Genomic DNA, 108,570 nt, shown 5'->3' with positions numbered 1-108,570 from the left:
TTCTGATCAGGTAATTCATTGTGAGCGCTTGCCGCGAGGGGAAGACATCGTTTAAGGAGGTGATCCAGCCGCAGGTTCCCCTACGGCTACCTTGTTACGACTTCACCCCAGTCATGAACCACACCGTGGTGATCGCCCTCTTGCGTTAGGCTAACCACTTCTGGTGCAGTCCACTCCCATGGTGTGACGGGCGGTGTGTACAAGGCCCGGGAACGTATTCACCGTGGCATTCTGATCCACGATTACTAGCGATTCCGACTTCACGGAGTCGAGTTGCAGACTCCGATCCGGACTGAGATCGGCTTTTCGGGATTGGCTCACTCTCGCGAGTTGGCAACCCTTTGTACCGACCATTGTAGCACGTGTGTAGCCCTACTCGTAAGGGCCATGATGACTTGACGTCGTCCCCACCTTCCTCCGGTTTGTCACCGGCAGTCTCCTTAGAGTTCCCGCCTTTACGCGCTGGCAAATAAGGACAAGGGTTGCGCTCGTTACGGGACTTAACCCAACATTTCACAACACGAGCTGACGACAGCCATGCAGCACCTGTCTCTGCGTTCCCGAAGGCACCAAGTGATCTCTCACAAGTTCGCAGGATGTCAAGAGTAGGTAAGGTTCTTCGCGTTGCATCGAATTAAACCACATGCTCCACCGCTTGTGCGGGCCCCCGTCAATTCATTTGAGTTTTAACCTTGCGGCCGTACTCCCCAGGCGGTCGACTTATCGCGTTAACTTCGCCACAAAGTGCGCTAGGCACCCAACGGCTGGTCGACATCGTTTACGGCGTGGACTACCAGGGTATCTAATCCTGTTTGCTACCCACGCTTTCGCACCTCAGTGTCAGTGTCAGTCCAGAAGGCCGCCTTCGCCACTGGTATTCCTCCCGATCTCTACGCATTTCACCGCTACACCGGGAATTCTACCTTCCTCTCCTGCACTCTAGCTTGACAGTTCCGGATGCCGTTCCCAGGTTGAGCCCGGGGCTTTCACAACCGGCTTATCAAGCCACCTACGCGCGCTTTACGCCCAGTAATTCCGATTAACGCTCGCACCCTCCGTATTACCGCGGCTGCTGGCACGGAGTTAGCCGGTGCTTCTTCTGTGAGTGATGTCTTTCCTGATGGGTATTAACCACCAGGCGTTCTTCCTCACTGAAAGTGCTTTACAACCCGAGGGCCTTCTTCACACACGCGGCATGGCTGGATCAGGGTTCCCCCCATTGTCCAATATTCCCCACTGCTGCCTCCCGTAGGAGTTCGGGCCGTGTCTCAGTCCCGATGTGGCTGATCATCCTCTCAGACCAGCTACGGATCGTCGCCTTGGTGAGCCTTTACCTCACCAACCAGCTAATCCGACATAGGCTCATCCGATAGCGGGAGCCGGAGCCCCCTTTCTCCCGTAGGACGTATGCGGTATTAGCCTGGGTTTCCCCAGGTTATCCCCCACTATCGGGCAGATTCCTATGCATTACTCACCCGTCCGCCGCTCGTCAGCGGGGTGCAAGCACCCCCTGTTACCGCTCGACTTGCATGTGTTAGGCCTGCCGCCAGCGTTCAATCTGAGCCATGATCAAACTCTTCAGTTTAAGATCAATGCGATCCTTACTCGCCATCTCAGGACTAGCCGAAGACAACAAAAGCGGATCAAACTTGGCTCAAGGTTCAAACGAATTCACTGCGATACTCCGAAGAGTATCCTGGTGTTCGCTTGCCTTGATATTGGGTGATGATTCACCCTCATCGGCAAGCGCCCACATGAATTACCTGATCAAATTGTTAAAGAGCGATACCACTGTCATCATTTCGCTGTGACTGGCTCGGTGACCTGAACCGTGTTGCCTCAGCGAGGAAGGCGTATTCTACGCATTCCGCGGTGTTTGTCAAGGGCTGTTTTCAGCGAGTGAAGTGAGCGATCAATCCAACCAGCAGATGACGCCAACTTCCTGACAAACCGAAAGTTTTTCAACCTTCTTCACCGCTGGTAACGCTTGGCGTCCCCGGCAGCGGATGCGTACTTTACGGATTCGCTGCCGGGTTGGCAAGGGCTTTTTAAAATAATTTCAGCTCAGTGCTTGGCCTTGACCTTGCGCATGACGGCCAGCACCGGCCCTGAGCAGACGTAGGCACCAAACAGCAACAGCAACATGACCGAGGGCTGTACCGAGATCATTACGAATCCAAGCACCACCGCCAGCAGCACCACGAAGGGCACGGGCTTCTTGAAGTCCAAATCCTTGAAGCTGTAGTAGCGGATATTGCTCACCATGAGAATACCCGCCGCGCCCACCACCACCAGCATCAGCAGCTTGAAGCCGAAGGCATCGGCGTCGAAGCTGTGGAATGTCCACACGCTGGCGGCGACCAGCGCCGCAGCCGAAGGGCTGGGCAAGCCGATAAACCACTTTTTGTCGACGCTGCCGATCTGTACGTTGAAGCGGGCCAGGCGCAGGGCAGCACACGCCACATAGAGAAAGGCCACCACCCAGCCGGTCTTGCCGATATCTTGCAGTATCCAGGTAAAGGCGACCAGGGCAGGCGCCATGCCGAACGAGATCATGTCCGACAGGCTGTCGTACTCGGCCCCGAAAGCGCTTTGCGTATTGGTCATGCGCGCCACGCGACCATCCAGGCCATCCAGCACCATGGCGATGAAAATGGCCACCGCTGCCGACGTGAACTCGCCATTGATCCCGGCCACCACGGCAAAGAAACCAGAAAACAGTGCCGACGTGGTAAACAGGTTGGGCAGCAGGTAGATGCCCTTGCGGCGAATTTTCTTGCCGTTTTCGACGGCCTCCTCCACGACTTCGGTTTCACGAAGAAAGGCAGCGGCAAGATCCTCGTTCCGCACGATTTCCTCTTCCTTCGACGAAGGAGTAGCCGCGCTGTCCGTATCTGCAGCGGACGAAGGGAGCGATTCCTGCTCTGGGTCGCGAGCATCCTGAGTCATAAGTGTCATCCATTTAGAGTGAAGTCACGTTCACAAGTAACCCTTCTCATTCTACACGGTGAACCCTTGCCGACCAGTCCTGACAGCCGGAATGCAAAACGCCCCGCAGCACGCATAGGCGCTTCGGGGCGTTTTCATAACGGTGATCGATCAGTTTTTGGACTTGTCGACCAGCTGGTTGGCAGCAATCCACGGCATCATGCCGCGCAGCTTGGCACCCACCTGCTCGATTTCGTGCTCGGCATTCAGACGACGGCGTGCAGTCATGGAAGGATAGTTGGTGTTGCCTTCCTGGATGAACATCTTGGCGTACTCACCGGTCTGGATGCGCTTGAGTGCATTGCGCATCGCGGCACGGGACTCGTCGTTGATGACCTCAGGGCCGGTCACGTACTCGCCATACTCGGCATTGTTGGAGATGGAGTAGTTCATGTTGGCAATGCCGCCTTCGTACATCAGGTCGACGATCAGCTTGAGTTCGTGCAGACACTCGAAGTAGGCCATTTCCGGTGCGTAACCTGCTTCGGTCAGGGTTTCGAAACCGGCCTTCACCAGCTCGACCGCACCACCGCAAAGGACCGCCTGCTCGCCGAACAGGTCCGTTTCGGTTTCATCCTTGAAGGTCGTCTCGATGATACCGCTGCGGCCACCGCCAACGCCTGCAGCGTAAGAGAGCGCCAGCTCTTTGGCGTTGCCAGAGGCGTCCTGGTGGATCGCGATCAGGTCGGGAATACCGCCACCCTTGACGAACTCGGAGCGTACGGTGTGGCCCGGCGCTTTCGGCGCGATCATGATCACGTCGAGGTCTTTACGCGGCTCGATCTGGTTGTAGTGGATGTTGAAACCGTGGGCAAACGCCAGGGTCGCGCCTTCTTTCAGATTCGGCTCGACTTCCTGCTCGTAGATGGCTTTCTGGTTTTCGTCCGGCGCCAGAATCATGACGACGTCAGCGGTCTTGCACGCTTCTGGTACGCTGGCGACTTTCAAGCCTGCTGCTTCTGCTTTCGCCGCAGACGAGGAGCCTTTGCGCAGCGCTACGGTGACATCGACACCCGACTCTTTCAGGTTGTTGGCGTGGGCATGACCCTGAGAACCGTAGCCGACGATGGTGACTTTCTTGGCCTGAATGAGGGAAAGGTCGCAATCTTTATCGTAGTAAACGTGCATGGCGAGACTCCAGAAATCGGTTGAATCAGATCGTTATCGTGTATGTGTCAGCGTTGATGGCCACCCGTGCCGTCTAGTGCAGCACTGGGATTCGGCGTTGAGGTCACTCTACGTCAGCAGCACCATTGCGTAAAACGCTATATTTGCAACATACTATTTCATAAAATGAAATCACACTCAGGGCATCGACCCCATGGATTTTCGTCTTCTCAAGCACATGGTCACTCTGGCGGATACGCTGCATTTCGGGCGCGCCAGCGAGCTGTGCCATATCAGCCCTTCCACCTTGAGCCGCTCGATTCAGCAGGTGGAGAGCGAACTGGGCACCCGGCTGTTCGAACGTGACAACCGGCATGTCACGCTGACCCCACAAGGGATCGCTTTCCTGCGCTACGCCAAGGAGACGCTGGAGCAGTGGGAAACCCAAAAGCGCACGCTGGCCACCAGCGCGACACAGCTCAGCGGGGAAATCAGCATCTACTGCTCGGTCACCGCCAGCTACAGCTTTTTGTATGAGCTGTTGAGCGATGTGCGGGTACGCCACCCCGGTATCGAGCTCAAGCTGCATACGGGTGACCCGGCAGACGCCATGAACCGCGTACTGGAAGGGGCCGATGACATGGCCATTACGCCCAGGCCTCGCATTCCTCCCAGCGCCCTGGCGTTCAAGTCGCTCACCCGTTCGCCGCTGTTGTTCATCGCCCCGACGGAAACCCATGCCTGGCTGCCTAGCCATCCGGAAAGCTCGACCGCCGAACAGTGGCGGCATGTGCCCATGATTCTGTCGGAGGCGGGCCTGTCGCGGGAGTACGCCAATACCTGGTTCAAGGCCATGGGCATTGCGCCCCGCATCTATGCCCAGGTGGCAGGGCATGAGGCCATCGTCAGCATGGTGGGGCTAGGGTTTGGGGTCGGTGTGGTGCCGCGTATCGTGCTGGACAACAGCCCGCTGGCAGAGCGTGTACAGGTACTCAACGTCAAGCCCGAGCTGCCCCACTACGATGTTGGCCTGTGCGTGCTGAACCGGCGGCTGCAGAATCCCATGATCGATGCTTTCTGGACCACGGTGGCACCTCGCTAGCGGCATCCGCCTGGCACCACCCAAAAACAAAAAAAACCGCCCGGCGAAGGGCGGTTTTGGGTGGGTGCTAACGCGCGATCAGAGCGACAGCACCTTGTCACCGCGGGCAATGCCGGAGACGCCCGTGCGCGCCACTTCCAGAATGCCCACCGGCGCCATGGCCTGCAGGAAAGCATCCAGCTTGGAGGCATCGCCGGTGATCTGAACGGTGTAGAGACTCGGTGTCACGTCCACGACCTGGGCGCGAAAGATATCCACGGTACGCTTCACTTCATCGCGGGCAGCGCCCAGCGCCTTGACCTTCACCAGCATCAACTCCCGCTCGATGTGGTTACCTTCGGTCAGGTCGACCAGCTTCACCACGTCGATCAGCTTGTTGAGGTGCTTGGTGATCTGCTCGATCACCCGGTCGTCACCGATGGTGGTGACCGTCAAGCGTGACAGCGACGGGTCTTCCGTCGGTGCTACGTTCAGCGTTTCGATGTTGAAGTTACGCTGAGAGAACAACCCGACTACACGTGACAGCGCACCCGGTTCGTTTTCCATCAGAATCGAGATGATATGACGCATCAGGTACGCTCCGTTTTGGACAGCAGCATGTCACGCATCGCGCCTAACGGCACTTGCATCGGGTAAACGTGCTCAAAGGGGTCGACCTTCACGTCCAGGAATACCAGCTCATGCTTGTTGGCAAAGGCACGCTCCAGCGCTGGCTCAAGCTCATCCAGGGTAGTGACCGTGATGGCGGTAAACCCGTAAGCTTCGATCAGCATATGGAAGTCGGGCAACGACTCCATGTAGGAGTGCGCATGGCGGGATTTGTAGTTCAAGTCCTGCCACTGGCGCACCATCCCCAGCGACGCGTTGTTCAGGTTGACGATCTTGACCCCCACCCCGTACTGCTTACAGGTGGAAAGCTCCTGCATCATCATCTGGAAGCTGCCTTCCCCCGTGACACATACCACGTCGTCTTCGGGGAAGTTCTGCTTGATGCCCATGGCGGCCGGAAAGCCGAAGCCCATGGTGCCCAGGCCACCGGAGGTAATCAGGCGGTTGGGCTTGTCGAACTTGTAGTACTGCGCGGCAAACATCTGGTGCTGGCCCACGTCGGTGGTGACGTACGCTTCGCCCCGAGTGACGCGGCACAGTGCCTCGATGACTTCCTGGGGCTTCAGCGCCTCGCCGGGCCTGGAGGGCTCATAGAGTTTGCCTTCTCGCTCGGCGCGCCAGCCATCGATCTTCTGCCACCAGTCGGTCAACGCTTCGGGGTGGGCAATCTCGCTCCCCTGCACCAGGCTGATCATCTCGTTGATGACGCTGGCGGCTGGACCAACGATGGGCACGTCGGCACGCACGGTCTTGGAGACCGAGCTGGGATCGACGTCCACATGGATGATCTTGGCCGTGGGGCAGAATTTCGACGTGTTGTTGGTCACGCGGTCGTCGAAACGTGCACCGATGGCAATGATCAGGTCCGCGTGGTGCATGGCCATGTTGGACTCATACGAGCCGTGCATGCCCAGCCAGCCCAGGCACTGGCGGTCGCTTTGCGGGTAAGCGCCAATGCCCATCAGCGTGGTGGTGATCGGGTAACCAAGCTGCTTCACCAGATCGGTCAAGCCTTCGCTGGCCTTGCCGGTGACCACACCACCGCCGGTGTAGAACACCGGGCGCTTGGCCTTCAGCATCATCTCGACGGCTTTCTTGATTTGCCCGGTATGCCCACGGGTCACCGGATTGTAGGAGCGCAGTTTGACCTTCTTCGGGTACACGTACTCGTAGCGCTCGGTGGGCGCGGTCATGTCCTTGGGAATATCGACGACCACGGGGCCAGGGCGACCGGTAGAGGCCAGGTAGAAGGCCTTTTTCAGCACTTCCGGGATTTCAGAGGGGTGACGAATCGAGAAGCTGTGCTTCACGATGGGCCGGGTCACGCCGACGATATCGGTTTCCTGGAAGGCGTCGTCACCAATCAGGTGGCTCATGACCTGACCGCACAGCACGACCATGGGAATGGAGTCCATGTAGGCAGTCGCGATACCCGTGACTGCGTTGGTCGCACCGGGGCCGGACGTCACCAGCACCACGCCGGGCTTGCCGGAGGCACGGGCATAGCCGTCAGCCGCGTGGGTGGCCGCTTGCTCGTGACGCACGAGGATGTGCTTCACTTTGTCCTGGCGGAACAGCGCATCGTAAATATGCAGTGCCGCACCGCCAGGATAACCATAGATGTACTCTACGCCCTCATCTTGCAAGAAGCGGGCGATCATGTCTGCGCCGGAAAGCAGTTCCACTGTATTTCTCCCCTGGAGGTCTCGAGTGCGATCCGCAGGACATCCTGCGGGGTCGAGTGCGGCGGTATGCCGCTGCCGGCCCATGCCGGCACCTGATGCCAAACCCTGGCAATATGGCCCGGTTAGGGCCTGCACTCTCATCGGGAGCACGCGTTGCTGGTCACCATGGCCTGTCTGGACGTGGCGAGCTTGACACGTGCCTCCCTTACACGGCGGTTTGCCGTGTCGGGGCGTTGGCCAGGTCAGGCGGTTAGCCCGAGCCCGGAAGTCCTTCGGCGGGTAGAGGCGTGAGCCTACCCTTCGCGCGGTGATGAGGGATTGCCCGTTGGTTCCGCGCCCGCAAATCAGGAACCCACAAGATTCCATTAGCGCCCTTGGCGTGTCAACCACCTATCCGAGCAAACGCAACAAAGGTCGCAGTCGCTGCAAAAAAATGCCCCGCCAGCGTCACTGACGGGGCATTCGCCCTATTTGATTGCGCAGCAAGCCCTTCCGGGATCAGCCAAAGATCAGCTTGCCTTCACCCGCGCTGATGCGAATGGTATCGCCCGGGGCGTACTTGCCAGCCAGCAGATCCTGCGCCAGCGGGTTTTCGATGCGGCTCTGGATGGCACGTTTCAGCGGCCGTGCGCCAAATACGGGGTCGAAGCCAACCACCGCCAACTGCGCCATGGCGTCGTCACTGATTTCCAGGCTCAGGTCGTGCTCTGCCAGGCGAGCCTTCAGGCGCTCCAGTTGAATACCGGCAATCGCTTGAATCTGCTCCTGGCCAAGGGCATGGAATACCACCACTTCATCGATACGGTTGATCAACTCAGGGCGGAAGTGATTGCCCACTACTTCCATGACTGCCTGTTTCATCAGCTCGTAGTCGCTGCCGTCGTCACTGCTGGTGTCGCCTCCCATGCGCTGGATGATGTCCGAGCCCAGGTTGGAGGTCATGACGATGACCGTATTGCGGAAGTCAACGGTACGCCCCTGACCATCGGTCAAGCGCCCATCTTCCAGCACCTGGAGCAGGATGTTGAACACATCCGGGTGGGCTTTTTCCACCTCATCCAGCAGCAGCACCGAGTACGGCTTGCGGCGCACCGCTTCGGTCAGATAACCGCCCTCTTCATAGCCGACGTAGCCAGGCGGTGCGCCAATGAGACGGGCCACGGAGTGCTTCTCCATGAACTCGGACATATCGATGCGCACCATGGCCTCTTCGGTATCGAACAGGAAATTGGCCAGCGACTTGCACAGCTCGGTCTTGCCCACCCCGGTGGGGCCCAGAAACAGGAACGAGCCGTTGGGGCGGTTGGGGTCGGAGAGACCCGCCCGGGAACGCCGCACCGCGTTGGCCACTGCTTCCACGGCTTCGTGCTGACCGATGACCCGTTCGTGCAGGGCATCTTCCATGCGCAGCAGCTTGTCACGCTCGCCTTCGAGCATTTTGGACACCGGGATGCCGGTCCAGCGGGACACGACTTCGGCAATCTCCTCTTCCGTCACGTTGGAGCGCAGCAGCTGATGGCTGGTGGTATCGGCTTCACCCTCACCCGCTTCGCTGATCTTTTTCTCCAGCGCGGGAATCTTGCCGTACTGCAGCTCCGACATGCGCCCAAGATCCCCCTGGCGGCGCGCCTGTTCGAGGTCGATACGCGCTTGCTCCAGCTCGGCCTTGAACTGCGCTGCACCCTGGATGCTGGCCTTTTCCGCCTTCCAGATTTCATCCAGGTCGGCGTACTCGCGCTCCAGCTCATGGATGTGCTGATTGAGGGCTTCCAGACGCTTTTTCGTGGCGTCGTCGGTCTCTTTCTTGAGCGCCTCCCGCTCCATCTTGAGCTGGATCAGACGGCGGTCGAGACGGTCCATCTCCTCCGGTTTGGAGTCCAGCTCCATACGGATGCGCGATGCAGCCTCGTCGATCAGGTCGATGGCCTTGTCCGGCAGCTGGCGGTCGGTGATATAACGGGTCGAGAGTTTGGCCGCCGCGATGATGGCCGAGTCGGTGATATCGACACCGTGGTGAACTTCGTAACGCTCCTTCAAGCCGCGCAGAATGGCCACGGTATCCGCTTCCGAGGGCTCGTCCACCAGCACTTTCTGGAAGCGCCGCTCCAGGGCCGCGTCTTTTTCGATGTACTGACGGTACTCATCCAGCGTGGTGGCCCCGACACAGTGCAGCTCGCCTCGGGCCAACGCCGGCTTGAGCATGTTGCCAGCGTCCATGGCGCCTTCCGCCTTGCCTGCGCCCACCATGGTATGCAGCTCGTCGATGAACAGGATCACCCGACCTTCTTCCTGGGAGAGCTCCTTGAGCACGGCTTTCAGCCGTTCTTCGAATTCCCCGCGGAATTTCGCGCCCGCCAGCAACGCCCCCATATCCAGCGAGAGCACACGCTTTTCCTTCAGGCCTTCGGGCACTTCCCCATTGACGATACGCTGGGCCAGGCCTTCGACGATCGCGGTCTTGCCCACGCCCGGCTCACCGATCAGTACAGGGTTGTTCTTGGTGCGGCGCTGCAACACCTGGATGGTGCGACGAATTTCGTCGTCACGACCGATCACTGGGTCGAGCTTGCCTTCCAGCGCTCGCTGGGTCAGATCGAGGGTATATTTGTTCAGCGCTTCACGCTGATCTTCGGCGTTGGGGTCGTCAACGCGGGAGCCCCCACGCAGGCTGTCGATGGCCGCCTCGAGACTTTTGCGCGTCAGCCCGGCCTCTTTGAGCAGTTTGGTGATGGCACCGTTCATTTCCAGCGCTGCCAGCAGCACCAGCTCGGAGGCAATGAACTGATCGCCGCGCTTTTGCGCTTCGCGGTCGGTCAGGTTCATCAGTTTGACGAATTCCCGAGAAGGCTGGACCTCGCCGTCGAACTGGCTGACTTTGGGCAAGTCTTCCAGTTGGCGCTGCAAGCCGTCGCGCAGCCGGGAACCGCTGCCTTCGGCTTTTTCGATCAGCGCCTTGATGCCGGTATCGCGCGTGTCGAGCAACGCCAGCAGCAAATGGGCAGGGTCGAGTTGATTGTGGCCACGCCCCACGGCGAGGGATTGAGCCTCGGCAATGGCGGCCTGCAACTTGGCAGTAAATTTATCGAATCGCATGGAGTGCCTCCTGGGGGGGGTGCCGTGCGTTTCGACCCACGGCGCACCCTGATAACCTGTCGTTGAACGTGCTAAAGACGATTAGCTTGACAAGTAACATGGCGGCAGTTATGGCCATTTCAAGAGGCGTGCGATATTAACCAGCCGCTGCCCGACTGCTCACTTGATCCAGATCACGCTTGCCATGCGGCCGGTGTTGCCGTTATCCCGCCGATAAGAGTAAAAGCGCGATTCGCAGGCCGTACAGAAGTGACCACCGCTGATCTGATGGATGCCCAACGCCTCCAGGCGAAAGCGCGCCAGGCGGTACAGGTCGGCCATGTAATGGCCCAGGCGATAAGGGCTATGATCGAAGGCTTCTGCGGTGTCGGGCTGGATGGCCACGAAGGTGCCGTACACTTCCGGGCCCACCTCGAACTGGGCATTGGAGATCGCCGGGCCAAGCCACACCAGAATGTCTTCGGGGTCGCAGTTCATCGCTGCCACCGTGGCTTCCAGCACGCCACCGGCCAGCCCGCGCCACCCGGCGTGGGCCGCCGCCACCTGGGTACCCTGCCGATTGCAGAACAGCACCGGCAGGCAGTCGGCGGTGAGTACCACACAGGCATAGTCGCTGCTGCTGGCCACCGAGGCATCGGCTTCTGGCACGCCTTCCTGATACTCCTGCTGCACCCGTGCCCCGTGGGTTTGATTGAGCCACAGCAGCGGACGGCTATCGCCGATTTCCTTGTGCAGCAGCCGACGACAAAGCGCCACGTGGTCGGCGTTGTCGCCCACGTGGGCCGCCGGGTTGAACGCCGCGAAGTCGTTCTGGCTGGGGCCTGTCTCGCGGGTGGTCACAAAAGCCTGCACGCTGGCAGGCGCCGCCCAATCAGGGCGCAGCAGCGTGGGGCGCAGGTCTATGGCATCGCTCATCGCATGGTCTCGCTATCTTCACGCAGATAATCCAGCAGCATCAGCAAATCGTCAGGCAGCTCCGCCTTGAAGGTCAGCGTTTCTCCACTGACGGGGTGGACGAAGCTCAACTGGCGCGCATGCAGCGCCTGACGGGGAAATTCACGCAGAATCTCCTTCAATGGCCCGGCTGCCCCCGGCGGTAGCTTGGCGCGACCGCTGTACAGCGGGTCGCCCACCAGCGGAAAACGCGCATGAGACATGTGTACGCGTATCTGGTGAGTACGCCCGGTTTCCAACTGGCAGCGCACGTGGGTGTGCGCGCGGAACCGCTCGACGACACGAAAATGCGTCACCGCAGGCTTGCCCGAGGCGGTCACGGCCTGGCGCTTGCGGTCCTTCGGGTGCCGACCAATGGGGGCATCGATCGTGCTGCCCGACACCGGCTTGCCGAGCACGACCGCATCGTACTGGCGTGACACGGTCCGCGCCTGAAGCTGCTCCACCAGCGCCGTTTGCGCGGGCAGGGTCTTGGCCACCATCATCAGGCCAGTGGTGTCCTTGTCCAGCCGATGGACGATGCCCGCTCGGGGCACTTCTGCCAGCGAAGGGTGATGGAACAGCAGCGCATTGAGCAGCGTGCCATCGGGATTGCCTGCGGCAGGGTGTACCACCATTCCCGCAGGCTTGTTGACCACCATGACGTCGTCGTCTTCATAAACGATGTCCAGGGCGATGTCCTGGGGCGCAAAGCGAGTGTCTTCTTCGATGGTGGCGTGGAGCGCCAACACTTCGTGACCGTGCAGCTTGGCCTTGGGCTTGGCCTTGGCCCCATCGACCGTAAGCTCTCCCGCATTGATCCACGCTTTCAAGCGCTCGCGGGAATAATCGCTGAACAACTCCGCGGCGGCCTGGTCCAAGCGTGCGCCCGCCAGGGTGGCGGGGACGCGCTGCGTGGCTTCCACAATTCGAGACATGAATGACCTCTTTATGACACAAACACGCCTACTTCTGGATGATACGACACCGCTAACCCCTTACAGCAAAGTATCGCCAAGCCTGCGTTTTGCGCTCAGGTGTTTTATAGTGGGCTGACTGCGACCTATTCTACCATTTCTACTTATGGCCATCGTCGCTTTTCGGTGATTGAGGCTTGTTTGCAACGAGGATGATGATGCGCGTTTTTTCCGCTGCCAACCGCTTTGGCGCCCTGGCCCTGAGTCTTGCCCTGTTAGCAGGCTGTGCCAGCAATGACACCACTCCGGAAGACGAAGACGAGCTTGCCGGTGTTCAAGAGCGCGAGCTGTATGAGCTGGCCCGTACGGCCCTCGACAGCAATCGCTACCCTATCGCCATCGAGCGCCTGGAAGCCCTGGACACCCGCTACCCATTTGGCCCTCATGCCGAACAAGCCCAGCTCGAACTGATCTACGCCTACTACGAGAACAGTAACTGGGAAGAGGCCCGCGCGGCAGCCAGCCGATTCATTCGCCTGCACCCTGACCACCCGCAAGTGGATTACGCCTATTACCTGCGCGGGCTGTCCGCCTGGCAAGCAGGACGCTTCAGCCTGGAACGCCTGCGCCTGATCGATATTTCCAAGCGCGACCTGGGCGCCTCACGGGATGCCTACAACGACTTCCGCGAGCTGATTCAACGCTATCCGCAAAGCCAATACGCCCCAGATGCCCAGCAACGTATCGTCTACCTGCGTGAGCTGCTGGCTCGCCATGAGCTGCATGTCGCCGACTACTACCTGCGTCGTGGCGCCTTCCTCGCGGCCATCGAGCGCGGTCGCTGGGTCGTTGAAAACTATCCGGAATCCAACGCCACGCGGGATGCTCTGGCCACCATGGTAGAAGGTTACCAAGGCATGGGCATGCAAGATCGCGCCAGCGAAGTCCTGGCCGTGCTGCGTGAAAATGCGCCCGATCACGAGCAACTTCAAGGCAGCCGCTTCGTGCCTAAATACAACGGCGGCCGCAACTAAATGACCTGTTAGTGAACATTGATCGCGGCATTCAGGACGCGGTCAATGTCTTACAAGCCGCAGTGACGACAACGGGCCCAGGGCTGGCCGCTGCTGGCAGCAGGCGCTACTCGCCTGGCTGCCAGCCATTGACGATGGGGTAACGACGGTCACGCCCGAAACCACGCGGCGTGACCCGTACGCCTACCGGAGCCTGGCGACGCTTGTACTCGCAGCGGTCCACCAGCTTCACCACTTTGTAGACATCGTCCTCGTCGTAACCCGCCGCAATGATGGCTTCGGCGCTCATGTCCCCTTCGATGTAGCGCACCAGAATCGCGTCCAGCACATCGTAATCCGGCAGGGAATCGCTATCCTGCTGGTCAGGCGCCAGCTCTGCGCTGGGCGGACGCTCGATGACCCGCTCTGGAATGGCCAGCGACTGGGTGTTACGCCAACGTGCCAAGCGGTAGACCCAGGTCTTGTAGACATCCTTGATGGCGTTGTAGCCGCCCACCATGTCGCCATAGAGCGTGGCATAGCCCACGGCCATTTCGCTCTTGTTGCCGGTGGTCAGCACCATCAGGCCCTTCTTGTTGGAAATGGCCATCAGCAGCACGCCTCGGCAGCGCGACTGCAGGTTTTCCTCGGTGGTATCGCGCTCGGTGCCCGCAAAGCTATCCGCCAGGGTCGTCATGAAGGCTTCTACCATGGGCTCGATGGGCATCACATCGTAATGCACCCCCAGCAACGTGGCCTGCTCGGCGGCGTCCTGTTTGGAGATGTCGGCGGTGTAGTGGTAAGGCATCATGACCGCCTGCACGCGCTGCGGCCCTAGCGCATCCACCGCAATCGCCAGCGACAAGGCGGAGTCGATACCGCCGGAAAGCCCCAGCACCACGCCTTTGAAGCCGCTTTTATTGACGTAGTCACGTAGTCCGGTGACCAGCGCACAGTAAAGGCTCTCTTCCGGCATGACCTCCGGCTCGATCTCTCCAGCCTGGGGCTCCCAACGCTCGGCGCTGGTTTGCAGCAGTTGAACGGGCATCAGCCCGGCTTGCCAGTAAGGGGCCAGCACCTTGAGCTGGCCCTGCTCATCCACACAGCAAGAACCGCCGTCGAACACCAGCTCGTCCTGGCCGCCAATGGTATTGACATAGAGGATGGGCAGTTGAACGTCCTGGGCCCGCTGCTCCAGAAGGCGCAGCCGCTCGGTGGGCTTGTCCTGGTGGTAGGGCGAGGCATTCAGGCTGATCAATACTTCCGCCCCGGCCGCCTGCGCCGCCTTGACCGGCGAGCCTTCCCACAAGTCCTCACAGATCAACAGCCCCAGCTTGGCACCCTTGTGCTCGTAGACCAGCGGCTGGGTGCCGGGGGTGAAGTAGCGCTGCTCATCGAATACCTGGTAGTTGGGCAGCGCCTGCTTGGCGTATTCCGCTTCCCACTGGCCGTTGTACAGCACGCCCGCCATGTTGTAGCACTTGCCTTCACGCACGCCGGGATAACCAATGATGACCAGCACGTCTCGGGCCACCTTCTCGGCCATTTTGGCGCGGGCTTCGCGCAGGCGCGCTTCCATGGAAGGCCTCAGCAGCAGATCTTCCGGCGGGTAGCCGGAAAGAAACAGCTCGGGAAAGACCACAATGTCCGCCCCATGTTCGATCCTCGCCTCACGCACGGCCTCGATGGCGCGCGCGGCATTGCCGGGAATATCTCCCACTAGCGGGTCGAGTTGGGCCATTACCAGCGTTAAGTCTTGCATGGGCGTCAAAATCTCTTGAGAATCTTCAGAATACGATGGCACTTTGGGCATTGTCCCGCAAGGTGCGCCTGCTGGCAAAGGCCATACGGCTACAGGCGTGCGGCCCGCTTTTTCCCGGCATGGGAGTTATCGAGGATGAACCTGTTGATCATTCGACTGATTATTTTTGCGGTGCTGTTTTATGCAGGCCTGAAACTCTACGGCATGTATCGCCAGCACCGCCTTTCCCAGCAGCAGCCCCCCGCTCCTCGCCATGAAGGCGGGCAGATGGTGCGCTGCCGCTGGTGCGACGTTCACGTGCCGGAAAGCGAGGCACTGCGTGACCATGAGCAGTGGTTTTGCTGCAGCGCCCACCGCGACCGTTTCCTGCTGGAACAGCGTGATCGCGACGACGGTAATGCTTGATGCGCTACCCCCGACGTAGCGCCACCGGCAAGTAAGGCGCTGGGTCGATCAGCGGCTCACGGTCCAATAGCTGGTCGACCAGCAGATGCGTCGAGGCGGGAGCCAGTACCAGCCCATTGCGGTAGTGCCCTGCATTGACGAACACGTTGGGAAATTCCGGCAGCGCCCCGATGAACGGAATGCCGTCCGGGGAGCCCGGACGCAGCCCCGCCCAGTGATACGCCACGGGGTACCTGGCCAGCGCAGGAATGATGTTTTCAGCACTCTGGCGCAGCGACGCCAGGGCGTCCTGGTCGGTGGTTTTATCGAACCCGGCCTCTTCCAGCGTCGAGCCCACCAGCAGCAGACCATCGTTACGCGGAATCACATAGCGACCATCTTTCAGCACCACCCGCTGCACCAGCCCTGGCGGAGTCTGATAAGCAATCATCTGCCCTTTCACGGGCCGAACGGGCAACTGGACACCCAGGCCTTCCAGTAGCTGGGCTGCCCAGGCTCCGCCACATACCACTACTCGCTCGGCATGCAGCTCGCCCGACGCCATGGCCACCCCCACGACCTTGCCCTGACGCTGGAGGAAGCCGGTGACCTGACACTGCTCGACCAGCGTGACGCTCGGCATCGCCGCCAGCCGGGCACGCAGCGCCTGGCCAAGGCGGGGGTTACGAATGCTACCCAGCGTCGGCATCCACAGAGCGCTCCCGCCAGAGGCCGGCGCGGCGGGCTCTTTCTGCTGCACGACCTCTGCCTCGACCCGTTCGAGCGGCTTGCCCATTTGCCGAGCCCACGCCAGCGCCTGCTCGTCATCTTCCACGTTCAGGTAGAGCAGGCCTTTCTGGCGATACTCGGGGTCGATGCCCGTTTCTTCCAGCAGCCGCAGCGCCAGCGTGGGGTACACCCCTTCCGACCAGCGCGAGAGCCTCGACACCGGCTCGCCATAGCGCCAAGGGTAAAGCGGCGAGACGATGCCGCCGCCCGCCCAGGAAGCCTCCTGACCACACTGCCCCCGCTCTACCAACGTGACCTGCTGCCCTGCATCAGCAAGCTGGAGCGCGGTCATCATGCCGATGACACCGCCGCCAATAATTAAGATATGGCTCACAAGCTTTGTCCGTTTTGGCTTACATAAAAAGAGCTCAAGGCCCTCTAGGATGAGCCCCATGACCGTACACAGAGGGTCTCATGATGATATGCGATACCGCTGCACACCCACGGCCTGGCTCGGTTCAGCGAGGCTTTACGCTCCTCGAACTGATGGTAGCTCTGCTGCTGATGGCCGCCATGGCCGCCTGGCTAGCTCCAGGTTTTCAAGCCCTGGGGCATCACAGCACGCTCAACAGCGAAGCAACGCGGCTACAGGCGGCGTTTGCATTGGCGCGTAATACGGCCATTACCCAGCGCACATCGGTCACCGTCTGCCCTGCCAACCCACAACGCAACGCCTGCACGGCGGGCTGGCACGACACCTTGATGGTGGTGAAAGGACGCGCCACGGATACCGTCGAGCCAGAACACGTACTGCGTACCTTTCCAGGCCAATCGACTACCTATACCACCTATAACCGCGGCTGGCGGCGAGTGACCTACACGCCGCTTGGCCATGCCAGCGGCTATAACGGCAGCTTCGACGTGTGCGCGACCGGTGAAACGGGCAAGCGGCTAGTGCTGAGTCAGCTAGGCCGACTGCGTATTGATAAGACGCCTATCGACTGCTAGCCATGGCCGCTTCAGGCAATACCGTCCAGGTAACGCTCGGCATCCAGTGCTGCCATGCAGCCACTGCCCGCCGAGGTGATGGCCTGGCGATAGATATGGTCCATGACGTCGCCGCAGGCAAATACACCCGGCACGCTGGTGGCTGTGGCGTTACCTTCGCTGCCGGACTGTACCTTGATGTAGCCACCGTTCATTTCCAGCTGGCCTTCGAAAATGCCCGTATTGGGGCTGTGGCCGATGGCGATGAACAGCCCAGGCGCGTGGATTTCCCTGGTGCTGCCGTCCTGGGTCGACTTCACCCGCACACCAGTGACGCCGGTATTGTCGCCCAGCACTTCTTCCACCTCGTAAAACCATTCCAAGGCGATCTTGCCTGCCTCCGCCTTCTCGAACAGCTTGTCCTGCAGGATCTTTTCGGCGCGAAGCGTATCGCGGCGATGGACCAGCGTGACCTTGGAGGCAATGTTCGACAGGTAGAGCGCTTCTTCGACCGCCGTGTTGCCACCGCCAACCACGATCACTTCCTGATTGCGGTAGAAGAAACCGTCGCAGGTAGCACAGGCAGAGACCCCCTGGCCCATGAACTGCTGCTCTGAAGGCAGCCCCAGATAGCGAGCGCTGGCGCCGGTAGCCACGATCAGGGCGTCGCAGGTATAGACGCCGCTATCGCCCTTCAGGGTGAACGGCTTCTCGCCCAGGCTCACCTCGTGGATATGATCGAACAGCACTTCGGTGTTGAAACGTTCGGCATGCTGTTTCATGCGCTCCATCAGCTCAGGCCCTTGTACGCCCTCGGCATCGCCAGGCCAGTTGTCCACGTCGGTCGTCGTGGTCAATTGGCCACCCGCCTGCATGCCGGTAATCAGCAGCGGCTTCAGATTTGCCCGAGCGGCATAAACGGCTGCCGTGTACCCCGCCGGGCCAGAGCCTAGAATGATCAAACGTTCATGACGCGTTTCCATGACACCACCTTTGTGACAATTGAGCAGAGTTCGTCGTCGACATTCGTTGCAGGGCCGACATTCGCAGAAGAGTCTGCCTGAAATGGCGTCGAGTACAAGCAATTACAAGGGTTGGTCTACGCTATTAGGCCAGGATAGCTTGAAAGGCGAGCCAGACACACCCATGTGCTCTATATGGGCCATACTATTGATTAGCGCTATCCAGACAGTGACCGTTGCGATACCCATAAGCGATCGAGAGGAGAATGGAATGAGCAAGATACCCAGCACGCTTCATACCTTGACGGCAGGAAGCCAGGAGTATCACTACTACAGCTTGCCCAAAGCAGCCGAAACGCTGGGCAACATCGACCGGCTGCCCAAGACGCTCAAGATTCTGCTCGAAAACCAGCTGCGCTTCGCTGACGACGAGAGCGTCGAACAGGCCGACATGCAAGCCTTGGTCGACTGGCAAAACGAGGGGCAGTCCAGCCGCGAAATCGGTTACCGCCCTGCCCGCGTTCTGATGCAGGACTTCACCGGCGTACCGGGGGTCGTGGATCTCGCCTCCATGCGCGCAGCGGTCGAGTCCCTGGGCGAAGACCCCGCCCGCATCAACCCGCTCTCTCCGGTCGATCTGGTCATCGACCACTCGGTCATGGTCGACAAGTTTGGCACCCCCACGGCCTTTCAGGAGAACGTGGATATCGAAATGCAGCGTAACGGCGAGCGTTACGAGTTCCTGCGCTGGGGCCAGAAAGCATTCGACAACTTCAGTGTCGTGCCGCCCGGCACCGGCATTTGCCACCAGGTTAACCTGGAGTACCTGGGCCGCACCGTCTGGACCAAACAAGAAGACGGCAAAACCTTCGCCTACCCGGACACGCTGGTAGGCACCGACTCCCATACCACCATGATCAACGGCCTGGGCGTACTGGGCTGGGGGGTAGGCGGCATCGAGGCCGAGGCGGCCATGCTGGGCCAGCCGGTATCGATGCTGATTCCCGAGGTTATCGGCTTCAAGCTGACCGGCAAGCTGCAGGAAGGCATTACGGCCACCGACCTGGTTCTCACGGTCACCGAGATGCTGCGCAAGAAGGGCGTGGTCGGCAAGTTCGTCGAGTTCTACGGAGATGGCCTGAAAGACCTGCCGCTGGCGGACCGCGCCACCATTGCCAACATGGCCCCCGAGTATGGCGCCACCTGCGGCTTCTTCCCGGTGGACGATGAAACCCTCAACTACCTGCGCCTGACCGGCCGTGAAGACGAACTGGTCGCGCTGGTCGAAGCGTACAGCAAGGCCCAAGGGCTCTGGCGTGAGCCCGGTGACGAGCCCATCTTCACCGATACCCTCAGCCTCGACATGAGCAGCGTGGAAGCCAGCCTGGCAGGCCCCAAACGCCCACAGGATCGCGTCTCTCTCAAGAACATGCCCAAGGCGTTCGCCAGCGTCATGGAGGAAGATGGCAAGTCCTACCCTGCTACGGAAACGGGCAAGCTTTCCTCGGAAGGCGGCCAGACCGCCGTGGGCATCGACCGGAGCTTCGAACGCGCGTTTCAGCATAACGATAGCCAAGCGGTCAAGATGGGTGAGCAGGACTTCAACCTGGACCCCGGCGCCGTGGTCATCGCGGCCATCACTTCTTGCACCAATACCTCCAACCCCAGCGTCATGATGGCGGCGGGCCTGTTGGCACGTAACGCGCGTCAGAAGGGGCTGGCCACCAAACCCTGGGTCAAGACGTCCCTGGCGCCTGGCTCCAAGGTGGTCACCGACTACCTGGCCGCTGCCGAACTGAACGATGACCTGGATGCCTTGGGCTTCAACCTGGTGGGCTACGGCTGCACCACTTGTATCGGCAACTCCGGTCCGCTGCCCGACGCCATCGAAAAAGCCATTCAACAGGGGGACCTTGCCGTCGCCTCCGTGCTATCGGGTAACCGCAACTTCGAAGGCCGCGTGCATCCGCTGGTCAAAACCAACTGGCTGGCTTCACCGCCGCTGGTGGTGGCCTATGCACTGGCAGGCAACGTTCAATGCAACCTGTCCACCGACCCGCTTGGGGAAGACAGCGATGGCAACCCGGTGTACCTGAAAGACATCTGGCCCTCGCAGGCGGATATCGCCAATGCCGTACAGAAGGTCAACACCGAGATGTTCCGCAAGGAGTACAGTGCCGTTTTCGAAGGCGACGAAACATGGCAGTCGATCAAGGTGCCGGAAAGCAACGTCTACGAGTGGCCCTCCTCCACCTACATTCAGCACCCACCCTTCTTCAAAGGCATGCAGCGCGAGCCCGATGCCATCGAAGATATCCAGAGTGCTCGGGTACTGGCGATACTGGGCGACTCCGTCACCACCGACCATATTTCCCCCGCAGGCTCCATCAAGCCCGACAGCCCTGCTGGCCGCTACCTGCAGGAGCACGGCGTCAAACCCGTGGACTTCAACTCCTACGGCTCACGCCGAGGCAACCATGAAGTCATGATGCGCGGCACTTTTGCCAACGTGCGGATCAAGAACGAAATGCTGGACGGCGTGGTCGGGGGTGAAACGCGCCATGTGCCCAGTGGTGAGCAGATGTCGATCTATGACGCCGCCATGAAGTACAAGGAAGAAGGCACGCCGCTGGTGGTGGTGGCAGGCAAGGAGTACGGCACCGGTTCTTCCAGGGACTGGGCAGCCAAGGGAACCCGGCTGCTGGGCGTACGGGCGGTGATTGCCGAATCCTACGAGCGGATCCACCGTTCCAACCTGATTGGCATGGGCGTCGTACCGCTGCAGTTCCCCGAAGGCGAGAGCCGCACGAGCCTTGGGCTCACCGGTGACGAAGAGATTTCGATTGCGGGATTAAACGACTTGAGCCCAGGCGGCACGGTCAAAGTGGTCATCAAACAGGGCGACCAGGAGCGTACCGTTGATGCCAAATGCAGAATTGATACCGCCAATGAGCTGGCTTACTACCGCCACGGTGGTATCCTTCACTACGTGCTGCGCAAAATGATCGGCGCAGCCTAACGGTAAAAACTTCCAATGCTTGCATCGCCCCCACCTTGGTGGGGGCTTTTTTTGCACCGCGCCTTAGAAAGCGCGGCGACGGTAGAAGCGATACTCCGGCGACCAGCAGGACTTTTCGATACGCTCACGCAGCTCCGAGCCGCTGGTTTTCAGCGCCACGCCGTTTTGCTGCGCCTGGGCAGCCACTTCGAAAGCAATCGACTTACTGATTTCACGAATGCGCGACAGCGGTGGCAGCAGCGCACCCTGCCCCTCCTTGACCAGCGGTGCTTCACGGGCCAGAGCACGCGAGGCGCTCATTAGCATCTCGTCGGTCACGCGGTGGGCGTCGGCGGCAATCACCCCCAGGCCAATACCGGGGAAAATATAAGCGTTGTTGCACTGGGCAATGGGGTAGGTCCGCCCGTTGTAGACCACCGGCGCAAAGGGGCTACCCGTGGCTACCAAGGCCTGGCCGTCGGTCCAGCGAATCACGTCCTCAGGCACGGCTTCTGCCTGGGAGGTGGGGTTGGAGAGCGGCATGATGACCGGGTGTTCACAGCCTGCATGCATGGTACGCACGACCTGTTCGGTAAAGATGCCCCGCTGGCCACAGACCCCAATCAGGATGGTGGGTTTGATCTGGGCAATGGTCTCTTCCAGCCCCTGACCGTTCCAGTTGGCTACCAGCGCAGGATCATGGGCCAGACGACGCTGGAAATCACGCTGCCAGGTCTGGTCGCTGGTCATCAAGCCATCCCGGTCGACGATGAAGATGCGTGCTCGCGCCTCTGCTTCGGTCAAACCTTCGGCCTCCATGGAGACCACTACCTGCTCGGCGATACCACACCCCGCCGAACCACCGCCCACGAACACCACCCGCTGCTGCGCAATGGTTTCGCCCCGCGCCTGGCAGGCAGCCATCAGCGTACCTACCACTACAGAGGCCGTTCCCTGCACGTCGTCGTTGAAGCAGCACAGTTCGTTGCGGTAGCGCTCCAGCAACGGCACGGCGTTGGCCTGGGCAAAATCCTCGAACTGCAACAGCACATTCGGCCATCGACGCTTCACGGCGCAAATGAACTCGGCCATGAAGGCATCGTACTCTTCCTGGCTGACCCGCTCGTGACGCCATCCCATGTACATGGGGTCATCCAGCAGCGCTTGGTTATTGGTGCCCACGTCGATCATGATCGGCAGCGTGTAGGCAGGGCTGATGCCGCCACAGGCGGTATACAGCGCCAGCTTACCGATAGGAATGCCCATGCCGCCGATGCCCTGGTCACCCAGGCCAAGAATACGCTCGCCATCGGTTACCACGATGACTTTCACGTTGTCCTTGGTGGCACTGCGCAGGATGTCGTCCATATGCTCGCGGTCCGGGTAGCTGATGAACAAGCCCCGGTGGTTACGATAGATATTGGAAAACTCCTGGCACGCCTGACCCACGGTAGGGGTGTAGATGATCGGCAGCATCTCTTCCAGATGCTCGGACACCAGACGGAAATAGAGCGTTTCGTTATCGTCCTGAATGGCGCGCAGATGAATATGGCGCTCCAGGTCACTATGGCACTGCTGGTACTGTCGATAGACACGTTCGAGCTGGTCGTCGATGGTTTCGACTTTTTGCGGGAGCAGGCCGATCAGGTTGAACGCCAATCGCTCCTCTTGAGTAAACGCGCTGCCTTTGTTCAATAGCGGCATTTCAAGCAGCGAAGGACCGGCGTAAGGAATGTACAGGGGGCGTTTACTCTTCGTAGACATAGGCACTCTCTTTTTATGTCAATTGCTGTTGCAATGCAGCAACGCTGGGCGTTGGCGACGTTTGTGCGTAATGTAACATGGTCGTGCGACAAAGGTAGAAGCAGCGCCAGGAATGGCCATAAAAAAACACCCCGGCCATGGCCGAGGTGTTCATCGAATACACCAAAACGCTAGCGATCAGCAGCTCTTGGCGGTGGGACGGCGCCCCTCTTCGCCAGCAAAGAAAAACGGCCGCAGTTTCACGCCAATCAGGTTGCCCGCAAAGGCCGCCGCCATCCAGACCCAGCCATGCAGGCTACCCGACGCAATGCCGCTGAAGTACGCACCGATATTGCAACCAAACGCCAAGCGCGCACCATACCCCAGCAGCAGGCCACCAATCACAGCGGCCAGCACCGAGCGCAGCGGAATACGGAAATTCGGTGCGAAACGCCCGGCCAGATGGGCGGCAGCCAGTGCCCCCAGCATGATACCCACATTCATGACCGTCGTGATATCGCTCCATATGCTGGCTTCCAGCGCGGCCGCGTTACCCGGTGCTTGCCAATAACCCCACTGGCTCACATCGCCGCCCACCAGCTCATACGCCTTGGCGCCCCACAGCGCAAAGGCCGAGGTAATTCCCCAAGGGCGACCCGCCAATGCCAGGGTGGCAAAGTTGAGCAGCGCCAGGGCCACGGCCCCCGCCACCAGCGGCCAGGGGCCCGTGAGCCAGCGCTCCACGCCGGGCTTATCGACCGTAGGGACCTGCTCCAGCTGGCCATGACGGCGCTTCTCCATGATCACCGTAAAGGCGGCAATGGCAGCGAACAGCACCAGGCTGATGCCGATGCCGCCCCCCACACCAGCCACATTGACCAACGACACCGGCTGGAAGGCGGGCAAACTTTGCCACCAGGTGAAATGCGCGGAGCCAATGACCGAGCCCACGATAAAGAACACCAGGGTAATCAGCATACGGGCATTACCACCGCCAGCGGTAAACAGCGTGCCCGAGGCACAGCCGCCTCCCAGCTGCATGCCGATACCGAAGATGAACGCACCGAACAGCACCGAAATGCCGATCGGCGAGACGAAGCCACTCACCGGCGTACCAAACAGCGACCCCGCCCCCAGCGCCGGGAAAAACAACACTACGGCAATCGCCAGCATGATCATTTGCGCCCGCAAGCCACGCCCACGACGCTCGGTAATGAACACCCGCCAGGCCGCCGTAAAGCCAAACGCTGCATGATAGAGCACCATACCCAGCAGGCCGCCCACGATCATCAGCAGCCCGATATTGGCGCCAAAGATGACGCCAATCACGAGCGCCCCCAGCACAATCGCTGCCACGGCCAGAAGGGGCACGCGGTACGAGCTCGAAGCCACCATTGAGGTAGTCGCCATAATTCACCTGTTTAGCAACGCCAAAAGCGCCTGCAACAGCAAGGCGCTTGGCTAAGTTGGACAATAGTTATAAGCCTAACGGCGAGGCGTAGACGCTGGAAATTCTTTATTGAGAGGTTAATATTCCCAAAGTGAATAATTAAATAAAACGCCCCAGCCCAACCACCGAACGCAGCTTATCCATAGTGCTGGATGCCTCGGCACGGGCACGCTCAGCGCCTTTCTGCAATATGGCTTCAATATGAGCAGGATCTTCCATCAAGGCGTTATAGCGCTCACGCGGTGCGCTGAGATGGGCATTGAGGTATTCGAAGACCTGATCCTTGGCCTCTCCCCAGCCAATACCTTCTTCATACTGTTGACGCATGGTAGCGGTTTCGGCATCGCTGGCAAACGCAGCATAAATCTGGAACAGCGTACACGTGTCGGGGTCTTTGGGCTCACCAGGTTCCAGAGAGTTGGTCTTGATCTTGCGCACCAGCTTTTGCAGCTTTTTCTCGCTGACAAAAAGCGGAATGGTATTGTTGTAGCTTTTGGACATCTTGCGACCGTCCAGGCCTTTCAGCACCTCTGCCTTTTCGTTGACCACGGCCTCCGGCTGAGCAAAGTATTGCCCTTTGAACAGATGGTTGAAGCGCCCTGCGATATCACGTGCCATCTCGATATGCTGGATCTGATCGCGCCCGACCGGCACTTTATGGGCATTGAACATCAGGATATCGGCGGCCATCAGTACCGGGTAGCTAAACAGCCCCATGGTAATGCCCTTGTCCGGTTCCTGGTCGCCTGCCTCTTCGTTCTCGGCCACGGCGGCCTTGTAGGCATGGGCTCGGTTCATCAGGCCTTTGGCACAGACGCACGACAGCATCCACATCAGCTCGGGAATTTCGCTGATATCCGACTGGCGATAGAAGATGGCGTTATCGGTATCCAGACCCAACGCCAGCCAGGTAGCGGCGATCTCCATGCGTGACGCCTGAACACGCTTGGGGTCCTGACACTTGATCAGGGCGTGAAAGTCGGCCAGGAAGTAGAACGACTGCACGTTAGGGTCCTGGCTTGCCTCGATGGCAGGCTTGATGGCCCCGACGTAATTGCCGAGGTGAGGCGTCCCCGTCGTGGTAATTCCGGTCAGCACGCGGGTTTTGGCTATCTGACTCATGATCTGGATCCAACTGAATAAAGGTGAAAAACGATACGCTATTGTACGCCTATTTCCAAACGACGACTGCCTGTCCATCCGCTCGAGTGTCCAGCCGCACGAAGACGGGCTCACTCTGGGCCACGATGCCATCACGTTCAGACAGCACTGCCCCCAACGCCATGACCCATGATTCGCCTTGCAACACCACTGGCACGAACAGACAGCCCTGGGAGGGGCAATCCTGGGACACGCGCTGGGAATGGGGATGACCAAGATAGTCTTCGAAGCGCACCGTGGCGGAAGCCTCTATCTGCGGCGCGCCTTCCCACGATAGCTCGTCGAATCGCCACAATGCGTGTGATGCCGCACTCCCTGAGTTCATTTGAGCCTGCAGGGAAGCACGAAAATTGCCCGCGAGCCGCTCGTCCACCAGGGCGGACTGCATGCCCATCATCGCCGTGACCAGAGCACTGGCCAGCAGCACCATGACAATGACCAGCGCAGCGCCTCGCTGAGTGTTCATCTGCTCGAGCCCCCCAGGCTATTCATCCGGATGGAATAACGCTTCACGATGGGCCACATGAAAAGTGACTGCTTGACCACTGGGTCCTAACGGCAACACTACTTGATACACGTCAGACGCCTGTCCAACGACGGTGCCGACGGGTTCATCGCGTGCACAGGAGGCACCCTCTGCAGCCTGGAAGGTCACCAGCGGCTGCGCTCGCGACATATCCTGTAGTGTGCAGCGACACTCACTGGCTGACGGGACGCACTGTAACCGGTAGTACGGCTCTCCCGTATCGTCGTATGCCCCGTGGCGCTGTAACGTGGCCGTAATGTGGGCAACGGAGAAAATCAGCGCCTCCTGCTGGCGCCCGAGACTTTCTGTCTGCCTAAATGTGTGCAGAGTGCTCAAGAAGAGCTGCCCTGCCCCTATCACAATGGTGACGCCCACCACCATGGCCACCATCATCTCTGTCAGGGTGAAGCCGTTTTGCCTCTCCATAGGCGCCGCCACACTCTTTAAAGAGGGAGTTGAAAAGGATAAACAAGCGACTGGGCGCTTGCGTCCAACGCGCTGTCCAGCCCGACCGTCACCTCGAACAGGCAATCTTGCCGGGTAATGGTGCTATCAGCCGCCCTGGCATGGCGGATAAGCGGCCCACCTGAAGCAGCGAACCAGGCCGCGTGCCAGGCACGCTCGATCTCGGCAAGCGGGATATCCTGACAGCCCTCGGCATGACGCGTTGCCGCCCAGACCCGTTCCTGGGCATCCAGCGCCGCTACGCTCACCAGCGTTTGCTGATAGCCGCGCTGCACGGCCTGCAAGGCTTTCAGCTGCATGGCAGCAATACTGATCAGGCCAAGTGACAGCACCACCAGCGCCACGAGTGCCTCGACCAAGGAGAAGCCGCCTTGCTGCCGGTGCTTACCAGCAGGCAGCAGGCAGCCTTTCGCCACGGGCGTTGTACTGCAAGTCTTGTTCGCAGCCATCGTCTCGCTCACTGGAAGCCGTTAGCAGGAAACCACCGTCTTCGTCACCACCATTGGCGACCGTAATGGCGTAGTTACCATCGGGCGAGGTGGCCGTGACGGTGCAGTCATTGTAGGAGTATTGACGTGAATAGCAGCGCTCCATCTCGGAGGCGGCCTGAAGCAGGCCCGCATGCGCATCGGTGCGCAGGGAACGCTCGACATAGCGGTTATAGCTGGGGTAGGCGATACCGACGATGATACCGATGATCGCGACGGCGATCAGCAACTCGATGAGGGTAAACCCCTGAGGGGGAAATTTGCCACCCACAGGGGGAATAGAGCGATCTGGCACGCGCGGTGCTCCCGTATCAACTGAACCATACTTCGAGTATGTCCCAAACCGATACGCTTTGCACCTCCATGAACAGCTCAGGTGTTAACGCTGTCTCACTGATGATTATTCACTAACGATCACACGCTCGCGTAGCTCTTTGGGCATGGAGAAGGTGATGTTCTCCTCACGCCCCTGCAGCTCCACGGGGGCTTCTGCGCCTAGCGTCTGTAACTGGTCGATGACGCCTTTCACCAGCACTTCCGGGGCGCTGGCACCAGCAGTGACGCCAATGCGCTTGACGCCTTCGAGCCAGGCAGCCTCAATCTGCTCGGCATTGTCGATCAGATAGGCGGGGGTCCCCATGCGCTCGGAAAGCTCCCGCAGGCGGTTGGAGTTCGAGCTGTTGGGGCTGCCCACGACCAGCACCAGGTCGCTGTCCGCTGCCAGCTCGCGCACGGCATCCTGGCGGTTTTGAGTGGCGTAGCAGATATCGTCCTTGCGCGGCCCCTGGATCTCGGGAAACTTCTCCCGCAGCGCGTCGATCACTTTGGCCGTGTCGTCCATGGAGAGCGTGGTCTGGGTGACGAACGCCAGCGCCGCAGGGTCGTTGACGACCAGATTGGCAACGTCCTGTTCGTCTTCCACCAGATAGATCTTGCCCCCATGGGAAGTGTCGTAGCGCCCCATGGTGCCTTCGACTTCGGGGTGGCCTTCATGCCCGATGAGAATGCACTCCTGGCCGCGTTTGGCGTAGCGCAGCACTTCCATGTGTACCTTGGTGACCAGCGGGCAAGTGGCATCGAAAACTTTCAGACCACGCTGTTCGGCATCCTGCTGAACCGCTCGGGAAACGCCGTGGGCCGAGAAGATGACGATCACATCGTCGGGCACTTCATGGAGTTCTTCGACGAAGACTGCCCCGCGCTCGCGCAGCGTTTCCACCACGAAGCGGTTGTGCACGACTTCATGGCGCACATAAATCGGCGGGCCGAAGACATCCAGCGCGCGATTGACGATATCGATCGCACGGTCGACCCCGGCGCAGAATCCGCGCGGGTTAGCCAGCTTGATCTGAATGGGCTGAGATGACTCTGATGACTGCATAAATGCGCCTTGATGCAACCTGCATCGCTCGGGAAATTAGTGTTTGGTGATCGGCGTGACGTTGAGCACTTCGACCTCGAACGTCAGCGTGCGCCCTGCCAGCGGGTGGTTGAAATCGACCTCCACGCGGTCACCTTCTACTGTTTTGACCACGCCCGGCAGTTCCGTTCCCGCCTTGTCGGCAAACGACATGACCATGCCCACCTCGGGCTCGTCGTCACCAAAATCTGCTCGCTTCAAGGTCTGGATATTCTGCGGATTATGCTGACCGAAGGCATGCTCCGGGGTAATCTGGAATGACCCGCTCTGGCCGGAGGCCATGCCCTTGATGGGGTGCTCGAAACCCGGCGGCAAGTTGCCATCGCCATATTGAAACGTGGCAGCCGCTTTCTCTTTGGTGGAATCCACCACTGTGCCGTCCTCCAGCTTCAACGTGAAGTGGAGGGTGATTTCCATGCCATCGTCAATTAGGTAGTCCATAGTTCCTCACAGGTAGGCGCGGGGGCGTTCAGGCCATTTTTTTACGGCGTCGATCGCCCATGAACGACTCCCAGATAAGCCCCACGGCACCCAGCGTAATACCAATATCGGCCACGTTGAAAGCCGGGTAGTACCAGCCCGCCACGTGGAATGAGAGAAAGTCCACGACATAGCCGTGAATGAGCCGATCATACAGGTTGCCCAGCGCGCCACCGATGATCAACGGCAGCGCGATGGCCAGCAGCTTTTCGTCTGCCCGCACCCTGGAGAGCCACACGGTCAGCCCTATGCTGGCGCCAATGGCCACCGTGGCAAAGAACCAGCGCTGCCAGCCAGGATGGTCAGCCAGGAAGCTGAAGGCCGCGCCGGTATTGTGCAGCAGGGTCAGGTTGAAAAACGGCAGCACTTCAACCGGCTGTGCATAACTCAAAAAATGGCTGGCGGCGTATTTGGTCAGCAAATCCAGCACGATCACCGCCACCGCCAGCCATAGCCAGCGCAGCGGCCGCCGCATGGGCGGACGCTGGTGGGTCGACGCTTCCGTGCCGCTCACGGTGTTAGGCATAGTAACGAATCTCTCCACTGCCTTCGGGCAAGTTGCTCACACAGCGGCCACACAGGTCCGGATGGGCGGCAAAACTGCCCACATCGGCGCGGTGGTGCCAGCAGCGCTCGCACTTGGCATGTTCACTGGCGTTGACGGCTACCTTCAAACCCTCAAGCTCGGTACTTTCGGCACCGGCCGCATCGGCCAGCGGTGCCAGATGCACTTCACTGGTGAGCATCACAAAACGCAGCTCGTCGCCCAGCTTGGCCAGCGCCGTGTGCAGTTCGTCGTTCACGTAAAGCGTGACTTCCGCCGCCAGGCTGCCCTTGATCACTTTGGCGTTACGGGCATCTTCCAGGCACTTGTTCACCGAGTGCTTCACTTCCAGCACCTGCTCCCAGAACGCCCGGCCCATCTCGGCACCCTCGTCCAGCGTGGAGAGGCCTGTGTAGTAGGTCTCCAGCAGCACGCTGTCGCCACGCTGGCCGGGGATATGCTCGAAAATCTCTTCGGCGGTGAACGACAGAATCGGGGCCACCCAGCGGCTCAACGCTTCCACCACGTGATACAGCGCAGTTTGCGCACTGCGACGGGCCAGCGAGTCGGTTTGCGTGGTGTACTGGCGGTCCTTGATGACATCCAGGTAGAAACCACCCAGCTCCCGTGCGCAGAAACCGTGCACCTGCTGGTAGACATCCAGGAAGCGGTACTCTTCATACGCTTTTTCGATACGGCCCTGCAGCTGAGCCGCACGGTCCACTACCCACTGGTCCAGCGCCAGCATATCGCCGAACGCCACCTGATCCCGAGCAGGGTCAAAACCGCTCAGGTTGGACAGCAGGAAGCGGGCCGTGTTGCGAATACGGCGATAGACGTCGGCCGTACGCTTGAGAATTTCGTCGGAGACGGCCATCTCGCCGGAGTAGTCCGTCGAGGCGACCCACAAGCGCAGAATGTCCGCCCCCAGCTTGTCCATCACGCTTTGCGGGGCCACCACGTTACCGATGGACTTGGACATCTTGCGCCCCTGGGCATCGACGGTGAAGCCGTGGGTCAGCAGCTGCCGGTAAGGCGCATGCCCATCGATGGCCGCGCCGGTCAGCAGCGAGGAATGGAACCAGCCCCGGTGCTGGTCCGAGCCTTCCAGGTAAAGGTCTGCCCGGGGGCCACTCTCATGGCCATGGGGGTGCGAGCCGCGCAGCACGTGGCGGTGGGTGGTGCCCGAGTCGAACCACACGTCCAGCGTGTCGGTGACTTTTTCGTAGTCGGCGGCTTCCGCGCCCAGCAGCTCGGAGGGTTCCAGCTTGAACCACGCTTCGATGCCCTCTTGCTCCACGCGCTTGGCGGCCTCTTCCATCAGCGACACGGTGTTCGGGTGCAGCTCACCGGTCTGCCTGTGCAGGAAGAAGGGGATCGGCACGCCCCAGTTACGCTGACGGGAGATACACCAATCCGGGCGGTTGGCAATCATGCTGTGCAGGCGCGCCTGCCCCCAGGCAGGGGTGAACTCGGTGGCTTCGATACCGGCCAGCGCCCGTTCGCGCAGGGTCTTGCCATCCTTGCCTTTGATATCCATGCCGACGAACCACTGGGCCGTGGCACGATAGATGACCGGCGTCTTGTGGCGCCAGCAGTGCATATAGCTGTGCGTGATCGGCGTATGGGCCATCAGCGCGTTCACGTCACGCAGCTTGTCGATGATGTTCGGGTTGGCTTTCCAGATCATCTGGCCGCCAAAGAACGGCAGGTCGTCGATATAGACACCGTTGCCCTGCACCGGGTTAAGCATGTCGTCAAAGCTCATGCCGTGCTCACGGCAGGTGTTGAAGTCGTCTACCCCGTAGGAGGGGGCCGAGTGAACAATACCGGTGCTGCCGACCTCGGACTCCACATAGTCCGCCAGATAGACCGGCGAGAGGCGGTCGTAGAACGGATGGCGGAAATTGATCAGATCCAGGTGTTTGCCCTGAGTCGTCGCCACCACGCCACCTTGCAAGCCAAAACGCTCCAGGCAGCTCTCGACCAGCTCTTCGGCCAGCAGCAGCAACCGCTCGCCGGTATCCACCAGCGCGTAGGTGAAGTCGGGGTGAACGTTCAGCGCCTGGTTGGCGGGAATGGTCCAGGGCGTGGTGGTCCAGATCACCACCGCCGCAGGCTTGGCCAGCTCGCTCAGACCGAACGCCGCTGCCAGCTTGTCGGCATCTTCCACGGGGAAGGCCACGTCGATGGCGTCAGATTTTTTATCAGCGTACTCGACTTCCGCCTCGGCCAGCGCCGAACCACAGTCGAAGCACCAGTTCACCGGTTTAAGCCCTTTGAAGACGTAGCCCGCTTCGACCATATCGGCCAGGGCGCGGATCTCGCCCGCCTCGTTGGCGTAATCCATGGAGCGGTAGGGGTGATCCCAGTCCCCGATGATCCCCAGGCGCACGAAATCCACCAGCTGGGTTTCGATCTGGGCACCGGCGTACTCACGGCACAGCTCACGGGCTTTATCGGCCGGAAGGTGCTTGCCATGGGTGGTCTCGACCTTGTGCTCGATAGGCAGGCCGTGGCAGTCCCAACCCGGCACGTAGGGTGCATCGAAGCCCGCCAGGTTCTTGGACTTGACGATGATGTCCTTGAGAATCTTGTTGACGGCGTGACCGATATGGATGCTGCCGTTGGCATAGGGAGGGCCATCGTGCAGGACGAACAGCGGTGCCCCCGCACGGGCTTCGCGCAGGCGCTGGTACAGGTTCATGTCCTGCCACTGGGAAACGCGCCCTGGCTCCTGCTTCGGCAGCATGCCGCGCATGGGAAAGTCGGTTTCTGGCAGGTTTAGCGTGTGCTTGTAATCCATAGTTCCGGTCAGCCGTCGTTAGCATCGGCGTCGTTATCCGCCGAAGTGAAATCAGAAGAAGCGGTCTCACGCCCAAGCGGGGCCGAGGCCAGCGGAAGAGTACGTGCTACGCCAGCCTCAGCCGCCGCAAAATAGCGGCGCGCCCTGGCCTGGTCGTGTTGAATCTGCGCCTTCAGCGCGTCGAAATCGTCGAACTTCACTTCCCCGCGCAACCGTGCGCAAGGGTAAACCGTCAGCCGCTGACCATACAGGTCGCCGGAAAAGTCCAGCAGATGCACTTCGAGGGTGGGCCGTTTGGCCCCCACGGTGGGCCGAAAACCGACGTTGGCCACGGCGGGCAGGCGAGCACCGTTCGGCAGCTCGGCCACCACGGCAAACACGCCGCGCAGCGTCAGCGGCTGGGGCAGTAGCGGCAAATTGGCCGTGGGCACACCGATGGTGCGCCCCAACTGCTGATCGCGCACCACGCGGCCATGCAGCGAATAGGCCCTGCCCAGCAGGCGCGCCGCCACCTCGAAATTGCCGCTGGCCAGCAAGGTACGCACCCGGGTGCTCGATACACGCTCCCCTGCCACCGTGAAGGTGTGAGTATTTTCGACGCCAAACCCATGGTGACTGCCCACGGCTTCCAGCAGCTCGAAATCGCCCTGGCGATCACAGCCAAAACGGAAATCATCCCCTACCACCAGATGGCGGACGTTCAACCCCTGGATCAACACCTGGTCGATGAACTGGCGGCCGGTCAGGCTGCGCAAGGCGTCGTTGAACGGCAGGCAAAGCACCTGTTCCGCACCGTGGTCGTGCAGCAAGCGCACTTTTTCCCGCAGCCGCGTCAGACGAGGCGGCGCCTGGTCACCCGCAAAGAACTCCCGTGGCTGCGGCTCGAAGACCACCACGGTCAAGGGCACTCCCAGGCGGGCCGCGTGCTCTCGGCACTGCTGCAGGATCGCCTGATGGCCGCGATGCACGCCATCAAAATTACCGATGGTCGCCACGCAGCCACGCTGAGAGGGTGTCAGATTGTGCAGACCTCGAATGACGTGCATGGCACCTCTGCCGTCTTGAAAGCGTTTGATTATAACGAACGTGCTGGCCTGGTGCAGGTCAAGATTGCCATCGGGCCATCTTGACCAACGCCCCGCCTCAGCCTAGCTATTCATCCTGAAATGCCGTGGGCGCAGCCCCAGCGCCGTCAGCCACAGAAAATAGAGTCCACCGCCAAGTACGACCAGTCCGGACACCCAGCGAATCCGCTGCCACATGCCGAACTCCAGCCACGCCTGCCAGTGGGGCGACACGAGATAGAGTGCCACCCCCATCAGCAGGCTGCCCCCACCCAGCTGCACCGCGTACCGCCCCCAGCCAGGCTGAAACACCAGCACGCCCTGACGATACAACAGGTAGCCCAGCAACCCCGCGTTCAGGAACGCCGACAGCGCCGTGGCCAGCGCCAGCCCTGCGTGCGCCAGCGGCCAGATCAGCAGCAAATTGAGCAGCATGTTGGCGACCATGGCGACGATCCCGACCTTCACGGGGGTTTTGGTGTCCTGGCGGGCAAAGAAGCCAGGGGCCAGCACCTTGATCAGCATGAAGGCCACCAGACCGAACGCATAGGCGCGCAGACTCATGGCTGCCATCTGAATATCCACCTCGGTCATCGCCCCATAGTGGAACAGCGTGATCAGGAAAGGCTCGGCCAGCACCGCCAGCGCCAGCGCCGCAGGCACGCCCAGCAACAGCACCACGCGAATGGCCCAGTCCAGCATGGCAGCGAAATGTTCGCTGGACTGCTCTGCGTGGCGCTTGGAAAGCGCGGGCAGGATGATGGTACCAATGGCTACCCCAAACACGCCCAGCGGCAGCTCCACCAAACGGTCCGAGTAGTAGAGCCAGGAGACGCTACCGGCCACCAGCAGCGACGCCAACACCGTATCCAGCAACAGGTTGATCTGCGACACCGATACGCCAAACAGCGCCGGAGCCATCAGCTTGAGAATACGCTTGACCCCATCATGGGCGAAGTTGGGCCATGGCGTTGGCAATAGCCCCAGGCGCAGCAAAAACGGCACCTGAAAGGCGAGCTGGGCAGCACCGGCAATCAGCACCCCCCAGGCCAGCGCCATGGCAGGCTCTTCCATCAGAGGCATTAAAAACAGCGCCGCCCCGATCAACGAAAGATTGAGCAACACTGGCGTAAACGCAGGAACGGCAAAGCGGTTCCAGGTATTCAGAACACTGCCGGAAAAGGCCGTCAAGGAAATCAGCAGCAGGTAGGGGAAGGTCAAGCGCAGCATGTCGGCGGTCATGGCCAGCTTGTCGGGGTCACGCCCAAAGCCTGGCGCAAACAGCCATACCAGCCAGGGCGCACCGAGCATGGCAAACGCCGTGATCAGCGCCAGGATGGCGGTCAGGCTGCCCGCCACCGCATTGAGCAGCTCACGAATTTCCTGCTTGCTGCGCTGGGTCGAGTACTCCGACAACACCGGCACAAAGGCCTGATTGAAGGCCCCTTCGGCGAACAGTCGGCGCATGAAATTGGGAATCTTGAACGCCACGAAGAAGGCATCGGACCCGTTGCCCGCCCCCAGGAAGGTGGCAACCACCACATCCCGCACCAGCCCCATGACCCGCGAGATCATGGTCATGGCGCTCACCACCAGTCCAGAGCGCATCAGCCCTCGGCGCGGCGGCGACATATTGGCTTGCGGCGGTGTCTTCGCACTCATCACTGGTTCCATACTGAGAAAAGGGGGGCTCAAGCAGCACGGGCAACGTTTGGACACAAAAAAACCGGCCGCAGCCGGTTTTTTAGGGCGACTGCCGGCTTACGCCGCCAGAGCCTTGATGCGCTTGTTCAAGCGGCTTTTCAGGCGCGCTGCTTTCTTCTTGGAAAGCACGTCCTTGTCAGCAATGCGGTCAACGACCGGCTGCATGACCTTGAACTCTTCCATGGCCTTGCCATGATCGCCAGTGTTGATCGCCTTGATCACGCGCTTGATGTAAGTGCGGACCATGCTGCGCTGGCTGGATTTCAGGACGCGACGAGTCTCGGCCTGGCGGGCGCGCTTGCGTGCTTGCTTGCTGTTCGCCACAGGTATCTCCTTGGAGAATAAAGGTTGCCCATCAACGGCAACGGATTAACTATGTGTCTGTCGGCTGGCAATTGCCTTGGCACGACATTTCCGTACGAATCTTTCCACAACAACCGATTGATTTGGCAGCACTTTCAATTCTGCCAAATAGTGTAACGAGCAGTCATTTCGCTGCCCGTTCACGGGTCTTGTCTGAGAGGATGGCGTAGTCTATCACGCGTCAAGCGTGCTTGCTAGCCGTTGTCAATGGTTTCAAGCTGCGACTTCAGCTTCTCAAGCCGCTCGTAGGACTTGCGCAACCACTTGCATGCCTAACTCATTGAGTAAGTCAGCCGCGCATCCTACGTATCGACGCGAAGCGTGATGCGCTAGTTAAGCGGCGAGCCTTGGCGAACGTCAAGGCAAATACTGGATAAATATCAGGTAATGGCTTAGGCTTTTTCCATGACTCGAACCATGATTCGCACGGACAAGTGGCCACTACAAGCCACGACGCAGCAGCGACACCTGATGCGTTTGACGCTGGCGGAGTATCGCCAGTTCTGCCGTGCGTTGTCGGTGGTGGTCCTGGCCAACTGGCCGTCGCTGCAGCAGGCCCCTAGCTTTGCCGCTGCCGTGGAGCGGCTGATGCACCCGACCAAGAAGAACCCCTCGCCTCGCCACCACTACTTCGTGAAGCGTTTCTACAAGTTCCCGTCCTACCTGCGCCGAGCCGCCATCGAGTTCGTCAAGGGCCAGGTATCGAGCTACCTGACCCGCTATTGGGCCTGGCAGTCGGGAGATCGCCAGCGGAAACATGCCCAGCCACCGCGTTTCAACCCCGTGGCCGGCTGCTATCCGGCGATGTATCGCGGGCAGTTGGTCAAGTTCGATGCCGACTTCACCACCGCCAGCCTGAAGCTGTGGGATGGCAAGGAGTGGCTGTGGCATAACGTGGCGATCAAGGCGGTACGTCAGCGCCATCTTCTCGGCACTGTGAAGTCGCCCACCCTGGTGCTCAATCGACGCTGCCACCTGGCGGTGCCGGTGGCGTTGGCGCCTCAATCCCTCCCTGACCAGCAGCGCGTATGCGCCGTGGACGTGGGGATCAATACGCTGGCCACGGCCAGCATCGTGACACCGGACGGCACTGTCGCAGCGCGTGGATTCTTCCACCCCGCCGCGGACATAGACCGTCGCGACAAGCGCGCCACGCTGATTCGCCGCAAGGCGCGCAAGACCGCCAGGCTCTCGAAAGGGTTCGGGCGGATGTGGTACCGCAAGGCCCAGCACATCAACGAGCAGATTGCCCAGCAGACCTCCCGTCGACTGGTCGACTTCGCACTGGCACAGGGCGCCGATGTGATCGTGCTGGAAGACCTGAAGGGCTGGCGCCCCAAAGCCGGCAAGAAACGGTCGGGACTTCGCCAGCGCTTCCATCAGTGGCTACATCGCCGGCTGACCACGCTGATCGAGCAGAAAATGGCCGAGGCGGGTGGTCGGGTTGTCTACGTCTATGCCCGGGGCACGTCTTCCTGGGCTTTCGATGGCTCGGGTCGCGTCAAGCGGGACAAGGCACAGCACGAACTGGCTATCTTTCCGAACGGCAAGCAGTACAACGCCGACCTCAACGCCAGCTACAACATCGGTGCCCGCTATTGGGCCTGGAAACACAAGCTGACCCGCCGCAAGGACGGGCAGTTGTCAGCGGGCAGAAGCTCCCTTGGCAAACCGAGAACACCGGTCACGCTCTCAACGCTCTGGCGGCGAGAGCCTGAAGCCCCGCATCAATGCGTCGCATGATGCGTGGGAGTGTTCACCAGACCAAAGACATCGGTCTCCTCGATCCAGCGATTGATCGGCTGCGCCGACTGAGCCGCCAGATCGATGACCAGGTCACGCTCGGGGTGCTCTTTCACGGCAGAGGCGTATGCCCAAAGGGGAATCTAGCAGGAAAAGCAGAGCGAAAAATAGACAAGGCGCAGAAATAGTCGCGGGCATTGCCGTAAAGCCAACCTGCATCAGGCAAAAAGCCCGATCCCTCTCGGGCTCGGGCTTTTCAGCGTTAGGCGGTGGCACTAAGTAGCAGCACCACCCAACAAGCTCACATCATGCAGCGATGGCAGCATCACCCATTTTCTGACGAAGCTTTTTCATGGCGTTCTTTTCGAGCTGGCGAATACGCTCGGCGCTCACCCCGTAAACATCGGCCAAGTCATGCAACGTGGCTTTGTCATCGGTCAGCCAGCGGCGCTGGAGGATATCCCGAGAGCGGTCATCCAGTGCCTGCAAGGCCAGCTGAAGGCGGCGCGTCGAATCCTCTTCGAAGTCGCTATCTTCCAGCTGTGTCGCCGGGTCTGCCGAAGCGTCGTCGAGGAAATAGGCAGGTGCCTGATAAGCGCTCTCGTCGTCATCGCCGGGCGCTGCGTCGTAGCCAGCGTCGAACGCCGACAAACGGCCTTCCATGTCACGCACGATCTCCGGCTTGACGTCCAGGTCCTTGGCGATGGCGTTGACTTCATCGTTGTTCAACCAGGCCAGACGCTTCTTGGCGCTGCGCAGATTGAAGAACAGTTTGCGCTGTGCCTTGGTGGTGGCAATCTTGACGATACGCCAGTTGCGCAGCACGAACTCGTGGATTTCTGCCTTGATCCAGTGCACCGCAAAGGATACGAGGCGCACGCCCTGGTTAGGATCGAAGCGCTTGACGGCCTTCATCAGGCCAACGTTGCCTTCCTGGATCAGGTCGGCCTGGGGCAGGCCGTACCCCGAATAACTGCGAGCGATGTGGACAACGAAGCGCAGATGCGACAACACCAGACGACGCGCCGCTTCCAGGTCGCCTTCGTCATAAAGACGAAACGCCAGCTCACGCTCTTCTTCGACGCTCAAGACGGCAATGCCGTTGACCGCCTGAATGTAGCCGCCCAGGTCGTTGCCTGGCGACAGCTGTCCCACCGGTAGAAGACTAGTGCTCATGTGCAAACGGTCTCCCTTAAAACCTTTCGTGGTCGATGCGCAGGCAATACTCGGCCAGCGCATCTGGAATTGACTGATAAGACCCTGGCCAACCGTCAAGGTTCACTAGGCCAGTTCATCAGCGGTAGCACCTCTTTCAAGCTTGTCACTGGTCCATTAACCTGAGATGACATGACCATGACTGCCCGATGTCCTGCGCCGTGAACCTAACGCGGGCGGATACTGGAAAGGTGGCGGGTCACTGCCAGCCATGCGCCTAACCAGCCCAATAGTGTACTGCAAGATAGCAGAATTGTAGAGCCCGTCACATCCAGCTGCGGCAAAGTGAAGCTGGCGCCATAGCTGGCTGCCAGGGCCGCCACTGGCAGCGATAGCCAGTGATTTCCCAACCCCAGCAACCCGAGCGCAATCACGCCTCCCCCAATGCCGTACCAGGCACCACTGTAGAGAAATGGCCGCCTGACAAAGGCATGGGTGGCCCCCATGAGCATCACCACTTCGATCTCGCGGCGACGACTTTCCACCGCCAGGCGTATGGTGTTGCCCACCACCAGCAAGACGCCAAAGCCGAACAGAACGCCCAGCGCCAGCGCCACCCGGCGCCCCAGCTCGGCCAAATGGCGCAGCCGCTCCACCCAGGCCAGATCGACACGAACTTCGTCTACGCCAGTGAGGGTTTCGAGCCGATGGGCCAGCTCCGCCATGGCATCGGGGTCGACGCTTTGCGGTGCGATCACGATGCTGGTGGGCAACGGGTTGTCATCCAGCCCCGCCAAAGTGTCATCGATGCCCAGCGACTGCTGGAATTCGGCCATGCCCTCTTCCGGGCTGATCATGCGTGCCTGCGCCACGCCTTCGTCTGCCACGACCGCCTCTTCTATACGCGCCGCCTGCGCTTCGTCCACGGCAACGTCGAGGTAGACCGTCAGCGTCGCGCTTTCATCCAGCTCGGTATTCAGCAGGCGAGCGCTATCCAGCGTCAGCCAGAGCGCGGCCGGGAGCACCAGCGCAATCGCAATGGCCAGCATGGTCAGCAGGTTGCCCAGCGGCTGGCGCACCAGCCGGTACAGGCTGTCGATGGCCATGGCACGATGGTGCCTGCCCCAGGCACGCAGGCGACTGCTGAAACGTGTCTGCTGCGAACGCGCCCCCTTGCGTGCTGTCGCTTCGCTCGGTGAAGACGGGGTGGGTGCAGCGCGTCTGGCTCGCGGGGCAGCGCCACCCTGGCGCGGCGTGGCAGGGTGGCGGGGTGTCGAACGCTTCATAAGGCTCCCTCGTCACCCACCAGACGACCATCCTGCAAACGCAGAATGCGGTGACGCAACCGGGCAATCAGCGCCAGGTCGTGGCTGGCGATCATGATGGTCGTGCCAATCCGATTGAAATCCTCGAAGAGCCCCATGATATCCGCCGATAGCTGTGGGTCGAGGTTACCGGTGGGCTCATCCGCCAGCAGCAAGGCTGGCTTGTTGACCACTGCCCGCGCAATGCCCACCCGCTGCTGCTCACCACCAGAAAGTTCGATGGGCAGCGCTTTCTCGCGATGCAAGAGACCTACCTTGTCGAGGGCGGCACGCACCCGCCGGGCGGCCTCTCGTGGCTCGACGCCCTGGATTTCCAGCGGCAGCGACACGTTGTGGAACACGCTGCGGTCGAACAGCAGCTGGTGGTCCTGAAACACAACGCCAATCTGGCGGCGGTAGAACGGCACCTGACTGGGGTGCAGCTGGGCAATATCGTGCCCCGCCACCACCACCCGGCCCCGGCTAGGAGTTTCAAGACGCATGATGAGCCGCAGCAGCGAACTTTTGCCTGCCCCCGAGTGGCCGGTCAAAAAGACCATTTCGCCTCTGGCCACGCGGAAGTTCAGGTGCGCCAGCGCATCAAAGCGCCCTCCATAGCGCTTACCCACATGCTCGAAGGCAATCATGCGCGGCTATCATCTCCCTGGCGGTCAAACAGTGCGTTGACGAAATCGTGGGCATCGAAGGGGCGCAGGTCGTCCAGACCTTCACCCACGCCAATGAACCGGATGGGCGTCTCCAGCTGTTTGGCCAGCGCGAAGATGATGCCGCCCTTGGCGGTACCGTCCAGCTTGGTCAGCGTGATGCCACTGATCGGCACCGCTTCATTGAACGTGCTGGCCTGGGAGATGGCGTTCTGGCCCGTGCCCGCATCCAGCACCAGCATCACCTCGTGGGGTGCGGTGTCATCCAGCTTCTGCATGACACGGTGCACCTTCTTGAGCTCTTCCATCAGGTGGCTCTTGTTATGCAGCCGCCCGGCCGTGTCGGCAATCAGCACGTCCACCCCACGAGCCTTGGCCGCCGCCACCGCATCGTAAATCACCGATGCGCTGTCTGCGCCGGTGTGCTGAGCAATCACCGGAACGCTGTTGCGCTCACCCCAGACCTTCAACTGCTCCACGGCGGCCGCCCGGAAGGTATCCCCCGCCGCCAGCATGACACTCTTGCCTTCGCGCTGAAAACGCTGGGTGAGCTTGCCGATGGTGGTGGTTTTCCCCACCCCATTGACCCCCACCACCAGAATGACGAAGGGCCCGCCATTGGCGCTCTGGACATCCAGCGGCGTGGAGACCGGCCCCAGCAGCGCGGCCAGCTCTTCCTGCAAGCCGCGATACAGCGCCTCCGGGTTGTTCAGTTCCTTGCGGGACACCCGCGCTTCCAGGCGCTCGATGATCTCGCTGGTGGCTTCGATGCCCACATCGGCCATCAACAGCTGGGTTTCCAGGTCTTCCAGCAGCTCGTCATCGATATGCTTCTTGCCCAGAAACAGATCGGCCAAGCCATCGGTCAGGTTGGCGCGGGTCTTGCCCAGCCCCGACTTGATGCGTGCAAACCAGCCCTTCTTCTCGCCCTGCTCGGCCACCGGCTTCTCTTGTAGCGCGGGCTTGGCTGGCTCTGGCTCTAGCTCTGGCTCTGGATCTGGCTCTGGCTCTGGCTCTGGCTCTGGCTCTGGCTCTGGCTCTGGCTCTGGCTCTGGCTCTGGCTCTGGCTCTGGCTCTGGCTCTGGCTCTGGCTCTGGCAGCGTATGTTCCACAAGCTCACTGTGCACCGGCTCTTCGTCCTGGGGCAGCGCTGCCTCTTCCTCGGTGGCTGACGGAGATAGCGGCTCATCCAGCGTCTTGGCACTGGCGGGCGCGTCTTCGCGAGGCACCTCTGGCGCGGCCTCTTCCGCCGCGGGAGCCGGTGTGTCACGCTCGCTGACGGGGGGCTCAGCGCCTAGCGACGGATCCTGACTTTCCTGCGGCTCCTGCTGGGAGTCGTGCTTTTTCTTGCGTTTGAAAAAACCGAACATAAGGGTCATCCGACTGAATAGGTGAACATTGCGATTATCCTACCACCGCAGGCCAAGACTTTGGATAAGTTGCCCGCTACAATCCGCGTCATGAAACGACAACGCTCCTCTCGCTCAACGCCTCGCGGCGCTTCTGCATCCCATGGCACGACTCGGCCACCGGGAAAATTGCGCATCATTGGTGGTGACTACCGCCGCCGTTTGCTGCCGGTACTCGACCAGCCGGGACTGCGCCCCACGCCGGACCGGGTGCGTGAAACCCTGTTCAACTGGCTGGGCCAGGCGCTTTACGGCCAGCGCGTCCTCGATCTGTTCGCAGGCACCGGTGCGCTGGGTATCGAAGCGCTCTCCAGGGGGGCGGCTGTCGTGACCTTCGTCGAGCGCACCCCGGCGGTGGCGTCACTCATCGGCGACAATCTGGCCACCCTGGGCACACTCAAAGGGCACGTGGTGACCCAGGAGGCGCAGGCATTTCTCGCCCAGCCCGGCGACCCCATGGCGCTGGTGTTTCTCGACCCCCCCTTCCATCAGGGGCTGGCAGCACCTTGCTGCGCCCAACTGGAGGCAGGCGGCTGGCTGGCCAACGATGCCATGATCTATCTCGAAACCGAGCACACGCTAACCCCGGAAGTCCCGGCCAACTGGCAGTTGCATAGAGAAACCCGGGCGGGTGAAAGCGTTGCCCGACTCTATCGTCGCGGGCCTGCGTAAAGCGCTTGCCGACGACTCGCCGCAGCGTTACGCTCGGCGCATCGACATCGTTATTCATTCCCATGTCGGCAGGCCGCTGCCTGCCGATCGTCACCGGAGGTAGGCATGAGCCTGGAGCTTTTCAATCAGTTGGAGCAGAAAGTCACCGACACCGTCGAGGCGTTGGAGATGATGAAGTTGGAAAACGAAGAGCTTCGCAATGAAAACAGCCAGCTGAAGCAGGAGCGCGAAGAGTGGGAGCGTCGCCTGCAGGGTGTCCTGAGCAAGTTCGACGGTATCGAAGGGGGCAGCGCCTCTTAAGGCAACGACCGCGACATCAGCAGCGCATCTTCTCGCCCGGTCGTCCCTTCAGCGGCCGGGTAGTAGCCTTTACGGCACCCATCCTGTGCGAACCCCGCCCGACGATAAAGCGCTATGGCCCGCTGGTTGCCAGCGCGCACTTCCAGCAATAGCCGCTCGGATGACCACTGCGTGGCCGCGGCCACGCAGGCGTCCAGCAGCTGCCTCCCTACCCCTTGCCCCTGTGCCTCCGGGCTTACGCCAATGGCCTGCAACTCGGCATCGAAGGGCAGCCTGACCAGCAGCGCATAGCCCAGCAGAACACTCTCTTGCCAATACCCTGCCACCCAGGCTTGTTCGTCCTGCAGCGCTGCCAGCAACTGAGCGCGACTTGCTCCGCTGCGCGCCTGCACTTCGAGCGAGCACACTCCTTCGGCGTGCTGGCCGTCAAGCCGAGTGATCATGCGAGCTCCACTGCTGCCCCAATGCCACCAACCGTGGCCACAGGGCACGTTTGGCTCCGGCCTGCTGCATCAGTGCCGACAACCCTGGCGCCTCCCATACCGGCAAGGACAAGCTGCGGCTACGCCCATCGGTCAGGGCCATCACCTGCGCCATGGCCGATGCCTCTACGGCATCGCTCGCGCCCCACCAGAGCACGCTTTCCAACGCCCAGCCCTGACGGCTGGCCGCGCCGGAGACGAAGGCAGCCAGCCCCTCTCGGGCTTCTTCCAACGGGTCCTCTGGGGTAAATGCAGTGGCCATCGGCGGCCATTTGAAAGTGACCACCGTGGGCAGCTCACCTTTCAAAAGTCCTGCCGCACGCAGCATATTGGCCAACAGCTGCTGCTCGGGAGGTGACATGTCGCCTTCGCACAGGCTGAGCCAGCGGCCATCGAGACAGACGCAGGACAGGCTGAACTCCAGCGGTTTGGCCACTGCCTTGGGGGTCTCGGATACGGCATCGTCTGGCGCTTGCGGCGCTGGCGCTTCGACAGGTTGGCCGCCCAGCAGCGCGCGCACCGCCTGGGGGGCGGCATGGGAACTGGCAGGCGCAGGGGCGCTGGCCTCTGCCGCAGCGGGCCGTGGGCGCGGCGGCGGAGCATCGTCCAGCAGGGCGTGCAGGCGCTCGCGCGGTGGCGCCTTGGCAGGGGCGTCTTCCCATTCACAGGCTTGCGTGGGGAGCGCGTTGGGCAGTTGATAGCGGGAGGCCCAGGCGGTAATGCCCATGGCCTCCAGATAGTGCCTTCGCGCGGCTTCCGGTGTCACTTTCCGCCGCCACGACAGTGGGGCGAATCGGGGCGCGCACCGCCCCGGGCCTGCCACTCGGTGGGCGTGTAGAGGTGCAGCGCCAGAGCGTGCACCGGCCCCGACAGCTCGTCGGCCAGCAGCGCATAGATCTGCTGATGGCGTTTCACCGGCATCATGGCTTCGAAGCTGTCGCTGACCAGCGTGACCTTGAAATGCGTTTCAGAGTTGGCCGGCACGTTGTGCATGTGGCTTTCGTTTTCGACCTGGAGCAGCTCAGGGGTCAGCGCCGCCAACTTCTGCTCGATCTGTGTCTGTATCGCCATGGGGCGTTCTCCTTCTGTCCGCAACGTCACCATTGTACGCCCTTACTTGCCAGCCGACGATGCCCGCCGCGCCAATAACGCCTGCTGCGCCACGCGAATACGCGACAGGCTGGCCAGCAGCGCCAGAAGCGTGGTGGCCGCTCCCAGCCAAAGGGTCAGCTGAACGGGCGCCCCTAGCGCCAGGGCAGCCCCCACCAGGGCCACCCCGAAAGACTGCCCGACCGTGCGCATGGTGCTCATGACTCCCGACACATTGGCGCTACGCTCCGGCGGCAGGCTGCCCATCATTTCGCGGTTGTTGGGGGGCTGAAACAGGCCAAAACCGATGCCGCACAGCGCCGTGCGCCACAGGCTTCCCGCCACGCCCGTGCCTTCATCGACCTGCGCCAGCGCCACCAGCCCGATGATCAGCAGCACCAGGCCCGTGCTCGACAGCAAGCTAGGGTTGATACGGTCTGCCAACCTGCCTGCCAGCGGCCCCACCAGCATGATAGCCAGCGGCCACGGGGTGAACAGCCAGGCCGTTTCCAGCGGTGAAAAGCCCATCTGCTCCTGATAGAAAAACGACAGCGCCACGAAGGTCAGCCCTTGGCCGATAAACGCCAGTCCAGAAGCCGACACGGCCAGGGTAAAACGCTTTTCGGCAAAGACGCTCAGCGGCAGCAGCGGATAAGGGGCGTGCCGCTGGCGGCGGATAAACAGCCCGCAAGCCAGTACGGCCAGCAGTGCCCAGCCCCCGCTTTGCCACAGGGGCGCAGCGTGCCCGACGGCGTCCATGGCCACGAAGAAGCTGGCCAGCATCAGCATGGAGTAGAGCGCCCCCAGGGTATCGAAGGCGCCTTGCCGGGGAGTGTCGCGCGGCAAGGCCCGGCCCGCCAGCCAGAGCGAGCAGAGCCCCAGGGGCACGTTCAGCGCAAACAGCCACGGCCAATCGGCGAACGACAGGATGACGCCACTCAAGGTCGGGCCAGCCGCGTAGCCCCCGGCCACCACCAGCGCACTCAAGCCGAGCGCGCTGCCCAACAGCCGCGACGGGAAGATGGCTCGATAGAGCGATGGCCCTATGGAGAGGGTGGCGGCAGCGCCCAGCCCTTGCAAGGCGCGAAATACCAGCAATGACTCCCACTGGCGGGATAACGCCGCCCCCAGCGAGGCGGCCATGAACAGGCCGATGCCGAACAGATACAGTCGCCGCCGTGTGACCAGCTCGCTGATACCGGCAAACACCAGCAAAAAGGCGGCGCATACCACTTGAAACAGGTTGGTGATCCAGACGGCCCGAGACGCTGGGATGCCCAGGTCGGCGGCAATCGTCGGTAACGCCAGATTGATCATGGTGGTATCCATGACCGCCATCAAGGTACCGGTCACCAAGGCCAGCACGGCCAGCCGTCGCTCTGGCCCGGGCAGGCCGTCGTCACCTGGACGAGTTTCGAACAGTCGCATGGTCATCACTTCCTGAACAACCCCTCTGAAACGGCGAAACCGGCCGAAGCCGGTTTCACAGTGCGCTTACGCTAAAAATAATAGCACGCTAATCTTGTTCGTTGTCGAGCAGCAGGGCATCGTCAACGTCAGAGATCTCGAGGGCCGTCTCGTCATCCAGGTCGATGGCCAGATAGCTGTGCTCGACGCGCAGGAAATCCTCGAACAGCGCCCAGTCGAGCTTTTCGGGCCACTGGCGCTCATCCTCTTCCCAGGCGCGCAGCTCGGTTTCCAGAATCTCCACGTGCCGGTCGCGGACAAACGTCTCCAGCGCCTCCGGGGTATCCATTTCGGGAATCAGATACACCGTGCTTTCACGCTCGACGTCGGCCAGGGTCAGGTCGTCGTCTCCCATGGTGGGTTCGAGCGCATTGATCCAGTCCACGAAGGTCTGGGTCGGCCTGACGCTCAAGGCAGAGCGATTTAGCAGTTTCATGGGATTCTCCTCGCCGTCGAAACGTTGACCATTATGGGCGCTAAAACGCGCCCTTACCAACTTTTCGTCCGCCCGTGCGACGTTTAACGTTAATCAACCTCGGGGCGCATCGCCGGGAACAACAACACGTCTCGAATGGAGGGACTGTCGGTAAACAGCATCACCAGCCGGTCGATCCCGATGCCTTCGCCTGCCGTGGGCGGCATGCCGTACTCCAGGGCGCGAACGTAGTCGGCATCGTAGTACATGGCTTCCAGGTCCCCGGCGTCTTTTTCGGCTGCCTGCTCACGGAAACGCTCCGCCTGGTCTTCGGCGTCGTTCAGCTCCGAGAAACCATTGGCGATTTCACGCCCACCGACAAAGAACTCAAAGCGGTCGGTGACGAACGGGTCGGCGTCGTTGCGGCGCGCCAAGGGGCTCACCTCGGCGGGATATTCGGTAATGAACGTGGGCTGGTCGAGCTTGTGCTCGGCCACTTCCTCGAAGATCTCGGTCTGCAGCTTACCCAGGCCCCAGCTCTCTTTCACCTTGATACCAAGCTTCTCGGCAGCCGCACGGGCCGCTTCCAGCGTCGCCAGGTCGGCCTCGGTAATGCCGTCGCCGTGATCCAGAATCGCCTGGCGCAGGGTCAGGCGTTTGAAGGGCTGGCCGAAGTCGTAGCTGGCCCCTTGGTAGGTAAGCGTGGTGGTGCCCAGCACTTCCTGAGCCGCCGTGCGCAGCATGGCTTCGGTCATGTCCAGCAGGTCGCGGTAATCCGCGTAGGCCCAGTAGAACTCCACCATGGTGAACTCGGGGTTGTGGCGCGTGGAGAGCCCTTCGTTACGGAAGTTGCGGTTGATCTCGAACACTTTCTCGAAACCACCCACCACCAGGCGCTTGAGGTAAAGCTCCGGCGCAATACGCAGATACATATCGATATCCAGCGCATTGTGGTGGGTAATAAACGGGCGCGCCGCCGCGCCGCCGGGAATCGGCTGCAGCATGGGCGTTTCCACTTCCATGAAGCCGCGCGCTTCGAAGAAGCGCCGCATGGAGCTGATCACCGCCGCACGGGTTTCGAATACCTTGCGCGACTGCGGGTTCATGATCAGGTCTACGTAACGCTGACGATAGCGCGCTTCCTGGTCGGTCAGGCCATGGAACTTGTCCGGCAGGGGGCGCAGGCTCTTGGTGAGCAGCTGCGCTTCCACCATCATGACGTAAAGGTCGCCCTTGCCGGATTTGTGCACCGGGCCGCGGGCCGCGACGATATCGCCGATGTCCCAGCCCTTGATATCCTCCAGCACGTCTTCCGGCAGCCCTTTCTTGTCCACGTAGAGCTGAATCTGGCCAGCCACATCCTGAATCACGATGAAGGGGCCACGCTGGCGCATGACACGACCCGCTACCGACGCCTGATGGTCAAGCGCTTCCAGCTCGGCCTTGTCCTTGTCACCCAGCAGTTGCTGTAGCTCTACGGTCAGGCTGTCGCGGCGAAAGTCGTTTGGAAAGGCACTCTTGCCCTGCTCTGCCGCCCGCTCACGGCGGGCGGCGAGCTTGGCACGGCGCTCGGCGATCAGGTGATTTTCATTGTCGAAAGAAGACGCGTCTTGGTTGGTCATCGGGCACCCTATTCAAATTCACACGCTAAAAAGATTACAGACCCTGCTTCAGGCTGGCGATGATGAACTGGTCCAGATCGCCGTCGAGTACCTTGTCACAGTTGCTGGATTGAACGCCGGTGCGCAAATCCTTGATGCGCTGATCGTCCAGTACGTAAGAGCGAATCTGGCTACCCCAGCCGATATCGGCCTTGGAGTCTTCCGCTTCCTGCTTGGCAGCGTTGCGCTTTTGCATTTCGAATTCCCACAGCTTCGCTTTCAACTGCTTCATGGCGAAGTCGCGGTTGGCATGCTGGCTACGCTGGTTTTGACAGGCCACCACGATGCCGGTGGGCTCGTGGGTGATCCGCACCGCCGAGTCGGTGGTGTTGACGTGCTGGCCACCCGCACCACTGGAGCGGTAAGTGTCCACGCGCAGGTCCGACGGGTTGATCTCGACCTCGAAGCTGTCGTCGATTTCTGGCGACAGAAAGACGGAGGCAAACGAGGTGTGGCGACGGCCACCCGAGTCGAAGGGGCTCTTGCGCACCAGACGATGGACGCCGGTTTCGGTACGCAGCCAGCCAAAGGCATAGTCACCCTGAATATGCAGCGACGCCGACTTGATGCCCGCGACTTCCCCGGCAGAGATTTCGATGATCTCGGTCTTGAAGCCGTGGCTTTCGGCCCAACGCAGGTACATGCGCAGCAGAATGTTGGCCCAATCCTGAGCTTCGGTGCCGCCCGATCCTGACTGAATATCCAGATAAGCGTTGTTCTCGTCCATTTCTCCCGAGAACATGCGGCGAAACTCGAGTTTTTCCAACGCATCTTGCAGCCCGGACAGCTCCTTGCGGACTTCCTCGACCGTGGCCTCGTCTTCTTCCATCTCGGCCAGCTCCAACAGGTCGCGGCTATCCGCCAGGCCCTGTTCCAGCTCGTCGATGGTGGCCACGATGGCTTCCAGGGAGGCCCGTTCCTTGCCCAGTTTCTGGGCGTATTCCGGGTCGTTCCAGACGTTGGGGTCTTCGAGCTCGCGGGAAACTTCTTCTAGCCGATCTTTACGCTCGGCATAGTCAAAGATACCCCCTAAGAACGTCTGTCCGCTCAGACAGGTCCTTGATCTGGTTGTGAATCGGGTTGGTTTCCAGCATGGATCGCCCTAATCTTGGTCGGTAAATAAAGCTCGCTGACGCGGGGTCGCCTCGCGCCGCAAAAGAGACAGTCGCCGTTGGGGTGGCCTGGCCACCTGAGACGGTGCCAGCCACCCCAACGGCGACATTCTGGCAGGCATTGTAACCAAACCCGCTGCCAATCGCACCCACCCTGAGAAAGCAAAAAACCCGGCCGAAGCCGGGTCAGTCGATCAGTAAGCGCGAGCCGTCACATCAGAACCGATAGGTCAGCTGAGCACCGAAGCCATGGGCTTCGTTCTTGTAGTCAGCCGAGTAGTTCACCCCGCCAATGGGCTGGCCGCCGGTTTGTGCGCTGGCCAGCAGGTCGCGCCGCTCTTGCTCGACGAAGGTGCCACCCTCGGTCAGGTAGGAGTAGGCGAAATCAAGCGTCAGGTCTGGCGTGGGGCTCCAGCCTGCGCCAATCGAGAAAATGCGCCGGTCATCTGACGGAATACGTACGCTACGGAATTCATCGCTGGTGGGCGTGAAGTCGAGCGTGACGCCTGCACGCAGGGCAAGCTGCGGCGTCAACTGGTACTCGCCGCCGGTCGCGAACGCCCAGGCGTTGGAGTAATCCTGCTGCTCCTGGGTAATGGTATCGCCCTGGCTGCCCTGGACCAGAATCTGATCGAAGCGACTCCAGCGTACCCACGAAGTGCCAAACATCAGCTTCAGCCGATCACTCATCTGTTGCGTCAACGAGAAGTTGATGGTTTCAGGCGTGGTCAAATCCAGCGTTGCATTATCATCCGCCCGCACCACGTTGCCCGCAGGGTCACGCGCCACGAAGGTGCCATCCAAAGTGTAATCCACCTTGGAGCGATAGGTCAGGCCGAACGTGGTTTCAGGAACGGGCTGATAGATCACTCCCAGGTTGTAACCCCAGGCATCGTCATCCCCTTCCACGCGAGAATCGACATCCGTGGCCGGGTCGAACCCTGGCCCCGTGGGCAGCTGACGACGCAGCTCACCGTCGACACGGTTATAGGTCACACCGGCACCCACCGACCACTGGTCGTTGAAGCGGTAGGAAACCGTGGGTTGTGCACTGACCACGCGGATTTCGGTGTAGTCGCCAAAGTAACGGCCCTGGAAACTATCTTCGTAGTCGGTTTTAGCACCAAAGGGAGCATACACGCCAAAGCCAAAGGCCAAGCGGTCATTGACCGGCTGAGCATAGAAAGCAAAGGGTATGAGAGTGCCTGGCACCATGTCGCCATCGTTGGTACCGGGTACGCCACCAATCGGCACCTGCACCCCGGCAGGTGCGCCACCCATCGCCACGCCCGCATCAAGCGTGCGGCTGGCTTCCACGTTACGAATGTCTGTATTCACGTTCAGATAAGTGCCGCCCGCCGTCACCTGAGCGCGATCCAGGAACGACATACCCGCTGGGTTACCGTAAACAATCGTTGCATCGTTGACGTTTGAGCTACGGCCTGCGTGACCATACCCCTGGCCGCTAACGCTCTGTTCGTTGATTTGGTACCCGCCTGCGTTAGCTTGGCTGGCAAATGCTACCGCTGCTACTGCAGCGGTCAGGGTGAGCTTTTTAAAGTTATTATACATAGTGGGCCTCTCTCCCGATGATCCGTCGGACGGTGCGTTCCATCCGCATTGTTCTGACACCTAAATTTTCGCCCAATGTAGGGTTTGGTTCAAAGGCAAACGAGCGTTTTATTTTGTTTTTTACTTATACATTAGTCGCACGGTCGTTTGAAATCAGTGTTTTAGTCATTTCGATGGAGATAAGGGCGGCCCTTGACCTATGGGTTACCCAAGGGTTTTACACTATCTTTTTCAAAAGCGATGTCAAAAAGGAGGCTTCGTGAGCGCCATCAAAGTCGGTGAACTGGCCAAACGCGGTGGCGTCACGGCGGAAACGGTGCGTCACTACACCCGTGAAGGCCTCTTGACGCCGAGCAGGCATCCAGACAATGGCTATCAGCTCTACACCGCTGGGGACCTGGAGCGCCTGCACTTCATTCAGCGCGCCCGCAAACTGGGTTTTAGCGTGGCCGAAATACGCGACATTCTGGCCCATGCCGACCAGGGCGACTCGCCCTGCCCACTGGTACGCGACCTGCTGGCCCATCGTCTGCCGCAAATCAGGGCGCGCATTGCCGAGCTGGAAGCGCTAGCGCACCGCATGGAGCAGGCGCTGGAGAGCTGGCAGACCATGCCCGACGGCACCCCCGATGGCCACAGCCTGTGCCGCTTGATCGAAAGTTTTCCCGAGGAGGCAGCATGCCCCAACGCCACGCACCGCCAACAACGCTGACCCGCACCGTGCCCGGCATGAACTGCCAGGGCTGCGTCAAGCGCATGCGGGAAGCAATTCTCGCCGAGGACGCCACTGCCGAGGTAACCGGCTTTCCAGCCGACAAACGCCTGGAGGTCACCACCACCCTGAGCATGACGGCTCTGGATGACGCCCTGGCAAAGGCAGGCTACCCTCCCAGCGAGCTGGCCCCGCCAGCTGTTGACGACACCAAAACCGAGGCCGAAGGTAACGACTCGACGGCAGCGGCCCACACGGCTGACACGCCACGCTCCCACCAGGGCAGCCAGCGAATACGCCTGGCCATCACCGGCATGACCTGCGCCAGCTGTGTCAAAAGTGTCCAGAAAGCCTTGGAACGCGCACAAGGCGTGGATACGGCCAGCGTCAATTTCGCGACCCATACCGCCCAGGTGTTTGGCCACGTCGATGTAGCAACGCTGCTGGCCGCCGTCGATGCCGCAGGCTACCGCGCCGAACCGATTGTCGATATGCGCGCCGCCGAAGAGACGCGTGCAGAACAAGAAGCGCGGCTCTATAAAATCCGCCTGAAGGGTAGTGCCTACTCGCTCGCCTTGGCGCTACCGCTCATGCTCAGTATGTTTTTCTATCACCCACACCCGGTGGGGATGGGGCGCTTGTTCTGGCTGGTGATTGGCCTGCTCACCCTGGCCATTCTGGTCTTTCCTGGCCGCCACTTCTTTGTGAATGCATGGAAGAACCTCAAGCATCATCAAGCCAACATGGACACCCTGGTGGCCATGGGTACCGGCACCGCCTGGCTCTACTCCATGATGGTGGTGCTCTTTGCCCCCTGGTTGCCTGAGGTGGCTCACGGCATCTATTTTGAAGCCTCTGCCATGGTGATCGGCCTGATTTTGTTGGGCAATGCACTGGAGCTCAAAGCCCGCGGTCGCACCAGCAGCGCCCTTAAACGGCTGCTCGACCTGCAGGAGAAAACCGCCCGGGTGATACGCGACGGCGTTGAACAAGAAATCGCGGTGGACGATGTAGCGCTGGATGACCATATTCGCGTGCGCCCCGGTGAGCGGCTGCCGGTGGATGGCGTAGTGCTCGACGGCCAGAGCTATATCGATGAATCCATGCTTACCGGCGAACCGGTGCCCGTGCATAAAACAGCGGACGATGACGTAAGCGCGGGCACGGTGAACGGTAACGGTAGCTTGGTGTACCGCGCCACGCGCATCGGCCGCGATACCCGTTTGGGGCGCATTACCGAGCAGGTGGCCAGCGCACAAAACTCCCGCCCACCGATTGGCGAGCTGGCCGATACGATCTCAGGCATATTTGTACCCGCCGTGATGATTATTGCGGTGCTAACGGCCCTTGCCTGGTACAACCTCGGACCCGCTCCGGTGGCTATTCATATGCTGGTTACTGCTACTACCGTGCTAATTATCGCCTGCCCCTGCGCGCTGGGCTTGGCCACCCCGATCTCTACCATGATTGGCGTGGGCAAAGCCGCCGAGCATGGCGTGCTGGTGCGCAGCGGCGAAGCGCTGCAAACCGCTAGCCGCCTGAACACGCTGGTCGTCGATAAAACGGGAACGCTGACCGAAGGCAAACCGCGCGTCACCGAGGCAACGGTGCTGCACGATGATAGCACCCAAGTACTGGCCTGGGTGGCCGCCTTAGAGAGCCGCTCCGAGCACCCCCTTGCCAAAGCGCTGACGGCCTACGCCGAAGAGCAAGGCGCCCGACCCGATACGCTGGCTAGCTTTGATAGCGTGACCGGCGGCGGTGTTAAAGGCACCAGCCAAGCTAATGACACGCTGCTGCTAGGCAATGCGCGGCTACTGGATGAGGCTGGCGTTGATCTTTCCCCAGCAGACGAGAGCATTCGCCAGTTGGAAGCCAAGGCGCGCTCGCTGGTTTATTTAGCGGTGAATGGCAAGCTGGCCGCCCTCTTCGGCGTTAGCGACCCGCTGCGCAAAGATGCCGCCGCCGCCGTGAAGCGCTTGCAGGATGATGGGTTAACCGTGGTGATGTTGACGGGCGATAACGAGCATACCGCTGCTGCGGTGGCCCGCGAGGTCGGCATTAGCGAGTTCAAGGCAGGTATGACGCCTGACGACAAGCACGCAGAAATTGAGCGCCGCCAAGCGGCGGGCGAAGTGGTCGGCATGGTGGGCGACGGTATTAACGACGCCCCCGCGCTGGCCCGAGCCAACGTGGGTTTTGCCATTGGCCAGGGTACCGATATCGCCATGGAGAGCGCCGGTATTACGCTGATGCGCGGTTCACTACACGGCGTGGCCACGGCGATTGAACTGAGCCGTGCCACGCTCTCTAACATCAAGCAGAACCTGATCGGCGCGTTTGGCTATAACGTGCTGTGCATCCCGATTGCCGCTGGCGTGCTCTACCCCATGACCGGCATGCTGCTGTCACCCATTATTGCGGGCGCGGCCATGTCGCTCTCCTCCATCACCGTGGTCAGCAACGCCAACCGCCTGCGGTTATGGAAGCCCACCCAGCAGGAGGCCGTATGAGTTTACTGATCAATCTTGCGGGTATCGCCGTCATTGGCTTGATCGTCTGGTGGTTTTGGCTTAACTAGCAACCGCTTAGCTAACCCCGATATAACGCCCTGGCTTGTGGTTCAGGGCGATAATCAAGTTGAGCATCAGCGCCCCCAACACCGAGTAGCCTACGCGGTCTAGGGGTAGCTGGGTGAGTGCCACCAGCAGGATCACGGCGTCGATGCCGAGCTGCACAAAGCCTGCCCGCAGGCCATGCTTGTCTTGCAGGTAGAGCGCCAGAATGTTGATGCCGCCAAGGCTGGTGCGGTGGCGAAACAGCATCAGCATGCCAATGCCCATCAGCGCGCCGCCCATCACGGCGGCGTACAGCGAAGGGACGCTTTCAAAACTGACCCAGCGCTGGGTCAACTCGGAAAATAGCGAGACCAGGCCAATGGCGGCAAAGGTACGTAGCGTAAAGCTCCAGCCCATGCGCTTGATGGCCAGATAGTAAAACGGCAGGTTGATGGCAAAGAACCACACACCGAACCCCCATCCGCTCAGGTAATTCAGCAGCAGCGCCATCCCGGCGGTGCTGCCTGTCAGCAGCACCGCGTGGGTATACAGGGTGACTCCCAGCGCCACGAACAGCGTGCCCAGCAGCATCGCCATCACGTCCTCGTAGGGCTTGTGGGGGTCCTTGGGAAGATCTTCCATACGCATCGATGCGTCCTTTTTAGGATTGTTGGAGCGGCCGGGGCATCGGCCAAGGACGCGAGGATAGCGGAGCGCGTCAAACGGGGCTAGCGTGCTCCACCATCAATTGCAGTGCCTCGCGACCGCGCCAGCGGTTGCGGTTGAGCTTGTAGGCACAGTGCAGGGTGTCGCCCACCCCAAACGAAGGCAGCTCGCCCGGCGTCAGGGCGCGAAACCAGATCGCCTTGCTGGTCACCGCTCCCATGGAAAGCTCCATCATCAGATGCGAGCCTTCGGCCCCCACCGGGCGCAGCGCCTCCACGATGAAGCGTCCTTCGAACAGCGGAGGTTCGAACTCCCGGCCATAGGGGCCCAGGGTCTCGATCTCTTCCAGCGTGGCCAGGCTAAGCTGGGCCGTTGACAGCTCGCCATCGGTCCATAGGCGAGGGTAGAGCGGCATGTTGCCCAGTTGCTCGCCAACGGCCTGCAGAAAAGCCGCCTTGAAGGCCACCAGCTGCTCCCTGGGCACACCGACCCCTGCGGCACCGCGGTGCCCGCCAAAGCGCGGCAGCGCCTCTGGTGCCAGCTCGAAGGTTCTTTGCAGCGCGTCGCGCAGATGCAGGCCGTCGATGGAGCGGCCAGAACCGGTCAGCATGTTGGGTGCAGCGGCCCGCGTCAGTATCAGCGCCGGACGGCCATAGGCCTGTACCAGGCGGGAAGCGACGATCCCTTGCACGCCGGGGTGGCCGTCTTCCAGCAGCACCACGATAGCGGGCTCATTGGCCTCCAGAGCCGCGACCGCCAGCGCCTTGGCTTCCTCGGTCATGTCGGCTTCGATGGCCTTGCGCGACTGATTATCCTGATCCAGCACCTCCAACTGCCGATTGGCGACGCCGTCGCTCTCGGCCAGCATGAAGTGCAGCGCCGCATAGGGGTCGTCCAGCCGCGAGCGGGCATTGATGCGCGGGCCCATCTGAAACGCCAGGGTTTCGGCGTTGAACGGGACACTGTCGGCCCCTAACCGCGCGGCCATGGCGCGCCAGCAGGCGGCATCCATACGGTTGATCAGGGTCAACCCATGGCTGACCACCGCTCGGTTGGCAGGGCTGCCCCCCAACGAGACGCAGTCGGCCACCGTGCCCAGGGCCACGTAGGAGAGCCAGGGCGAGAGCTTGGGGGTGGCATCCGGCAGCGCGCCCCACTCCACCAGCACGCTACGGGCCAGTGACATCAGTAGCCACGCCACCATGCAGCCTGCGATGGTTTTATCCGGATAGCGACAGTCGCTGCGGGTGGGGTTGACGCAGGCGTAAGCCGAGGGCGGCGGGCCTTCCAAGGGCAGCGCATGGTGGTCGCTGACCACCACGTCGATCCCCGCCGCTTTCAAGCGCGCGATCCGCGGCTCGTCGGAGCTGCCACAGTCGGCGGTGATCACCAGCGTGGGCAGCGGCTTCAAGCCGAGCGTTCGCTCCACCAGCGGCAGGCTGATGCCGTAGCCGTCGTGAATGCGGTGACCAATTAAGCTGTGTAGCTTGTGCTCGGGCACGCCAAATAGCTCGACCAGCGTACGCCGAATGACCACGTGAGAGGTGATGCCATCGACATCGTAATCGGTCAGGATGCCGATGGACTCGCCTTCGGCGACGGCCTGGGCGATACGCTCCGCGGCGCGCCGACCATCGGCCAGCTTTTCAGGGTGCACCAGATAGCGCAGGCTGGGCGACACCAGCGGCGTCAGTTCGCCGGTATAGCCGGGCAGCCGCGACGCCAACAGGCGCGCCTGCAGCTCGCTTAGCCCTTGCGCCTGGGCGCGCATGTAAACAGCCTCGTCCAGAGGACGAGGCTCGAGGCGAGGGTGACTGGCTGAGAGGGGTGACACTGTCGTCATGCCACCTCAGCGACGGTTGTCGGCAACGAACTGCTGCACCGCACCCAGCTCTGCCGGCAGCACGGTGTAGCGCTCTTCACGCTCCAGCAGGTCGTTCATGTGCGTGGGTAGCGGCACGCCCTGGAAGCCCGCCTTGACCACGGCTTCGGCAAATTTCGCCGGGTGGGCCGTGGCCAGGGTGATCATTGGCGTGGTGGTATCCTGACGCGCCCGCTCCGCCGCGCGATAACCGGTGGCGGTATGGGGGTCGAGAATCTCACCCGTGCGGCGATGGGCTTCGCGAATGACTTCCAGAATCGTGGCGTCATCCACGCTGTAGCTGGCGAATTTTTCCCGCAGCTTGGCCAGCGGCGCATCGGCCAGCGCCGTGGGCTCCTGCTGGAAGCGCTCCAGCAGGGCGGCCACGGCGTCGCCATCACGCTCGTAGGCATCGAACAGCAGACGTTCGAAGTTGGACGACACGACGATATCCATGGAGGGCGCTAGCGTGGCAGCCAGCTCCTTTTTGGAGAAGTCGTTGGCCGCCAGGGTACGATGCAGAATGTCGTTGGCATTGGTGGCAATGATGAACTGCTTCACTGGCAGCCCCATCTTGTAGGCCATGTAGCCCGCAAAGACGTTGCCGAAGTTGGCCGATGGCACACAGAAGCTCACTTCCCGCTGCGGTGCGCCCAGTGCGACCCCGGCGGCCACGTAGTAGACGATCTGGGCCATGATGCGCGCCCAGTTGATCGAATTCACCGCCACCAGCCGGGTGCCGTTCAGGAAGCCCTGGTTGGCAAAGCTGGCCTTGACCATGGCCTGGGCATCGTCGAAGTTGCCCTCGATGGCCACGTTGAACACGTTGTCTGCCAGTACCGTGGTCATCTGACGACGCTGCACTTCCGACACGCGGTTGTGGGGGTGCAGAATGAAGATATCCAGGTTGTCGCAGTGGCGGCAGCCTTCGATGGCCGCCGAGCCGGTATCCCCGGACGTGGCGCCCATGATCACCGCACGCTCGTCACGCTTTTTCAGGAAGTGATCCAACAGCCGCCCCAGCAGTTGCAGTGCCACGTCCTTGAACGCCAGCGTGGGCCCGTGGAACTGCTCCAGCAGGAAGTGGTTGGCGTCGAGCTGCTTCAGCGGCAGCACCGCGTCGTGATTGAACGTGGCGTAGGCATCGGTGACCAGGCCATGGAACGTCTCGTCGTCGATCTCGCCGTTGACGAAGGGCTTCATGACCCGGAAGGCGATCTCGGCATAGGAGAGCCCGGCCATGCTGGCCAGCTCTTCACGGCTGAAGGTCGGGACGCTTTCCGGCACGTAGAGGCCGCCGTCGCTGGCCATGCCGGTGAGCACGACTTCCTCGAACGAAAGCGCGGGGGCCTGACCGCGAGTACTGACGTAGCGCATGCTCACTCTCCTTCGTCCAGAGCTTCCACACGAATGCGGGTGACGGGGCCTGCGATATCGGCCATGGCCTCGATTTCGCGGATCGCTGCGTTCATCTGGCGCTCTTTGGTGCGATGGGTCAGCAGAATGATCGGTACCAGCTCGCCTTCGGTGGCCTCTTTCTGGATCAGCGCTTCGATGGAGATGCCCTGCTCGGCAAGAATCGTCGCCACACGCGCCAGCACACCAGGACGGTCCACTGCCAGCAAGCGCAGGTAGTAGGCCGTGGTGATCTCTTCCATGGGCATGATCGGCAGCTGGCTGACGTCTTCGTCGATGCCGCTGAACGCCAGGTAAGGCACTCGATAGTGGTGGTCGGTGGCGATATCACGCGCCACGTCCAGCAGGTCGGCCACCACGGCCGAAGCCGTTGGCTCGGCACCGGCACCGGCGCCGTAATAGAGCGTCGGGCCGACGGCATCGCCCATGACCGCGATGGCGTTTTTCACCCCATGGACATTGGCCAGCAAACGCTCTTTTGGAATCAGCGTGGGATGCACCCGCAGCTCCAGCCCTTGATCGGTACGCTTGGAAATGCCCAGGTGCTTGATCACATAGCCAAGGTTGTCGGCTTGCTCCACGTCTTCGGCGGTGATCCGCGAGATGCCTTCGGTAAAGGCTTTTTCAAACTGCAGCGGCACGCCGTAGGCAATGGAGGCCAGAATGGTCAGCTTGTGCGCCGCATCGATGCCTTCCACGTCGAAGGTGGGGTCGGCTTCCGCGTAGCCCAGCGCCTGGGCCTCGGCCAACACGTCTTCAAAGGCACGGCCATCGTCACGCATGTGGGTCAGGATGAAGTTGCCGGTGCCGTTGATGATACCGGCCACCCACTCGATACGGTTGGCACCCAGCCCCTCACGCAGGGACTTGATGACGGGAATACCGCCAGCCACCGCCGCCTCGAACGCCACGATCACGCCCTTTTCGTGGGCCGCGCGGAAGATCTCGTTGCCGTGCACCGCGATCAGCGCCTTGTTGGCCGTCACCACGTGCTTGCCATTGGCAATGGCCGTCAGCACCAGCTCACGGGCGATGTCGTAGCCACCGATCAGCTCGACGAGCACGTCCACGTTGGGGTTGTTGGCCACTGCGAACACGTCGGTGGTGGCGTTGATGCCGGTAATATCGCAGTCAGCATGAATACTGCGGTGAGCGACCTGTTCGATGACGATGGGACGGCCCGCGCGGCGACTGATATCGTCCGCATTACGCGTCAGCACGTTGAACGTGCCACCACCGACCGTACCTAGCCCACAAATGCCTACTCTTACCGGTTTCAAAATACTTCCCCTTTCGTGTTGGGCGCCCTTGGGCACCGCCTCGTGATTCAGTGTCTCAGCGCTATGTTCGTCACTCGGGTGACGTTATTCATCTTCCAAGCCTAACATGGCCACCAGCCGCTCGGCAGGCACAAAACCCGGCACCATCTGGCCGCTGGGCAGCACGATGGCAGGGGTACCTTGAACCCCGAGCGCCTGGCCCAGCGCATACTGCTCGGCCACCGGGTTGTCACACCGCGCACTGGCGCCAATGGCCAGCCGCTCCTTGGCCTGATTCATCGCTTCGCTGCGATTGTCGGAGCACCATACCTGCTGAAGCGTTTCCGCAGCGGCGCTGCTCATGCCCGCGCGCGGGAAGGCCAGATAGTGTACCGCAATCCCGCGCTCGTTGAGCTCTGGAATCGTCTCGTGAAGACGCTCACAGTAAGGGCAGGTAGGGTCGGTAAACACGATGACCGTTGCCCTGGGCTCACCGACGCCGCGAAAAATGACACGCTCGTCTTCGGGAACCGCGGCCAGCGCCTCGGCCCGCTGCAGATTGCGCGACTGCTCGGTCAGGTTGACCAGCCCATTATCGGCGTTTTCAAACAGATCCCCCACCAGAAAGTGGCTGCCATCGGCATTGGAGTAGAACGACTCACCGCTCTCCAGGCGCACATGGTAGATGCCTTCCATCGGCGTGACGCTGACCTGCTCTACCGGCATCGGCTGGCCATTGACGCTCAGGCTTTCGGCCAGGCGGTCGGCCGTGGCGTCCGCCAGGGCCAGCGAGGGCAGCAGGCTGATTGCCAGCACCCACCAGGGGGCACGGGATGCTACACATTCAGGCATACGTTGACGCATTGTTTTCTCAACCTCTTGGATGGTGGTCGGCATGCAGCTGCTCCAGGCGCGCCTGGGCGACGTGCGTATAAATTTGCGTGGTCGATAGATCGCTATGACCCAGCAGCAGCTGTACGACACGTAAATTGGCACCATGATTCAATAAGTGGGTGGCAAACGCATGACGCAGCGTATGCGGCGACAGTGGCCTCGAGATACCAGCCGTGATGGCGTGGGCCTTGATACGGTGCCAAAAGGTCTGGCGAGTCATGGCACGGTCACCCCGACCGGGAAACAGTGCGGGCCGCGTCGGGTCCTGCATCAAGGCAGGACGCGCCGTGCGCAGGTAGCGCTCCAGCCACTCGGCAGCCTCCTCTCCCATGGGCACCAGGCGATCCTTGTCGCCCTTGCCTCGCACCCGCACCACCCCTTGGCGCAGGTTCACTGCATCGCCGGTCAAACCCACCAGCTCGGAAACCCGCAGCCCACAGGCGTAGAGCAGCTCCAGCATGGCGCGATCACGCACGCCCAGCGGCGTTTCGATGTCCGGCGCCAGCAGCAGCCGCTCCACTTCGTCCTCTTCCAGCGTGTTGGGCAGGCTGGGGCGCACCCGTGGAAGCGCCACTCGGGCCAACGGGTCGGCATCGATATGTCCGTACAGCCGCGCCCAGCGATAAAAGCTGCGCAGCGACGACACCAGGCGCGCATTGCTGCGCAGCTGATACCCCTGCTCACGGCGCTGGTCGAGCCACACGCCCAGGCGATCCGGCGAGGCCGTCAACAGCGTCTCGCCCTCCTCCGCCAACCACTGCTGCCAGGCCGTCAAGTCGCGCCGGTAGGCCGCTAGCGTATGGTCACTGGCACCCTGTTCCAGCCAAAGGGCGTCCAGATAGGCATCGATCATGCTCATACGCAAACGGTCTCATGCTAGAACGATAAACAAAAACCCCGCTCCGCAAAGCGGTAACGGGGTTTTCCGTATCCGAGCGCCAAGCGCCCGTGAAAGCGTGGTGATTAAACCAGCTTTTCCTTGATACGTGCAGATTTACCGCTACGCTCACGCAGGTAGTAAAGCTTGGCTTGACGAACGTCACCGCGACGCTTGACTTCGATGGAGTCAACCAGCGGGCTGTAAGTCTGGAAAGTACGCTCAACGCCAACACCGTGAGAAATCTTGCGCACGGTGAAAGCGGAGTTCAGGCCACGGTTACGCTTGCCGATGACCACACCTTCAAACGCCTGCAGACGCTCGCGAGTACCTTCTTTTACTTTAACCTGAACGACAACGGTGTCGCCCGGTGCAAAAGCAGGAATCTCTTTGCTCATTTGCTCGGCTTCGATCGCCTGGATCACCTTGTTCTTGCTGCTCATCTTCATGCTCCTAAATAACGTAGTGGTTTGCCGCGCAGTTGTGGAAGGGGCAAACCGTGATCCCGGCGCTCGAAGCGAGCCACGCGGGAGTCGTTATGGGTGACACAGGTGCGCTGGCCAACGCCTTCGCCCTGCACCGCCGCCATCCTCTAGGGTGTCGTTGTCGACACCACAGACGAGGCGTGTTCCTCGATGAACTCATCCAGCAGCCGTTGCTGCTCGGCATTCAGGGTACGTCCGCTCAGCAGGTCAGGTCGACGCTGCCAAGTACGCCCCAGAGACTGCTTCAACCGCCAGCGCTTGATGGCGGCATGGTTACCGCTCAACAGCACGTCAGGCACTTTGCGCCCGTCGATCACTTCCGGGCGAGTATAGTGCGGGCAGTCCAGCAGGCCGTCGTTAAACGAGTCCTCGATAGCGGAGTCCTGATGACCCAGTACACCGGGTATCAGCCTTGCCGCTGCGTCGATCAGCACCATGGCCGGCAGTTCGCCGCCACTGAGCACATAATCACCGATCGACCACTCTTCATCGATGTCACTCTCCACCACACGCTCGTCGATACCTTCGTAGCGTCCGGCAACCACCACCAGGGGTCCTGCGGCGGCCAGCGCCTGAACTCCCTGCTGATCGAGCTTGCGCCCCTGGGGCGACAAGTAGATCACGGTGGGCGTAAAACCGGTTGCCTGCTCCGCGCGCTGGCGGGCATCGGCAATCGCAGCCCTGAGGGTATCGACCTTCATCAGCATGCCGGGGCCACCCCCGTAAGGGCGATCATCGACACTGCGATGGCGGTCGGTGGCGTAGTCGCGTGGATTCCAGAACTCCAGGGCAATCTGCTGCTTCTCGACGGCTCGACCGATCACACCCTGCTGGGTAATCGCATCGAACATGTCAGGGAACAGCGATACCACGCCAATCCACATGGCGGGCGCGTCTGTCGCACTTTCCACGGGTGCCGGTGAAGTCATCGTCGCATCCGCTTCCGCTCGTTCCGTCAAAGCGTTCTGGCTCATCAAAACTCGGGGTCCCAGTCGACGACCATACGGCCCTCTTCCAGGTGGATCTCAACGATCACGTCATCGGGCAGGAAAGGCAACAATCGCTCTCGCTTGTCGATTGCGTCGTCGTCTCCACGTACCACCATGACATCGTTTGCGCCGGTCTCGAACAGGTAGCTGACCCGTCCCAGCCGCTCGCCTGACTGAGTAAAGACCGCGAGGCCCTCGAGCTCATGCCAGTAATACTCATCGTCGGAAAGCTCGGGCAGTGCGTCCTTGGGCATCAGAATATCCGCCTGGGCCAGCGCTTCGGCCGCCGTACGGTCATCGACCCCTTTCAGTTGCACAACCAGTCCCTTGCCTTGCCGACTGCCCTGAACGACGCGCATGGGGGTCAACGTATTACCTTGACGCACCCACCACTCAGGGTATTCCAGAATGCTGTCCATGGGATTGGTATAGGAGTAGACCTTCAGCCAACCTTTGATCCCGTGAGGGCTGGTCAGCTTACCAAGCACAACGTGCGTGTCGTCAGTCGGGCTGGTTTCAAAACGCGTCATTGACGACCACTCCACAACAGCATTGATGAACGGCGATATCTCACACAACGCTCAGGCTTACGCCTGCTTGCGTGCTTCCTTGACCAGCTCGGCAACGCGACCAGACAGCTGGGCGCCTTGGCTCTGCCAGTGAGTCACACGGTCCAGATCAACGCGCAGACGCTCTTCCTGACCACGGGCAACCGGGTTGAAGAAACCGATACGCTCGATGAAACGGCCGTCACGGGCGTTGCGAGAGTCGGTCACGGTCAGGTGATAAAAGGGACGCTTCTTGGCGCCACCACGTGCCAAACGAATGGTAACCATACGATAACTATCCTTCGGTTGAGGTTACGCGAGTGGGGCATAGCGCCAATGCGCTATCAGAACACTCGTCATACTGTTTTCTTAGTGCTCCTGCCTCACCAGGGCTTGCGAAACGCTTGCCTGGCCCAGCAGAGGGCACCTTCAGGACCTTCATCCATGGAATATCGCCCAGTGCCAGAGCACTTTTCAGCAACACCCAAACATGAAGAGGCCGCATTCTACGCAAATGCGACCTGCTTGGAAAGCCTGACAGCCAGAAAACTCACAGGCCGTCAACCTTGCAAAGGGGCATCAGGCGGGCTCAGCGCCAGGGCAAACCACCCGGGCCACCCATTCCGCCCATGCCTCCCATACCGCCGGGGCCACCTGGGCCGCCGGGGCCTTTACCGCCCATCATGCCGGACATGCCACGCATCATCTTCTGCATGCCGCCCTTCTGGCCGGCTTTCTTCATCATCTTTTGCATCTGTTTGTGCTGCTTCAGCAGCCGGTTCAGGTCCGGCACCTGAAGTCCGGCACCTGCCGCGATGCGGCGCTTGCGCGAACCGTTGATGATATCGGGCTTGCGGCGCTCCTTGGGCGTCATGGAGTTGATCAGCGCCTCCAGCTTGCCCAGCTCCTTTTCTGGCCCGGGGCCCTGGGCCATCTCTGCCATCTGACCCATGCCCGGCAGCTTGCCCAACAGGCCGCCCATGCCGCCCATTTTCTTGAGCTGCTGGAGCTGGTCGCGGAAGTCTTCCAGGTCGAAACCATCGCCTTTCTTGACCTTACTGGCCAGCTTCGCGGCCTTGTCCTTGTCGACGGTGCGCTCGGCTTCTTCGATCAGCGACAGCATGTCGCCCATGCCCAGAATGCGCGAGGCTACGCGATCAGGATGGAAGGGCTCCAGGGCATCGACCTTTTCACCCACCCCCATGAACTTGATCGGCTTGCCGGTCACGTGGCGCACCGACAGCGCGGCACCGCCACGGGCATCGCCGTCGGCCTTGGTCAGAATGACGCCGGTCAGCGGCAGCGCTTCATGGAAGGCCTTGGCGGTATTCACCGCATCCTGACCGGTCATGGCGTCGACGACGAACAGCGTTTCCTGGGGTTCGATGGCTTTATGCAGGGCCTGAATTTCGGCCATCATGGCGTCGTCGATGGCCAGGCGGCCAGCGGTATCTACCAGCACGACGTCATGGAACTGAATTTTGGCGTGTTTGATGGCTGCCGTGGCGATATCCACCGGCTTTTCGTCAGAGCGCGACGGATAGAAATCTACCTGCACCTCTTTGGCGAGGGTTTCCAACTGGTCGATGGCCGCAGGGCGATAGACGTCTGCCGAAACCACCAGCACTTTCTTCTTTTCGCGCTCGCGCAGGTAGCGGGCCAGCTTGGCCACCGAGGTGGTTTTACCCGCGCCCTGCAAACCTGCCATCAGCACCACGGCAGGAGAGCCTTTCAGGGAGAGGCCTTCATTGGCCTCGCCCATGATGGCTTCCAGCTCCTGCTGGACGATCTTGACGAACTGCTGACCCGGCGACAGGCTCTTGGAGACTTCCTGGCCTACCGCACGTTCACGCACCCGATCGATGAACGCCTTGACCACGGGCAGCGCCACGTCGGCCTCGAGCAGCGCCTTGCGCACTTCTCGCAGCGTGTCTTTGATGTTGTCGTCGGTCAGGCGCGCCTGACCCTTGATAGACTTCAGCGTCTGGGATAGACGCTCGCTCAAATTCTGAAACATGGGGCCTCTGCCTCCGTCGCTGTCGCCGGGTGTCTTCACCGGACGAATGTGACATCGATTATACGCGCTCACGCCGTCAGTCTCCATGGCCGCAAGCGTTGGCTAGCCATGACTGTGCGATGCTGCCATGATTCGTTATAGTAGCAGTACCGCTTTAGAAGAAGCGGCAGTGACCGGGCCCTGCGACGTTTTGCAGAAACGTTTGGCCGGTCGCCACGTTTACCCCATGACGCGCTGCCAGGCGCACGGATAGCATCATGCAGGCGCTACCTTTCGCCACGATTGCTTTTGTACTCTATGTTGCTGCTGCCATCTGGCAGGGCATGACGCTGTTTCGCCGCGTGCCGCCACGCCAGGGCATGGTGCGCCTGTTGGGCGCCCTTGGCCTGCTGCTGCATATTCCCGTGGTGGTCAAGCTGGTGGGCGCCGCCCCCGGCTTGCTGCCGGGCTTCACCACCAGCGCCACGCTATTGATGGCCGTGGCGGTCAACGTGGTGCTGGTGGCCAGCCTGTTCAAGCCCGTCTTGAACGCCGGTATCGTGCTGTTTCCGCTGGCGGGCATCGCGCTGATCGTCGCCACCTGGCTGCCCAGCCAGGGTAGCCACAGCGGCTTGACCCCCGGCATCCTGCTGCACGCGGTCAGCTCGGCCCTGGCCTTCGCCGTGCTGGCCATCGCCGCCGTACAGGCGGTACTGGTGGGGCTACAAAACCAGGCCCTGCGTCATCACCACATACGCGGCATCGTGCAGTCACTGCCACCGCTGACCACCATGGAGCGGGTGCTGTTCGAGCTGGTATGGGCGGGCATTCTGCTGCTCACGATATCCATCGCCAGTGGTCTGATCTTCCTGGACAACCTGTTTGCCCAGCACCTGGCTCACAAGACCGTGCTATCGCTGGGGGCTTGGGTCATCTTCACGACGCTGCTGGTGGGCCGCTACCGTTTCGGCTGGCGTGGCATGCGCGCCGTACGTTGGACCCTGGGTGGCTGTGCTCTGTTGCTGCTGGCGTATTTCGGCAGCAAGTTCGTGCTGGAAATCCTGCTGAATCGCTAGGCGCGCCTTGACACGCTACCTGCATGACTCTACAAATCGAGCCTGACACGCCATAAAGGAACATTCGACTTGAGCGACGACTTCCCCCTGGGGTTACTGTTCGGCCTGCTAGCCTTGCTGATTTTACTGTCTGCCTTCTTCTCCAGCTCTGAAACGGGCATGATGTCGATCAACCGCTACCGACTCAGCCACCAGGCAAACAGCGGCGACCGCCGTGCCAAACGGGTCATGCGCCTGCTGACACGTCCCGACCGTCTGATTGGCGTCATCCTGATTGGCAACAACTTCGTCAACAACCTGGCCGCATCCATTGCGACCATCATCGCCATTCACTTTTTTGGCGATGTCACAGGGCCAGCCGTCGCGACGGCGTTACTGACCATCACCATCCTGGTCTTTGCCGAGGTCACGCCCAAGACCTACGCAGCCATCAAGCCCGAGCGCATCGCCTACCCCACGTCGGTAGCACTGGAGCCGCTGCTCAAGCTGCTCTACCCGCTGGTATGGCTGGTCAATATGGTCTCCAATGGACTGCTGAGGCTCGTTGGCGTGAAAAGCGTCGACAACGGCGGTGACAGCCTGACCCGCGACGAGCTGCGTACCGTGGTGCATGAAGCAGGCACCCTGATTCCTTACCGCCACCGGGCCATGCTGCTGTCGATTCTGGATCTCGAAAACGTCACGGTGAACGACATCATGGTGCCGCGGCATGAAGTGCTGGGCATCGATCTGGATGACTCCCTGGAAGAGATCCTGACCCAGATCCGCACCAGCCAGCATACTCGCTTGCCAGTCTACAAAGGTGATATCAACAACATCATCGGCATGCTGCATCTGCGTAACGCAGCGCGCTTTTTATCCCGCGATGCAGTCACCAAGGCCGCCATCGTTCAGGAAGCACGCGAGCCCTATTTCATTCCCGAGTCGACACCGCTGCATACCCAACTGCTGAATTTCCAGAAACAGAAACGGCGCATCGGCATCGTCGTCGACGAGTATGGCGATGTGGAAGGACTGGTGACCCTGGAAGACATTCTGGAAGAGATCGTCGGCGAGTTCACCACCGACGTGTCCGAAGACGAAGAGATTCATCAGCAGGACGACGGCAGCCACGTCATCGAAGGCACGGCCAATATCCGCGAGATCAACAAGATGCTGGGCTGGCAACTGCCCACCGACGGCCCGAAAACCCTCAACGGGCTGATTCTCGAACACCTGGAATCTTTCCCGGACGGCCCGGCCTGCCTGCAGATAGGCAATACGCGGATGGAAATTCTCGAGATTCGCGACAACCTGATCACTTCCGCCCGCTGTTGGCAGAAGCACCGCCTGCCGCGTCGTTGACGCGGCTAACGGTGCGCGATGTCGCTATCGGCCGCGGCCTTGAGCGCCCTTACCCGGGTCTCCAGGTAGCGCCGCAGGGCAACGCCCTCCACCTCTTGTACGGTAATGGGCGGGCCAAAGTGCAGGCTGACCGGCGCTCTGAACCGCGACGGCCACTTCTTCAAGGCTTTGCCGCCGTAATGTGACGTCCAGGAACCCCATAGCCCGGCCAGCCCGGCAGGGATCACCGGCACGTTGTCACGGGCCAGAATGGTCTCCAGCCCACGGCGAAAGGTGTGAATCTCGCCATCGGGGGTCAAGCGCCCTTCCGGAAACACCATGACCACGTCGCCATCGCGCAGCGCCTTGCTGACTTCGTCCAGCGTGCGCCGCAGCGCGCCGGGGCTATGGCGCTCCGACTCGATGGGAATGGCACCTACCAGTTGAAACCACCACTTGAGCCAGCGGGACTCGAAGATGGGCTGGTCCATCACGAACCGCAGCGGTCGGGGGCTGGCGCCTCCCAGTACCAGAGCGTCCATGAAACTGACATGGTTGCACACTACCAGCGCCGCGCCCTGTTTCGGCACGTGCCCTTGCCCATGCACCGTCAACCGATAGCAGCCACGCATGGCAAGATAGATCAAACGACGTAGCAGGCGGCGCAGCGCCTTCACCCCTGCTGTCACGTCACCGCCTCCCGGTGCCGCAATCCGGCCAATACCGTGCTCATCAACTGCTCCAACAGCTCATCGACCTTCAACTGCTGCCCCTGCCAGTAGCCCAATCGCTCGTTCAATCCCAGTTGCACCAGGCCATGCACACTCCCCCACAGCGTACGCCCCAGACGGCGCGCTTCGAGGTCGTCCAGCGCAGGCTGGTACTGTTTCAGTGAGGTTTCCACCTGAGTAAACAGCGCCTCGATGAGAGCGCTTTGGCGCTGATCCAGCTCACCCTCCTGGGCCAGCGGATAGTCGAACAACAGCTGCCAGCGGTAACAATCCTGCTCGGCAAAGCGCCAATAGGCATGCGCCAGAGCACGCAACCAGGGTTCAGGGTCATCGGCCGCCAAGCCGGTAATGGTCTGCTGCAACCGGGCCAGGGTCTCAACGTTGACATGCTGCAACAGGTTATTGAAGCTGCCATATAACTTGAGCAGGGTACTGGGCGCACAGCCCACTTCTCGGGCCAGGGCACGCAGTGATAGGCCATGAACTGGCTGCTGAGCCAACCACTCATCACAAGCGTGCATGACCTGCGTATGGAGGGCGTCGGGCGCATGCTGTCTGGGACGGGCCATGGCGATCTCTTAGGGTCAACGGCAAACAGGAAAGATTGCCTCATCGCGCTTTAGCGAGAGCAAGGACTACGATAGGATACCTTACATCGAACACTGTTTTCGACACTAAAACACGACATTTAACGTATTCACACCGCTTACCCCGTTTTGACCTTGCCCCGTGGCAGTCAAGCGACCGCGTTGCACTCGAGGAGACCGCATGACGGGACGCCTACACGTACAGCGCTTACCGCTCGCTCGTCTATTGCCAGCGCTCACCTCGGCGGCGCCGCTGATCGAGTCGCCGAACATGGCCCCGCGCCAGCCTGTCTCTGCCATTCGCATGGCGCAGGGCCGCATGACGCTGTCACCGCTGTTCTGGGGCCTTACCCCCCCTTGGCTGAAAGTGCTCGACCACGCCCCCCACTGCGCCAGGGCCGAAACCTTGAGCAAACGCGCCATGTTTCAGGAGGCGTTCAACGCCCGGCGCTGCGTGATCCCGGTGAGCGGCTTTTATGTCTGGAAGCCCCAGGCACGCAACAAGCAGCCTTATCTGGTGACCCACGTGCAGCGCACCCCCCTGCTGCTGGGTGCCCTCTGGTGCCGCTACCACACCACCTTGACGACCTTTACCGACTCGACGGCCTTGATCAGCGTGCCGGCCAATGCCTGCCTGTCACCGCTGACCGACCGCCTGCCGGTGGTGATCGCCCCTGAAGACGTCACGACATGGCTGGACCCGAACACCGACCCCGACCAACTGACACCGCTATTGATGCCGGCCCCTCTGGAACTGTTGGGCGCTTTTCCGGTATCAAGGCATGTGAACAACCCTGCCTTTCAGTCACCCTCCTGCGCGCATCCCGTTGGGCCCATGCTGCGCTGGACCGTGCCACAGGAGCTGTAATGCTGCGACTCATCCCTGCTTACCCGCCGCGCCTTGCTGCGCGGCACATCGCCCTTGGCCTGTCTACAGGGCTACTTTGGGGGGCTCTGCCCGGTGCCTGGGCCGAAGAGAGCCCCATTGCCGACGTGGTAACCCCCACCGTCAGCCCCTTCGACGAGCGTGACTACCGGGTACTGACGCTGGAAAATGGCCTGCAGGCGCTGCTGGTCAGCGACCCCAATGCCGACAAGGCGGCGGCCTCCATGAACGTGCGGGTCGGCAGTGCACAAGACCCGGAAGACCTGCAGGGGCTGGCGCACTTCCTGGAGCACATGCTGTTTCTGGGCACCGAACCCTACCCCCAGTCGGATGCCTACCAGCGTTTCATTTCCGATAATGCAGGCTCCCATAACGCCTTCACTGCCCAGCAGGACACCAACTACTTCTTCGATGTCGCGCCCTCGGCACTGCCCGGCGCCCTGGATCGTTTCAGCGAATTTTTCCTCTCACCGCTGTTCAATGCCGACCAGCTGGAGAGCGAACGCAATATCGTCCACTCCGAGTACATGGCGCGCATACGTGATGAGTCGCGGCGCGAGAACGACGTCCTGAACCAGTTGCTCAACCCGGCGAACGCCACCACCGGCTTTGCCGTGGGCAGCCGTGACACCCTGGCCAACCCGCCAGAGGGCGAGGCGACGCTGCGTGAGCGGGTGATCGACTTCTATCATCGCTACTACGATGCCAATGTAATGAACCTGGCCGTAGTCGCTCCTCAGCCGCTGGACGAGCTGGAAAGCCTGGTGGTCGAGCGCTTTGCCGAGATCCCGGATCACGGTCTCAGCGTGCCGGTGATCGATGCACCGCTGGTGGATTCGGACACGCTCCCCCGCTATATCGAGCGTCAGTCACTGCAGGACCGCCGTCAGCTGCGCTTTTACTTTCCGATTCCAGACCCCACGGACGAGTACCGCACCAAGCCCACCCAGCTCATGTCTCATCTGCTGGGTGACGAGAGCGACGGCAGCTTACTGGCCGTGCTCCGCCAGGCAGGACTGGCCGACGGGCTATCCGCCGGCGTGGGCCGCGGTGACGGCAACCACGCCCTGTTCACCGTCTCCATCAGCCTGACCCCCGCCGGGGCCGAGCGGCTGGACGACATCGAAGCCACCCTCTTCGCCGCCATTGAGCAAATTCGTGAAGAGGGCCTGGCCGAATGGCGCTATGAGGAACAGCAGCGGTTGAGCGAGCAGGCCTTCCGCTTCCAGCAGCACGGCGCACCCCAACAGGAAGCCACGCGCCTGGCCATGAGCCTTTCGCGCTACCCCGTGGAAGACGTGCAGTACGCGCCGTATCGCATGGATGGCATGGATAGCGAGCGTCAGCAGGAGTATCTGGATGCGCTGACACCTCAGAACATGCTGCGTTTCTACTCCGCCCCGGATATCGAAAGCGAACAGGTCTCGCCCTGGTTCAATACCCAGTGGCGCGAGCAGAAGCCTGCACAGCCGGGCCGGGCCCTGGAGGGCCTGGCGCTGGCAGAACCCAACCCCTTCATTGCCGAAGACCTGACGCTGCAGCCCGGCCAGGACGAGCGCCCCTCCTCGCTCATCGACACAGAGACCTTTGCCGCCTGGCACATGCAGGATAGTCGATTCAACACGCCCAGCGTCGAATGGCGGGTCAGCCTGCAGCACCCCAGCGCCAGCTACTCAGCCGAAGAAGCGGTGCTGACACGCCTGCTGGCCAGCTGGCTGAACGACAGCCTCAACGAATCGCTCTACCCCGCCTGGCTGGCAGGGCAAGCCTTCAGCGCCTACCCCCATGCACGCGGCATCACGCTGTCGTTTTCGGGTTGGCGGGATGGGCAAACGCCGCTGATCGAGCAGGCCATTGCGCAACTCAAACAGGCCGACATTTCGGCAAGCGCCTTCGAGCGCGTGCGTTATCAGCTGCAACGCGAGTGGCGTAATGCACCGCAGGGATCGCTCACCGGGCAGGCCAGCCGCGCGCTGGGCGAAGCCCTGCTGACCCCGCAGTGGTCCAGCGCCGAGCTGCTGGAAGCAAGCCAGCGCCTGGAGAAACAGCACCTGGACAACTTCCGGCGCCGCTTCCTGGGCAATCTGTACATCGACGCCATGGCCGTGGGCAACCTGACCGCTGACCAGGCACGGGAGCAGGCCAATCTGATCCGCGGTGCCCTGACGCCGCGCCTGAGCCGTGACGACATTCCTGCCCTGCTGCCGCTGCGGGTGGCCGATGACCCCACCACGCTACAGCCTCACAGCACTCGTGAAGAGTCGCTGGTACTCCGCTACCTGCAAGGGCGCGATCAGAGCCTCGAAGAGCAGGCACGACTCAGCGTTCTGGCGCAGTGGCTGGATACGCCGTTCTACCAGCAGCTGCGTACCGAAGAGCAGCTGGGCTATATCGTCAATGCGGGCTACTCACCGCTACTGGAAGCACCGGGGGTTGCGCTGATCGTGCAGTCGCCCGATGTGGATAGCGCCACGATCGCCGAGCGCATGGATGACTTCTTGCACCAGGCACAAGCGCGCCTCGAGGCGCTGAGCGATGAGGAGCTAGCCGCGCACCGTCAGGCCGTGCACGACCGGCTGCGCCAGCGGGACACCAGCCTGCAGGGCATGGCCAACCGCTACTGGCAGGCCACGGCACTGGAAGAGATTCGTTTTGACCGCCGCGAGCGGCTGGCCGAGCTGGCACTGGACGTTACCCCGGAAGCGCTGCAGACACTGTGGCCCGAGCTGCTCGGCCATCGTCTGGACATCCGCTTCGACCCAGGTGACGCGCCCAGCGACATCACCGCCTACCGCAACGCACGCACCTCCTTCAACGAGCGCTAGCCTTCCACCCCGCTCAGGCGTCGAACGCCTGGGCGGGCATCATGGCCTCCACGTACATCACCAGCTCTTCCAGTATCTGCCGCTCATGGTCACTCAGCGACTGCTGATTGTAACGTTCGATTTCTCGGGCAAACGCTTTCAAGGTAAACCCGGATAACGCCGGATCGTTCATGCGCATCCAGCGAAAAGCTTCCCACTGCTCACGCTCATCGCCTTCCAGCGTTTCCGGATAGCTACGGGCGCGGAAGCGGAACAGCATCTCTTCCAGACGCGGATCCTGAAAGGCAAAGCGCTGGCCCACCAGATCCCATGGCTCCATGGCTAGCACGCTTTCCATCTGCTGGCGGTCTGCCGCCGAGAAAAAGCTGCCGGCGTACAGCATCAGGTCAGGGTCCTGGGGCGATGCTTCATGCTTGGCATCAAACACCTCTCTGACCTTCTGGGCCACCCCGGCGGCAGCGCGCAGGGTTTTCCAGTGGCCTCGGCAAGCCTCGATATCCACACCCAGTCGGGCGGCAATCGCCCCGTACTCTCCCTTGTGCTCACCCTCGATATCCTTGAGCACCGTGGCTGGAAAGACCACCGGGCAGCGGTTGATGTGAATCACCTTGAGGGGAATACGCGCCTCGCCTTCAGAGAGATCCTGCTGGCTGACGAACACCCGCTCACGAATCTGCTCGGCGCTCAATGAGAGCAGGTCGTCCGGTGCCACGCTCAGGTCATAGACGATCACCCCGTTGGGGTTGGTGGGATGCTCGGCCAAGGGCATGACCAGGGCGCTACAGCCACGACTGGCCGGGTAGCGGCGCGAAATATGCAGCAGCGGCTTGGCATTCGGCAGATCCAGCTGCTGGGCCACCGCCCGTTTGCCGCGCAGGCCCAGCAAGTAGTCGAACAGCTTGGGATTGCGCGTCTTGAGCAACCTTGCCAGGGCAATGGTGGCACGCACATCGGCCACCGCATCGTGGGCCCCTTCATGGGCAATGCCGTTGGCCGCCGTCAGATGCTCCAGTTTGAAGCTGGGTGCGCCATCGTCACGAAGCGGCCACTCGATACCCTCCGGGCGCAGCGCGTAAAAAGCCCGTACGACGTCGATCAGGTCCCAGCGAGAATTGCCGTTCTGCCACTCACGGGCATAGGGGTCGAGCAGGTTGCGGTAAAACAGGTGGCGGGAGACTTCATCGTCGAAGCGCAGGCTGTTGTAACCCGCGACACAAGTGCCCGGCTCGCTCATGGCGCGCTGTACCTGCTGGGCAAACTGGGCTTCCGGCAGCCCTTTGCGACGGGCTTTCTGAGGCGTGATGCCGGTAATCAGACAGGCTGCCGGATGCGGCAGGTAGTCATCGGCGGGCTTGCAGTAGAGCTCGATGGGGTCGCCGATTTCGTTGAGTTCGGCGTCGGTGCGCAGTGCCGCAAACTGGGCAGGCCGATCACGGCGTGGGTCAGCACCGAAGGTCTCGTAGTCGTGCCATAGAAAACTGGCCGGGGCGGCATGGGATGGCGCCATGAGTGCATACTCCCTTGAGCGAAACCCCCTACCCACAGGCAACGCCCATGTGGGTCGGGTGGGAACAAAAGCTCAAGACTAGCACACCCACGACGCCTATCGCCGCTACATCGCCCAGCCCCTAGCTCTTGGGCAACGTCACGTTCAGCTCCAGCACCGAACAGTTGTCTTCACTGTCCAGCGAGATTTGAATGGCATCGTCATCCACGTGCACATAGCGGCGGATGACTTCCAGCAGTTCGCGCTCAAGCAGCGGCATGTAGTCTGGCTGACCACGCTGGCTACGCTGATGCGCCACGATGATTTGCAATCGTTCCTTGGCCACCGAGGCGGATTTCTTGCGCTCACGCTTCAAGAATTCCAGCAGTTTCATCGACGACTACCCCCAAACATCCGGCTCAGCAATCCCTTACGCTGAAGCTCATGAAAACGCAGCGGCACCTCTTCACCCAGCAGCCGAGACACAGTGTCGGTGTAGGCTTGCCCAGCATCACTGGCCGCATCGTGGGTCACCGGCACTCCCTGATTGGAAGCGCGCAGCACCGCTTCGGATTCGGGAATCAACCCCAGCAGGTCGATGGCCAGAATCTCACGAATGTCTTCCAGTGTGAGCATGTCGCCCGAGGTTACCCGTGACGGGTTGTAACGGGTGATCAGCAGGTGCTCCTTGACCGGCTCCCCGCCCTGCTCGGCGCGCTGGGTTTTCGAACCCAGCAGCCCCAGAATACGATCCGAATCGCGTACCGACGACACCTCGGGGTTGGTCACCACGATGGCCTCGTCGGCAAAGTACATGGCCAACTGGGCACCGCGCTCGATACCTGCCGGGGAGTCACACAGGATGAAGTCAAAATCCTCTTTCAACTGCTCAAGGATCTTTTCCACGCCTTCCTGGGTCAGCGCATCCTTGTCGCGGGTTTGCGAGGCGGGGAGGATAAACAGGTTTTCTACCCGCTTGTCACGAATCAGCGCCTGGTTCAGACCAGCCTCTCCCTGGATCACGTTGACCAGATCGTAGACCACCCGGCGCTCGCACCCCATGATCAAATCCAGGTTACGCAGCCCCACATCGAAATCGATCACGACGGTTTTCTTGCCGCGTAGCGCCAGCCCCGTCGAAATTGCCGCGGCGCTGGTAGTTTTACCGACCCCCCCTTTACCAGAGGTCACCACAATAATCTTGGCCAAGAGTCACTTCCTTCTTGAAGTCGTTTATGGCGAGCGCCGTAGCGCTATTCGCCTAACGGGAACATCAATGTCGTCAAAAGCGGTACTGTAACGGATCACGACGGTGGCGTCGCCAGGTAGAAAACATCAGTCGCTGCCCGGCCGTTCAGCCACTCGACTCAGTCCAATGGTTTGATATCCAGCTGTTCCGCGATGAAATGCACCTCAGCTGACCGCCCCAGCAGCTGAGAATCGATATCTTCCAGGCGCTTGTAGTTGCCCGCCACGGACAACAGCTCGGCTTCCAGCTCACGACAGTAGATGCCCACATCGGTATTGCCGTGGATGCCCGCCAGAGCACGCCCTCGCAAGGCGCCGTAAATATGGATACTGCCTGCCGCCAGCACTTCGGCGCCCGCATTCACCGCACCAATCACGATCAGATCACCTGCGGCGGAGCTTACCTGCTGCCCAGAACGCACGGTGCCACGGTAGAGACGCGTCACCCCCGACGTCTGAGCAGGAGGGAGCGCTTCCTCATCGGCCGCTGGGGTCGGTTCAGCCAGCGGCGCGACACTTTCCAACGCCCTTGCGCGCCCCTCTTCTACCGGGGCAAACCAGCCCAACCCCAGCGCCCAGGCAGACTGGCGTATTGGCTCTGCCCCACCGCGCACGGCCACGGGCAGCAGCTTGTGATCGCGACATACGGCACAGATACGCTCCAGTGCCAGGTGCGGCTCATCGAGTTTTTCCACGCTCAACACAACCGGTGTATGCTGAAAGAACGCGGGGGATTGCGACAACTTGCCAGCCAACTGCCGACGGATGCGCTCCGGGTCAGCACTGGTCAGCTCCATGACGGTCATCGGCAGCATGCCGCCCTTGAAGGTGAAGGCTATGTCGGCACTGTTGGCGTTGAGGCTCATGGCCGAACTCCATGTCTTGTTCAGATAAAATAAGGGTAGCGCAATCTCACGCCTTGGGTTGTGATTGACTGGAAAACTCACAACCATAGGGCAAAGCTAAGCGACAGTGACGATGACTGCAACCGCCTACTCATCGATGGCTGATTTTTTTCATATTACGCACCTCTTGGCAGGATGATCCATGCACGGACTGTTACGACGCCTGTTCGCTCCTCGGTGGCAACACCCCGATCCCGAGGTGCGTCTCAAGGCACTTCATACGCTGGACCCACAGCATCCTGAGCAGCGCACCGCGCTTGTCACGCTCGCCCAGGACGACAACACCGAGGTAGCACTGGCCGCCTTGCTGGCGCTGGATGACCTGCAAGGCCTGATGGCAGGCTATCCCGAACAGGCCGATAACGAGGCGTGGTTCAACGCGCTTTGCCAGCGGCTCACCGGAGCCGAGGGCCGCACCGACCTGGCCACGCGACAGAGTGTCGTGGCGCAACTGACTGACCCACGCTTATTGAACGCGCTAGCCGCCCAGGGCGACAACCTGAGCCTGCGCCTGGCCGCCCTGAAACGGATGACCGATGAGCAGATGCTGGTGGAGCACGCCTGCCATAACAGCGTGGCGGCCGTACGTCAGCAGGCGGCCGAGCGTATCACCGACGAAGACAACCTCAAGCGCCTCCTGAAAGAAGCCCGGCGTGACCGGCAAGTGGTCCGGCTGGCCAGGGAAAGGCTCACCCAGCGACGTGACGATGCCGAGTGGCTGGCCGAGCAGCAGGCTCAACGCGAGCACCTTCTAGCACAAATGGAAAAGCATGCCCACGCCCCCTGGGAACCACTCTATGGCGGGCGCTTTCGCCATCTCGAGCGGGAATGGCGGCAGTTGGATCACCCGGCCACCGCTGAACAGGAACAGCGTTTCCAGCAGGCCGTACTGGGTTGCCGCAAAACACTGCAGGATCATGAGGCACAAGAGCAGGCACGCCAACAAAGCCTGGCTCGCCGGGCCGAAGTCGAGAACACCCGCGATCAGCTGTTGAGCGGACTCGAAGAAACGCTGGAAGGCCTGACTCACGGCACTGACCTGACGGCTCAGGATATCGATAGCCTGCGCGCCCAGCGACAGCTGCTGGACCAGCGTTGGCAGGCGCTCTCCGATCAGCACGCCCCCCATGAGACTGCCCAGCAGCGCTATTATCAGGTGCTGCAGCAGTACGAACACTGCCTGGAGGCCTGGCAGCGCTGGCTGGCGGTACGCAGCGCGCTGGAGCAAGCGGTGGTCCAGCACGACACGGCGGCGCTCAGCGCACTGATGACCCAGTGCGATTGGCCAGCCACCTTGACGTCTCCCGCACTGCTGGCACAGGCGCAAACACAGCTGGCACATACGCCCCAAACCAGCGCCACACCTCCCTCGGGGCCTTCGCTCGAGGCCCTGGCCGCCGACCTGGATAGCTTCGAGCATCTGCTGGAGCGCGGTTCGTTCAAAAGCGCCAGCCGCCAGCACCAGCGCCTCAAACCGCTGATAGAAGCGCTGTCAGGCGACGAGGCCCAACCCCTCAAGCGGCGACTCAAGCAGCTAGGCGCCCGGTTGGCCGAACTACGTGACTGGCGCGGCTTCGTGGCAGGTCCCAAACGTGAACAGCTATGTGCCAGTATCGAGACGCTGGCCGGCGACCAGCACATGGCCGAAGCGGCACTGGATCGCCATCACCGCCAACTGGTCAAGGAGTGGAAAGCACTGGGAGATGCCGCCGCCAATCGCGAGCAATCCGCACGCTTTCGCCACGCCTCCGACCGGATTCACGAGCGCCTCGCCCCCTGGCGCGCACAGCTCGACGCCGAACGCGATGCCAACCTGCGTGGCCGTGAAGCGCTCTGCGAACAGCTCGAAACCCTGCTGGCCCAGCCTGCCGAAGATGCCGACCCGGACGTGCTGCGTGAAATTCGTGACAAGGCACGTCTTCAGTGGCGACATTACTCCCCCGTACCACGCGAGCATAGCGAAGCGATTGGCCGACGATTTGGCGCGATTCGCCATCGGCTGCAGGCTCTGATCGATCAGCGTGCGGAGCAGATTGCCCATCAAAAGCGTGACCTGATCGAGCAGGTCAATGCCCTTCAAAGCGAGGACGCACAGCCGCTGGACGCGCGCATTGCGCGTACCAAACAGCTGCAGCAGCAGTGGCGAACGCTAGGCCGCGCACCAAAGGGGGAAGAGCAGGCCCTTTGGAAGGCGTTCCGCAGCGCCTGCGACCAGCTGTTTGCCCAGCGAGAGGCTCGCAAGCAGGCACAAGCCTCGCGGCAACAGCACTCCCTGGACCAGCTGCAGGAGATCATTGATGAAATGGACAGCTGGCAGCCCACCCATGCCAGTGACACCCGTACGCTGGAACAGTATCTCTCTCGTGTCGAGCAGTGGGAGCCCCTGCCCAGGCACCGGCGCAGTGACGGCATGCAGCGCCGTTTGGGCGGCATCGTGCGTGCCAAGCGCGAGCGACTCAACCGTTTGGCCATGACCGAGGCCGTAGCCCGCTGGCAAGCGCTGACGCCCCTTATCCACGCGCATTTGCAGGCCGACCAGCAGGCCTTACAAGGCGAGCCCACGCCCAGCGTCGACGTATCCCAAATACAGACCCCACCGCTGCCCGAACACTTTGCAAACGCTCATCAGCAGCGCAACCAGGCCCGACAAGCGCTGCTTGCCGCCGGAACGCCCGCGCAGGATAACGCTCTGGAAGAGCCACTGGCCCGCCTGAGGGTGCATCTTTCATTGCTGGCGCTGGGAACCGTCAATCAACGTGACGAGCCGCTTCGCCTGGCCATTCAGGTCGAGCGGCTCAACAGCGGTATTCATCAAACGCGTAGCCCCGTCGATGAGCTGAATGACGTCCTGGCCGAGCTGCTCGCACTGGGGCCGTTACCCAGCGAACTGTGGCAGCAAGAAGCGCCTGAAATCGAGCGACTGCTGCAGCGACTGGCCAGACCACCCCAGCCCTGAATCCCTCCAAAGCAGACGGCACTCACGCAAACGGGCGGCGCATGGCCTCCCGTTTTTCACAACGCTCTTGTGAAGCGTCGTGCCTGACAGCAGGGCTTAGCCCATGAATTGACCGCCGTTGATGTCGATATTGGCGCCGGTAATGAACCCTGACTCCTTGTCCGCCAGGAACGCCACCAGGCGACCAATCTCTTCCGGCGTGCCGTAGCGCTTCACCGGGATGGTTTCACGGATCGCCTCGCGCACCGGCTCGGGAATCTTCATGATCATATCGGTGGCGATATAGCCCGGCGATACGGTATTGACCGTAATCCCCTTGGTGGCGGTTTCCTGCGCCAGCGACATGGTCAAACCATGCATACCGGCCTTGGCCGCCGCATAGTTCACCTGGCCAAACTGTCCTTTACGTCCATTGATGGAGGAGATATTGATAATCCGGCCGTAGCCATTCTCCAGCATCATCTCGATCACGCTGCGGCACGTGTTGAACACCGTATTGAGGTTGGTATCAATGACTTGATACCACTGCTCATAGGACATTTTTTTCATGGTGCCATCGCGTGTGATACCGGCACAGTTGACCAGCACACTGATGGGGCCATGCTTTTCGTGGATCTCGCGGGCACCTTCGACACAGGCATTGTGGTCGGACAAGTCCACACCGGACAGTGCAATGTTGTCATAACCATCGGCCTGCTGCGCTTCCAGCCACGTCTTGGCCTTGTCAGGGTTGTGATACCCCGCCACTACCAAATAACCCGCATCTGCCAACGCGCGGCAGATTGCCGTTCCGATTCCACCAGTTCCACCAGTTACCCAGGCGACGGGGGCTTGATTGGCCATTGACTACCTCCCAGATATGACAAATGGCTTGGACTGTAAGCACTGTTATGGCGTCGCAAGCCACTTTGAATAAGCGCCTTCACGCTTTTTTCACTGACAGCGAGCCGCTTGAACTCATCAGCGGCACGCTGACCGCATGCTTTTTATTATGCCTACTGAAAGCATAGCTATACTCTGGCCATGTTGCAGCACGATGATCATGACCGCCAGCATAAAAGCGTTTTATCGAAGGGGTTGACTTGGCGATAAAAATGCGTAGAATACGCCACACGTTGATGCGGGGTGGAGCAGTCTGGTAGCTCGTCGGGCTCATAACCCGAAGGTCATCGGTTCAAATCCGGTCCCCGCTACCAATATTTTGAAAGGCAGATCAGTTACTTACTGATCTGCCTTTTTTGTTGCCTGCCCTTCCAAAAAGCTCTGTGCCCAAATTGTGCCCACACCGTGCCCAGGGTATTGGAACGTAAGGACCGTATCGAGACGTTTCTGAATGCACCCGCCAGCGTGACCTACCACCACGCCTATGCAGGTGGGTTGCTAGAGCATTCGCTGAACGTCGCGAATAATGCTGTTTCCATGTTGCACTTAAATGAGCCAGCTATGCCGCGCCTGATGCAGGAAACGTGCTTTGTAGCGGGGCTGTTGCACGATATTGGTAAGACGTATACATACGACTCGAAAGGCAAGCCTAACGCGGCGTGGAAGCTCTGTAGCCACGATGCGTTTACGCTAGAAGCGTGTGCCTATGGCCTTGCCTATTTAGACCAACATGAGCCTGATATTGCGATGACCTTACGCCATATCTGGACATGCGCTTCCCCGGGCGCGCGTTATGGCCAGCCAGCCGCCATGACACTGGCTCGCTACATTCGTGATGCAGATGGGCAAAGCGCCATGACAGATAACCAACAACGTGCGTTTCGTAGCAAAAGCCAGTGGGGCTTTAGCCGGATTGGGCAAAACGTTTTCTGGCGGCCAGAGACACCTATGTTGCAGGCACAATAGCGCTAGAGAGTAGAAGCATTAGCCTGCCGCCGACGCTAACGCGTGGCGGCTTTTTTTATGCCTTACTTCGTCTGTCTTACAAACCCTAGGCGGGTCTACTGCTCATGCGGTGGTTCTCTTTTGACGGGTTTTCTTCGCTGGCTTCATCGCCGCCCGCTCCGCCTTGATCCGCTCCATCAACGCCTGCGCACTGTTTTCCCCGCTGATCAGCTCCGGGTTGTCCTTGCGCCACTGCTCGGTAAGTTCGCCACGGAACGCCTTGGCCAGGATGGACTGGGTGAGGCTGTTGACGCGGGCCAGGGCGTTGTTGACCTGTTGCTCGATGCGGTCGGCGTGGGCGAAGAGTTGGTCTACTCGGCGGACGATTTCGGTTTGTTCCTCTGGCGAGGGGATTGGCAGTATGAATCCTTTCAGAATTTTCGCGGGTAATTGAGGCTGTGCCGATCCCGTGCTCTGATCATTAATAAACTTCCGGAAAAGTGGAGATGCGATAAGGATCTTGAAGTAGTCATTGGAATAATCGGGCTGTTTCTTTCTGAGAATCAGCATCCCCGAATTTATTCGCACTATCTCGAATGGAACGCTTTCATCAAAGGACGCCACGTGACCTAAGGTTCCCCTTGTCGTAATGACTAAGTCTCCCCGGGTTAGGCGCCCTTTGCGCAGTATTTCGTCCTTTTCCTTTGAGATGAAGACCTGATCTGTGAAACCGAAACCGAACGGACGAACGTTTTTCGTCGACAGAAATAGACAGTATCCGGAGTCCAGGTACTCATGTTTTTTAGGGTAGTTGGGGCCTCTGTCCCCATCAATACACTCAAAGCACTCGTCTAGCTTTTTTGACTCCCAAGGTTTGAGTTCCTCCGTCAACCGCCCACTCACCGCCGCAGCCAGCACGGACTGGCGGAAGCGTTTGAGGATTTGCGGGATGCGTTCGAGGCGGGCTTTGGTGTTTTCCACCTGGGCCAGCAGGGTGTCGAGTTTGTCGGCGATGACTTTTTGTTCGGCGAGAGGCGGAAGAACCGCATTCAGCTCCTTCAAAAAGCCCCCCGAGACTGCCTTAAATGTGGTTCCCGTTCCCTGCTGACTCATCCAGGGCTCAATACAGCGAAAATAATGGAGCAGGAATCTTGGATCGACTGCTTTATTTTCCGCTCTGATCGCTGCGAGCCCGCGTCCAATAGCTGTTGTCCGGTTTGCAACATTGGTAGGCCCAACTGGCGCTCGAACTGATAACAAGATATCGCCGGATTCAGCAATTTTTTTTGGCGCAGTGCAGAATTTTCGCGCAGTGGGATTAAGTTTTCCGAACTCAGCTTTCCCTTGGAAAAAAGCAATTCCGTCCCCAGAGTTGTTTACGTCCGAGCTCGAAGGAGATTGACCCATATTCAGTGTCGCAATATCGATCAACTTTACCGGTAACCAAGCGGAAGGCCTGTCTGAAAACTCCATTACTTAACGCCCTCCAAAACTTCATTCAAAAGCACCCGAGCCCCATCAGCCTCCTCCTCAGCCCCCAACTCCCGCATCAACGCATCCAGCTCGCCCAATGCCTGCACCAGCTCCCCCATGGCCTCACCCGCCAATACACTCGGCTCCGGCAGGTTGGCGGCATCCACGCTGTCGCTGTCCTTCAGCCAGGAAATATCCAGCGAATCGCCCTTGTGCTCGGCAATCCATTGGCGGCTGAAACTGCGCCAGCGGCTATGTGCCAGGCGCGGGTCGATGCCTTCGTTTTCGTCGCTGTGTTCGGGCAGTTCGATGTCTTCGGAATGGAAGCTGTATTCTCCTTCCTTGCGCTCGCTGTCGCCGTTAGGGCTTTCGCCATAAACAGCTTCAAACGGCTTCAGGTGCGGGTCGCCAAAGGGGGTGCGTTTGCCGAAGCTGGGCATGTTGGTACGCAGGTCGTAGACCCAGACGTGTTCCGTGCAGTTCTCTTCCTGGTATTTGTCCTTGGCGCTGCCCTTGGTGACCTTTCCTTTTGTGAAAAATAGCACGTTGGTTTTCACGCCCTGGGCGTAGAAGATACCGGTGGGCAGGCGCAGGATGGTGTGCAGGTTGCACTTGTTCATCAGGTCCCGGCGCACGTCGGTGCCCACGCCGGCTTCGAACAGCACGTTGTCCGGCAGCACCACGGCGGCGCGGCCACCGGGTTTGAGGTTGCGGTAAATGTGCTGCAGGAAGGCGAGCTGTTTGTTGCTGGTTTTGTAGGTCAGGTCGTCCCGGGTGATGCTGGCGTCGCCGCCCTTGCTGGTGCCAAAGGGCGGGTTGGCGAGAATCACGTCGGCCTTTTCCAGTCCGGCGCCGGTCTGGCCCAGGGCGTTGCCCAGGTGCACTACGCCTTCGGCGTCCCCTTCCATACCGTGCAGCAGGCAGTTCATCAGCGCCAGGCGGCGGGTGCCGGGCACCAGTTCGATGCCCACGTAGGCCTTGGTGGTCTGAAAGGTTTTCGCTTCGGCCTTCAGCTCGTACAGGTCATCGGTCTGGCTTTTGATGTATTCGTGGGCGGCAATCAGAAAGCCTGCGGTGCCCGCGGCCGGGTCCTGGATGCGCTCACCCGGTTGCGGCTTCAGGCAGCGCACCATGGTGTTGATCAGGGCGCGGGGCGTGAAGTACTGGCCGGCACCGGACTTGGTTTCGTTGGCGTTCTTTTCCAGAAGGCCTTCGTACAGGTCGCCCAGGCCGTCTTTCTGGGCGCTGAACCAGTCAATCTGGTCCAGGGTTTTGATCATCTGTTCCAGATGGCGCGGCTCCCGCAGGCGGGTCTGGGCATCGGCGTAGATGGCGCTGATCAGCGGGTCGTCGTGTACCAGATTGCCGTCGCCGTCCTTGCCGGTGGACAGGCTGAGCAGGATGCGTTTGTAGTCGTTCAGCAGGTTGATGCCGGATTTGCCGTTCAGGTCGGTCCAGCGGCAGCCTTCCGGCAGCGGGTGTTTTTTCAGGGTGCCGGCTTCGGTATTCTCGTGCACCATTTTGATGAACAGCAGCAGCACCAGTTCGGTGACGTAGTCGGAGTAGTTGATGCCGTCGTCCCGCAGAACGTCGCAGAGGTTCCAGAGTTTCTGGACGATGTCGTTGTTGGTCATGTGTGTTCTCAAGGTTGCTGAATTCAGTGGTAAGGCTGAAGCTCGTTGCTATCGCTGGTCATCAGGCGTAGCAGGCGCGGATTAAGGAACAGCTTTTCGTTGCCTGCTGTTTTCTCCTGCAGTACGCCAATCTCGACCAGCTGTTTCAGGTAACTGGATGCTGTCTGCCGTTTGGCTATGTCTTTTTCTACCAGGTTGCTGATGCGGCAATAGGGCTGCTCAAAAATGGTCTGGACCAGTTCGTGGCTGTAGATCTTGGGCAGCGCTTGTCTGACATGGTCTTCAGTTTCAGTAATGAGCTTTCTCATGGCGGCGATCTTGGCGCAGGTCCAGGACGATACCTGCTCCACGCCGTTAAGCATAAAGATAATCCACTCCTGCCACTCACCGGTGCGGGTAACCTGGGTCAGTAGGCGGTAGTAATCGTTTTTGTGCTGAACTATGTAGCGGCTCAGGTAGAGTATGGGCAGGGTGAGTAGCCGCTGTTCGATCAGGTAAAGCACATTGACGATACGGCCGGTTCGTCCATTGCCGTCGTGGAACGGATGAATGGCTTCGAACTGGTAATGGCTGATGGCCATTTTGATCAGTGGGTCCGTGTCGTCGTCTGCATGCAGATAGTTTTCCCAGTTGGTGAGCAGGTTGCGAATAACCGCTTCACCAACCGGTGGGGTGTAGATGGTTTCACCGGTTGCCTGATTGCCAATGATGGTCCCGGGCACCTTACGTACATCCATATCCACGCCTTTCAGCGTGCTGCACACCTCTATAGCGGTGCTCGCGCACAGTGGTTTGCGCTGAAGATGGACGAAGCCCTCATAAAGGGCTGTGCGATATCGGAGCGCTTCTTTGGTAGCCGGATCGGCCCCCTGATCTTCCTGCGAAAACTGAAACAGTTTGTCGGTGGTGGTGACGATGTTCTCGATCTCGGAACTGTCTTTGGCTTCCAGCAGTGGCAGAAGGTTTATCAGCAGTGATTGATTCGGAATCAGTTCACCTGCCTGTTTAAGCTCAGCCAGAGCGGCCCGGGCGGGAATGCAGGCTTTGAGGATGCCCAGAGTCTCGGTCACTTCTTTGGCAGGCGGAAGCGGCGGTAACTGGTTGTAAGGCTGATCCGGTCGCCAGGCCATGTTTAAATTCCTTGAAAATTTCGACAAAGGTGTGTGTTTTGCGCAGTCTATGTTTATGCGGTAAACATAGCAATGATCTGTGTCGAAAAAATACTGAAAAATCGACACAGGTTAAACCTATGTCGATTCCATAAACATGGCATTCTCAAGCACTCCGCTCCGGCCACATCGCCTCATTCAATTCCTCCAGCACGGTATCCAGCTGCGCTCCCAGCACCTTGTCCATCTGTTTCGCCCCGCCATCATCGGCAAACCGGTGGTTCACAAACTCCCGGTCGATGATGACTTCGTGCACTAGTTGCTTGGCCAGGCGTTCCAGCCATTTGCGCTGGTTCGGGGTCCAGTTGTGTTGGGTGTAGATGCGGTCCATGGCTTCCGCTACCCGCTGTTCGAAGGGAATCAGCGGCTCGCCCAGGGCGGCGCGGCGGATGTAGCCGATGATGCTGGCGGCGATATCTTTGTTGGTCTGGTTGCGCACGGCGCTTTGCAGACGGGCTTCGGAGTAGCCGTGGTTGTCCAGCAGCAGTTTTACTTCCCGTAGCTGTTCGCGGGTGAGGTCACGGGGTTTGTTGACCACCACGGCCAGGGCGGCAGACTGGTTGAGTTGCTGTTTGATGAATTCGTTGAAGCTGTCCAGGTAGTCTTCGGGTTTGCTGTGCACGCCGTAGGTTTGGGTGCGCTCCTGGATTTCGTCGTCGTGGTCGGAGATCAACGGCATGTAGTCGCTGCCAACCAAGGATTTCACCTCTGCTAACTGGCCCAGCAGGCCGCTGTGCTGCTTGATGAACTCGGAGGCCTGGCGGGGGCCGAGCTGGTGCAGGTGGGTGTGCAGGGATTTGGGTTCCACACCCCAGCTCTGGTGCAGTTCGTCCAGTTTCTGTTTCAGTTCGGGGCGGTTCTCGGCTTTGTTGTCGGCCTTGCGCAGCACTCGCATAAGTTTCTGGCTGAGCTGGCTGAGTACCACATCGGCCTGGCTTTCGTCCGGTAACTCGCCGGGGCTGTTGAGGGCCTTTTCCAGTTGCTCGTCGTCGGTGAGCTCGTCCACCAGTTGTTCCAGGGTGATGTTGGGGTCTTTCACCAGGGGCTTCATGGTGTTCACATCCTGCAGGGCAGCGTAGATGTCCACCGGGTCGTAGATGCGGAACACGGTTTTGCCGATCTCGTCGCAGCGGCGGGTGGCGCGGCCGATCATCTGTTCATACAGGATGCGTGAGCGCACGCGGCGCATGAACACCAGGTTGCAGATGCGCGGTACGTCGATGCCGGTGGTGAGCAGGTCCACGGTGATGGCGATGTTGGGGTAGCGTTCGTTCTTGTAGCGGCGGATAAGCTGGTCCACCTTGTCGCTCTGGCCGGTGATCTTGGCCACGGCGGCTTCGTTGTAGCGGCCGTTGTAGAGATCCTTGAAGGCATCGTCCAGCAGGCGTTTGACCATGTCCGCGTGCAGGTCGGTGGCACAGAAAATCATGGTTTTCTCGTCGCCGAACGGGTCCAGCTCCTGTACCAGCTGTTCGCAGATTACCTGGTTGAAGTTCTCGTTGATCACCCGGCGGTTGAAGGCGTCGACCTCGAAGGTGAGCTCGTCTTCCAGCTCGGTGGTGTCCACTTCTTTGGTCTGGGTATTTAGCACGGTGACGGAATCGCCTTTCTCAAAGGTGATGCCGTTTTTGGTGAGCAGGGTTTCGTAGCGGATGGGCGGTTCGTGGTCGATCAGCCAGTCGTCTGCCACGGCTTCCCGGTAGGAGTAGGTGTACACCGGTTTGCCGAAGATCTCGCTGGTGTGCTTGGCCGGGGTGGCGGTGAGGCCGATTTTCACCGCATCGAAGTAATCCAGCACCCGGCGGTAGCTAGACAGGTACTGGCTGGTGTCCCGCAGGGCCAGTTCGCCCTCTGTCATTTCCTGGTCCAGGGTGTAGCCCCGGTGGGCTTCGTCGATGATGATGCAGTCGAACTGGTCGATAGGCGGCGGGTTGTCGCTCATGAAGATGCGTTTCACCATGGCCTGCACGGTGGCCACCTGAATGCGGGTTTCCGCTTCGGCGGCCATGTCGCCCAGCTCGGCAACGTTGTAGATCTTGCTGAGGGTGTGGTTCTGTTCCAGCGGTGCTTCGTTGAAGGCATCAATGGCCTGCTGGCCCAGTGCGGTGCGGTCCACCAGGAACAGGATTCGGTGAAAGCGTTCGGCTTTCAGGAAACGGTACATCAACCCGATGATGGTACGGGTTTTACCGGTGCCGGTGGCCATGGCCAGCAGCGCGGTGCGCACGCCACGTGCCAGGGCGTTTTCGGTGGCGATGATGGCGTTCTGTTGGTATTCCCGCAGTTTCAGGTAGCCGAATGGTTCTTCCTTTAACCGTTTCTCAGCGCTTTCCTTGTCCCGTTCCAGCAAATCCAGCAGGCCGCCCGGGGTGTGGAACTGCGGCAGTGCCCGGCGCAGGTTGCTGGGCTCGCGCACATCCCGAAACCAGGTGCCAGATTGTTCCGCCAGCTGCGGTACATAGGGGCGACCGTTGCAGGAATACACAAAAGGTACGTGGTAGTGGCCGCTCTCGTCAGCGGGCCAAGCGATGGTGCGGCCCATCAACTCCCAGGCGCCGACTAACGGAGCTTCCACTTTGAAGCCCTTGCTGTAGCGCTCGGCCTGGCGAATTTTACCGGCCACGTTGGTGTTCTCTTTCTTGGCTTCCACCACGGCGATGGGTGTAAGGCCTACAAAGAGCACGTAATCCGCCCGGCCCTTCTCGCCGTTATGGTTGGTGGGCCATTCGGCGATGGCGCGATAGGTGCCTTTCTCCGGGCGGGCACCTTTCTGGAAGGTGATGTCCTGGCTGTCCGCTTCCCAACCGGCTTCCTGCAATTGCTGGTCGATGAGAATGCGGGTGAGTTCTTCGTTCAGTACCAGGGTATCCGTGGCGGCCTTGGTTTGCTTGGCCACCTGCTGGCGCTGCTGGTTAACGGATTGTTCGCCCTGCTCCGTGAGCTGCTGTTGCAGGGCTTTGATCTTCTGCTCGTAGGCCTGTTGCTGCTGGCTCAGGGCCTGTTCGTGCTGGCGCGCCTGTTCCGCCAGGGAGCGGGATTCCTCATCCATGGCCATGGCCAGGGCTTCGTATTCTGCCTTCTCTTGTTCGATCAGCTGGCTGAGCTGCTGGCTGCTGTCCAGCGCCATATTGGCGTGTTGCAGATCGTGCCGCAGTTTTTCGATGTCGCTCTGAAGCTGGCGCAACTGGGCGCTGGGGTCGGCGGGGGGTATGAAAGGGCCGGGCTTGAAGCTGGCACAGGCTTTACCGAAGGAGCGGTGAAACCAGATGGCCAGGGCCCGCGCCACTTTCAGGCCATCCATGGCCTCCTTGTGTTGGGTACGGAACTGGTGAGTGGCTTTGTTGCCTTCAATCCGCAGGATATGAAACAGTTCTTTGATCTGCGGTTCCAGCCGCAATTCCCGGTTCAGGCGGTAAAGAAGCTCCGACTGGCTGGTTTGTTCGTCACATTCGATACCGGAGAGCGCAGCCAGATGTTGAGCAAGCGCTTCGCCTAGCTGGCGGAGTTTGATAAGGGTAGTGTTAGGGTCGCTGGAGAAAGCCCCCTCAGCAGCGGATGCCAACTGCACAAAAAGCGCGTCATGCTCGGCTAGGAAACTAAAATTTGTTGAGATTTGGTCGCTGACTCGCACAAACGGCTCCATGTCATCTGCATTTAGCACTTGCTAAGAAAGATTCAGCTTTCAGCATTATGCTACTAATCAATGGACTTTATCAGGGTGGTGCGAAATGACCACCCATAACGCAGCTAAATATACAGAACACTTAATTCATCAGCAGTGCTGCAGGGACAAACCAACCCATAGTTAATGGCGTCACCAAAACATCGTTAGCAACCTGAAAGAGTCGCCCTGCCCGATACGCTATTCCAGCGTTGTACAAGTTGACATGCAGTTCTATGCTTCTTTTGGGGTTACTACATAGGGCAGGGGCAGGCCATGAACAAAAAGAAAATTATGGGCGCACTTTTATTGACGCTGGGTATGACAGGCGATGCCCTCGCAGAGAGTGGCTTCTATGGTGGGACGAGCATCGGTCAGTCAACCATCGATGCCTGTGGCGGTGTCACCAATTGCGACGACACAGATACCAGCTGGAAAATCTTCGGCGGCTGGGAGTTGAATTCGAACATCGTCTTCGAGGCTGCCTGGGTAGATTTTGGTGAGGTCAGTGGGTCTGTAGACGGTTCGGCAGTTAGCGCCGAAGCGGACGGCTGGACGATTGCTGCGAAAGGCATTTTGCCGCTCAACGAGCAGTTCGGCGTGTTCGGCAAACTTGGCGTGATCATGTGGGATATTAAAGGGAGCGGTGCTGCTGCCGGTATTAACGACGATGGTACCGACCTGATGTATGGCCTCGGGGCTCACTACATGTTCACTGACCAGCTCGGCATTGTAGGTGAGTGGGAGTGGTATGATATTGACAATGATATTGACGTCCTCCCCGCCCTAAAGGACGGGGATTCCAACTTCTTGAGGGCAACGTCCTGCCCCGAGGCTGAGGATATTCCGGGCCGCATTCACGTCCCGGTCGTGGAGTACACCACACTCCACGCACTCCCAGACCCTTACTCGCAACCCGTTGACGCCCTGCGGCCCGCTAAGCGAGCCGCACGACGAACAGGCGCGGGTGGTGTTGGTTTCGCGAACGACCTTGAAGACGATGCCTGCGTGAGCGCATTTATATTCCAGCATCGTTTTCAGTTGTGACCAGCCAGCGTCGTAGACGCTTTTGGCCATCCTGGTCTTCGCGAGCCTGGTTGAGGAAACATCGCCCACGACGATTTCGCCGTACTGGTTGACGAGTTTCCGGGAAAACTTGTGCTGCGCGTCCTGGCGACGGTTCTTGATCTTGGCGTGAATAGCTTTTACCCGCCGCTTGTTGCGGGCACGTTGGGCTGTCGCCAACTGGTCTTCCATGCGGCGGTAGAAGCGGCTGTTTTCCAGCCTTCCTCCATCGCTACAGGTGGCCACATCCTTGAGCCCAAGGTCGATGCCAACGGCGCCCTGCCCAAGCGTCGGCTGCACGTCCACCTCGACCGCAACATTGAAATACCACCGGCCCCGGCTATCTTCGTTGAAACTGCCGGCACGGAACTTGTATGTCGACAGGCCGTAGCTATCCCACACCTTGAAGTAGGTGCCGTTGTGAAATACCTGCCCGTTCTTCCACTTGGCCGCGCCGGTATTGACCGGAATCCAGCCAAGTGAGCGGCGTACACCGCCGGACTTGCGCCAATTCAAGCGGGGCTTTTTGAACTGCTTGCGGCGGGCAACGTATTCAGCAGCGATGCATTGCAGCGTTTGGCTGTGCAGGCCGAGGTCCTTGCCAGCACCCTTGGTATAGGGGTGCATGTCGTAGGCAGACAGAAACAGACCTTTCTCCCGAATGGCTCGGGAAGACAGTTCGTTGAGGTAGTTCCAAACAAAATTCACGCTGCGGGCCATGCGGTTAAGCTCGGCGGCGTGTTTGTCCTTCACTCGAACCTTGAGGGTCTTGGTCTGCTTCATGGCTGTAGTATAGTTGGCCTATGGAGACCAAACAAGACTTACGCACCGGTAGACACTGTGTTTTTATGATTCATGCTCACTTGGTCTTTGTGACCAAATACCGGGGCAGAATCTTCAACACTGAGCACCTCGACTCCCTTGAAACGCTATTTCGACGGGTCTGCGCGGATTTTGAAAGCGAGCTAGTTGAGTTCAATGGTGAGACAGATCACGTTCACCTGTTGGTTAACTACCCGCCAAAAGTGGCGTTATCCAAACTGGTGAACAGCTTGAAAGGCGTATCAAGCAGGAGATTGAAGCGGCTGCACCCCGAACTGGTGAAGCCTGCGTACCTGAAAAATGCGCTATGGAGTCCAAGCTACTTTGCGGGAAGTGTCGGAGGCGCCCCCCTGAGCATGGTCAAGCAGTATATTGAGCAACAATCGAGGCCGGACCAGGGACGCTCTCGCGCCCCTCGCTATCCACCCTCGCACTAGAAGTACGAGGTTTTTCGCGATGTTCGATAACGCCCATGGAGACTCAAGCACCAGTATGGCGCGACTGGCATGACGATTGCTCATTCTTATTCCTCATTATAGTTAAAACTTGCTTTTTCAGCTGACACTCTTGTGTCGGCAACGTGCTTATAAATTATTGTATCAAGAACTATTTTCAAACATTTTTCTCATGTGGCAGCACCATCACTAATCAGCATCTTCGAAAGGTGCGACACATAATGTCGCAATCAAGCTATAGCCTCACCTTCTCTTATCAAGGAAGGTGGCCGCGAAGATGACAATGAGCGAGTGTGTAACGACTCAAAAGACGACTCAGCAGGAAACAGCCAAGTGGTTAGCTGATCGTGAACGGTGGCAACATGAGCTGCCCATCATGGGCTACTTAAGCCAGTTTTTAACTGTCACGCCGGTGGTTGACTCCGCGCTCAATAGTGCGAGCACAGATGGTAAATCTCTCTTTTTTTGTCCCCAATACAGCGCTACGTTATCTGATACCTCCCGCCAGTTCCTGCAGGCGCATCTCATTTGGCATTGCGTGGCCGGCCATCTGATTGCACCGCTCGTAGCCGACGATCAACGTTGGCACCTTGCTTGCGACCATGAAGTGAATTCACTGCTGTTAGCACTTGAGATTCCTTTCCCTGCGGATGCCTTGCTCTTTCCCGTGTGCGTGGGGCGTAACGCATTGAGCGTTTACCGCTGGCTGGAGGGACACCCTAATCTTTCAGTTGAAACCTCCATGGATATACATCCCGCCGCCTTGTGGCATGCCTTACCTGACACCCAAGTCTCGCACAGCACCCTTATGCTCTGGAGACAACGTGCCCACCTGATCGCTAAAGAGCCAGGTGCTTTGCCAGAACAAGTCGCTACGTTTTGTGAGGCGCGCTAAACTCAACGCTTTCATGCATTCAGCCAAGGTTTGCGTCACTATGTCTGAGCCCCGCGATACGCTTTTTCGCTACTTAACCATGTTGCAGTTGATTCCTCGAGCACCAGGGCGTATCGCGACCCCCGTGTTGAAAGAGAAGCTTGCAGAGCGCGGGTTCAATATCGATACACGTTCGCTGCAGCGGGATTTAAGCCAGAAGCTATCCACGCAGTTTCCGATTGGCTGTGACGATAGCCAGAAACCTTACCGCTGGTATTTTGATCGTGACTTTCAGTGCCAGCTACCTGCGCTGGATGTGCCTGGTGCGCTGACGCTGGTTCTGGCAGAAGAGTACTTGAAAGGGTTGCTTCCTCCGGTGGTGGTCGGGCAACTCTCGCACCACTTTACCGATGCGCGGAAACTGCTGGACGATATGAGCACTAATGGGCTTAGTCAGTGGGCACGCAAGGTACGTGCCATTCCCAATGGCAAAGCGCTGATCCCCGCTGAGATTGACGAGGCAACCTGGCAAACCATTTCGCAGGCGCTCCTTGAGCAGAAAGCCGTTGACGTGATTTATCTATCGCGCACCAGTCACTCTGAAAAGGCGTTGACGCTTCATCCTCAAGGCATTGTGAGCCGCCACAGCGCCACCTATCTGTTAGCGCATGTGGACGGGTTCAGGGACCTGCGCCAGTTCGCCCTTCACCGAGTGAAGCTGGCAACATTAAGTCATCAGCCCTGGCAGGCGCAGCACGATTTTGACATCGATGAGTACATCCAGGGCGGTGCGTTTGGATACCGTCAGGGGCCAAGCGATGTGGTTCTGGAAGCTGACATTACCAGATCCGTAGCGTGGCTATTACAGGAAACGCCGCTGTCAGACAAACAGTCGATAGAAGCATTGCCGGGCACTGACAGTTGGTATCGGCTAACCGCCCATGTACCGGATGACCAACAAACTCTGTGGTGGCTGATGGGCATGGGGCCAAATATCAAGGTCCTTGCTCCTGATGTGTGGCAAGAAACGATCAAAACCAACGCAGAACAGATGCTGGCACATTACGCCACCGAACACTCTGCACCGTCATGAACAGCTTTTACTCCCAGGTTCTGACATACATGTTTTCCGCATGCGGAAAAAGCCACGACTTATCGTTTCTACACAAAGGAGGGTTACCATGCTCTATTTTGCTTACGGCTCCAACATGGCTACCCAGCGTTTAACAGATCGCCATGCGCGCGAGACGGCGTTATACGCGACGACAGAGCTCACTATGGAGGCTGTCTAATGGATAACGATACGCGCTTGATCGATTTTTACAGTGGCGAAGGCCTGGACCATAAAGGTCGGCGTCTAGAGGATATTTGGGCGCTGTCGTCCTTTTGGCTAGAACACACCCACGACTATATTCAGTGGCTGTTCCCTATTCCTGAGGCGGGCAGGTTTAACGGCTTTGCGCCCCTTTTAACACCCACCGTGCAAGCTGCCTTTCAAGATAGCGATGTTATGCGCCAGCACCAGCAGCAATCGCTAGCGGTGATGCTTGATTTTTTTGGCCTCGCTCGGGATGAAAACGGCATCGTTGCTCAACCAACGTTAGCGATACCAACGCACATCTGGCTGAAAGCCGGTGGCCATAACCATTTACGCATCACGCGTATCATTCGGTCACTGGCGCTGTGTCATCAGCCAGGCCTCGCACGCACTTTTCAGCAAGCCGTCATCGAGATTGGCACCCAGCAGGGGATGGTCGCTGATACGTCCATCCAATATTGGCGGGAGGCGCTTTAGACCAGCTTAAACGGCTCAATGTCTCTAAAGATGCCTGTTGGGGTCATGTCACGGCGAAGCGTAAACACCTCAACAGCTGCCACCGGATCGACCTGCTCTAGCAGATCAAAGTGGATTCGTTTCCACTGAGTCCGGGTGACCTTGATACTGTATAGGTACTGATCGCGTGTACCGCCTGTAGTGGGATCGACCACCTGACGATACCCGGATACCCGAGCTTCTTGAACAGAGGGCAAACGTACAAACACGGCACCAAGCACACGAAAGGCAATGCCATGAACATGGTCTCGATGCAGTTTCCTCTGCCGTGTAGCACTCTTCTTTCGAGGATCGGCTTTTTTGTGCGCATCACTTATGCAGCCAACGTTTTATTTCCAACGCATTGCTTGAATCCTCCACCTCACGCCTGCATATCCAAGGGTAATCCCTTTTTCACGCGATGCAGAGTTTACCCATGTCGATTATCGATCCCCGCACCGGCAACCCTTTGACGGCCGACCCCGCGACCAGCAAGAGCACTGCTGCACAGGGCGAGCGCCCCTCCGTTACTCGCGAAGAGGTCATTATCGAGCTGAACGCGGGCAATATTCAGCAGGTGTTGGAAGCGTCCATGCAGGTACCTGTGCTACTGGATTGCTGGGCTCCCTGGTGCGAGCCGTGCAAAAACCTGATGCCGGTGCTCGAGAAGCTGGCCGTCGAGTATGCCGGGGCATTTCTGCTGGCCACGCTGGACGTGGAAGCCAACCCGGAAATTGCCAGCCAGCTTGGCGTGCGCTCGGTGCCAGACGTAAAACTGGTAAGCCAGGGGGGCCTGGTGGATAGCTTTCAGGGGGCGTTGCCAGAGAAAGAAGTCCGCGAGTGGCTCAATCGCTACTTCCCTGCCCCCGGTAACGCACCGCCCAGCCCTGAAGAGCAGGCAGAGGAAGCCTTGGGCGCCGGCGACGCCGCTGGCGCACGGGAGATCTACCAAACGCTGATGGGCCAATATCCCGAGCACTACGCGTATCAGGTAGGTTTGGCCAAAGCGCTGGTCGCTGAAGGCCGTGGTGACGAAGCGCGCAGTGTGTTGGACAATTTGCCGCCAGAGGAGCGCGATGCGGCACCGGCCCGTGGCGTGCGCGCCAGCATCGAGTTCAGCGAGCAGGCGCTTTCAACCGAAGAGATCGCCGCGCTGGGTGATCGTACGGACAGCGAAGCGCAGTACCAGCGGGCGCTGCGCCAGGTGGCCGATGGCCAGTACGACGCAGGCCTGGAAGCCCTGCTAACGCTGATGAAGCAGGACCGCGCCTATAACGACGACGCGGCCCGCAAAACGCTACTGCAGGTGTTCGATGCGCTGGGAGCCGACCACCCGTTGACGGTCACCTACCGCCGCAAGCTGTTTGCCCTACTTTATTGATGCTGCACAGTCGGCACAGCGCATCACGCGTTTAACAGCGTATCCATGCGTGACAACGCCGCTTCCAGCTGGGAAGCGGTGGTGCCAAAATTGAGGCGCACGAACCCCGGGCAACCAAAAGCCGCACCGTCCGATAGCGCCACGCCTGCCTGCTCCAACAGCACCTGAGCGGGCGACGCCCCCAGTCCCGCCTCACGCATATCCAGCCACGCCAGATAGGTGGACTCTGGCGCGCTCATCGAGACACCCGGCCACGTGGCCACGCGTGCTTCCAGCGTTGCCACGTGGCTGCGTAGCACCTCCAGCAACGCCTGCCGCCACGGCTCCCCGTCACGGTAGGCGGCCTCGGCAGCCACCAGGCCCAGTACATTGCCATCGGGCAAGAACCCTTTGGTGGCCGTGGCAAAGCGCTCTCTCAGTTCGGCATCGGCGATGACGGCACAGGCGCTGGTCAACCCGGCCAGGTTGAAGGTTTTGGACGGTGCCCACAGCGTGATGGTGCGCTTGGCCAGGGTGGGAAACATGGCCGCCAACGGGCGATGCGTGTCGCCCTCTCTCAATAGCAGGTCACAGTGCAGTTCATCCGAGACTACCCACAGGTCATGGCGCTCCACCAACGCTGCCAGGGCCGCCAGTTCTTCTGTGGACCAGACGCGCCCCGTGGGGTTGTGGGGATGGCACCATAGCAGCAGCCGCGTTTGTGGGGTCATGGCCGCTTCCAGCGCGGCAATATCCAGTGTCCAGGGCTCGCCAGGGGCGGCGGGCTCGGCTAACATCGCCTGCTGTGCCACGCGCCCCGTACGGGCAGCCACCGCCATGAAGGGGGGATAGATCGGGGCGACCGTCAAGATGCCTTCGCCTGGCTGGGTCAGCGCCATGGCGGCAAAGTGCAGCGCCGGCACCACGCCTGGCAGCCACTGCTGCCAGCTCGGCTCAATCGTCCAGCCATAGTGCTGGGCGCTCCATTGGCAGAGGGCATCGGTCAAACTGGTGGGCACTTCGCCGTACCCATAGACGCCGTGTTCGACCCGTGCCTGAAGCGCGTCTATGACGGCAGGGGGTGAGCGAAAGTCCATGTCGGCCACCCACAGCGGCAACACGTCAGCACCAAAGCGGTGCCATTTTTGGGATGCATAACCTCCGGCAGGCGCGCGTCGCTCAACAGGCGTGGCAAAATCGAATGCCATGATCGGTCTCACTTATGTTTACGAGGTAGTCACGCAGCATGCCGCAAGATGACTTTTATACCAAGGTGCGTACAGGACTCCCGGCACTGCTGCGTCAGTGGCTGTCGCTAGGCAGGGCTGATGTCGATCAGTTGGCGCTGATTCTGGCGGAAACGGCACGGGTAGCCAAATTGGGCACGCCGGAGTCGACTCCCAACGGCGCCACGCTCCGGCAGTGGTGCGAGGAAAGCACTGCTGAAATACCGCGCTGGGCGCCTCGTACGGCGGTGTTTCTGCTCAACCAGATGCCTGCCCGCCCTGCGCCACAAAGCGAAGAAGAAGCGTGCGCCTGGGCCTACTGCTGGCTGCGCAATCGTGACTTCGTGTCGCTGAACGATGCCCACGCCGCACTGCCCGAGCATCTCAAGGCACCGCTCGAGCAAGCGCTGGAAGCGGCCTGGCAGGACCAGCAGGGGCTGCGCCTGGTTTAGGCTCCGGATGAACACGGGTTCAGCGGCGTTTACGCACCGGCGATTTGGGCTTGAAACCTGCTGGCTTGGTGGCCAGCCACGTCACGAAGTCGTGAATCTCCGGGTCTGCTTGCAGCGCTTCCAGGCTGGCAAAGCGGTCGGCCAATTCACGCTCGCTATACAGGCGATGAACATGCTTATGGCAGGCGTGGCAGATCCAGACGATCGCCGTCAGCCGCTCTTCACGGCTATGCCGCTTCTGGTAACGCGGCTTGTCATGCAGCGTGCGGGGGATCAGGTGGTGCCTGGTCAGTGAGGTGTCGCGCTGACATAGCTCACAGCACGTCGGCCTGGGGGGCGGTGAAAGCGCATGCTTTTTTGAGGGGGTCGTCCGCGTCACGGTCTGGAGCCTCGCACGTTTGTCGCACCACTAAGAAATCACATAATAAAGCAAGGAAAACGCCGCATGATAGAAGTTCCGCTCACCTGGCAGCTGGCCAAACTGGGGCTGTCAGTCAGCATGGTATTAGGGTTGGGCGCGGTCGCCGTCCGCGCTAGCCCACGCCTGGCCGGTTTGCTTTCGGGCTACCCCCTGGGCACGGCACTGGCGCTGTTTTTCATTGGCCTGGAAATCTCTACGGATTTTGCCAGCGCAAGCGCCGTTCATACCCTGGCAGGCTTTACCGCCACCATGGCCCTTGGGGCTGGTTATATCGTGGCGGGTCGCCGCCCCGGCATGCCGGGCGTACTCGGCGGTGTACTGGGCGGTTTCGCTGCCTGGCTGGCCGTCAGTACGCTGCTGGCACAGTTCAGCTTTACGCGGGTCACCGGGACACTGGTCACGCTGTGCGCCATCGTGCTGTTCAGCTGGCTATTTCGTGCGGTGCCCGATGTCAAAAGCTCGGCCGGAAAGGCATTTTCCTGGTCAGCATTATTGGCACGCGCCACGCTGGCCACCGTCATCATCTTCACCATCACCCGGATCGCCCACTGGGTTCCACCGGAGTGGGCGGGGACTCTGGCCGCGTTTCCTGTCACCATGCTGCCCTTTTTACTCATCCTGCACTTGAACCACGGCCATGCGCCCGTGGCCACGGTCATCAAGCACTACCCCATGGGCCTGGGCTCACTGCTGTGCTATACGTTATGCGTTTCCTATACCTACGACACGCTGGGACTTTTCTGGGGCACGCTGGCCGGGTTTGCCGTGGCGACGCTCTGGCTGCTGGGCTGGATGCAGCTCACTGCCTGGTATCATCGACGCCGCGCTTGACCAAGCGCTCGCTTGGGTGAATGCTGACAAGGTATTTTGACACCTCCATAACAAGGATAAAGCGATGTTTACACGTATCATCGAGCCAGCCTTTTACGATACTGACGCTCTGGGCCATATCAACAATACCCGCCTGCCCGCCTGGTTCGAGCTGGCGCGTAATGATCTTTTCAAGCTCTTCACCCCTGATTTGAATCCACGCCAGTGGCGGCTGATCATGGCGCGCATGGAGATCGATTATCGCGCTGAGCTGTTTTATGGCCACGATATCGAAATACGTACCTACCTGACTCGGCTGGGCAACAGCTCCTTCACCGTGACCCAGGAAGCACGCCAACGCGAAACGTTGACGAACCTGGGACACACGGTCATGGTGCATTATGACCATCATGCCAAGCGTGCCGTCCCCCTCGAAGGAGAGCTGCGTCGGGCACTTTCCACACACTTAGTCACCGAGCCCGCACCAGCCTGATCGACATGGGCCACCCAAGGCGGGGCATCAGGAGTCCTTATGGCTATCCGCTACAATCTCTGGATTGATCCCGACAATACGGCGCAGCACCGCGCCGTCGAGGCCGACCTGGAGCGCTATTTCATGGAGCGTTTTGCCGATTACCCGCACATCCGCTTGTTTGGCGCAGACCCCTACGATTATGATGCCCCGTTCAATCGGCTCTACGATGCGCTGATGGCCCGAGCGGCGGAGTACTGCGAAGAGAAGTGGCGCTACGTGGCGTCACCGGAGCAGTTGAACCGCTGCTTTTTCAGAGCCGTAGGCCGTTCGACCAAATTCGTTCAAGACGATCAACAGTGAGACCCCTCAGCAATGGTTATTCGTACCGACCAAGCACCCGACGAACGCCAACTGGCGATTATCACCCAGCAGCTCGGGCGTGCCCCACGCGGTATCGAAGCCGTTGCAGCCACCGATGCGCATGGCACCCCTCTCGTGCTGCGCATGGCCCCCATCGTTGACGACAAACCGTTTCCTACCCTGTACTGGCTCTGCTCGGATCTGCTCAAGATCGAGATATCGCGTATCGAGGCCGTGGGCGTCATCAAGTCGCTGGAGCAGCGCCTGCAGGAAGAGCCCGAGTTTCTCGCCGCCTATCGACAAAGCCATGAAGATTACGTGGCCACGCGTTGGCATTTCATGAGCGAGGCCCAGCGGGAAGAGGTCGCACGACTGGGTTACACCGATGTGCTCACCGAGCGCGGCGTTGGCGGCATCAGCAACTGGCAACAGGTACGCTGCCTGCACACCCAGTACGCACACCACTTGTGCGGCCACAATGTGATCGGCCAGTGGATGGATGAGCATTACGACGTTCAACGCTGTCTGGCTTGAGTCGACAGCGGCACCCCGCCCCTCCCCGTTTACGATAAGGACTCGTTATCATGTCTCGTATTTGTGTCTACCTCGGTTCCCGTGAAGGCAGCAGCCCCGCTTTTCGTCACGCGGCCCATACGCTGGGAAGCGCACTGGCCCAGCGCGGTCATACCCTGGTATACGGCGGCGCACGGATAGGTCTGATGGGGGCGTTGGCCAATGCAGCGCTGGATGCTGGCGGTGACGTCATCGGCGTCATGCCTGACCACCTGGTGGAGCGCGAACAGGCGCACTTCGGGCTGACCGAATTGATTCGCGTACCCAACATGCACGAACGCAAGGCGACCATGGCGGCCAACGCCGATGCATTCATCGCCCTGCCCGGTGGCATTGGCACGTTTGAAGAGCTATTCGAGATATGGACGTGGGGGTATCTGGGTCTCCACGACAAGCCCATGGGGCTGCTGGATACCGACGGCTTCTACGCTCCGTTGCTGACCTTCCTGGATGGCACCGTTGGTCACGGATTCATGGCTCAGACGACACGTGACATGCTGCTGGACGCGCCCACGCCCGATCAACTTCTGGATGTGATGGAAACCCAGCTACGCTAGTCAGGAGCAGCGGCCAAGCTGCGCCAGGGTACGTTGGTAGGTCAGCTGCAACAGGCGCGCATCTTCGCCTGCCCGATGACGGTGGATGCTGCGCTCGGCTACGAGGGCTTCCTTGGTCTCGCTCCAGATCGCCTGCTGCTCTTCACTCATCAGGATACGCAGCGCCTCCAGACGAAACCGCGGCAGCATGCCCGCATGATGGAACAGCAGCGATAGCCAGGTATTGTCGTAGCCCCAGCTATCGCTGTACGCCTTGCCAAGTTCGCGCAGCTCATCGTTCAGCCAGTGGGCTACCTGGCGCACCGGGTAGCCCTCCTTGATCAATCGATCACGGGAAATGCCATGCAGCAGCTCGGCCTTCGGGTCCCAGTGGGTCCACTCTTCGAGGGGCTGAATCAGAAACGCGCAGCAGCTGCCGTCGGCACGTGCGATGCCAACTTCGATCGGGTAGCTGCCACGTCCAAACCCGGACGCTTCAATATCCAGCACTGTTGGTAGCGTCTCGGACACTGCTTTCCTCATCAGTCTATCGGCAGGCCAACGACCTGCTGCGAACCCGCTCACGCCGCTGCGCGACGGCCCGCCAGCGAAGGTTGTTCGGCCAGATTCAGCCAGTAGGCGGCCTGGGCCTGGTCTACCACCAGCCCAAGCTCCCCCCGTCGGTAGGCGCGCACCAGGCGCTGTGCCGCGAGGTAATGGCCTGCCTGAGCTGCACGTGCATACCAGGTCACCGCGTAATCCTCACGCTGTGGATACTGCACGCAGCCATGCTCGTAGATATACGCAAGCTGATACTGTGACTTTACATCACCCGCCTGGGCCGCTTCCAATACATAGCGGGCTCCGCGCGCTTTATCCTGAGGCGACACGCTACGATGAAACAGCATGTGCCCGTACAGCGACTGGGCATCAGGATGCCCCGCTTCCGCACAACGCTTGAAAAGACGCATCGTCAGCCGTTGGGTACGCGGCGAGCGCGGCAACAGCCAACGCGTGTGAAACAGCTGCTCGGCCAGACGAAACTCCAGCCGAGTCAACAGCGATGATACTTGCGGCATGGCAAACCACCCTGCCTCTTTTGCTTGGAAAACTTCGGCTAGCGCCGTTCAGGAGCCGCTAACCACGCGATAAATCAGCCCTGGGCCGATTAATGGGCTGGCAAGCATACGCTTGCCTTGGCGCCGACTCAACCCTATTGATTTGCTGCTTTTGTAGCGCCTCGTTAACATGGCTGCCAGTGGTCGAATATGGCGCTTCTCAGCGCCTTGCCACCCGAGCACATCACGTCTCAATTAAGGAGAGAGTCAATGCAAACGCGCCCCTTGGGTAGAACGGGCATCGACGTCAGTCGTCTGTGTTTAGGCACCATGACCTTTGGTGAGCAAAACAGCGAAGCCGAAGCTCACGAACAGTTGGATCGCGCCGTTGCGTTTGGCATCAACTTCATCGACACGGCGGAAATGTATCCGGTTCCCCCCAAGGCAGAGACGCAGGGGCTCACCGAACGCTATATTGGCACCTGGCTGCAGGCGCGCGGTGCCCGTGATGACGTGATCATCGCCACCAAGGCAGCAGGCCCAGGCCTGGATCATATTCGCGGTGGGCCCAAAATGAGCCGGGAACACCTTCATCAGGCCATCGACACCAGTCTCGAGCGGCTCCAGACCGACTACGTGGATCTTTATCAACTGCACTGGCCCGAGCGCAGCACCAACTTCTTTGGCAAGCTGGGCTATGTGCACGATGAGCATGAAGAGACCACCTCTCTCGAAGAAACCCTATCGGCCCTCAAGGAACTCGTCGATGCAGGCAAAATTCGTGCCGTGGGCCTTTCCAACGAGACCCCCTGGGGCGTCATGCGCATGCTGCATCTTTCGGAGCAGTTGGGCCTGCCCCGGGTGGCCTCCATTCAGAACCCCTATAACCTGTTGAACCGCTCCTTCGAGGTGGGTCTGGCAGAAATCGCTCATCGTGAAGATGTCGGGCTGCTGGCCTACTCTCCACTGGGTTTTGGCGTCCTGTCAGGCAAATATCTCAACGGCGCCCAGCCTCCCAAGGGCCGTCTGACACTGTATGAGCGTTTCAAGCGCTACACCTCGCCAGAAGCGGAAGCGGCGACACAGGCTTACGTGGATCTGGCCCGAGAGCATGACCTGGACCCCGCGCAGATGGCGCTGGCCTTCGTCAACTCGCGTAGCTTCTTGACCAGCAACATCATCGGCGCGACGACCATGGATCAGCTGGAAAGCAACCTCGCCAGCGAAGGGCTCAAACTGGACGAAGACGTGCTCACGGCCATCGATGACATTCATCGCCGCATGCCAAATCCCTGCCCCTGATGCCCCTGCGCCCGATAGCCCTGCCGCTATCACCCCGATAGCCTTGGCACACCCCAAGGCTTGATATAATAGCTGCACGATTTCTCGTCACTGCCCGCACGTTCGCGTGGGGCAGTGGCCTATTCCTGGTCACGGCAAAAGGAGCCCGCCATGCTGAGCGTCATTTCCCCGGCCAAAACGCTGGATTTCGAAACGCCCTCCACTACCGATCAGGTGACACAGCCTGACTTTCTGGAGTATGGCCAGCCGCTGATCGATATCTTGCGTGGTTATTCACCTCAACAGCTGAGCGATTTGATGGGCATCAGCGACAAGCTGGCCGGGCTCAATGCCGCGCGCTTTGCCGAATGGCAGCCCCCCTTCTCCCTCGATAACGCCAAGCCCGCCGTTCAGGCATTTCAAGGAGACGTGTATACCGGTCTGCAGGCCGAGACTTTCAGCGAGGCAGACAACCGCTTTGCGCAGCAGCATCTGCGTATCCTCTCAGGCCTCTACGGCTTGCTGCGCCCGCTGGATCTCATTCAGGCCTACCGTCTGGAAATGGGCACCAAACTGCCCAACGATGCTGGCAAGGATCTTTATGCCTACTGGAAGCCGGTGCTCACGCCCGCGCTCAACCAGGCGATTGAAGACAGTGGTTCCAGGGTTTTGGTCAACCTGGCCTCGAACGAATACTTCAAGGCCATCGACACTCGGAAGCTGGATGCACGCATCATTACGCCAGTGTTCAAGGACGAAAAGAACGGTACGTTCAAGATCATCAGCTTCTACGCCAAGAAAGCCCGTGGCTTGATGAGCGCATGGATCATCCAGCAACAGATCAACGACCCCGATGCCCTGACATCGTTCGATGTGGCAGGTTATCGCTTCGACTCGGCCGCATCGGAAGGTGATACGCTGGTCTTTACGCGCAAGGAAGCCGACCGCGACCGCTAGAAAAAGGTTACCGGCCATGGTGAGCGCGGTTTGAGGAAGCGCTGGTGCACCTCCTTGAAAAGCGGGGTGTCACAGCGGTGCAGCCACTCATACGCCACCATGTCGGCGCTGACGGCCACCGCGCCTGCCGCACAGGCACGCGCTTTGGCCAGTTGCGCCTCTTCGCGGCGACGGCTAGCCGTTGCTTCGCTCAGCCAGAACACCTCGTAGCCCGCCTCCCGCAAGCCCAGCACACTTTGCAGTACGCAAATGTGAGCTTCCGTGCCACAAACGATGATCTGATGTCGCCCCAGCGCTTTGAGGGCCTGTGCAAAGTCAGGCTCTTCCATGACGCTGAAATGCGTTTTTTGCCATCGTTCATGTGTGCCCACGGCCTTTACCAGCCCCGCCGCCGTACCGCCTAAACGCTCCGGGTACTGTTCAGTCAGCCAGCGTGGCACCTGCAGCATCTCGGCCACCCCAGCCAGCCAGGCCGCTTCGCGAATGGCCAGTTCGCCGCCCTCGATGACGGGCAGTAATCCGGCCTGGAAATCGATCAGCAGCAGCAGACTATCTGTCTTATGAATACGCACTTTTTCACCTTACTTTTGTCTTTATAGTGTGTGTCAGCATAACCCAGACAGGACGTTACACGGTACACTGGCCCTCGTTTATGGATTGGGAGCTGGGTTCCCGGCGCCTTCCGTTTTCTGCATCCTGAAGGGAGAAACCTCAATGTTACGACAGTTTTTTGTCATGCTGCTGGTCAGCGTGATGGGTATGAGTGCCGCTATCGAGTATGCCGAAGCGCGCCGCATGGGCGGTGGTGGCAACGTGGGCAGTATGTCTCGCTCGGCGGACCGCCCCGCCAGCACGCCTGCCCAACAACAGGCCCAGCCTGCCCAGCAGGGTCAGGCAGGCGCTGCTGCAGCTCGCCGTGGCGGCATGGGTGGCATGATGGGCGGCCTGCTGGCCGGTGGCTTGCTGGCAGCGCTGTTCTTTGGCGGCGCCTTCGACGAGCTGCGCATGATGGACCTGCTGGTCATGGTGGGTGTCGCAGCGCTCGCCGTCTTCGCGTTCCGCGCCTTCATGCGCCAACGTCGTCCTGCCACGCAAGCGGGTTATCAGCGCGAACAGCATGGTGACGCTGCCCCCGCTCCCACCAGCTTCTCTTCGTCGGCAGCTCCCGGCAGTTTAGCCAGCGGCCTGCAAAGCACGCCTGCCTGGTTCGACAAAGAGCGCTTTCTCGGCGGCGCCAAGGAGCACTTCATGACGCTGCAGCGCGCCTGGGACAATAACGACTTCAGCCAGATTCAGGAGTACGTGACCCCCGAGCTCTACAACCTGCTGCGCGAAGAGCGCGCGCAGGAGCCTGCCAACAACCGCACGGAGGTCGTGCGCCTGTTCGCCGAGCTTGGCGATATCAATGAGTACGACGGCGTTGCCGAAGCCACGGTCATCTTCCATGGCCTATTGGAAGAGAACGGCGAACAGACCGAGTTCAACGAAACCTGGCACCTCACACGCGCCATGCGTGACCAGGCTCCCTGGTACCTGCAAGGCATCGAACAGAACCCGGGTGCCTGATACGCGGGTCATTGACCGCTGCAACGCAAAACAGCCGCTGATTCAGCGGCTGTTTTTTTATGCTTGACCCGTCAGGTTCGGATAGCGGGTGATGCATTGCTTGGTTTTTCAGATTTAGTTTTTCAAATTTAGTTTTCGGCAGACTCTTCGATGCTCTCGCCCATCTCTTCCAGGCTTTCACCGGCGCTTTCGATGCTGTTATCAATGCTTTCGCCAGCCTCCTCGGCGGGGCCCTGATTATCACAGGCCGCCAGACCACCTACCATCAGCGCAATGAAAAGCGCAGTCGCCAGCTTCTTGATGATCGTCGTATTCATGTGGTTCTCCTCCTGAGTCATTACTCCAAATCATTCAATTACATACTAAAAGAGCATAGGGTTGTACACCAGATGTGAAGAGTAAGGAGTTGTTATAAATTATGTTAAGCCCGCCTGCTTTGCGTAAATATCGTGCACTGTCCACACACCACTATTGTACACAACGCACAGCAAAAAGCCCCGAACACAGAGTGCTCGGGGCTTTTTGCTTAATAAGTGCCTGACGATGTTCGGGCCGGCCATCCGGCGGGCGGCGCTCCGCTACTCTTCAGGGGGAGACCCCCAAAAAGCAAAACCCCGGCGATAAGGCCGGGGTTTCGTATAAGTGCCTGACGATGACCTACTCTCACATGGGGAGACCCCACACTACCATCGGCGCTAAGCGGTTTCACTTCTGAGTTCGGCATGGGATCAGGTGGTTCACGCGTGCTATGGTCGTCAGGCGTAACAGGTAATGCATATCATGCTGAGGTGTTCTTGACGTGTATTGTGTGCGTCTCTTGTCAGCAAGCGCTCTGGCTCACTGCGGCGTATCCGGTGTTGCGAGTGCGTTCACACTCTTCGTTATCATCACGACCAGACCCCTTGGGTGTTATAGGGTCAAGCCTCACGGGCCATTAGTACACGTTAGCTCAACGCCTTGCAGCGCTTCCACACCGTGCCTATCAACCAGCTGGTCTCGCTGGGCCCTTCAGGAGGCTCTAGGCCTCGGGGATGTCTCATCTTGAAGGGGGCTTCCCGCTTAGATGCTTTCAGCGGTTATCCCGTCCGACCATAGCTACCCGGCAATGCCACTGGCGTGACAACCGGAACACCAGAGGGTCGTCCACTCCGGTCCTCTCGTACTAGGAGCAGCTCTTCTCAAACATCCAACGCCCACGGCAGATAGGGACCGAACTGTCTCACGACGTTCTAAACCCAGCTCGCGTACCACTTTAAATGGCGAACAGCCATACCCTTGGGACCGACTTCAGCCCCAGGATGTGATGAGCCGACATCGAGGTGCCAAACACCGCCGTCGATGTGAACTCTTGGGCGGTATCAGCCTGTTATCCCCGGAGTACCTTTTATCCGTTGAGCGATGGCCCTTCCATACAGAACCACCGGATCACTAGAACCTGCTTTCGCACCTGCTCGACGTGTCTGTCTCGCAGTCAAGCACCCTTATGCTCTTGCACTCATTGCACGATGTCCGACCGTGCTGAGGGTACCTTCGTGCTCCTCCGTTACGCTTTGGGAGGAGACCGCCCCAGTCAAACTACCCACCACACACTGTCCTCGATCCGGATCACGGACCTGAGTGAGAACGCCAATGATGCCAGGCTGGTATTTCAAGGTTGGCTCCCCTCGAACTGGCGTCCGAGGTTCAAAGCCTCCCAGCTATCCTACACAGGCAACATCAGCGTCCAGTGTGAAGCTATAGTAAAGGTTCACGGGGTCTTTCCGTCTAGCCGCGGGTACACCGCATCTTCACGGCGATTTCAATTTCACTGAGTCTCGGGTGGAGACAGCGTGGCCATCATTACGCCATTCGTGCAGGTCGGAACTTACCCGACAAGGAATTTCGCTACCTTAGGACCGTTATAGTTACGGCCGCCGTTTACCGGGGCTTCGATCAAGAGCTTCGGACGAATCCTAACACCATCACTTAACCTTCCGGCACCGGGCAGGCGTCACACCCTATACGTCCTCTTGCGAGTTGGCAGAGTGCTGTGTTTTTACTAAACAGTTGCAGCCACCTGGTATCTTCGACCGGTTCGGGCTTGGAGAGCAAGTCTCGTCACCCTACGCCGGCGTGCCTTCTCCCGAAGTTACGGCACCATTTTGCCTAGTTCCTTCACCCGAGTTCTCTCAAGCGCCTTGGGATTCTCACCCTGACCACCTGTGTCGGTTTGGGGTACGGTCGCACATGATCTGAAGCTTAGAGGCTTTTCCTGGAAGCGTGGCATCAATGACTTCGACACCGTAGTGTCTTCGTTTCGTGTCTCGGCCTTGAAGGGTCCCGGATTTACCTGAGACCCCAGCCTACTCACTTTCACCAGGACAACCAACGCCTGGCTCACCTAGCCTTCTCCGTCCCCCCATCGCAATCATGTCCGGTACGGGAATATTGACCCGTTTCCCATCGACTACGCCTTTCGGCCTCGCCTTAGGGGCCGACTCACTCTGCTCCGATTAGCGTCGAACAGAAACCCTTGGTCTTCCGGCGAGGGAGTTTTTCACTCCCTTTATCGTTACTCATGTCAGCATTCGCACTCGTGATACCTCCAGCATGCTTCTCAACACACCTTCATCGGCTTACACGACGCTCCTCTACCGCTCATCCGTAAGGATGAACCCGTAGCTTCGGTACCTGGTTTAGCCCCGTTACATCTTCCGCGCAGGCCGACTCGACTAGTGAGCTATTACGCTTTCTTTAAAGGATGGCTGCTTCTAAGCCAACCTCCTAGCTGTCTGAGCCTTCCCACATCGTTTCCCACTTAACCAGGATTTGGGGACCTTAGCTGACGGTCTGGGTTGTTTCCCTTTTCACGACGGACGTTAGCACCCGCCGTGTGTCTCCCACGCTTGCACTCACCGGTATTCGGAGTTTGCCTCGGGTTGGTAAGTCGGGATGACCCCCTAGCCGAAACAGTGCTCTACCCCCGGCGGTGATACGTGAGGCGCTACCTAAATAGCTTTCGAGGAGAACCAGCTATCTCCGAGCTTGATTAGCCTTTCACTCCGATCCACAAGTCATCCAAATCTTTTTCAACAGATCCTGGTTCGGGCCTCCAGTTGATGTTACTCAACCTTCACCCTGCTCATGGATAGATCGCTCGGTTTCGGGTCTATATCCAGCGACTGTGTCGCCCAGTTAAGACTCGGTTTCCCTACGGCTCCCCTATACGGTTAACCTCGCCACTGAATATAAGTCGCTGACCCATTATACAAAAGGTACGCAGTCACAGAACAAGTCTGCTCCTACTGCTTGTACGCACACGGTTTCAGGATCTATTTCACTCCCCTCTCCGGGGTTCTTTTCGCCTTTCCCTCACGGTACTGGTTCACTATCGGTCAGCCAGGAGTATTTAGCCTTGGAGGATGGTCCCCCCGTCTTCAGTCAAGGTTTCTCGTGCCCCGACCTACTCGATTTCACGTGATCAGATTTTCGACTACGGGGCTATCACCCGCTATGGCCAGACTTCCCAGTCTGTTCGTCTAATCCGTCACACGCTTAAGGGCTGGTCCCCGTTCGCTCGCCGCTACTAGGGGAATCTCGGTTGATTTCTTTTCCTCAGGGTACTTAGATGTTTCAGTTCCCCTGGTTCGCCTCCTGCCCCTATGTATTCAGGACAGGATACTCATCTTGTGATGAGTGGGTTTCCCCATTCAGAGATGTCCGGGTCGCAGGTCGTTTGCCACCTCACCGAACCTTATCGCAGGCTACCACGTCTTTCATCGCCTCTGGCTGCCTAGGCATCCACCGTGTGCGCTTCATTGCTTGACCCTATAACCCGAAGGAGTCTGGGGTTCGCAATGATAACGATTGCCGGATACGCTTGAGACGTATCACAATACAATTTACGTAA

At 60.1% G+C, this 108,570-nt stretch carries 97 protein-coding genes, 1 tRNA gene, 3 rRNA genes and 1 pseudogene; 32 read left to right on the top strand and 70 right to left on the bottom strand.

From position 1 onward, the window contains the following. Nucleotides 1–52 precede the first annotated feature (52 nt). From HSS18214_RS0114780 to ilvC, 3 genes are all read right to left on the bottom strand, one after another. Nucleotides 53–1,585 (bottom strand): 16S ribosomal RNA (locus HSS18214_RS0114780). 479 nt (nucleotides 1,586–2,064) lie between these two features. After that, entirely contained in the window at nucleotides 2,065–2,949 is an 885-nt protein-coding gene (pssA, locus tag HSS18214_RS0114775; protein WP_016916054.1) for a CDP-diacylglycerol--serine O-phosphatidyltransferase, read from the bottom strand. A gap of 150 nt (nucleotides 2,950–3,099) precedes the next feature. Next, nucleotides 3,100–4,116, bottom strand: coding sequence for a ketol-acid reductoisomerase (gene ilvC, locus HSS18214_RS0114770; RefSeq protein WP_016916053.1), 1,017 nt, complete (start codon nucleotides 4,114–4,116; stop codon nucleotides 3,100–3,102). A gap of 193 nt (nucleotides 4,117–4,309) precedes the next feature. Here ilvC and ilvY point away from each other — a divergent pair, with 193 nt between their 5' ends. Then, nucleotides 4,310–5,197, top strand: coding sequence for an HTH-type transcriptional activator IlvY (ilvY, locus tag HSS18214_RS0114765; RefSeq protein WP_016916052.1), 888 nt, complete (start codon nucleotides 4,310–4,312; stop codon nucleotides 5,195–5,197). A gap of 78 nt (nucleotides 5,198–5,275) precedes the next feature. Here ilvY and ilvN read toward each other — a convergent pair whose 3' ends face one another. From ilvN to rluD, 5 genes are all read right to left on the bottom strand, one after another. Beyond that, nucleotides 5,276–5,767: an acetolactate synthase small subunit gene (ilvN, locus tag HSS18214_RS0114760; RefSeq protein WP_016916051.1), complete on the bottom strand. Its 492-nt coding sequence runs from the start codon at nucleotides 5,765–5,767 to the stop codon at nucleotides 5,276–5,278. Then, on the bottom strand, nucleotides 5,767–7,491 hold the full coding sequence (locus HSS18214_RS0114755) for an acetolactate synthase 3 large subunit (RefSeq protein ID WP_016916050.1): 1,725 nt from the start codon (nucleotides 7,489–7,491) through the stop codon (nucleotides 5,767–5,769). Before HSS18214_RS0114755 ends, ilvN begins: the two co-directional genes overlap by 1 nt. Nucleotides 7,492–7,989: 498 nt before the next feature. Continuing rightward, the gene (clpB, locus tag HSS18214_RS0114750; RefSeq protein WP_016916049.1) at nucleotides 7,990–10,584 is read right to left on the bottom strand and encodes an ATP-dependent chaperone ClpB; all 2,595 of its coding nucleotides are present in this window, start codon (nucleotides 10,582–10,584) and stop codon (nucleotides 7,990–7,992) included. A gap of 159 nt (nucleotides 10,585–10,743) precedes the next feature. Continuing rightward, nucleotides 10,744–11,499, bottom strand: a complete 756-nt coding sequence (gene pgeF, locus HSS18214_RS0114745; RefSeq protein ID WP_016916048.1) for a peptidoglycan editing factor PgeF — start codon at nucleotides 11,497–11,499, stop codon at nucleotides 10,744–10,746. Next, nucleotides 11,496–12,455: a 23S rRNA pseudouridine(1911/1915/1917) synthase RluD gene (rluD, locus tag HSS18214_RS0114740; protein ID WP_016916047.1), complete on the bottom strand. Its 960-nt coding sequence runs from the start codon at nucleotides 12,453–12,455 to the stop codon at nucleotides 11,496–11,498. Before rluD ends, pgeF begins: the two co-directional genes overlap by 4 nt. A 197-nt stretch (nucleotides 12,456–12,652) precedes the next feature. Between rluD and HSS18214_RS0114735 the strand changes: the two genes are divergently transcribed. Continuing rightward, nucleotides 12,653–13,468 carry an outer membrane protein assembly factor BamD gene (locus HSS18214_RS0114735; RefSeq protein ID WP_016916046.1) on the top strand — a complete coding sequence of 272 codons (816 nt, stop codon included), beginning with the start codon at nucleotides 12,653–12,655 and terminating at the stop codon, nucleotides 13,466–13,468. A 106-nt stretch (nucleotides 13,469–13,574) separates the two neighbouring features. Here the strand turns inward: HSS18214_RS0114735 and HSS18214_RS0114730 are convergent, their stop codons facing one another. Beyond that, complete coding sequence (locus tag HSS18214_RS0114730) at nucleotides 13,575–15,209, bottom strand: NAD+ synthase (protein WP_016916045.1); 1,635 nt, start codon at nucleotides 15,207–15,209, stop codon at nucleotides 13,575–13,577. A 135-nt stretch (nucleotides 15,210–15,344) separates the two neighbouring features. Here HSS18214_RS0114730 and HSS18214_RS0114725 point away from each other — a divergent pair, with 135 nt between their 5' ends. Next, on the top strand, nucleotides 15,345–15,614 hold the full coding sequence (locus tag HSS18214_RS0114725; protein WP_016916044.1) for a PP0621 family protein: 270 nt from the start codon (nucleotides 15,345–15,347) through the stop codon (nucleotides 15,612–15,614). A 4-nt stretch (nucleotides 15,615–15,618) separates the two neighbouring features. Here HSS18214_RS0114725 and thiO read toward each other — a convergent pair whose 3' ends face one another. Then, the gene (thiO, locus tag HSS18214_RS0114720; protein ID WP_016916043.1) at nucleotides 15,619–16,716 is read right to left on the bottom strand and encodes a glycine oxidase ThiO; all 1,098 of its coding nucleotides are present in this window, start codon (nucleotides 16,714–16,716) and stop codon (nucleotides 15,619–15,621) included. 80 nt (nucleotides 16,717–16,796) lie between these two features. On the opposite strand from thiO, the gene HSS18214_RS0114715 reads away from it, so the two are divergent. Next, a complete protein-coding gene (locus tag HSS18214_RS0114715; protein ID WP_016916042.1) occupies nucleotides 16,797–17,330 on the top strand; it encodes a GspH/FimT family protein in 534 nt (177 codons plus the stop codon). A gap of 11 nt (nucleotides 17,331–17,341) precedes the next feature. On the opposite strand, the gene trxB is transcribed toward HSS18214_RS0114715, so the two are convergent. After that, nucleotides 17,342–18,292 (bottom strand): thioredoxin-disulfide reductase, encoded by a 951-nt coding sequence (trxB, locus tag HSS18214_RS0114710; protein WP_016916041.1) that lies wholly within the window; start codon nucleotides 18,290–18,292, stop codon nucleotides 17,342–17,344. Nucleotides 18,293–18,542: 250 nt separating this feature from the next. On the opposite strand from trxB, the gene acnA reads away from it, so the two are divergent. Continuing rightward, nucleotides 18,543–21,290: an aconitate hydratase AcnA gene (gene acnA / locus HSS18214_RS0114705; protein ID WP_016916040.1), complete on the top strand. Its 2,748-nt coding sequence runs from the start codon at nucleotides 18,543–18,545 to the stop codon at nucleotides 21,288–21,290. 63 nt (nucleotides 21,291–21,353) lie between these two features. Here the strand turns inward: acnA and HSS18214_RS0114700 are convergent, their stop codons facing one another. The 14 genes from HSS18214_RS0114700 to rpsT form a co-directional block, all read right to left on the bottom strand. Next, nucleotides 21,354–23,033, bottom strand: a complete 1,680-nt coding sequence (locus HSS18214_RS0114700; protein ID WP_016916039.1) for an NAD-dependent malic enzyme — start codon at nucleotides 23,031–23,033, stop codon at nucleotides 21,354–21,356. A 177-nt stretch (nucleotides 23,034–23,210) separates the two neighbouring features. After that, nucleotides 23,211–24,422 (bottom strand): YeeE/YedE family protein, encoded by a 1,212-nt coding sequence (locus tag HSS18214_RS0114695; RefSeq protein ID WP_026001969.1) that lies wholly within the window; start codon nucleotides 24,420–24,422, stop codon nucleotides 23,211–23,213. 139 nt (nucleotides 24,423–24,561) lie between these two features. After that, complete coding sequence (locus tag HSS18214_RS0114690; protein WP_016916037.1) at nucleotides 24,562–25,584, bottom strand: tryptophan--tRNA ligase; 1,023 nt, start codon at nucleotides 25,582–25,584, stop codon at nucleotides 24,562–24,564. A 49-nt stretch (nucleotides 25,585–25,633) separates the two neighbouring features. Next, the gene (locus HSS18214_RS18325; protein ID WP_016916036.1) at nucleotides 25,634–26,089 is read right to left on the bottom strand and encodes a pilus assembly PilX family protein; all 456 of its coding nucleotides are present in this window, start codon (nucleotides 26,087–26,089) and stop codon (nucleotides 25,634–25,636) included. 18 nt (nucleotides 26,090–26,107) lie between these two features. Continuing rightward, on the bottom strand, nucleotides 26,108–26,575 hold the full coding sequence (locus HSS18214_RS0114680) for a PilW family protein (RefSeq protein ID WP_016916035.1): 468 nt from the start codon (nucleotides 26,573–26,575) through the stop codon (nucleotides 26,108–26,110). A 17-nt stretch (nucleotides 26,576–26,592) separates the two neighbouring features. Then, the gene (locus HSS18214_RS18320) at nucleotides 26,593–27,030 is read right to left on the bottom strand and encodes a type IV pilus modification PilV family protein (protein WP_227407525.1); all 438 of its coding nucleotides are present in this window, start codon (nucleotides 27,028–27,030) and stop codon (nucleotides 26,593–26,595) included. Beyond that, nucleotides 26,999–27,397 carry a type IV pilin protein gene (locus tag HSS18214_RS0114670; protein WP_139788489.1) on the bottom strand — a complete coding sequence of 133 codons (399 nt, stop codon included), beginning with the start codon at nucleotides 27,395–27,397 and terminating at the stop codon, nucleotides 26,999–27,001. The genes HSS18214_RS18320 and HSS18214_RS0114670 overlap by 32 nt, the downstream gene beginning before the upstream one ends. Before the next feature lie 105 nt (nucleotides 27,398–27,502). After that, complete coding sequence (gene ispH / locus HSS18214_RS0114665) at nucleotides 27,503–28,483, bottom strand: 4-hydroxy-3-methylbut-2-enyl diphosphate reductase (RefSeq protein ID WP_016916032.1); 981 nt, start codon at nucleotides 28,481–28,483, stop codon at nucleotides 27,503–27,505. 36 nt (nucleotides 28,484–28,519) lie between these two features. Next, a complete protein-coding gene (gene fkpB / locus HSS18214_RS0114660) occupies nucleotides 28,520–28,963 on the bottom strand; it encodes an FKBP-type peptidyl-prolyl cis-trans isomerase (protein ID WP_016916031.1) in 444 nt (147 codons plus the stop codon). A gap of 28 nt (nucleotides 28,964–28,991) precedes the next feature. Beyond that, nucleotides 28,992–29,528 (bottom strand): signal peptidase II, encoded by a 537-nt coding sequence (gene lspA, locus HSS18214_RS0114655; RefSeq protein ID WP_016916030.1) that lies wholly within the window; start codon nucleotides 29,526–29,528, stop codon nucleotides 28,992–28,994. Beyond that, the gene (gene ileS / locus HSS18214_RS0114650) at nucleotides 29,521–32,352 is read right to left on the bottom strand and encodes an isoleucine--tRNA ligase (RefSeq protein WP_016916029.1); all 2,832 of its coding nucleotides are present in this window, start codon (nucleotides 32,350–32,352) and stop codon (nucleotides 29,521–29,523) included. The genes lspA and ileS overlap by 8 nt, the downstream gene beginning before the upstream one ends. 8 nt (nucleotides 32,353–32,360) lie before the next feature. Then, entirely contained in the window at nucleotides 32,361–33,398 is a 1,038-nt protein-coding gene (gene ribF, locus HSS18214_RS0114645) for a bifunctional riboflavin kinase/FAD synthetase (protein WP_026001968.1), read from the bottom strand. A 102-nt stretch (nucleotides 33,399–33,500) separates the two neighbouring features. Then, nucleotides 33,501–35,078, bottom strand: coding sequence for a murein biosynthesis integral membrane protein MurJ (murJ, locus tag HSS18214_RS0114640; protein ID WP_016916026.1), 1,578 nt, complete (start codon nucleotides 35,076–35,078; stop codon nucleotides 33,501–33,503). A gap of 99 nt (nucleotides 35,079–35,177) precedes the next feature. Then, complete coding sequence (rpsT, locus tag HSS18214_RS0114635; RefSeq protein WP_016916025.1) at nucleotides 35,178–35,444, bottom strand: 30S ribosomal protein S20; 267 nt, start codon at nucleotides 35,442–35,444, stop codon at nucleotides 35,178–35,180. Between the two features lie 444 nt (nucleotides 35,445–35,888). On the opposite strand from rpsT, the gene HSS18214_RS0114630 reads away from it, so the two are divergent. Then, nucleotides 35,889–37,226, top strand: coding sequence for an IS200/IS605 family accessory protein TnpB-related protein (locus HSS18214_RS0114630; RefSeq protein WP_026001967.1), 1,338 nt, complete (start codon nucleotides 35,889–35,891; stop codon nucleotides 37,224–37,226). On the opposite strand, the gene HSS18214_RS19700 is transcribed toward HSS18214_RS0114630, so the two are convergent. From HSS18214_RS19700 to ftsY, 5 genes are all read right to left on the bottom strand, one after another. Next, entirely contained in the window at nucleotides 37,211–37,342 is a 132-nt protein-coding gene (locus HSS18214_RS19700; protein ID WP_254893791.1) for a hypothetical protein, read from the bottom strand. The genes HSS18214_RS0114630 and HSS18214_RS19700 overlap by 16 nt on opposite strands. A gap of 190 nt (nucleotides 37,343–37,532) precedes the next feature. After that, nucleotides 37,533–38,402, bottom strand: a complete 870-nt coding sequence (gene rpoH, locus HSS18214_RS0114620; protein ID WP_026001966.1) for an RNA polymerase sigma factor RpoH — start codon at nucleotides 38,400–38,402, stop codon at nucleotides 37,533–37,535. Between the two features lie 206 nt (nucleotides 38,403–38,608). Next, nucleotides 38,609–39,667: a permease-like cell division protein FtsX gene (gene ftsX, locus HSS18214_RS0114615; RefSeq protein WP_016916021.1), complete on the bottom strand. Its 1,059-nt coding sequence runs from the start codon at nucleotides 39,665–39,667 to the stop codon at nucleotides 38,609–38,611. Continuing rightward, nucleotides 39,664–40,332 (bottom strand): cell division ATP-binding protein FtsE, encoded by a 669-nt coding sequence (gene ftsE, locus HSS18214_RS0114610; protein WP_016916020.1) that lies wholly within the window; start codon nucleotides 40,330–40,332, stop codon nucleotides 39,664–39,666. The genes ftsX and ftsE overlap by 4 nt, the downstream gene beginning before the upstream one ends. Continuing rightward, on the bottom strand, nucleotides 40,329–41,720 hold the full coding sequence (ftsY, locus tag HSS18214_RS0114605) for a signal recognition particle-docking protein FtsY (protein ID WP_026001965.1): 1,392 nt from the start codon (nucleotides 41,718–41,720) through the stop codon (nucleotides 40,329–40,331). The genes ftsE and ftsY overlap by 4 nt, the downstream gene beginning before the upstream one ends. A gap of 90 nt (nucleotides 41,721–41,810) precedes the next feature. On the opposite strand from ftsY, the gene rsmD reads away from it, so the two are divergent. Further along, on the top strand, nucleotides 41,811–42,431 hold the full coding sequence (gene rsmD / locus HSS18214_RS0114600; protein ID WP_026001964.1) for a 16S rRNA (guanine(966)-N(2))-methyltransferase RsmD: 621 nt from the start codon (nucleotides 41,811–41,813) through the stop codon (nucleotides 42,429–42,431). A 105-nt stretch (nucleotides 42,432–42,536) separates the two neighbouring features. Further along, entirely contained in the window at nucleotides 42,537–42,731 is a 195-nt protein-coding gene (locus HSS18214_RS0114595; RefSeq protein ID WP_016916017.1) for a cell division protein ZapB, read from the top strand. Here HSS18214_RS0114595 and rimI read toward each other — a convergent pair. The 8 genes from rimI to HSS18214_RS0114555 form a co-directional block, all read right to left on the bottom strand. Beyond that, on the bottom strand, nucleotides 42,728–43,174 hold the full coding sequence (rimI, locus tag HSS18214_RS0114590; protein ID WP_016916016.1) for a ribosomal protein S18-alanine N-acetyltransferase: 447 nt from the start codon (nucleotides 43,172–43,174) through the stop codon (nucleotides 42,728–42,730). The two genes, HSS18214_RS0114595 and rimI, sit on opposite strands and share 4 nt — an antisense overlap. Beyond that, nucleotides 43,158–43,979, bottom strand: coding sequence for a hypothetical protein (locus tag HSS18214_RS0114585; protein WP_026001963.1), 822 nt, complete (start codon nucleotides 43,977–43,979; stop codon nucleotides 43,158–43,160). Before HSS18214_RS0114585 ends, rimI begins: the two co-directional genes overlap by 17 nt. Further along, nucleotides 43,976–44,284 (bottom strand): BolA family protein, encoded by a 309-nt coding sequence (locus tag HSS18214_RS0114580; RefSeq protein WP_016916014.1) that lies wholly within the window; start codon nucleotides 44,282–44,284, stop codon nucleotides 43,976–43,978. Before HSS18214_RS0114580 ends, HSS18214_RS0114585 begins: the two co-directional genes overlap by 4 nt. Before the next feature lie 42 nt (nucleotides 44,285–44,326). Further along, the gene (locus HSS18214_RS0114575; protein WP_026001962.1) at nucleotides 44,327–45,730 is read right to left on the bottom strand and encodes an MFS transporter; all 1,404 of its coding nucleotides are present in this window, start codon (nucleotides 45,728–45,730) and stop codon (nucleotides 44,327–44,329) included. An 88-nt stretch (nucleotides 45,731–45,818) separates the two neighbouring features. After that, entirely contained in the window at nucleotides 45,819–46,205 is a 387-nt protein-coding gene (locus HSS18214_RS0114570) for a hypothetical protein (protein WP_016916012.1), read from the bottom strand. 89 nt (nucleotides 46,206–46,294) lie between these two features. Then, complete coding sequence (gene lysS / locus HSS18214_RS0114565; protein ID WP_016916011.1) at nucleotides 46,295–47,806, bottom strand: lysine--tRNA ligase; 1,512 nt, start codon at nucleotides 47,804–47,806, stop codon at nucleotides 46,295–46,297. 34 nt (nucleotides 47,807–47,840) lie between these two features. Further along, nucleotides 47,841–48,939, bottom strand: a protein-coding gene (gene prfB / locus HSS18214_RS0114560) for a peptide chain release factor 2 (RefSeq protein ID WP_156808529.1) whose coding sequence is annotated in 2 segments (ribosomal slippage) — nucleotides 47,841–48,863 and nucleotides 48,865–48,939 — 1,098 coding nt in all. Because the reading frame shifts where the segments join, the coding sequence is not laid out codon by codon here. A gap of 234 nt (nucleotides 48,940–49,173) precedes the next feature. Continuing rightward, nucleotides 49,174–50,529 carry an OmpP1/FadL family transporter gene (locus HSS18214_RS0114555; protein WP_016916009.1) on the bottom strand — a complete coding sequence of 452 codons (1,356 nt, stop codon included), beginning with the start codon at nucleotides 50,527–50,529 and terminating at the stop codon, nucleotides 49,174–49,176. Between the two features lie 268 nt (nucleotides 50,530–50,797). Between HSS18214_RS0114555 and HSS18214_RS0114545 the strand changes: the two genes are divergently transcribed. Together HSS18214_RS0114545 and HSS18214_RS0114540 are read left to right on the top strand one after the other, a co-directional pair. Continuing rightward, the gene (locus HSS18214_RS0114545) at nucleotides 50,798–51,241 is read left to right on the top strand and encodes a MerR family transcriptional regulator (RefSeq protein ID WP_040461254.1); all 444 of its coding nucleotides are present in this window, start codon (nucleotides 50,798–50,800) and stop codon (nucleotides 51,239–51,241) included. Then, a complete protein-coding gene (locus HSS18214_RS0114540; RefSeq protein WP_016916006.1) occupies nucleotides 51,208–53,754 on the top strand; it encodes a heavy metal translocating P-type ATPase in 2,547 nt (848 codons plus the stop codon). The genes HSS18214_RS0114545 and HSS18214_RS0114540 overlap by 34 nt, the downstream gene beginning before the upstream one ends. A gap of 75 nt (nucleotides 53,755–53,829) precedes the next feature. Here HSS18214_RS0114540 and HSS18214_RS0114535 read toward each other — a convergent pair whose 3' ends face one another. The 11 genes from HSS18214_RS0114535 to ffh all read right to left on the bottom strand — a co-directional run bounded on the left by HSS18214_RS0114535 (nucleotide 53,830) and on the right by ffh (nucleotide 64,811). Beyond that, entirely contained in the window at nucleotides 53,830–54,447 is a 618-nt protein-coding gene (locus tag HSS18214_RS0114535; RefSeq protein WP_016916005.1) for a YitT family protein, read from the bottom strand. A 70-nt stretch (nucleotides 54,448–54,517) separates the two neighbouring features. After that, nucleotides 54,518–56,236, bottom strand: coding sequence for a single-stranded-DNA-specific exonuclease RecJ (locus tag HSS18214_RS0114530; RefSeq protein ID WP_016916004.1), 1,719 nt, complete (start codon nucleotides 56,234–56,236; stop codon nucleotides 54,518–54,520). A gap of 78 nt (nucleotides 56,237–56,314) precedes the next feature. Next, entirely contained in the window at nucleotides 56,315–57,703 is a 1,389-nt protein-coding gene (gene thrC / locus HSS18214_RS0114525; RefSeq protein WP_016916003.1) for a threonine synthase, read from the bottom strand. Nucleotides 57,704–57,705: 2 nt separating this feature from the next. After that, nucleotides 57,706–59,022, bottom strand: a complete 1,317-nt coding sequence (locus HSS18214_RS0114520; protein ID WP_016916002.1) for a homoserine dehydrogenase — start codon at nucleotides 59,020–59,022, stop codon at nucleotides 57,706–57,708. Nucleotides 59,023–59,106: 84 nt separating this feature from the next. Continuing rightward, nucleotides 59,107–59,898 (bottom strand): DsbC family protein, encoded by a 792-nt coding sequence (locus HSS18214_RS0114515; protein WP_016916001.1) that lies wholly within the window; start codon nucleotides 59,896–59,898, stop codon nucleotides 59,107–59,109. Continuing rightward, the gene (gene xerD / locus HSS18214_RS0114510; protein ID WP_016916000.1) at nucleotides 59,873–60,754 is read right to left on the bottom strand and encodes a site-specific tyrosine recombinase XerD; all 882 of its coding nucleotides are present in this window, start codon (nucleotides 60,752–60,754) and stop codon (nucleotides 59,873–59,875) included. The genes HSS18214_RS0114515 and xerD overlap by 26 nt, the downstream gene beginning before the upstream one ends. Nucleotides 60,755–60,858: 104 nt before the next feature. Beyond that, entirely contained in the window at nucleotides 60,859–61,215 is a 357-nt protein-coding gene (rplS, locus tag HSS18214_RS0114505) for a 50S ribosomal protein L19 (protein WP_016915999.1), read from the bottom strand. 149 nt (nucleotides 61,216–61,364) lie between these two features. Beyond that, nucleotides 61,365–62,141 carry a tRNA (guanosine(37)-N1)-methyltransferase TrmD gene (trmD, locus tag HSS18214_RS0114500; protein WP_026001959.1) on the bottom strand — a complete coding sequence of 259 codons (777 nt, stop codon included), beginning with the start codon at nucleotides 62,139–62,141 and terminating at the stop codon, nucleotides 61,365–61,367. Between the two features lie 89 nt (nucleotides 62,142–62,230). Continuing rightward, nucleotides 62,231–62,776, bottom strand: a complete 546-nt coding sequence (gene rimM, locus HSS18214_RS0114495; RefSeq protein ID WP_016915997.1) for a ribosome maturation factor RimM — start codon at nucleotides 62,774–62,776, stop codon at nucleotides 62,231–62,233. A 57-nt stretch (nucleotides 62,777–62,833) separates the two neighbouring features. Beyond that, nucleotides 62,834–63,082, bottom strand: coding sequence for a 30S ribosomal protein S16 (rpsP, locus tag HSS18214_RS0114490; RefSeq protein ID WP_009098555.1), 249 nt, complete (start codon nucleotides 63,080–63,082; stop codon nucleotides 62,834–62,836). A 301-nt stretch (nucleotides 63,083–63,383) separates the two neighbouring features. After that, a complete protein-coding gene (gene ffh, locus HSS18214_RS0114485; protein ID WP_016915996.1) occupies nucleotides 63,384–64,811 on the bottom strand; it encodes a signal recognition particle protein in 1,428 nt (475 codons plus the stop codon). Between the two features lie 257 nt (nucleotides 64,812–65,068). On the opposite strand from ffh, the gene HSS18214_RS0114475 reads away from it, so the two are divergent. Together HSS18214_RS0114475 and HSS18214_RS0114470 are read left to right on the top strand one after the other, a co-directional pair. Beyond that, a complete protein-coding gene (locus tag HSS18214_RS0114475; RefSeq protein ID WP_016915994.1) occupies nucleotides 65,069–65,866 on the top strand; it encodes a cytochrome C assembly family protein in 798 nt (265 codons plus the stop codon). 69 nt (nucleotides 65,867–65,935) lie between these two features. Further along, nucleotides 65,936–67,210 (top strand): HlyC/CorC family transporter, encoded by a 1,275-nt coding sequence (locus HSS18214_RS0114470; RefSeq protein ID WP_016915993.1) that lies wholly within the window; start codon nucleotides 65,936–65,938, stop codon nucleotides 67,208–67,210. A gap of 5 nt (nucleotides 67,211–67,215) precedes the next feature. On the opposite strand, the gene HSS18214_RS0114465 is transcribed toward HSS18214_RS0114470, so the two are convergent. Both HSS18214_RS0114465 and HSS18214_RS0114460 read right to left on the bottom strand, forming a co-directional pair. Continuing rightward, nucleotides 67,216–67,821: a 1-acyl-sn-glycerol-3-phosphate acyltransferase gene (locus tag HSS18214_RS0114465; protein ID WP_156808530.1), complete on the bottom strand. Its 606-nt coding sequence runs from the start codon at nucleotides 67,819–67,821 to the stop codon at nucleotides 67,216–67,218. Nucleotides 67,822–67,874: 53 nt separating this feature from the next. Further along, nucleotides 67,875–68,489, bottom strand: a complete 615-nt coding sequence (locus HSS18214_RS0114460) for a TetR/AcrR family transcriptional regulator (protein WP_016915991.1) — start codon at nucleotides 68,487–68,489, stop codon at nucleotides 67,875–67,877. 199 nt (nucleotides 68,490–68,688) lie between these two features. Between HSS18214_RS0114460 and HSS18214_RS0114455 the strand changes: the two genes are divergently transcribed. Next, nucleotides 68,689–69,375, top strand: a complete 687-nt coding sequence (locus tag HSS18214_RS0114455; RefSeq protein WP_016915990.1) for an SOS response-associated peptidase — start codon at nucleotides 68,689–68,691, stop codon at nucleotides 69,373–69,375. After that, complete coding sequence (locus tag HSS18214_RS0114450) at nucleotides 69,375–72,218, top strand: insulinase family protein (RefSeq protein ID WP_016915989.1); 2,844 nt, start codon at nucleotides 69,375–69,377, stop codon at nucleotides 72,216–72,218. The genes HSS18214_RS0114455 and HSS18214_RS0114450 overlap by 1 nt, the downstream gene beginning before the upstream one ends. Before the next feature lie 13 nt (nucleotides 72,219–72,231). Here the strand turns inward: HSS18214_RS0114450 and sbcB are convergent, their stop codons facing one another. From sbcB to minC, 4 genes are all read right to left on the bottom strand, one after another. Further along, entirely contained in the window at nucleotides 72,232–73,725 is a 1,494-nt protein-coding gene (gene sbcB, locus HSS18214_RS0114445; RefSeq protein ID WP_016915988.1) for an exodeoxyribonuclease I, read from the bottom strand. Between the two features lie 121 nt (nucleotides 73,726–73,846). After that, nucleotides 73,847–74,098 carry a cell division topological specificity factor MinE gene (gene minE, locus HSS18214_RS0114440; RefSeq protein WP_016915987.1) on the bottom strand — a complete coding sequence of 84 codons (252 nt, stop codon included), beginning with the start codon at nucleotides 74,096–74,098 and terminating at the stop codon, nucleotides 73,847–73,849. Next, nucleotides 74,095–74,913, bottom strand: a complete 819-nt coding sequence (minD, locus tag HSS18214_RS0114435) for a septum site-determining protein MinD (protein WP_016915986.1) — start codon at nucleotides 74,911–74,913, stop codon at nucleotides 74,095–74,097. Before minD ends, minE begins: the two co-directional genes overlap by 4 nt. Before the next feature lie 158 nt (nucleotides 74,914–75,071). Beyond that, nucleotides 75,072–75,818: a septum site-determining protein MinC gene (gene minC, locus HSS18214_RS0114430; RefSeq protein ID WP_016915985.1), complete on the bottom strand. Its 747-nt coding sequence runs from the start codon at nucleotides 75,816–75,818 to the stop codon at nucleotides 75,072–75,074. A gap of 181 nt (nucleotides 75,819–75,999) precedes the next feature. Between minC and HSS18214_RS0114425 the strand changes: the two genes are divergently transcribed. After that, nucleotides 76,000–78,813: a DUF349 domain-containing protein gene (locus HSS18214_RS0114425; RefSeq protein ID WP_016915984.1), complete on the top strand. Its 2,814-nt coding sequence runs from the start codon at nucleotides 76,000–76,002 to the stop codon at nucleotides 78,811–78,813. Nucleotides 78,814–78,909: 96 nt separating this feature from the next. On the opposite strand, the gene phbB is transcribed toward HSS18214_RS0114425, so the two are convergent. Then, entirely contained in the window at nucleotides 78,910–79,656 is a 747-nt protein-coding gene (phbB, locus tag HSS18214_RS0114420) for an acetoacetyl-CoA reductase (RefSeq protein WP_026001958.1), read from the bottom strand. 79 nt (nucleotides 79,657–79,735) lie between these two features. Beyond that, nucleotides 79,736–79,969, bottom strand: coding sequence for a hypothetical protein (locus tag HSS18214_RS19135; protein WP_156808528.1), 234 nt, complete (start codon nucleotides 79,967–79,969; stop codon nucleotides 79,736–79,738). Here HSS18214_RS19135 and HSS18214_RS0114415 point away from each other — a divergent pair. Both HSS18214_RS0114415 and HSS18214_RS18315 read left to right on the top strand, forming a co-directional pair. After that, nucleotides 79,933–80,009: transfer RNA gene (locus HSS18214_RS0114415), tRNA-Met, on the top strand. The genes HSS18214_RS19135 and HSS18214_RS0114415 overlap by 37 nt on opposite strands. Nucleotides 80,010–80,112: 103 nt before the next feature. Further along, a complete protein-coding gene (locus tag HSS18214_RS18315; protein ID WP_237718633.1) occupies nucleotides 80,113–80,661 on the top strand; it encodes an HD domain-containing protein in 549 nt (182 codons plus the stop codon). Nucleotides 80,662–80,763: 102 nt separating this feature from the next. Here HSS18214_RS18315 and HSS18214_RS19215 read toward each other — a convergent pair whose 3' ends face one another. The 4 genes from HSS18214_RS19215 to hsdR all read right to left on the bottom strand — a co-directional run bounded on the left by HSS18214_RS19215 (nucleotide 80,764) and on the right by hsdR (nucleotide 88,559). Further along, complete coding sequence (locus tag HSS18214_RS19215) at nucleotides 80,764–82,113, bottom strand: restriction endonuclease subunit S (RefSeq protein WP_026001957.1); 1,350 nt, start codon at nucleotides 82,111–82,113, stop codon at nucleotides 80,764–80,766. Then, nucleotides 82,113–83,747 (bottom strand): class I SAM-dependent DNA methyltransferase, encoded by a 1,635-nt coding sequence (locus tag HSS18214_RS0114400; protein WP_016915980.1) that lies wholly within the window; start codon nucleotides 83,745–83,747, stop codon nucleotides 82,113–82,115. The genes HSS18214_RS19215 and HSS18214_RS0114400 overlap by 1 nt, the downstream gene beginning before the upstream one ends. A 23-nt stretch (nucleotides 83,748–83,770) precedes the next feature. Then, nucleotides 83,771–84,877, bottom strand: coding sequence for a protein adenylyltransferase Fic (gene fic, locus HSS18214_RS0114395; RefSeq protein ID WP_016915979.1), 1,107 nt, complete (start codon nucleotides 84,875–84,877; stop codon nucleotides 83,771–83,773). Nucleotides 84,878–85,022: 145 nt separating this feature from the next. Continuing rightward, entirely contained in the window at nucleotides 85,023–88,559 is a 3,537-nt protein-coding gene (hsdR, locus tag HSS18214_RS0114390) for a type I restriction-modification system endonuclease (protein ID WP_016915978.1), read from the bottom strand. A gap of 294 nt (nucleotides 88,560–88,853) precedes the next feature. On the opposite strand from hsdR, the pseudogene HSS18214_RS19790 reads away from it, so the two are divergent. After that, nucleotides 88,854–89,291: pseudogene (locus HSS18214_RS19790) on the top strand (outer membrane beta-barrel protein); the annotation flags it as partial. Nucleotides 89,292–89,363: 72 nt separating this feature from the next. On the opposite strand, the gene HSS18214_RS19615 reads toward HSS18214_RS19790, so the two are convergent. After that, complete coding sequence (locus HSS18214_RS19615; RefSeq protein ID WP_016914375.1) at nucleotides 89,364–90,425, bottom strand: RNA-guided endonuclease InsQ/TnpB family protein; 1,062 nt, start codon at nucleotides 90,423–90,425, stop codon at nucleotides 89,364–89,366. A 20-nt stretch (nucleotides 90,426–90,445) separates the two neighbouring features. Here HSS18214_RS19615 and tnpA point away from each other — a divergent pair, with 20 nt between their 5' ends. The 5 genes from tnpA to HSS18214_RS0114345 all read left to right on the top strand — a co-directional run bounded on the left by tnpA (nucleotide 90,446) and on the right by HSS18214_RS0114345 (nucleotide 94,987). Further along, nucleotides 90,446–90,901, top strand: coding sequence for an IS200/IS605 family transposase (gene tnpA, locus HSS18214_RS0114375; RefSeq protein ID WP_016915975.1), 456 nt, complete (start codon nucleotides 90,446–90,448; stop codon nucleotides 90,899–90,901). Nucleotides 90,902–91,196: 295 nt separating this feature from the next. Continuing rightward, entirely contained in the window at nucleotides 91,197–91,814 is a 618-nt protein-coding gene (locus tag HSS18214_RS0114370; protein WP_016915974.1) for a DUF2201 family putative metallopeptidase, read from the top strand. Next, nucleotides 91,771–92,886, top strand: a complete 1,116-nt coding sequence (locus tag HSS18214_RS0114365) for a helix-turn-helix transcriptional regulator (RefSeq protein ID WP_237718631.1) — start codon at nucleotides 91,771–91,773, stop codon at nucleotides 92,884–92,886. Before HSS18214_RS0114370 ends, HSS18214_RS0114365 begins: the two co-directional genes overlap by 44 nt. 216 nt (nucleotides 92,887–93,102) lie before the next feature. Beyond that, entirely contained in the window at nucleotides 93,103–93,588 is a 486-nt protein-coding gene (locus HSS18214_RS0114355; RefSeq protein ID WP_237718630.1) for an opioid growth factor receptor-related protein, read from the top strand. Nucleotides 93,589–94,042: 454 nt separating this feature from the next. Then, the gene (locus HSS18214_RS0114345) at nucleotides 94,043–94,987 is read left to right on the top strand and encodes a tetratricopeptide repeat protein (protein WP_016915969.1); all 945 of its coding nucleotides are present in this window, start codon (nucleotides 94,043–94,045) and stop codon (nucleotides 94,985–94,987) included. A 23-nt stretch (nucleotides 94,988–95,010) separates the two neighbouring features. On the opposite strand, the gene HSS18214_RS0114340 is transcribed toward HSS18214_RS0114345, so the two are convergent. Beyond that, nucleotides 95,011–96,174, bottom strand: coding sequence for a MalY/PatB family protein (locus HSS18214_RS0114340; protein ID WP_016915968.1), 1,164 nt, complete (start codon nucleotides 96,172–96,174; stop codon nucleotides 95,011–95,013). 38 nt (nucleotides 96,175–96,212) lie between these two features. Here HSS18214_RS0114340 and HSS18214_RS0114335 point away from each other — a divergent pair, with 38 nt between their 5' ends. Then, a complete protein-coding gene (locus HSS18214_RS0114335; RefSeq protein WP_016915967.1) occupies nucleotides 96,213–96,644 on the top strand; it encodes a hypothetical protein in 432 nt (143 codons plus the stop codon). 19 nt (nucleotides 96,645–96,663) lie between these two features. On the opposite strand, the gene HSS18214_RS0114330 is transcribed toward HSS18214_RS0114335, so the two are convergent. Then, nucleotides 96,664–97,023: a hypothetical protein gene (locus tag HSS18214_RS0114330; protein ID WP_050980333.1), complete on the bottom strand. Its 360-nt coding sequence runs from the start codon at nucleotides 97,021–97,023 to the stop codon at nucleotides 96,664–96,666. 66 nt (nucleotides 97,024–97,089) lie between these two features. Between HSS18214_RS0114330 and HSS18214_RS0114325 the strand changes: the two genes are divergently transcribed. The 5 genes from HSS18214_RS0114325 to HSS18214_RS0114305 all read left to right on the top strand — a co-directional run bounded on the left by HSS18214_RS0114325 (nucleotide 97,090) and on the right by HSS18214_RS0114305 (nucleotide 99,840). Further along, nucleotides 97,090–97,896: a hypothetical protein gene (locus tag HSS18214_RS0114325; RefSeq protein WP_016915964.1), complete on the top strand. Its 807-nt coding sequence runs from the start codon at nucleotides 97,090–97,092 to the stop codon at nucleotides 97,894–97,896. A gap of 64 nt (nucleotides 97,897–97,960) precedes the next feature. Continuing rightward, a complete protein-coding gene (locus tag HSS18214_RS0114320) occupies nucleotides 97,961–98,368 on the top strand; it encodes an acyl-CoA thioesterase (RefSeq protein ID WP_016915963.1) in 408 nt (135 codons plus the stop codon). A 39-nt stretch (nucleotides 98,369–98,407) separates the two neighbouring features. Continuing rightward, the gene (locus HSS18214_RS0114315) at nucleotides 98,408–98,710 is read left to right on the top strand and encodes a hypothetical protein (protein WP_016915962.1); all 303 of its coding nucleotides are present in this window, start codon (nucleotides 98,408–98,410) and stop codon (nucleotides 98,708–98,710) included. 12 nt (nucleotides 98,711–98,722) lie between these two features. Continuing rightward, nucleotides 98,723–99,244 carry a DUF501 domain-containing protein gene (locus HSS18214_RS0114310; RefSeq protein ID WP_016915961.1) on the top strand — a complete coding sequence of 174 codons (522 nt, stop codon included), beginning with the start codon at nucleotides 98,723–98,725 and terminating at the stop codon, nucleotides 99,242–99,244. Nucleotides 99,245–99,294: 50 nt separating this feature from the next. Beyond that, nucleotides 99,295–99,840 (top strand): LOG family protein, encoded by a 546-nt coding sequence (locus HSS18214_RS0114305; protein ID WP_016915960.1) that lies wholly within the window; start codon nucleotides 99,295–99,297, stop codon nucleotides 99,838–99,840. Here the strand turns inward: HSS18214_RS0114305 and HSS18214_RS0114300 are convergent, their stop codons facing one another. Both HSS18214_RS0114300 and HSS18214_RS0114295 read right to left on the bottom strand, forming a co-directional pair. After that, nucleotides 99,841–100,350 (bottom strand): hypothetical protein, encoded by a 510-nt coding sequence (locus HSS18214_RS0114300; protein WP_026001954.1) that lies wholly within the window; start codon nucleotides 100,348–100,350, stop codon nucleotides 99,841–99,843. A 50-nt stretch (nucleotides 100,351–100,400) separates the two neighbouring features. Further along, on the bottom strand, nucleotides 100,401–100,898 hold the full coding sequence (locus HSS18214_RS0114295; RefSeq protein WP_016915958.1) for a tetratricopeptide repeat protein: 498 nt from the start codon (nucleotides 100,896–100,898) through the stop codon (nucleotides 100,401–100,403). A 249-nt stretch (nucleotides 100,899–101,147) separates the two neighbouring features. Here HSS18214_RS0114295 and HSS18214_RS0114290 point away from each other — a divergent pair, with 249 nt between their 5' ends. Both HSS18214_RS0114290 and yaaA read left to right on the top strand, forming a co-directional pair. Next, the gene (locus HSS18214_RS0114290; RefSeq protein WP_016915957.1) at nucleotides 101,148–102,179 is read left to right on the top strand and encodes an NADP(H)-dependent aldo-keto reductase; all 1,032 of its coding nucleotides are present in this window, start codon (nucleotides 101,148–101,150) and stop codon (nucleotides 102,177–102,179) included. Nucleotides 102,180–102,329: 150 nt separating this feature from the next. After that, on the top strand, nucleotides 102,330–103,115 hold the full coding sequence (gene yaaA, locus HSS18214_RS0114285; RefSeq protein WP_016915956.1) for a peroxide stress protein YaaA: 786 nt from the start codon (nucleotides 102,330–102,332) through the stop codon (nucleotides 103,113–103,115). Here yaaA and HSS18214_RS0114280 read toward each other — a convergent pair. Continuing rightward, nucleotides 103,112–103,687 carry an isochorismatase family protein gene (locus HSS18214_RS0114280; RefSeq protein WP_016915955.1) on the bottom strand — a complete coding sequence of 192 codons (576 nt, stop codon included), beginning with the start codon at nucleotides 103,685–103,687 and terminating at the stop codon, nucleotides 103,112–103,114. The genes yaaA and HSS18214_RS0114280 overlap by 4 nt on opposite strands. A 142-nt stretch (nucleotides 103,688–103,829) precedes the next feature. On the opposite strand from HSS18214_RS0114280, the gene HSS18214_RS0114275 reads away from it, so the two are divergent. After that, entirely contained in the window at nucleotides 103,830–104,681 is an 852-nt protein-coding gene (locus HSS18214_RS0114275) for a Tim44 domain-containing protein (RefSeq protein ID WP_016915954.1), read from the top strand. A 128-nt stretch (nucleotides 104,682–104,809) separates the two neighbouring features. Here HSS18214_RS0114275 and HSS18214_RS0114270 read toward each other — a convergent pair whose 3' ends face one another. The 3 genes from HSS18214_RS0114270 to HSS18214_RS0114260 all read right to left on the bottom strand — a co-directional run bounded on the left by HSS18214_RS0114270 (nucleotide 104,810) and on the right by HSS18214_RS0114260 (nucleotide 108,488). After that, nucleotides 104,810–104,998: a hypothetical protein gene (locus tag HSS18214_RS0114270; RefSeq protein WP_016915953.1), complete on the bottom strand. Its 189-nt coding sequence runs from the start codon at nucleotides 104,996–104,998 to the stop codon at nucleotides 104,810–104,812. A gap of 327 nt (nucleotides 104,999–105,325) precedes the next feature. Further along, nucleotides 105,326–105,441: ribosomal RNA gene (rrf, locus tag HSS18214_RS0114265) — 5S ribosomal RNA — on the bottom strand. A gap of 153 nt (nucleotides 105,442–105,594) precedes the next feature. Beyond that, nucleotides 105,595–108,488, bottom strand: a 23S ribosomal RNA gene (locus HSS18214_RS0114260). Between the last annotated feature and the right edge of the window lie 82 nt (nucleotides 108,489–108,570).

It is taken from the genome of Vreelandella stevensii S18214 (assembly GCF_000275725.1).
GTDB lineage: Bacteria > Pseudomonadota > Gammaproteobacteria > Pseudomonadales > Halomonadaceae > Vreelandella > Vreelandella stevensii.
The sequence above is the reverse complement of the archived record's forward strand: the minus strand, read 5'-3'. Positions and strand labels throughout refer to the sequence as shown.

Bases quoted from the DNA above. Each gene is read 5' to 3' on its own strand.
- pssA (WP_016916054.1), bottom strand. From the start codon at position 2,949: ATGACTCAGGATGCTCGCGACCCAGAGCAGGAATCGCTCCCTTCGTCC.
- ilvC (WP_016916053.1), bottom strand. From the start codon at position 4,116: ATGCACGTTTACTACGATAAAGATTGCGACCTTTCCCTCATTCAGGCC.
- ilvY (WP_016916052.1), top strand. From the start codon at position 4,310: ATGGATTTTCGTCTTCTCAAGCACATGGTCACTCTGGCGGATACGCTG.
- ilvN (WP_016916051.1), bottom strand. From the start codon at position 5,767: ATGCGTCATATCATCTCGATTCTGATGGAAAACGAACCGGGTGCGCTG.
- clpB (WP_016916049.1), bottom strand. From the start codon at position 10,584: ATGCGATTCGATAAATTTACTGCCAAGTTGCAGGCCGCCATTGCCGAG.
- pgeF (WP_016916048.1), bottom strand. From the start codon at position 11,499: ATGAGCGATGCCATAGACCTGCGCCCCACGCTGCTGCGCCCTGATTGG.
- rluD (WP_016916047.1), bottom strand. From the start codon at position 12,455: ATGTCTCGAATTGTGGAAGCCACGCAGCGCGTCCCCGCCACCCTGGCG.
- HSS18214_RS0114735 (WP_016916046.1), top strand. From the start codon at position 12,653: ATGCGCGTTTTTTCCGCTGCCAACCGCTTTGGCGCCCTGGCCCTGAGT.
- HSS18214_RS0114730 (WP_016916045.1), bottom strand. From the start codon at position 15,209: ATGCAAGACTTAACGCTGGTAATGGCCCAACTCGACCCGCTAGTGGGA.
- HSS18214_RS0114725 (WP_016916044.1), top strand. From the start codon at position 15,345: ATGAACCTGTTGATCATTCGACTGATTATTTTTGCGGTGCTGTTTTAT.
- HSS18214_RS0114715 (WP_016916042.1), top strand. From the start codon at position 16,797: ATGATGATATGCGATACCGCTGCACACCCACGGCCTGGCTCGGTTCAG.
- trxB (WP_016916041.1), bottom strand. From the start codon at position 18,292: ATGGAAACGCGTCATGAACGTTTGATCATTCTAGGCTCTGGCCCGGCG.
- acnA (WP_016916040.1), top strand. From the start codon at position 18,543: ATGAGCAAGATACCCAGCACGCTTCATACCTTGACGGCAGGAAGCCAG.
- HSS18214_RS0114700 (WP_016916039.1), bottom strand. From the start codon at position 23,033: ATGTCTACGAAGAGTAAACGCCCCCTGTACATTCCTTACGCCGGTCCT.
- HSS18214_RS0114695 (WP_026001969.1), bottom strand. From the start codon at position 24,422: ATGGCGACTACCTCAATGGTGGCTTCGAGCTCGTACCGCGTGCCCCTT.
- HSS18214_RS0114690 (WP_016916037.1), bottom strand. From the start codon at position 25,584: ATGAGTCAGATAGCCAAAACCCGCGTGCTGACCGGAATTACCACGACG.
- HSS18214_RS18325 (WP_016916036.1), bottom strand. From the start codon at position 26,089: ATGAACACTCAGCGAGGCGCTGCGCTGGTCATTGTCATGGTGCTGCTG.
- HSS18214_RS0114680 (WP_016916035.1), bottom strand. From the start codon at position 26,575: ATGGAGAGGCAAAACGGCTTCACCCTGACAGAGATGATGGTGGCCATG.
- ispH (WP_016916032.1), bottom strand. From the start codon at position 28,483: ATGCAGTCATCAGAGTCATCTCAGCCCATTCAGATCAAGCTGGCTAAC.
- fkpB (WP_016916031.1), bottom strand. From the start codon at position 28,963: ATGGACTACCTAATTGACGATGGCATGGAAATCACCCTCCACTTCACG.
- lspA (WP_016916030.1), bottom strand. From the start codon at position 29,528: ATGCCTAACACCGTGAGCGGCACGGAAGCGTCGACCCACCAGCGTCCG.
- ileS (WP_016916029.1), bottom strand. From the start codon at position 32,352: ATGGATTACAAGCACACGCTAAACCTGCCAGAAACCGACTTTCCCATG.
- ribF (WP_026001968.1), bottom strand. From the start codon at position 33,398: ATGCACGTCATTCGAGGTCTGCACAATCTGACACCCTCTCAGCGTGGC.
- murJ (WP_016916026.1), bottom strand. From the start codon at position 35,078: ATGAGTGCGAAGACACCGCCGCAAGCCAATATGTCGCCGCCGCGCCGA.
- HSS18214_RS0114630 (WP_026001967.1), top strand. From the start codon at position 35,889: ATGACTCGAACCATGATTCGCACGGACAAGTGGCCACTACAAGCCACG.
- rpoH (WP_026001966.1), bottom strand. From the start codon at position 38,402: ATGAGCACTAGTCTTCTACCGGTGGGACAGCTGTCGCCAGGCAACGAC.
- ftsX (WP_016916021.1), bottom strand. From the start codon at position 39,667: ATGAAGCGTTCGACACCCCGCCACCCTGCCACGCCGCGCCAGGGTGGC.
- ftsE (WP_016916020.1), bottom strand. From the start codon at position 40,332: ATGATTGCCTTCGAGCATGTGGGTAAGCGCTATGGAGGGCGCTTTGAT.
- ftsY (WP_026001965.1), bottom strand. From the start codon at position 41,720: ATGTTCGGTTTTTTCAAACGCAAGAAAAAGCACGACTCCCAGCAGGAG.
- rsmD (WP_026001964.1), top strand. From the start codon at position 41,811: ATGAAACGACAACGCTCCTCTCGCTCAACGCCTCGCGGCGCTTCTGCA.
- HSS18214_RS0114595 (WP_016916017.1), top strand. From the start codon at position 42,537: ATGAGCCTGGAGCTTTTCAATCAGTTGGAGCAGAAAGTCACCGACACC.
- rimI (WP_016916016.1), bottom strand. From the start codon at position 43,174: ATGATCACTCGGCTTGACGGCCAGCACGCCGAAGGAGTGTGCTCGCTC.
- HSS18214_RS0114580 (WP_016916014.1), bottom strand. From the start codon at position 44,284: ATGGCGATACAGACACAGATCGAGCAGAAGTTGGCGGCGCTGACCCCT.
- HSS18214_RS0114575 (WP_026001962.1), bottom strand. From the start codon at position 45,730: ATGCGACTGTTCGAAACTCGTCCAGGTGACGACGGCCTGCCCGGGCCA.
- HSS18214_RS0114570 (WP_016916012.1), bottom strand. From the start codon at position 46,205: ATGAAACTGCTAAATCGCTCTGCCTTGAGCGTCAGGCCGACCCAGACC.
- lysS (WP_016916011.1), bottom strand. From the start codon at position 47,806: ATGACCAACCAAGACGCGTCTTCTTTCGACAATGAAAATCACCTGATC.
- HSS18214_RS0114555 (WP_016916009.1), bottom strand. From the start codon at position 50,529: ATGTATAATAACTTTAAAAAGCTCACCCTGACCGCTGCAGTAGCAGCG.
- HSS18214_RS0114540 (WP_016916006.1), top strand. From the start codon at position 51,208: ATGCCCCAACGCCACGCACCGCCAACAACGCTGACCCGCACCGTGCCC.
- HSS18214_RS0114535 (WP_016916005.1), bottom strand. From the start codon at position 54,447: ATGCGTATGGAAGATCTTCCCAAGGACCCCCACAAGCCCTACGAGGAC.
- HSS18214_RS0114530 (WP_016916004.1), bottom strand. From the start codon at position 56,236: ATGCGCGCCCAGGCGCAAGGGCTAAGCGAGCTGCAGGCGCGCCTGTTG.
- thrC (WP_016916003.1), bottom strand. From the start codon at position 57,703: ATGCGCTACGTCAGTACTCGCGGTCAGGCCCCCGCGCTTTCGTTCGAG.
- HSS18214_RS0114515 (WP_016916001.1), bottom strand. From the start codon at position 59,898: ATGCCGACCACCATCCAAGAGGTTGAGAAAACAATGCGTCAACGTATG.
- xerD (WP_016916000.1), bottom strand. From the start codon at position 60,754: ATGAGCATGATCGATGCCTATCTGGACGCCCTTTGGCTGGAACAGGGT.
- rplS (WP_016915999.1), bottom strand. From the start codon at position 61,215: ATGAGCAGCAAGAACAAGGTGATCCAGGCGATCGAAGCCGAGCAAATG.
- trmD (WP_026001959.1), bottom strand. From the start codon at position 62,141: ATGTGGATTGGCGTGGTATCGCTGTTCCCTGACATGTTCGATGCGATT.
- rimM (WP_016915997.1), bottom strand. From the start codon at position 62,776: ATGACGCGTTTTGAAACCAGCCCGACTGACGACACGCACGTTGTGCTT.
- rpsP (WP_009098555.1), bottom strand. From the start codon at position 63,082: ATGGTTACCATTCGTTTGGCACGTGGTGGCGCCAAGAAGCGTCCCTTT.
- ffh (WP_016915996.1), bottom strand. From the start codon at position 64,811: ATGTTTCAGAATTTGAGCGAGCGTCTATCCCAGACGCTGAAGTCTATC.
- HSS18214_RS0114475 (WP_016915994.1), top strand. From the start codon at position 65,069: ATGCAGGCGCTACCTTTCGCCACGATTGCTTTTGTACTCTATGTTGCT.
- HSS18214_RS0114465 (WP_156808530.1), bottom strand. From the start codon at position 67,821: ATGCGTGGCTGCTATCGGTTGACGGTGCATGGGCAAGGGCACGTGCCG.
- HSS18214_RS0114460 (WP_016915991.1), bottom strand. From the start codon at position 68,489: ATGGCCCGTCCCAGACAGCATGCGCCCGACGCCCTCCATACGCAGGTC.
- HSS18214_RS0114455 (WP_016915990.1), top strand. From the start codon at position 68,689: ATGACGGGACGCCTACACGTACAGCGCTTACCGCTCGCTCGTCTATTG.
- HSS18214_RS0114450 (WP_016915989.1), top strand. From the start codon at position 69,375: ATGCTGCGACTCATCCCTGCTTACCCGCCGCGCCTTGCTGCGCGGCAC.
- sbcB (WP_016915988.1), bottom strand. From the start codon at position 73,725: ATGGCGCCATCCCATGCCGCCCCGGCCAGTTTTCTATGGCACGACTAC.
- minE (WP_016915987.1), bottom strand. From the start codon at position 74,098: ATGAAACTGCTGGAATTCTTGAAGCGTGAGCGCAAGAAATCCGCCTCG.
- minC (WP_016915985.1), bottom strand. From the start codon at position 75,818: ATGAGCCTCAACGCCAACAGTGCCGACATAGCCTTCACCTTCAAGGGC.
- HSS18214_RS0114425 (WP_016915984.1), top strand. From the start codon at position 76,000: ATGCACGGACTGTTACGACGCCTGTTCGCTCCTCGGTGGCAACACCCC.
- phbB (WP_026001958.1), bottom strand. From the start codon at position 79,656: ATGGCCAATCAAGCCCCCGTCGCCTGGGTAACTGGTGGAACTGGTGGA.
- HSS18214_RS19135 (WP_156808528.1), bottom strand. From the start codon at position 79,969: ATGAGCCCGACGAGCTACCAGACTGCTCCACCCCGCATCAACGTGTGG.
- HSS18214_RS19215 (WP_026001957.1), bottom strand. From the start codon at position 82,113: ATGGAGTTTTCAGACAGGCCTTCCGCTTGGTTACCGGTAAAGTTGATC.
- HSS18214_RS0114400 (WP_016915980.1), bottom strand. From the start codon at position 83,747: ATGACCAACAACGACATCGTCCAGAAACTCTGGAACCTCTGCGACGTT.
- fic (WP_016915979.1), bottom strand. From the start codon at position 84,877: ATGGCCTGGCGACCGGATCAGCCTTACAACCAGTTACCGCCGCTTCCG.
- hsdR (WP_016915978.1), bottom strand. From the start codon at position 88,559: ATGGAGCCGTTTGTGCGAGTCAGCGACCAAATCTCAACAAATTTTAGT.
- HSS18214_RS19615 (WP_016914375.1), bottom strand. From the start codon at position 90,425: ATGAAGCAGACCAAGACCCTCAAGGTTCGAGTGAAGGACAAACACGCC.
- tnpA (WP_016915975.1), top strand. From the start codon at position 90,446: ATGGAGACCAAACAAGACTTACGCACCGGTAGACACTGTGTTTTTATG.
- HSS18214_RS0114370 (WP_016915974.1), top strand. From the start codon at position 91,197: ATGACAATGAGCGAGTGTGTAACGACTCAAAAGACGACTCAGCAGGAA.
- HSS18214_RS0114345 (WP_016915969.1), top strand. From the start codon at position 94,043: ATGTCGATTATCGATCCCCGCACCGGCAACCCTTTGACGGCCGACCCC.
- HSS18214_RS0114340 (WP_016915968.1), bottom strand. From the start codon at position 96,174: ATGGCATTCGATTTTGCCACGCCTGTTGAGCGACGCGCGCCTGCCGGA.
- HSS18214_RS0114335 (WP_016915967.1), top strand. From the start codon at position 96,213: ATGCCGCAAGATGACTTTTATACCAAGGTGCGTACAGGACTCCCGGCA.
- HSS18214_RS0114325 (WP_016915964.1), top strand. From the start codon at position 97,090: ATGATAGAAGTTCCGCTCACCTGGCAGCTGGCCAAACTGGGGCTGTCA.
- HSS18214_RS0114320 (WP_016915963.1), top strand. From the start codon at position 97,961: ATGTTTACACGTATCATCGAGCCAGCCTTTTACGATACTGACGCTCTG.
- HSS18214_RS0114315 (WP_016915962.1), top strand. From the start codon at position 98,408: ATGGCTATCCGCTACAATCTCTGGATTGATCCCGACAATACGGCGCAG.
- HSS18214_RS0114310 (WP_016915961.1), top strand. From the start codon at position 98,723: ATGGTTATTCGTACCGACCAAGCACCCGACGAACGCCAACTGGCGATT.
- HSS18214_RS0114305 (WP_016915960.1), top strand. From the start codon at position 99,295: ATGTCTCGTATTTGTGTCTACCTCGGTTCCCGTGAAGGCAGCAGCCCC.
- HSS18214_RS0114295 (WP_016915958.1), bottom strand. From the start codon at position 100,898: ATGCCGCAAGTATCATCGCTGTTGACTCGGCTGGAGTTTCGTCTGGCC.
- HSS18214_RS0114290 (WP_016915957.1), top strand. From the start codon at position 101,148: ATGCAAACGCGCCCCTTGGGTAGAACGGGCATCGACGTCAGTCGTCTG.
- yaaA (WP_016915956.1), top strand. From the start codon at position 102,330: ATGCTGAGCGTCATTTCCCCGGCCAAAACGCTGGATTTCGAAACGCCC.
- HSS18214_RS0114275 (WP_016915954.1), top strand. From the start codon at position 103,830: ATGTTACGACAGTTTTTTGTCATGCTGCTGGTCAGCGTGATGGGTATG.
- HSS18214_RS0114270 (WP_016915953.1), bottom strand. From the start codon at position 104,998: ATGAATACGACGATCATCAAGAAGCTGGCGACTGCGCTTTTCATTGCG.